Origin of the sequence: Paenibacillus sp. FSL L8-0436 (assembly GCF_038593025.1) — a bacterium.
Taxonomy (GTDB): Bacteria; Bacillota; Bacilli; order Paenibacillales; family Paenibacillaceae; genus Paenibacillus_AQ.
The window spans coordinates 5,414,951-5,530,293 of the sequence record NZ_CP151955.1; the positions used below are offsets into that span (position 1 = coordinate 5,414,951).

Below are 115,343 nucleotides of genomic sequence, written 5' to 3' on the forward strand. Positions count from 1 at the left end.
GCAATAATACCGCGAACAAAATGCATACGGCAGCTATGGTAATGATCGTATTGCGGGCACTGCTGTACGTTTCCTCAAGCTCTTGCTTGGAGATAAGGCTGACTACCGAATAACCGGCTTGGCTCTGGGTCAGGCGGGTAGCCACCATACCGTCAAGGGATATATCCTCATCGGAAGTCATTTCTTGCAGCTCCAGATATTTTTTACCGTATTCTTTGCCGGAGGTATCAAACAACACATCATTTTGAGCGGAAAGCACAAGAATGGTGCCTTTGAAATCCTGCTGATAATTCTTCATGCTCTGCCAAATGGAAGCGGAATCAAAATACACGAGCATCTGGCCAATATTACGCAGCGATGCCTTATTGCTGATGGGAACACGCACCGAGAACATCGGCGACCGCTGCATACCGAGGCTCTTAAGCACCCAAATATTCGGAATAGAAACATTGCTGGCCTCATCCAGATACATCGTATCCGGGACAAACGAATGGGCGGCATTGGTTGACACCATATCAAACTGCCTGCGGTTGCTGTAAAAATACATTACCTGCTGGTTGGCGCTGTACAACATCAAGCTTCTTATATCCGGGTCATCGTCGATTTTATTCTGAAAATATTGCACAACATCGGAATTCGACTCGTTCGAGATAAAAAAACGGTCCAGGCGGTGCTCGACATATTCGCCGAAAGGATTTTCCAGCAGAAAGGTGGTGTTGCTGGCCAGATCCCCATCCCGGTATACATCCCGTATGATGTCCTGGACGGATTGGTACTTGTGCTCGACATAGTTGCTGACGCTCTCCAGCGTCTTTCGTTGAATATCCATCTGCCTCTGCACCGCAGATTGTGATATCAGCATCAACATGAGGTAGGAAAAAACTATAATGCTGGCAACGAATATGCAGGACACAATCAGAATAAAACGCAAAAACAAATTATCTTTAAAATACCTGCGATACAGGGTTTCTCTCCGCATAAGCAACCCTCCTTGATGTATTGTCTATTGTCGAAATTAAGTATATCATGTCGTTTTTTCTGGAACACAGGAGAAATATCCCTTTCTTTGATACTGAAGAGGCGCCCGCCTCCCCTTATTGAAGCCAGGGGGGCAAGCGCCTTGAGGATTGCTTCATTTCAGAAAATCCATTCCCGTCAACGGCAAGGTTCTATTTGCCCCGGAGATATAGCGGCTCTGAACGGTTGCCGCTGTAATCTTCCATAACCGCCGTTACCACACGCGCGGTCGAGGTAAAGGAAAGGCTCGCTTTGGTCGTTCTTCCCCGGATAATCATCGGCTTATCACCTGAACTGTAGGTGGTGGGGAAGGATTTGGCTACACCGTCCTCATAAATGTAAAGGTAGCGCCAATCCCTGCTGTTTGGCATCGGCAGGTTTAGTGTATTTCCTGTCCATGACCAGTTCCCGGCATAGGGTTCGGAAATTGAATCGGTAAACCTGCCGTTATAAGTAACCGTATTCGTTTGACCCGCCTTCAGAGTAACTGTAAACTCATCCCCGTTAACCGGCATTTGCCCGAAAGATGCGGACGTGCTGCCCTCCGGCAATACCTTTTGCGCGGTTACAGGCTGCGGAGTCGTGATCTGGTTAATGGAATTCACAGTCACTGTAATACTGCCGGAAGACGGCTGCGGGTTCGTCCATTTGACAACGAATTTACCGTCAGCACCGACCTCTGTTGCGATGCCCGAGACTGCTGAATTCAGGTCAAAGGATACCGTTGCGGCTTCACCTTCCAGTCCGTCCGCTCCAACCGCGGCCACCTTAACCACTCCGGATTTGGCAGGCAGCTTTTTAATATAAAAGGTCTCGTCGTACTTTCCGCCCACATAGACATCATTCACATATACATTGTATTGCTTAACCTTCGAATAATCGGAATTGAGGCTCCAGTTCACGTACATCTCATTCGTGTTGGGAAGCAGTTGGGTAATCTCCAGACCGGCCGGAGGGGCAGGCTTGACTGCCGAACCGTCATAAATCCGGATCTGGCCAAGGTTCACCTGATAGTTGGATATAGTTTTTTGACCCGGTGTGAAGACCAGTCCGAAAGCGGCGATTTTTTTGCCGGCATATGCGCTTAAATCCAGCTCCTTGGTCACCCAGCCTGCGGTTTTCTTTCCGCTGTCCTGAAGGGGAACTTTTACCACAACCGCCGGCTGATCCTCGAAGATGATGCCTGCTTGCATCACAGACTGATCATTGGCAGAAGGTTTATTATACGTGACCGACATTTTGGAGCCGGAGCTCACGCTCAGGTCGCTTTTGTATAAACGCAAGAAGTTTTCCTTGGAAAGATTACCGTTCACAGCCAAGGAATTCCCCCCGTTATAGCCTCCCAGCTGTTGATAGTTCAGGCGGTTTGTTCCCGAAATATCATATTCGGTGCCGTAGTCGTAATCAACCGTTAACCGGTTGCCTTTGGTGTCCTGCCACCACTGCCAGGTTACCGGCACATCCTGCAGGCTCATGTTGGACCATTCATCAGGATTCGAGATCTTTCCGTCCACATAATAGGACAGCCCGTGCCCGGTATTGAAATTGGTGTAGAAATTGGAATTCTTAAGCACAGAACGTTCCGAGATCACTGAAGCAATCCCCGGCCAGTATCTGTTGTCCGCGTAAACATCCGCAACGGTGTTTGTTGCCGATTTCGCCGTGTTTTTCGGGTCCACATTCGGACCGGACCACCAGAGCTGCTCCCGAAGGTTAGTCATCCATTGATAATTGTTCTCCGACCGGTGCGAAACCGGCCAGGATAGTCCCATATCCTCATCCAGACCGGCATGGACGAAATCCGCCCCCAGTGTGGCAAGGCTTAGGCGGGGAAGGCCGTTGTTCAGCTTATTATTGAGCGCCGTCCCTTGAACACTTTTAAACCGGTCTCTGCCTGCTTCCAGACCGGCAAAACCGACATCGAACAAGTTGAAGTTAGTTCCGGCCGAAGTATTCAGTTTATTTAAGTACGCAGCCGCACTGTTAATCTGTGTATTTCCGACGCCATAATCAAAGAAATAGGAATCTGCAACGTTCTCACCGTCTGCTTTGTCGTACAGAAAGGAGATGTTGTTGTCATTGATCGTTCGGGCAAATTCATTTCTGCCTGTGGATGAATTGAGGGAATCGTACCATTGTATATACAGCCCGTTTTTTTGGAGCGTCTTCACAAAAGCGATGTAATCCGAAATGTCTGCTGGCGCTACATTGTTAGGGCTGATTTCCTCCTGATTGATAAAATAACCGTCATAGCCGAAGTAATGCGCCATTTCGATCAATTTCTCAGCCACCGGAAATTTCCCGGCAGGATCCTTTACAAGCATTTGCTTGTAAGTCTGCTGTCCCCGGTCATTGTCAGAGAAAAATATCCCGGCCAGGGACATCACCCCGTTTTTGTGCGACGCATCGGTATAGGTCGGGTTGGGAATATTCAATATTCCGAACTCAAACCATTTCTGCTGCCAGTCTTTCTGCGCCAGTTCGTCGTAATATTCTGGCGGTGTATAGGCAGTCGCCGTACCATGCCAGTAGGAATAATAGTCAATATATTGCCAGTAGTTGAAGTGATACTGGGCAAACTTGTTGGTGTAAGGGGCGTTCTCGATAAAGGCATTGCCATAGTCCCCGGCGACTGTAATCATTTGCACCTTAGGATCAAGTCTGGGATTAGCCTGTGTAGCGGCAAATGGAGCAATACGCTGCTGCAGGGGCACCCGGGATCTGAGAAGCGCTGCATAAGGATCTGTTTCAGGACTCCAGTCCGCGATTTGATTGCTGGTATAGCCGTGAACACTCGGTTGATTCTTGCCATGAGCGCTTTCATTCTTGAACGGCCATGTATCTCCCGCCAAGGCAGTTTGCGGCAGCAAAGTAACCAGAAGCGCTGTGCCTACAACCGCCGAAGTCAGTTTTTTAAACTTTTTTGTTCGGGCATAAGATACCATTGTCCACTCTCCTCATTTTGGTTTAATCCTTGGATCACCTAATTCAGCAATGGTGGAATTGCAAGCGCATTCACAATAACCTGAACCTTATCACCTCTTTTTTAGATTTGATGCACATCTAATATAACGAATATAATGTTGAACCCCATAGGAGATAAATTAAAGATGTACTAGACAAATTAAAGGAAAATAATCTCTTGGGGACACCTTGTAATATCCAAATCATAAAAAAAACAGCCCAACCATTCACTTTCATCACGAATGATTGGACTGCAGCTATAATTATTAACCCGGTAAATTTAAAACATGATTTTCAGTTTCCGCCGCACGCACCAATACCCACATATAATACAGGGACTTGGCGGCTTTCCCGCGCGTAAGCGGAATCTTACTCCAGGTAGACCTTAATGGCTATCGCGATACCCCTCTACTTCCAGGGAAGCCAGTAAAAACGGCGCCACTCCCATAGCTGCATCAGACACCATAGCCTCGGAAACATAGTAATCGTAGGAGCCGTTGCGGTCCTTGCTCAAACCCGCTCCATGACAGATCTTATGCAAATGAACACCCTGTTCATCCTCTGAGGTCAGATGGGCCAGGATGCCTTCATAACCTTGGAGCATGACGTCTTTAAAAAAGGGCTCCAGATAGCGCAGCCTCAGCCCCTTGGCCATCGCATACACAAACATGCAGGAGCCGGAGGCTTCGAGATAATTGCCCTTTCGTCCAGCCTGATCCAGCACCTGGTACCAGAGGCCGGTCTTTGAGTCTTGAACCTCTGCTAGTGCGCCGCACATCCGCTGGAAGATCCCGATGATCGTTCCCCGCTGCGGATGGGTAACCGGGAAATGCTCCAGGCAGTCCACCACAGCCATCGCATACCAGCCCATCGCCCGGCTCCAGAAATGGGAGGACAAGCCGGTGGACGAGTCGGCCCATTCCTGCTCCCGGGATTCATCCCAGCCGTGATAGAGCAGACCGGTACGGGGATCGCGGGTTCTGCGCTCCACCAGCAGCAGCTGATGGGCCGCCTCATCAATCAATTCAGGGCGCTGAAAAACTTTGCCGTATTCCGCAAGGAAGGGGGATGCCATATAAAGCCCGTCCAGCCACATCTGGAAAGGATATACCTTCTTATGCCAGAATCCGCCTTCGGAAGTGCGGGGGTGCCCGACAAGCTGCGCAGCCAGCAGGTGCGCTGCTTCGGCGTAACGCTTCTCTCCGGTCTGCTGATACAGCCGGAACAGATTTTTCCCCTGGTTGATCTGGTCCAGGTTGTATTCCTCCAGCGTATAGGAACGGATCGAGCCGTCCTCCCTGATGAAGCTGTCCATATGCCGCGTCATAAACGAGAGATATTCAGGCTCTGCTAGCTGGACTCCGGCACGTGCCATAGCCATCAGCAGCATGCCCGGGACATAGGCCCAGCGTTCCAGCACGTATTCGTTCTCTCCTTGCCCGTTGCAGGCTCCGAGAATTGTATCCGCGATTTTACGGGACCAACGTCCGGTTGTTGCTTCAGTTATACTCATCGCTAATCCTCCTGTCGCTTGTGTATCTAGCTAAGTTCGACTTTCAGTACCGGCAAGCTGCTTCAGCAGCCAGGCAAATGCCGGTTCACCGTGAATCTCATGCCCTCCTGCAAAAAAGTCCGCCTCGACCTGGCCGCCACTGCCCGAGGCAGTGTAAATCTGCTGCAGTCTGGCCAAAGCCCGCTTTGCTCCGTCCGGGCCAAACAGATGATCCGCGTCTCCCGATTCCAGGAATAAGCCGCGCGGTGCAATCAGGCCCAGCAAATCAGGCATTTCCGCCTCCAGCAGAATACCGGGAATATAATTGTCCAGGCAGTGATTCCGCGTCAGAATGCTGTCCGCGAACGTATTGGCATACCCGCTTACAACTGCACAGGCAATCCGTTCGTCAAGCGCAGCGGTGAACCCTGCTACCAATCCGCCGCCGGAAATGCCCATAATTCCGATTCGTTCGCACCTAACCTCTTCCCTTGTCTGCAAATAATCCAGTGCCCTCATGGTTTCGTAGATACGGTAGCCAGCCATTGTCTGACCCGCCATCAGCAGTGCCGAGGACAGGCGGAAGCAGGAATTGCGCCCGGGCTCACCGCTGGTGAGGTCCTCCACAAGACGCCTGTCGCCAAATCCCAGCAGCTCGGGTGCGGCGACTACGAACCCCCGTTTCACCAGTGAAACGGCAAAATCCTTATGCAGCCCCGGATCACCTTCGCGATCCGAGCCATCCGGCTGCAGGCCGGTGATCTCCCTGCTGCCGTAGCCATGACCATGAATGGCAAGAACTGCGGGCGCGGGTGAAGACAGCGGCTGCTCCGGGATCAGAAGATAGAGCGGCATGCGCAGCCCTTCATAGGTAGTGATCTCGATCCGTTCCCTTCTATACCCGTTACAGATCGTCCGTTCCATAAGAATGGGCTGAAGCTGGGCGGGCCTCTCCGGGAACCCGCCCAGCTGTCTGGTGAGGCCTGCCGCCAGCCCGGCCCGCCATTGCCCGTAGGGAATGTCCGTACGGAAAGCGGAGCTGCGCGGTGCGGAACCGGTCAGCTGTTTCATGTATTGTTCCAGTTGTTCCATCCGAAGTTATCCTCCTCATCCAATCCGCAGTGTGCGGATAGCTTAATAACCTTCGGGATGCCAGCCATCCAGCACGGACAGCACCCTATACTCCGCTGCTTCCTCTGCAGTCAGCTGCCGGGACCACGGCGCTCTTGCTGCCGGGTTCGCCCCTGTTCCGCTGCTGCTGAATTCTTCATACCGGCTGCTCTTCTCCCGGTCCGGCTGCCCCCAATTATGCCAGCCTTCCCCGATGACCGAACCATCCATGACCGTGCGGATGAAGGCAACATGCGCAAAAGGCCGCCAAGGGCGTCCAAGATACACTTCGCTTACCCCTTCGCCGCCGGTAATTTGACAGTCCAGGAACACATAACCGAACGGGGCCTCCTCCGGTGTGGACGCAGCAGTAATATAACCTCTGGAGCGCTTATTGTGCAGATGGCAGTGATCAAATAAAGCCGTAGCGGCACCAAAAATATAATCCACATCGCCTTCGATATAACATTCGTTATAATATTGTCTGCCCTGTCCGGTATAGAGCGTATCCTGATCGCCCAGCAGACGCACCCGCCGGAACACCGCCTGCCCGGCATCAACGAAAGCCGCCACCGCTTGCCCGGTACCCGGGCCAGAAGCATTGCGGATGGTCAGATTCTCGGCCGTGAAGCCTTCGGCGAACACATTCAGGGTGCCGGACCGGAAGGTGCCCAGCGGCTCTCCGTCCGGGCCCAGCGTATGGGCATTGTCAGACCAGGTGATGACGGTGGAATGGGGGTCTTCCCCCAACAGCAGAATCGGCGGCGCAGCCTTATCCACTGTTATTTTCTCCTCGTAAATGCCCGGTTTGATCCGGATCGTTACCTCCGAAGGATGTCCCTGTGGAATGGAATCCAGCGCTTCCTGCAGACTGGTGTACCCTTCATTGCCATTCTTCGATACTGTAATTAACATTTGCGGCTCCTTTCCTATCAGCCTGTGTTTATTCTATAATAACCGTAACGGTTCGAGAGAGATGAGGAAATTCATGAACAGCGTGAGCAGCCCCAATCCCAAATATCATATTGAAGAAGGCCGGTTCAGTATTCAGCACATGAAACGCAAGGGCATCACTGCCATGCCGCGCCCCCACAGCCATGAGCTAACCGAGCTGTATTACCTGACGGAAGGGGAACGGGTTTACTTTGTGGACGAACGGGTAGTTACGGTGCACAAGGGTGAGCTTATTCTCATTCAAGGCCGGGAGCTCCATGCCACCGCAAGCTCCGAAATTGCCGAGTTTGAGCGGGTACTGATTAATTACGACCCGGAGCTGCTGCCGGAGCTGCTGCGGAAGGAATCTAAATGGTTCCATAACCGCAGATACCGCCTCTTCCGGCTGACCCTGCGCGAGCAGGATGAGGTGCAGAGCCTGCTGAACCGGATGCTGGATGAATGCCGGCTCCAGAGGGCGTATTACGAAATCTCGGTAGTCACACTGTTTGCCGAGCTGATGATTCTGCTGCAGCGTTCAGAGAGTACATCGCAGACCGGCGGGACGAAACATCCGCTTCATCATCTGGTGACGGATGTCGCCACTTACATCCGCGAGCACTACCGTGAGGCGCTGACTCTGGAAGAGACGGCGGGGCATTTTTTCATTAGCCCTTCTTACTTGAGCCGGGTATTCCATCGGCTGACGGGGTTTCACTTTCGTGAATACATCGTCCATATACGCATCCGGGAAGCCGAACGCCTGCTTGCGGGATCTGCAGGTAAAATTCAGGAAATCGCCTCTGCCGTCGGATTCGAGCATCTCTCCCACTTCAATAAGACATTCAAAAAATCGACCGGGCTGACCCCGCTGCAGTATCGGAAAGAAGTTAAATCGCAGCCTTCGTCCCCATTCAAAGGATAACCATCATTCCATCATTTCCAGATCTTCTGATCGGAGAAGCGATACATTGCTGCATTGATGCATTTGCAGCTTAGGCAGCTTAGCTGTCTGTAGCTGGATACGGTCCAGCGAGAGACTGTCGGCATGTCTAAGAACAATTCCCCGCTCACTCACCGCATGGAAATTCTCGACGCTCAGTCCGGCAAGCGGCATCTCCGGCAGCCCATTCACGAGCAGTGCGGTTGCCGCTCCATGGCAGACGATGTTCTTCAAGGCAATATTCCGGAACTGCGGGGTTGCCTCGGTAACCGGGAAATGCTGCTCATTGTATCCTTCCGACCCTTCAACACCCTCATAGAACATATGGAAAGACACGGCCTCATGGAGAATGCCGCTCATGCGGATGTTCTCCATGACAATATCCTCCACTACGCCGCCTCTTCCCCGGGTGCTTTTGAACCGCAGGCCGATGTCCGTGCCGATGAACACACAGTCGCTGACTCTGACTGCATGCACACCGCCGGACATCTCGCTGCCAATTACCACTCCGCCGTGCCCGTGATAGACCGTACAGTGACGGATCGTAACATACCGGCAGGGCATCCCCACCCTGCGGCCTTCTTCATCTTTTCCCGACTTCAGGCAAATCGCGTCATCGCCCACATCGAAGCTGCAGTGCTCGACAAGAGCGTGCGTGCATGATTCCAGATCGAGGCCGTCCCCATTCTGCGAATACCACGGATTGCGTACCCGGATATTCCTCACGGTAATGTGCTCGCAGCCCAAGGGATGAAGACACCATGCCGGAGAATTCTGGAAGGTCGGCCCTTCCAGCAGCACCCGCCGGGAATTCCGCAGGCTGAGCAGCGCCGGACGGAGATACGCGCGGGCAGGCAGATAAGCCTCCATACCCGTCTCTCCGCTCTTCCGCAGCATTTGGCAGACTGCCTCTCCCTGCATGGCTTCACGGGAAGGCCACCAGATTTCACTCTTGTAATCAAGTGCTCCCCCGGAGGCGGTCAGACTGTTCCACTGCAGTTCCGTCATCTTGAACCGCTTCACCGGACGCCAGCCCTCACCGCTGCCGTCAAAGATTCCTTCCCCTGTAACGGCCACATCACTCAGGCCCTCTCCGTCCAGCGGGGCCTGGCAGCGCCAGCCGGACGTTCCCTCGAAATGGGAAGAGATCAGCGGGTATAGAGCAGGATCGGGGTCAAACAGCACTAGCGCGCCCCGCTCGGCACAGAGATTAATCCGGCTGCGCAGAGTAAGCGGCCCTGTACGCCAAAGGCCGGGAGGGATCACCACCTTGCCGCCTCCGGCAGCTGCGCAGGCATCCAGTGCAGCCTGAATGACGGAGGTACACAGCGAAAGTCCGCCGTCTTCCGCCCCATAATCTGTAATCGTAAAGGTCCGTGCCGGAATCTGCGGAAGCTCGGGCAGGGCATAATCCACTTTGTTGCGATTGCCACTCATTGAATTGTACCTCCCAATCTATTCGAGTCCTTCATAGCTGAACCAGCCAAAATCGGCGTAATTGGCGCTTTCCGCGCCTTGGGAACTGGCATACATGCCGAGATAGGCCCCTGTAAAACCGCCCGCCAGATCTGTGCTGAGCACTGTTCCGTCCGCTTTCCCGCATAGTCCTGTCCACTTGTCGCTTTCGGAGCTTCTATAATAGAAGCTGTAGTCCTGCCCCTTGGCTTCCACCTTCAACTGCACCTTGTCTCCCGGATAAGGCACCGAAGCAAGCAGCTGTTCACTGCCGCCGCGGCGTTCGATCAATTGCAATGCCGGCTCCCCGGCCTCCAGCCCCAATTCACACCGGAAGTGGTAGTCCGCATTCTGGAGCAGCACAAGTCCGGCAACTTCACTTTCGGCGGCGGGTTGGAACGTCATATCCACCGCCGCCCTGAAGCTGAGATGCTGCTGGCGTCTTCCGACATAAGAGGGATTGCTGATTTCCGAGAGACGCTCCGGCTTCAGGCGCAGCCGCAGGAAGCCCGGATGATCACTCAGGCTCCAGAATTCACCGCGCGGCGTGCGCAGGAAGTTCCAGACCGGTGCCAGCTCTGCTCCTTCAAAATCATCGCACGCAGGCAGCTGCGGCCATGTCGTTTCCGGCAGGTCCGGAGCTGGTGATTCAAACTCCAGCACCCCTTTGCCGGGGTTCACCACAGGCCATTCATTCTCCCAGGCCACCGGTGTCAGGAACGTTTCACGTCCGAGATTGCGGTAATAGCCGCCGCTGGTCCGGGAAGCCAGGCAGAACATCCACCAGTCTCCATGCTGCGTCTCGATCAGTTCCCCATGCCCGACATTGACGATCGGATAGGCTCTGCCGAGATGGCGGTGCGTCAGAATCGGGTTGGCTTTGTGGCCTTCATAAGGGCCGGTCACGCTCCGGCTTCTGGCAATCGTAATCGCATGGGTATGTCCGGTCCCGCCTTCGGCGATCAGGACATAATACCAGCCGCCGATCTTGTAGATATGGGGTCCCTCCTGCGCGTGGGCCACCTTGAGTGCACCTTGCCATATGCTATGCTTCGGTCCGACCAGCTTGCCTTGGCCCAGGTCAATCTCCTGCAGCCAAATATCCATATGCTTCGGATAATCCTGCCCTTCGGGCGGAACACGGTTGCCGGTGTAGTACACTTTGCCGTCTTCATCGAAGAACAGGGACGAGTCGATGCCGGGAGCATCCTCCAGCCAGACGGGGTCTGACCAGTCTCCGGCCGGATCCGTTGCTGTCACATAGAAATTATGCTGATTCTTATCATTGTCGACATACGTCGTGATCATATAGAAGCTGCCTTCATGAAAACGGATTGTCGGTGCCCAGATTCCCATGGACGGGAGGGTTTGATCCAGATTAAGCTGGGACGGGCGGTCCAGCACATGACCCAGCTGGCGCCAGTTGACCATATCCTTGCTGTGGAAGATCGGAACACCAGGAAAAAACTCAAAGCTGGACGTCACAAGGTAATAATCTTCTCCCACACGGATGGCCGAGGGGTCAGGGTAAAATCCCGGCAGCACCGGATTACGGAATGTTCTCAACACAGAAGTCCTCCTTCAAACGAACGAATTGTAAGCACCACCAATTATAGTTCGTACAAGTTCAACTTTCTTGCATTTTCTATGTTCTATTTCTCCATTTTTATACTTTCATGCTCAATTCGTAATCTTTTACCGCTTGTCAATGAATCGGTTGTCCCTCTAGAATGGGTATACTAGGATTTACTTAAAGGGGCGATCATCTTGGGAAAGAAAAAGAAGCTGTATACCCGCTTTTTTATGAGCCTGACCCTGATTTCGGTAGGCTGCATTCTTGTTCTGGCCGTCGTGATCTTTTACCTGTACCGGAATATATCCATAGATAATGTCAATAAGGCGAACCAAAATGTGCTGCTGAATACTGAAACCGTTTATATGAACTATAAAGAGATTGTCCAGAACTACACCATGGACTTCTATGCGAATCCCAACATTAACGCGCTGATGATGAACGGGGATACGAGCTGGAGCGACCAGCTCTACAGTGCCCTTAGCCAGATCCGTGGCGCACTGGTGGTCAACCAGTATTTGGAGAATGCTTACATCTTCGGCACGAATGAACCTGTCGCGATGTTCGAGAACTTGCCGCTTAGCCCCGAATCCAAGCTGGAGCTATTTCAGCGGATACGGACCAGCCGGATCGTCGAATCTCCGTTTCTATGGAAAGCCACTTTGAACAATGGAACCCCCGTAACCCTGCTGACCGTCTTCTATAATGACCGTGCATTTGCCAGCAGTGAGTATTACGGCGCTGTAGCACTGACCGTTAATCTGGGCAAGCTGCAGAACAATCTCTTCACGCAAAAAGAAGGCGAAGTCACGCGTTACGCTGTACTTGACGGAAATGCCGATGTGCTGATGCACAGCGCACTCTCCGGCAGACCCTTGAAGGCGGACATGCTGAAGCAAGTGGTTGCCTCCACCTCTGAGAAAGGCTCCTTTGTCTACAGGGGTACCGGAGAAGCGCAGCTGATTACCTATATTTATTCCGCTAAGGACAAGCTATGGTTTATTTCGGAGACATCCTATAAGGACAGCATCCGCGATATTTCAAATGCCCGCAATCTGATGATCAGCCTGTGCCTGGCTCTCATGCTGGCTGCAGCGGTAAGCGCCAACCTGATCTCCCGGCGGATCTACAAACCCATCGGGCGGCTGTTCGGCAATATTGTTCACCTCTCCGGCAATGAAGAAGCGCTGAAGACAGGCGGTGATTTCGACGCCGCAAGCCTGGAGCTGGAGCAAATCGGTGTCAAGCTGGTGCAGCTAAAAAAAGAAAGCGACGACAGCGCCTTGATGCGCTGGCTGCTCTCTCCCCGTGAAGCCTCTGACAATGGCGATACGCCAGTAATGAGCATCGGTGATCCCGGAGGGGCCTACTGTGTATGCGTGCTGGCCATAGTGGAACCTGGACCGGCAGTGGACGCCTTAGAGTCCGGCGGAGAGATCATCGAGGTGATTCGTACCGCATTCAGCGGGCTGGCGGCGGTGCAAGCCTTCCGGCCGCATGAGGGAACCGCCGTACTCGTTCTCAGTGAACTTCACAGCGGCAGCTTCGGAGATTATGCCTTGTACCGCGGCAAATGGGAAGAGATTGCGGCCTCTCTTCCCGAAATCAGTGTCCGCTGCGCAATCGGGATCAGCGGGTTCTCAAATGATATGGGCCTGCTGAGAAGCAAATATAATGAAGCAACAGAGGGTCTGCAATATATTAAATTTCATGAGCGGCAGAGCATTATATTTGCCGATGATACCATCCATCTGAACAGCAGTCCGCTGCCTGACAGTGCCCTTGAACCGGTGCTGCTGGCCGTCAGGCAGAGTGATCAGGCGGCCCACATCCCGCAGGCAGTGGAACGGCTGCTGGCCGTGGCCTGCAGCTACCGTGCGGAATCTGCCAATATCGCTTTATCGAGGCTTGCCTTTGAGCTGAGCCGCACAGCCGAACTGAGTGCTGACACCCGGCACTCCGGCTTTCTGGACGATTACCAGCGGATCCGGCACATCCAGAGCTATGACAAGCTGCGAAGCTGGATTGAGGAGTGCTGTTACACCGCCCTTGAGCGGATTGCCAGCATGAGTGCTGTACAGACCCGGAATATTGCCACTGAAGCTATTAGCTATATCAGGGAGCATTATACGGATCCCGGGCTGTCCCTGAATGCCCTTGCCGAGAAGCTGTCGCTCAGTCCCGCTTATCTCAGCAGGCTGATTGCCGAAGAGGTAGACAGCAGCTTCCCCGATTTCATCAACCAGCTGCGTCTTGAGCGGGCGCAATCGCTGCTGGTTACAGACCTGGAGATGGATATCCGGCAAATTGCGGAGAAGGTAGGGTATAACAGCAGCACCTATTTTACAACCCAATTCAAAAAACGTTATGGAGTTACACCCTCCAAATGGAGAATGAATCATATTCTGCAATCCAAATAATCCGAAGGGGATGCCTCCGGCTGCCATAGAGCAGCCGGGGGCATCCCCTTTTGGTGTGGACCGCCTGCATCACTCGGGCCTCCACAGTACGGATTTCACCCTCAAATGGGGCTTTTCATAGCCTAAAAAGCAAAAAAGTGCTGCTTTTTTGCTTTTTTTAAGCCTGCGTATTCCGTTTTCTTAATTTTTTTTCGTTTATTATGATAGCGTTTACATTGATTTCGGCTTTATGCTTTGCCTTGTAGAACATGCTCCTGGAACACGGGACAGAAATGATAATGCTACTTTAAAGGAGTGGACGATTAATGAGCCAAGAGGCTATACCGGAGACCACGGGGCGGCACAGTCTGAAGACCCGGACGGCCAGAAGCCGAAGTTTCCGCAAATCTCTGAGGAAGGACAGCTCGCTGTATCTGCTCGCACTGCCGGGCATCGTCGTGTTGATACTTTTTGCGTACCTGCCGATGAGCGGACTGATTCTCGTCTTCAAAAACTACAACTTTAACGACGGGATCTTCGGCAGCCCCTGGGCAGGATTCTCCAACTTTGAGTTTTTCTTCTCCAGTATGGAGGATGCCCTAAGGGCGACACGCAACACGGTAATGTTGAATGCGCTTTATATGCTGACGGGCACGTTTTTTTCGGTGGCGATCGCCATCATCTTGAACGAGCTGCGCAGCAAATGGTTTATCAAGGTAACGCAGAGCGTAATGTTTTTCCCCTATTTTATTTCGTGGATTATTATCGGAGCAATTCTCTTCTCCCTGCTGGATTATGACAAGGGTATTCTCAACCAGCTCTTCCATTCGCTTGGACTGGCCCAAGTCGACTGGTATTCCAGCCCCTGGCTGTTCGTTATCATCCTGGTGCTGGCGAATATCTGGAAAAGTGCAGGTTATGGAGCGATTATCTATTATGCAGTGCTGCAGGGAATAGATCCCTCCTATTATGAAGCAGCGCGGATCGACGGCGCCTCAAGATGGCAGATCATTACCAAAATCACGCTGCCGATGCTGATTCCATCCATCATTTTGATGACACTGCTCGGGATTGGCGGCATGCTGAAAGGCGATCTTAGCATGATTATGGGGGTAACCTTCCTGAACCCGCTGCTCCTGCCTACCACCGATATTATTGATGTGTATGTATACCGTACAGCCATTCGTTCCGGCGAATTCGGCTTCGCTTCAGCCATTACCCTCTATCAATCCGTCTTTGGCTTCCTTCTGGTGCTTGTGGCCAACAAGCTGGCCGGCTGGTATGACAAAGACAGCAAACTATTTTAGGAGGCCGCAAGATGCCAACTACCGACAGCAAAGGGCTGCTCATTTTCTTTTATTTCTGCATTGCCATATTTTCGGTCATTTGTCTCGTGCCGTTTGTTCTGGCCGTATCCGGCTCATTATCCACCGAAGCGCGAATCGCTGCGGAAGGCTATTCCTTCTGGCCCCGGGGCTTCACTTTTGAAACCTATGAATTTCTGTTCGGCTCCAAGGCGCAGCAAATTCTGAAGGCGTATTCAATGTCGGTGATCGTTACGGTGCTGGGTACTCTTTCCGCAGTGCTGGTTACCACTGCCTATGCCTACGTTATTTCTGTCAAAAGCTTCCGGCTCAAAAATGTCTTCGCCTTCTTCGCTTACTTCACCATGCTCTTCAGCGGAGGCACCCTGCCGTGGTATTTACTGAGCACCAAATATTATCATCTCGGCGACACCCTGCTCGGCTTGTTCGTGCCTTATCTGCTGAGCGTGTTCCTGATGTTCCTGATGGCCAACTATTTCCGCAGCATTCCGCATGAAATTGTTGAATCGGCGGAAATTGACGGTGCCGGTCACCTGCGGATCTTCTTCAGTATTATGGTTCCACTCGGCCGGGTCGGACTGGTCACCATCTCCCTGTTCTACGCGCTGCAGTTCTGGAACGATTTCTATCTGCCGCTGATGCTGGTGTCTAATCAGGATCTCTATACGATCCAATATTTGATGTACAACATGATGGCGAACATCCAGTTCCTGGCTTCCGGCAACGCCGCACAGGTCGGGGGCGCAATTATTGCTCCGCCGCTGGAGACGGCCAAAATGGCGATGACCTGCCTGACCGTCCTGCCGATCGCCATATTGTATCCTTTTCTCCAGCGCTTTTTCGTCAAAGGTATTGTCGTGGGCTCGGTCAAAGGCTGATTCCCCGCCAGGCTTTGTCTTAAATTGGATTGCACCAGGCTAATGCTCCCCTGCTTCAACTTGTTGTACAATGGGACGTAAGGGAGCACTGCCATTGCAATATAGCTTCAAGCATATTGATTCTATTTCAGGAGGGTTCATCATGAAAAAGAAAAAAGGTTGGTTAAGTTTGCTCCTGTCCGCTGTATTCTTGTTAAGCGCCTGCTCCCAGGGCAACAATGAAAGCGCTAACTCCACTGCGGGAACCGGAAGTGAAGGTACAAGCCCCTCTGCGGGCAGCGATAACAAAGCAGGCAGCGACCTGGCTCCCGCCAAGCTGAAAATTGTGCTGTACGGGGATGAGTCCAACCGGATGAAAGCATTGGGCAAGTCGGAATTCCATGATGTGATCAAGAAAGAAATCAATGCCGAGGTGGAATTCCAGTTTCTGCCCTGGACCGAATACGGCGGAGGCAAAACTGACCTGATGTTGTCCACGGGAGAGGATTTCGCCACTTATACCGATAGCAATTATATGGTGAAATCAGTCGCCAAAGGGCTGTATACCGATCTTACCCCTTATGTGGATGCCGCACCTGACCTAAGTAAAAATGTTGACGAGGCTTCCTTCCGCGCTTTCCAGCTGGACGGCAAGCAATATGCAATTCCTGTCGGCAACAAGCCGAATTCCGCAGAATTCTACAGCGTGCTGGTCAGACAGGATCTGCTGGAGGAGGTCAACATGACCAAGGTCACCTCGCTGGCAGAGCTGGAGCAGTTCTATGACAAGGTCCATGCCATTCATCCGGAGCTGATCGGTTATGCCTCCACAGATGCCCGCAGAATGCTGCAATATGATTACACGGACAAGAATCTGTACTGGCAAAATGATTTCATTGCGCTTGATGAGTCTGCTAAGGACGATCAAATCATCAGCTGGTTTGAAAGCGAAGAATTCAAGAGCTATGCCAAGCTGATGCACGGCTGGTATGAGAAAGGGATTATCCCGAAATATGCCGCCACCAATGTCCCGCAGCTGCAGTCCGACTGGAACTCCGGCAAAGCAATGTTCTGGGCCGGTACGGCAGCGCGTCCTTTCGAGGGTGCGGCTACGATCTCGCAAGCGGTGCCTGAAGCCAAGCTGGTTAACTATTTCCTTGGCAGCGGCCGTCCGAAGATCAGCCGGGGCACCTACAGCAGCGCCTTTTTCGTCTCCGCCGCAGCGAAGGACCCGGAACGTTACGTGATGTTCTTCAACCTGCTGCAAAAAAATCAGGAGCTGTATGACCTGTTCGCCTACGGCATTGAAGGAACCGACTTCTCCCTGGATGACAAAGGGCGGCTTACGAAAATAACCACCGATCCGCTGATTCCCGACTGGCTGCTGATGAACAAAAATTTCATCCGCTTCGACAACACGGTGCCGGATGATTTTATCGCCGGATATAAAGCCTGGGATGACGGGGCAATCATCTCCAAAGGTGCAGGCTTCAACTTCGACAATACGCCGGTCAAGAATGAAGAAACGAAGCTGAACGGAGTATTTACCGAATACCTCGCGCCAATCGGCAGCGGCTTCAGCGATTATGAGTCCGCCTACCCCAAAGCGCTGGAAAGACTGAAGGCAGCGGGAATTGACAAATATATCGCCGAATATCAAAAGCAGTTCTCGGAATGGTACGCCAAGCAGCAGTAATTAGCCTGGCTTGCGCCGGAAAATAGTGATGTCTTGCAAAGCAAAACCAGCGTGCCCCTACTATACGGGAGGCACGCTGGTTTTCTGTATTCCGCTAGTTAGTAAAATTCACGTTCGCATTTTTGCTATTTAATGCTTTTGCCAGTGAACAGCGAGGTTCTCGCTTTTACCAGGTCGGTATATTGTTTCTCCATCTTCTCTGCGCCGGCTTTGTTCAGCTCTTCGATAAATTCATCGTAGACTGTATCGAATTCGGCTGTTTTGGCAAGAACCGCTTCCGGAATCCGCTTGCGAACAATATCCTGCGTTTTTTGATAGATGACTTGATAGTCTCCATCCGTTGGGACCTGCATGTTGTATAGTGCTCCCCATTCTTTGACCGGGAATTCATCTTCCCCGGGAAAGAGGTCTTTCCAGGTTTTCGCTTTATAAGCGGCCAAAGTCTCTTTCTCCGCATCCGAGTAACTGGCGACAATTTGTTCCGGGAAGTTCGTAGTATAGTAGTTGCCTGTAGAATCCTTAACGCCATCTCCATAACGGACTCCAAAGATGGAATATAATCCGATACCTGATTGCATGGTGAAATTCGCCGCGTCATTGACCTTTTGTTTGAGAACATCGTCAGGTATGACACGTTTCCCATTCTCAACTTGATATTGTTTACCTTCTACCCCCCAGTTTCTCAGCACTTGACCTTTTTCAGAGGACAACCAGTCAATGAACTTGATAGCACGGACCGGATCTTTACAGGCGGTTGTGATACTGATTCCATATCCGTCAACCCCGATGGACTGCATGGCGTGATCCTTATATTGCTCACCCATCGTAACCGGGAAATGCGCGTAGGTATAATCGTCTTTGCCTGAGGCTTTCAACGCATTCTCCGCGTCCTGATATTCCCATTCGACAGAGGTGAGGCCCAGTACCCGGCCGCTGGAGATTTTGGCTTTATACTGGTCGTCTTGTTGAACAAAGGAATCTTTGTCGAGCAGTCCTTCATTGTACATATGATTCAACCAGCGGAAGTACTCTCTTTCTTCCGGACGTTTATAGTGAAGAATCGCTTCATAGGTTTCCGGGTCCACATAATATTCACCGTCATTTGCACCTCCCGTTGTCGCGGCAGCCTGATTAGTTACAGTAATCATAATCTTCCAGTCGTCTGCATTCAGCGTGAGCGGAATGTTCGGCTGTCCGTCCGTTGTCGGATGCTTGACCGTATATTCTTTGAGTACGTTTTCAAAATCCTGGACCGTTTTGATCTGCGGATAGCCCAGCTCCTTCAATACCCGATGTTGAACCTGAAAACCGCTGTCTGCATCGAAAAACTGCTGGTCCACACCGACATTGGTTGGTATGGCATAGATGGCCTGATCGTCATTACTGTATCTCATCCGGTTCATATTTTCGCTCATAATCTTTTTAATATTTGGAGCGTATTTATCAATCAGATCGGTCAGATCAACGATCGCCTCGGCATCCACCAGTTTACCGAGCTCACCTTTGGCGTAAATCAGATCCGGGTATTCACCACTGGCTGCCATCAAAGAGATTTTGTCTTGTCCCCCACCGCTGCCCACATCAAACTCCGCACTCAGAGTAACACCCGTATTAGCGGTAATTTCTTTGCCGACATCATCCTGCATTTTGTTCCAGCTCGGGCTGGCATCAGCGCCAAAGAACGTGAGCGTTACCGGACTCGTATCTTCACTGCTGCTCACCTTCTCAGTATTCTCAGAGTTGCTACCAGAACTGCTGCAGCCTGCCGAAAGGAGCAGCGTGCTTGCCAGAAGCACTGTTCCTAATTTTTTCGGATAGTTTCCGTTCATTTTTCTTATGTCCCCCTTATACCTGATATTTATATCACCTATTGATTTACCTGAGCTTCGATTACATTTTATCGTCCATTTTGGCTGAAAACCTTGACATTCAGGTCATGTAATAGCATTATTTAGACATTAAGTACATATTCTTAGGTGGGAATGGTTTGAGTAATGTATATTTAAGCTGGTTTACAACGGATGAGTATTTTCCCTTTTATATTCAATATGGCAGGCATGAAGAAGACACATCCTTCCACAAACATGTGGATTTTTCCGAGCTCGTAATCGTGCTGAATGGACATGCTACACATGTTGTCAACCATGAAGAATCCTTTATTAAAAAAGGAAATGTGTTCGTCATTAACGGTGGTACCCCCCATGCCTATAAAGACCCGTACGATTTCAAAATCTGCAACATCATGTATAAGGCCGAAATGCTTAAGTTAGCCGGTCCGGATCTAAGAACCTTGAATGGATACCAGGCGCTTTTTGTTCTGGAACCGTTCTACCGCAGTATTAACTCTTATAAAAGCAAACTGAACATGCCGATGGTTAGCCTGGAGTATGTCTCATCGCTTATCACGGCCATGATCAAGGAATATGATGAGAAACTTCATGGATATCAAACTATGCTTGCCTCCAAGTTCATGGAGCTGGTCGTATATCTGTCCAGACATTATGACAACCAGGAGAAAGGCGTGGACAGCCTGATGCACCTGGCAAATGCCATCTCTTACATTGAAGACCACTATCGTGAACAGGTTACGCTGGAAGAAATTGCGGCTAAATCGGATATTTCCGTCAGGCATTTAAACCGGATTTTCCGGGCCTATTATCTGACAACGCCGATCGCTTATATTCAGCGCCTTCGTTTGGAACAGGCCTGCACACTGTTAAAACAAACAAATCGTTCCATTACAGAAATTTCCTACGAATGCGGATTTAATGACAGTAATTACCTGACGCGTCAATTCAAAAAAATGTACGGCATGTCCCCCAAAGCTTTTCGAAAGCAGCAACAACTGTAGAGCAGCAGTGATTTGTTACTTACCGCTACACTTATACAAAAAAGCAGCCGGCCTGAATCAGCCGCTGCTTCAATCATTTCTTTGATTTTCAATTTAACCAATGGGTTCATAATCGAACCAGTCGAACGACGCCGGGGTTGATTGTCCCGTTGTGGAGGTTGCATACATTGCAATAAATATACCGGTAAAGCCTCCTGCAACTTCTGTGCTGAGCAGATGGGTTTCCCCCCACCCCATTTCAATTCTCCCGGATTGTGCTGATTGAAACGACACTGTAAACTTCTCAGGCAACGCTTGAATTCGCAGCACAACAGGCCCTTCAGGGCACTCTTTAGTTTCCTCCACCTTCAATGAACCGACGGTCCGGCGGAAAACGACTGTTTTGCGTCCTTGTATGGATCTTACGGCAAGATCGTAATGATGTTTTTCATCCATATAAATGGTTAACCCTGCTTCTTCTCCGTCCTCCTGCGGCTCATATTCCAGTTCAGTTTCTATGTTGGAAGAGAAATGACATAGACGGCGGCCTACAAATGCGGGAGAGGCTGCTTCATCCAGCAGAGCTTGATGTCCGTGCAGAACCAGATACCCCGGTCGTTCCTGTAACGACCAGCTCCCCTCTACCGGGTTGCGCAAAAAAGACCACTCAAAGCTGAGAAGCGAATCATTGAAATGATCTCTGACGGGCTTCTCGGGCCACAGGACTTCCGGCAGTTTCGGTGCCTCCATGATCGGCTCAATATGCGTATCCTTTCCGATAACCGGCCAACCTTCTGCCGTCCAGGTCACCGGTGCCAGGAACACCTCTCTGCCCAAGTGATGCCCCATAGGATAAGAGGCCGGTCTAATTCCCAGGCAAACAGCCCACCAGCTGCCGTCCTGCGCTTCGATCAGATCCGCATGCCCCGTTGCATGTATCTTGCTGTTCATGCTTCTGTTGGAGAGAATAGGATTATTCGGACAAGGCTCATAAGGTCCATACGGCAGATTGCTTCTGGCGATCGTTTCCATATGTCCATATTCAGTACCGCCTTCAGCAATCATCAAAAAATATATACCCTTAATATTGTATAGATGAGGAGCTTCCGGATAAGCGCCGCCTGTTCCTTTCCAGATCAATCGGCTCTCCGTCAGCATGTTCCCGGTTTCAATATCGATTTCGCACTGGTATATCCCGTCCCCTTGGTCGCCGGTCCGGGAAGACTGAAAGTATACGCGGTTGTCATCATCGAACAAAAGGGATGGATCTATACCGTTTTGGGCAACAGGTATCGGTTCTGACCATGCCCCTTCGGGATTCTTCGTTTTGACGAAGAAATTGCCGGTTCCGCTTACATTAGTGGTCACCATATAAAACCAGCCATTATGGTGTCGGATCGTCGGGGCAAAGATTCCTCCCGAGCTCCAGGCATTCGCCAGAGGCAGCTGTTCAGCCGTTGTAAGGCAATGCCCGATCTGACGCCAATGAACAAGATCTTTGCTGTGAAAAATAGGCACTCCCGGAAAATATTCAAACGAACTTGTTACTAAATAATAATCGTCACCCGCCCGGCATATGCTGGGATCGGGATGAAAGCCGGGTATAACGGGATTGGTATATTCCATCAAACCGCACTCCTATCCATTTTATCGTTTGCTGCAATTTCCGCATATCCACATTATATTTGCTGACAACCGTACCAAACCTTAATTTTAAAGTCACAGCTTTAGCATGATCTAGACATAGCAACCACTATTTAAGAAACAAAGCCTCCAATTTAAGCTTGGAGGCTTTGTTTTTTTGCTGTTTAGAAATTTAACTCAAAGTCTTTAATGAGGAGTGTTCCCGCTGATGCGGTTTCACCTGATCCGGCATATACCTTAAATTGAACATATGTTGGTGATGTACCGGACAAATTCGAAGGTGCGGTCAGCGCCTGATTGTCCGAGGTTCATTGAAATACTGTGCTTAGCTTCGAAGTTGCTTTAATTCCGTTAGGACCGTTAATGATGGCGTTCCCTTGCTCAGTATAACTGGTTCCTGCCCAATCATGTGACATATCCAGATACTCCAGCCCGGTACCATTTCCTTTCCACGACCATCCGATATAGCCGACACCCTTTTGCTGGGAATAACTCATAATCGCCGCTTCATCAACATCTCCGTTAGTATGTTTTATTCCGAATTCACCGATAACAAGAGCCAAGTTTTTGTTCAATACATTGTCTATATTACTCTTAACCGTCGCAGCATTTCCTCCGGCGTATTCATACATATGGATCGAGAACATCGTATTTTTCAACGGATCCGCATTAAACACCTGTGTTCCATAATCAACTATGGATTGCGGATATTGCCCCCATCCCGCTCCATCAACCATGATGGTATTTTTGATTCCGGCATTTCTAAGCTTCGGTATTACAGAAGTATACCCTTTGGCCCAGTTTACGCCATCCCATGTGCCGTACCACTCATTTGCTATGTTGAGGATGACGGTTTTTTCTTTCCCGATGAGTGCACTTTTCATTTCAATCCAGTAATTCGCTATATTATCAAGTACCGCTTCACTATCCGAGCCAGTTCCATCATGGACTTCGACGACTACCACCAATTTATTCTGTTCGCACAGGGTGATGAGATTTTGTAGGGCTGCCAGACTGTCTTTCGACCATTGCTGCCCGTCTGAAAGGACAATTCTAACGGTATTTGCACCTGTCTGGGCAATTGCAGGAATGGCAACAGACTCCTGACCTTTGTACCAAGTGTAAGCATGGTTAATCCCTCTCATAACAAATGGCTTTCCGTTTGCATCATATAAAGTTGTTCCGTTAATATAGAATCCCTGGGTGTTGGCAGATGCACTGGTTGTTACACTCAGAGCCGTGCTTGCTGCCGATATATTATTTGCTGCGTCCTTTGCCTTTACCGTGAAGCTGTATGCTGTATTTGCAGTCAAGCCGGTTACGGTATAGCTTGTTGTTGTGCTGAATCCGGCCAGAGTCGTTCCATTATAAATGTCGTACCCTGTTACGCCTACGTTGTCTGTGGATGCTGCCCAAGCAAGGCTTACGCTTGTTGCCGTTTTTGAGGAACTTATAAGATTTGTTGGTGTGGTTGGTGCTGTGGTATCTGGGGTCGTTGTGATCTGCGTAAATTTCCATTTCTGTTGTGGATTTCCGTTATCTGTCCACTGCTGCACTTTAGCTCCATCTGCAGATGAGCCTCCTGCTACATCCAAGGCTTTACCGCTGCTTTTGGAGATTAATTTGTAGTACCCGCTGCCTGCATCAATAATTGCCCACTTCTGAGTGACTGCACCGTTGTCCGTCCACTGCTGCACATTGGCTCCATCGGCCGCAGGGCCTGCGGCATCCAATGCCTTGCCGCTGGACTCAGCAATCAATTTATAGGCTCCGCTGCCAACGTCAAAGACTTTCCACTTTTGTTGGGAGCTTCCATTATCGGTCCACTGCTGTACATTAACTCCGTCTGAAGTAGCGCCTCCTGCTACATCCAGGTTTTTGCCGCTATGTTGCGCTGTAAGCTTATACACCACACCAGAAATAATTCCATTATCCACAGGTCCGCTATCCGAATACACTTCAAAATCCCACAGGGAATACCCGTATTCGGTTGCCCTTTGCATTCCATACATTCTTACATATCTTGCACTTTGGGTTGCAAATGAAACCGTATCAACTCCACCGTCTCCTGTTGTAGTGGAAAACACTGTAGTCCAGTTACTGTTATCTGTGGATAGCTGAATCTGGTAAGATTTTGCGTAGGCAGCCTCCCAGTTCAGCATTACACCATTCACATTGATTGCGCTTCCAAAATCAATGTGAATCCATTGAGGATCAGAATAACTGGAGGACCACCTTGTTGAAGCGTTTCCATCAAAAGCCATATCCGGTGTTTTTGTTGAATCTTCACTTGAACTTGCAGTTGCAGTTTTGTTGAGTGCGATGTTTGTTGCTGCATTTGCCTGAATTGGCGCTACCATCCCCATAAGCAAACAAAACATCATAACAAAAGCTAAAATTTTCTTCAAGCAACATCCCTCCCATTAATTAATAAATTTTAAATTACGATACACCTTTAACTTAAATTGGCATTAAAATACAAAAAAACACCCTCCTCCTTCCTCGTTATTACAAATTGAAAGCGTTCTCTTATTTAAAAAGAGCTCTAGATGCAATGATCCAATGGTTCCCACAACATATTTGGCACACCACTAAATCAGTGGTTATGAGTACAGAATATTACTTCGTTAGCATAACCGTCAATGGTTTAAATAACACAATTCAAAATATTATTTTGAGCGATAACCGCCCTTCACATCGGATAAGCGAACTGCCCGAGCGCATCCTCTGCTTGGGCGTCAGCAGGAATAGCCAAATGTCATTTTACGACAAAACAGCGTAAAGAGGGATGAGCTTGTCCTTATAGAGCGGGACGAATCTTTGTTTTGTACTTTGCTTTGAAAGATGCTCTTTCCATGAGTGGTTTTCTGAACTTAAAAAAGATCGCATGCCCCTCAGTCTTCATGAGAGCCGTGCGATCTTTCCTCACTCTTCCAACACACTTATATTTTTGAACTCACCCTTTTTATCAACCTCAAAACGAACGTTACTATTCCTGGGATCCATTCCTTGAGAAACCCCCTTATCATGAACCTCTATAGTATGCACAGAGATACAATAGAGCCCTTCAGTGAGAACATGACTTTTTTCAAAATCATTTACAACATCCTCTGCTTGAGGAACTTCTTTGTCTTGTTTATAGGTGTTAAAATCAAAATTAAAATTAATTACGCCCCGATAACGGTTACCCTCTTTACTTAATGGATCAGACATGTCGGGCAGAGAATTTAGGGTATCTATTTTTTGAGTCCCTCTGAAAGTATCTATGAGTTCATCCGCCTGTTTTGTATTCAGATTAACATTAAGATAATAATAGTAATTCCCTTTCATTTTATCGTACTCACTTGCCGATTTCTTCATTAAATCATATTTGTCAATCAGTTGTTCTGTTACTTTCATTACCTCTGGATGCTGTTCAATATAGGCACCTTTATATAATTCAAAAAATACATTATCACTTCTTTCCTCTGCAATTTTGTAAGTATCCCGTTCGAGCATAATATAAGCAGTCGCATGATAGGGTTTGCCGATTTCAATAGCTGTCTGATGATCAATACCTTCAAACCAATTATCATCCCATGTCAGAAATTCAAACGGCTCCTTGAAGCCATATCGCTCATCCAAATAATTTTCAACCGGTTTTTTCAGGTCCGCTTCTTTTACACTTCCGCACCCGCTTAATGAAATTACAGTGATAACCATGGTTAAAACAAACAATAAATACTTTCTACGCATTGTCAAAGTACTCCCATCCTTCTTACGGTTAAATATGCAGAATTTTAATAATATCAGACAAGGAATGAATCGACGTTACACCGTCCGGCGTCTCTTTGTTTTCCCGATTTAAAAACAACGGTTGAATTCCAGCATTAGCAGCACCCGTGACATCACCGCTTAATGAATCGCCAATATGTATCACTTCGTCAGCACTCTCCCCGGAAACCTCCAAGGCCAGTTCGAAAATTTCCTTGCGGGGTTTATAAGCTTTTGCCAGCTCGCTTGTAATCAGTCCATTTGGTTGTAACCCCATGTTGAACAATGCTGTTTCCACAAAAATAGTATCACAATTCGTCACAATGTATATCGGCAACCGGTTCGCTGAGAGAAAAGCCTCGACATCTTTGTAGACAGGAGGATTGCTCCAATGTTCTGCAAGCCTGTCAGCAAGCTTTTTGGCGTCCGCTGTGGAAAAATAATGCTGAATGGTTGTCTCAAACGCCTGGACAGCCAGTTCATACTGTGGCAAAAAAGTCTCTCCAAATGAAGCGGCACGCAGCTCTGCAAAAGATCTCCACCAGAACCTGGCAGCTTCCATTTTGTCCTTTGCATTTCCAGTGTTATAGACTTGTTCGATTACCTCCATAGTAATTTCACTGTTTTCATATACCAGCGTACCGTAAAAATCAAGAAAAATTGCTTTCGCCATGTCTTGTTCATCTCCATCCTATAAATAACCACTATTAAATTATATCAAATTTAGCATATCACACCTTCCATTTGTTACCACAAATCAAAAATAAATCCCATTCTGTAGAATATACTCCGTAGATTTCATGATAGAGATGACCAGATAATGAAATTAAAAGATGTCTAACCTGAAAACTCGAAAGGATGAAGAGAAATGAGGAGCCTCCTCAGATCAGCTATTTCATGGCAATTTGTGCCCAGATGAAAAGGTTGTACCCAATGATCCGCATTACCGTCAGGCAAGCCGGAAAACATCTGAAACCGTAGAGGCTTGGAGGAAGCGGCATTCTGAAGAGGAGTTTGATGAGCTTGCCCGCTAGCTCAGTAACTTTCTTGACAAAACTACGTTGTAGGAATTTCATGCGGAACGCTGTAAACGTTTCTTTGCCGCTATCATTTTTTTAGAACAGACAGCTCAAAAAAAGATATGTTGCAGAAATCCTGTAAAATCGATGCATTCAAGCCCGATTCTCAAACCATCACAGAACAAAATAAACACCAGCTAACTTCGTCTTACGTTCTGCACACTGTCATACGCACTCATAATATTAGATACATATCGCTGATGTTCAGAAAATGATCAGAGGTTTGGGGTTTAATAAGAGAGTATTTTGATAATCTGGCCCTCTAGCCCCTCTAAAGGAGGATAAAATGGATCGAGAAAAAGTCATAGTTGAATTAGCCAAGCATTTGATTGAACAGTCCCCCGGAAAACATGATGTGAAGTTCCGCCGGGCTGCAGCTCTTAGCCGGATAGAAACCATCGTCGAAAGTAACCGTTCACCATTTGCCAAGGTGCGAGATATCAAGATTGTACTGGCAGCACTAAATAAAGTAGACGACACCACCTGATGTGCGCTATAAGCCTTGGACCGGCGGCGAGGATGAATGAACTTCGAATACGAAAGGAAGGGCACCAACATTATGAAATGGAATGAGTTAAATCCGGGGCTAACCGTGCAGATCGTAGAAGGTCATGATAGTGGGTTTGGCGGACGGTGCGGCGAAATTATATCCATCGGAACCTTCGAAGGCTACAGTAAGCGTATAGGTGCAATGATAGATATTGGAGAGCCGCTATTAATGGTAATAGAACCGGAAGCCTTAGAAGAAGCCTCAAAGGTTCTTATTGGCATCAGGATGGGAAGGGTTTGACTTATAATCGCCTGATCAGTCTTAACGGTTCGCGGGAAACCTACCGGCTTAAGTCGGGATGGTCGCAGATCGGGTTACGTGAGTCAACAAAAAAATTCGAGAGCATTAGCCATTCTGATTCATACCTTCTTCTTTGGTTAGGATCAAGAGGAACACCTTCATAATACATTTTTACGATTACCTGAAAATGCTCTCGATCGATTAAACCACTAAAATAGGGATTAAATCCTTCTTTGTTACGAAGCCCAGTAGTATTAAAGAGCTCTGTTACATTGACAACATTAACTGGCTGTTTTCGATCTCTCAACAAATGCAATACGAAACGTAAGCCTGTTTGATCATGTGCGTTATCCGCGCACCAAATGACAATGGTTTTATTTTCTGGAATATTCTTTACTACCTCTACCATTTTAACAAGCAGATGCTCTGGGTCATAACTGAAGTCCCCATCGTTTTCCGTCAACCAAAATAGTCTATTCTGCTGTCCAGTTTTCGTATCTAAGTTAGATATTGGTCCGACTGAAAACAATTCATTGAATGCTAATATTTGGCATAGCTCCCTTTTGCCGATTTCACTTAGAGTTACTTTTAATGAACCTGCATCAGAGAGACTGAAAACAAGATAGACATATTGTTGGAGTTCATTGATTTGTAATTTATGGTTGTGAACCGCCTCTATCTGGCTTTGAAGTATATTAACGAGTCCTTCTGCTAACTTTTTTTCTTCAACACTGCCGTCCTTACAATAACGATCTACTGTATTTAACAAATTGTAAAAGAACAACCGCAGGTCATTTCCATCAAATTGATGTAGGCTATCGTAGAACTTCTCCATTGATATCCTCCTCACGGGACATATCCAATATAATACCATATATTGTAACTATCCTGCCCGTTAGCTGAATAGACAGCCAATGATCTCGGCTACCTATTGTCATGGAGCTATCGTTTCCCGTTAGCTCAAGGCATACCGTACTTCTCTTCAAACTCTTTTATTAGTTCATCCCTTTTATCTTTTCCCACAAGAATCCAAGTTTCATCTTGAAGTCGAGTTGGTATTAACTTTTCAGCAGTATCAATTCTTAGGTTTTTACCAAAAGGCGTTAATGCGAGAGAGCAAATAAGTACAATTACGACTACAATTCCTACAACCATTCGTTTTAAATTCATGCTTCTCCCTCCCAAGCCATTCTAAATACTTAAACGAATGCAGGAAGAATTTGTTGCGTTAAACTGCCTCGTTAGCTTAATGAGGTCTCCTATTGGTCCGCGGCGGCCTTATGATGTGTTTTCTACACTAACGTTCTCCTTTAGTTGAATCAATTTTCACTAAAGTAAGCCATCTTAATAAACGCTAAAAAATCAATAATTTTAGAAAATAAAAATTAAAATGTATATTAATCCGACTGCTAATTTAATAAGTGAAATAACGTATTCTTTTGAGCCTTTCAAATACCTCCATTCGATAAAGGCATGTTGTCCCATGGCAACTATAAAAAATATTAACAAGAACCACTTAAGTGAGTTGATATTTGTTGTATCCAAAATGAAGAAGAAAATACAAAAACTAATGACAGCAAGTAGTCCTTTTACCCACCTATTGATATTCTTTCCAATAGTATCTGAAATTTTATTTAATTCTTCTACAATGAAATACTTCTTTATAGTTTGATCTATTAAGGCTAAAAGTATCAATAATAATGATATTGATAAACTCGTGGATTGTATATTTGAAATTGAATACGTCATAAACTACCCCCTTTTAGTATGTTTAATAAACATTACTATAAAGCCTTTTAAGACATGAAAATTATACCATTAATTAGGACGTTGAAATAAATGAATGTTGCGCTAAACTGCCCGTTAGCCAATCAAAAGCAGCCGTTCCTTTTGGACGGCTGCCGAGTTGGCTTTTTTCAATTATCGTTCCCCATTAGCGTATTGCAAATCACTGGCAGTGAAACGCAGTTTAGTTCTTCATACCTTCCTACTGTTTTGTGACGATTGACCTCCCAACTCTTTTCCCTTCATTCTTATTCCCAATATGATGAAAGCGACATAGATTAGGATGGCAATCGAATCGATTAACGTATCAGTAAGTGCCGAAACATCATAAAATGCCGTTACGCCGAGAATGACCATCAGACGAACGACCAGAAGTAAGACGATCGTCCATGCAGCTGACCGGATCTTCGAACGCTCGCTTTGAAATGACAGGATAATGAATACAATACCGAAGACCAGATTCTCTGCGGTGATAATGTGCCAGACATACCTAAATATTATCCGTGTATCCATGGCTATATCATTCACAAAGAGCGTCGGCAGTACAACGGATTGCCCGTTCCAAGCGTGCGTAACGGCAAACAGTATCGCAAGAACACCAGCAATCAGATAATAATAATTCTTAATTTTGATGTCCATCACAATCCTCCTTAGTTATTCCAGGATCCTTCTTGTGAAGATCCCGGTAAATCTCCTGAACGAACACTGCCAGCCGCTGGTCACTTTCACGATTAAAGTCCCTTAGCGATTCAACTGCTATGTCGAGCAACTGACTGACCTTTTCAAGATGTGCAATTTTCTTGCGCGTTTCTGCTTTTTTGGCATCAAGGAACTCAGCGACCTCCTGGTAATAAGCCGGATCTACACTCTGCATTCTGTGGAACTGAAACCTCCCCTTGATTTCTTCTAGAGAAAAGTCCGCATACTGCATGATTTGAATATTCATCAAATCGACGAGGTCGTCCTTCGAATACCTACGGTAAGAATTGTGTTCCCGGGAAGGCGATACGATTCCAATACGGTCATAGTACCGAAGCGTATCCTTCGGAATACCAAGTATCCGTGAAACCTCTTTTATAGAATATTGTTTTTCCATACATTTACAATAACATTGGAGTAAACTCCAATGTCAATTCGATTTCACTATTTTTTTCACACGGTATTCAAACAATCCTTACTACTATCCTTCTCCTTTCACTCAATGATTTACTTTGTTTCGGACGAATCAGATTGTTCTCTATTTTTAATAGTGTTTATTTGACACCATTCAAAATTCAGAAATAGCTTCCTTTTGTGCATTTGAAATAAAAAGGGAGTATATAGTATTTTTGTCGAATTTGCAGTAATAAACATATGCGAAGTAATGAATACAAACAAGCGTTTTCTGTCACGTCAATGTCTATAAATCCATGCATACAAGTTAGACATGTTAAAAAGTCGCGTTTCCGGCCTAGCTACTAGACACGCTGCAGAAAAAAACAAACCCGCCAGCATCTTTTAGTACGTGAGTTATTTTATGTATACCCGATTCTCAAACCATCACCGAACAAAGTAAACACCAGCTAACTTCGCCTTACGTTCTGCACACTGATATTCTGGGCCTATAGCCCCTCTAAGGGAGGATAAAATAAATCGAGAAAAAGCCATAGTTGAATTAGCCAAGCATTTAATTGAACAGTACTCCGGAAAACATGACGTATCTTTGCCGATCCCGACTAAATATCTAGCAAAAAAAGCCCTTATCGGGCTTAAAACTCAGTTTTTGCATCGTCTTTTCTTTCAGAATATCATTATTCGCTTGAATTTCTTTTTGAATCGGTAGCATTAAGTTGATTTGTTTAAATGACTTACTTGATCTAAAAATGATTTAAACATTACAGAACCAGCTTATAAATGCTTTTTAATCTGGGCAATCATTTCAACCTCCAGCTCAGCCACCCCAATCATAAGGTTGCCCCTTCTTTCATCCTCCATACAATACATGCAGTCCTTATTCTTCTCCATGTCCTACATCCTTTCTCCCCGTGATTATGTACAGCTCTATCCTGCTCCAAAAATTTGCTGTCTACAATTAAAAGAGTTACACCCCTCCACACAAAAAAACGGCCCTTTCGGACCGTATCGGATAAGTGCGTGATTCATATTCCACTAATTTAGTTGACCGATTTATCATACTGTAAATAAACTACATGGGTCTGGAGATATTCGTTCAAACCATGTTTGCCGTCCGCGCCGCCGATGCCGGATTTTCTCCACCCTGCATGGAAGCCTTGCATTGCTTCAAAGTTCTCGCGGTTAATATAGGTTTCCCCGTATTTGAGACGTTTGATGACTTTCATCGCAACGTTCAGATTCCGGGTATACAGGGAAGAGGTCAGTCCAAACTCACTGTCATTGGCGAGCGCAATCGCTTCATCCAGGTTAGCAAAAGAAATGATCGGGATAACCGGTCCGAAGATCTCCTCTTGTACAATTTCCATATCATTGGTGGCACCGGTAATGACCGTCGGCTCAAAAAAGCTGCCTGCTCCCTCTACCTTTTTACCGCCGCAGGCGATCTTGGCGCCCTCTTGTACTGCACGGTTTACCTTCTGCTGCACGGATTCCTGTGCCGCCTTGTTAATCAGCGGGCCCATATGAATATCCCTATCTTTCAGCGGATCGCCGTACTTCACCGCCTTCATCGCCTCAACCAGACGGGTGGTGAATTCGTCCTTGATCTTCTCATGCACATAGACCCGCTCCGCACAGTTGCAAACCTGCCCTGTATTGATCACCCGGGAATCCACGATTGCCTTAATAGCCAAATCCAGATCGGCATCATCCATAACAATGGCAGGCGCCTTGCCGCCAAGCTCCAGACTGACCTTGATGATATTTTCAGCAGCCGCCTTCATCACCTGTTGTCCTGCCGGCACACTGCCTGTTAGACTGACCATACCGACTTTAGGGTTACTGGCCAATTCATTGCCGACCTCTCCGCCTTTACCGGTAACCAGGTTGAACACGCCCTTAGGAAGACCAGCTTTATCAACAATTTTGCTAAAAGCCACCGCATTGTTCGGAGATTCAGCACTAGGCTTGACTACAATCGTATTTCCGGTGATCAGGGCCGGTGCCATTTTTCTGGCGATCAGAAAGAACGGGAAGTTCCATGGCAGAATGCCTGTGGTGACCCCAATCGCCCGTTTAAACACAAAAATATTCTCATTATCACGATCACTCTGAACAATTTCCCCTTCATAACGCCGTGCCCATTCTGCCATATAATCCATATAGTCTGCTGTAAAGTTAACCTCTACCGTGGACAATTCCAAGGTCTTACCTACTTCTTCGGAGATCAGTCTGGCAAGGATATCAACCTCTGCCCGAATCCCATCGGCAATGGCATGAAGGTACTTTCCTCTTTCAACCGCAGGTGTTTCCTCCCAGGCTGACTGGACTTCTTCCGCTGCGTTAATGGCACGCACCACATCATTCCTTGTAGCTTTGGGAACCTGTGAAATGACTTCATCTGTTGATGGATTGGTTACATTCATCCACTCGTTGCCTTCTGATTCCGTAAACTGGCCGTTGATATACATCAAATGCTTTTCCACTGTCTCTCCCCCTCAAGGTAGATTATTCCATTCGATCCTTTCTTAGTGTAAACGTTATCATTATTTTATGTCAACAACATTCACATTTTTTATTTGTTTTTGTGTTGTTTTTCATTGACTTCTTGAGTTAAGCTATTCTTATCAAGGTTGCATTGGGAGGGATCGAAATGAAAGTCAGTATTTTTTCGACTTGTTTAGTAGACCTTATGACCCCGAATGTCGGAATTGCTATGGTCCAAGTTCTCGAAAGGCTCGGCTGTGAACTCGACTTTCCGGCTTCCCAGGTGTGCTGCGGTCAACCTACTTATAACAGCGGTTATCTTGAAGATTCCAAGCTTGCGATGAAAAACATGATGCTTGCCTTCGAAAGCTCCGATTATGTCGTGGGTCCGTCCGGCTCCTGTATCGCTATGTTTCATGAATATCCGAAAATTTTCAAAGGAGATCCAGATTGGGAATTGAAAGCGGTTGCTTTAAAAGAGAAATCATATGAGTTCACACAATTCATCGTAAGGGTGCTTGGTATTACCGATGTTGGCGCAAGGCTTGAAGGCACCGCCACCTACCACCGTTCCTGCCACATGACAAGACTGCTGGGAGAAAAGGAAACCCCCTTCCAATTGCTTGAACAGGTACAGGGACTCCAACTGGAGCCGCTCAAAAACAGTGATAATTGCTGCGGCTTTGGTGGAACCTTTTCCGTGAAAATGCCTGAGATCTCCGAGCAAATGGTCGATGAAAAAAGCAGTTGTGTCGTTGAAACCGGAGCGGACATTCTGATCAGCGCAGATATGGGATGCCTGCTTAACATCGGCGGCCGCCTCTCCCGCAAGGGCGAACCTGTGAAAATAATGCATATTGCAGAAGTGCTGAACCATCACAATACTGCTTTTGCCAAGGAGGGAGCCAGACATGAGCCTTCAAACCGATAAGCGGGATTTCAGCGAACGGACTACAGATAGCCTCGGTAATCCCTTCATGAGAAGCGCCGTAAGCTCAGCCCAAGACAGCCTGAAGACCAGGCGCCTTTCCGCCGCGGCCTCTCTTGGGGATTGGGAGCAGTGGCGTACCATCGGCCAGCAAATCCGCCAGCATACGCTGAAACATCTGGATTATTACTTAGAGCAGCTGGCAGATAACATTGAGAAAAAGGGCGGGCACATCTATTTTGCAAAAACTAAAGAGGAAGCAAGCAGCTATATCCGGGACATCATCGTACAAAAAAAGGCTAAAAAAATCGTCAAATCCAAATCAATGGTCACCGAGGAAATTGAGCTGAATCATGTCCTGATGGAAGCAGGCTGCGAGCTGATCGAGACCGATCTTGGGGAATACATCCTTCAAATGGATGATTGGGACCCGCCTTCACATATTGTGGCCCCTGCGCTGCATAAAGACCGGACGCAAATCCATAAAGTATTCACTGAGAAGCTTGGATATACAGGCGATGAAAGCCCTGAGAACCTCGCCCGTTTTGCCCGGACGGTGCTGCGGCAAAAGTTCCTGGAAGCGGATGTCGGGATTACGGGCTGCAACTTTGCCATCGCTAACCTTGGAGCCATTAATCTGGTGACTAATGAAGGCAACGGTGATCTTACAGCCGCCATACCGAAAACGCATATCGCTGTGATGGGGATGGAACGAATCGTCCCGACACTTGAGGAGATGGAGGTTTTGGATAATCTGCTCTGCCGAAGTGCTGTGGGGCAAAAATTGACCAGTTATATTACCGTAATGGGCCCCTCGGCAGCCGGGGAAACGGATGGTCCGGAAGAGTTCCATTTAGTCGTAGTGGACAACGGCCGTTCCGAGATTCTGGGCAGCGAATTCAACGAAGCCCTGCAGTGCATCCGCTGCGGTGCCTGTCTTAACGTCTGCCCGGTCTACCGTCATATTGGCGGGCATGCTTACGGGTCCATTTATCCGGGTCCGATTGGGGCAGTAATCACCCCGCTGCTGGGCGGATACGATGACTACAAAGAGCTTCCTTTTGCCTCCAGCCTTTGTGCAGCCTGTACGGATGTCTGTCCGGTTAAAATCCCGCTTCACGAGCAGCTTATCTTGCACCGTCAGAAAATTGTGGAACAAAACAGAACCGGTGCAGGAGATAGACTTCAGATGAAGGCGGCAAGCCGTCTCCTGTCTTCCCAAGCTTTGTTCGGCAAAGCACTGCGGTTTGCGAACCCGGCCAGCCGGTTGATCAGCAGACAAGGACGGATTGTTAGAGGACCAGGCCTAGTCCGCGGCTGGATCAACGCTCGTGATCTTAGCCAACCGGTCAAGCAGCAAGACAGCTTCCGGGCGTGGTTTGACAAACGTAAAGGAGGGGCTGGCCAATGACGGTATCGGGCAAGGCGTCTTTTCTAAACACAATCGCCTCCAAGCTGGGGCGAGAACGTATACATGATGTTCAGCGGCCCGACCTGAAAGAGTGGATCCCAGACAGCTATGGCGATTTAACAACCGATGAGCTGATAGAGATTCTTAAAGAGCAGTGTTTTTTTATTCACACCCAGTTGATTGAGTCGAATCCCGAGATTTTGCAGAGAACATTGGATGATCTGATCCAAGCGAATGGCGGAGGTGCTGTAATCACTTCCGGAGATACCCGGTTTACCGATTATAGGTTAAACTTCCCGGATTCGTACGTCTGGGAGGAAGCGGCAGGAAGAGCAAAGAATATTCTCCGCTCCGAATCGGCCAATACCGCGATTGTCTTCGCCGACTACGCATTAGCCGAGTCAGGAACGATTGTCGTAGAAAGCCGCCCGGATCAAGGCCGCTCCCTCCACTTTCTGCCTGCCCATTATATTGCGATTATTGAAAAAAAGAGGCTCGTGCTTCGCTCCACTCAGGCCGCAGCCGATCTAAACCGGCGAGTTCAAGCAGGTGAGCCTATGGGCTCCTCCATCAACTTCATCTCCGGTCCTTCGAATTCAGCCGATATTGAAATGCAGCTCGTTGTCGGGGTTCATGGGCCCTTGAGAGCAACTTATGTACTAATTTAGCTTCTATGATTAATACAAAAAGAGGCCGTTCCATGCAGAGCGGCCAACGTATTACTTCCATATGATTCTCTATGTAACTGGTTGAATTTTATTCGCCAAACCGGATATTTTTTACTGTTCTATTAATCAATGAAAAATTTTGAAAAATCCGTTCCCCGCCTTGGCCTACCGGTGCCTGCGCTACAAGACCAACCTTAAGGGTCTGATCCACCGGTAAAGTGAAGAACCGCATCATGTCGAACTTGATCCCATCCAGCGAATAGTGGAAAGAGAATGCATTATCTACTCTAGCAACCTGCAGCCATACAATATTCCCGTTAATATTGCAGCCGTTGGCGTCGTCTGAAGTATGATTGGTTACAACGCTAACTACAGCATGGGTATCAAAGTCTGTCTTTTCAAAGCAGGCTTTGGCCCATACTTGAAAATCCTGCATCACCATAATCGTCGCCGAATCAAAAGTATCCTTGAAATCATGCGAAACCTGAACCCGCATCACAAAATCTCCGGTTACCTCTTTGTAGTAAAAGGGGGCATTTAAGAGACTTTCCGGGGTAATTCCTGTTTCCGAAATGGCACCATTATTACAGAAGAAATCCGTTTCAGCCGGTGCTTCAATAATCAGTTTGTCGTCTACATAGCTCGCCTTGCTTTGGTTGATCCACTCAAAATCATCAAAGATTGATTGTTCCATTCGAAATTCTCCTTTGATTGTTTTTCATACCATTGTAAGCAGTATCTTTTGGGGGGACGCTGGTACTCTAAGAAAGCATAAGTTATCCTATTTCAACGGTCAAGCCCCCTTTTGGATATGAATGCCTTCTGCGGCAAGACCGCCCTCCTTAACTCGTCTCTTCCCGCAGATCATGCTCCATGAAGAGGATATCGCGTTTCATTTCTTTCATGCCCTGTCTGGAGAGACGCCCTGTCTCGAACATGGATTGGATATGATCTCTCTCCAGCTGAATTCCGATCCGGGCCAGCTCCTGCATCGACATGTCGAACTCTTTTCGGGTGCCGGTGCCCGATTCGCTCCTTGTCAGGCGCAGCAGCATCCGTTCATATTGCAGAACTACCGAGTTGACTGCCTCCATATCCGGCGTTCCTTCTGTAAGCAGAGTTTTTAGCTGCTTAATAACATAAGCAATATTTTGAATTCTGAGGCTGTTCAATTCGGCGCGTCTTTCGCGGATGCTTAACCGGGCTTGCTGCAGCACTCCGACCACCTCATCCCAATGCTTAACGGGGAACAGTTCTCTTTTATACTGGGGATTCCGTGTGTGCATAAACAGCAGCCGGTTAATTCTGTTCAGATAACGGTACGCTGTATATGGATTCACTTCTTTTTTCTCCAGCGCTAGCAGTGTGTTCTCTCTTTCCCATTGCAGGACAGCCAGGCCCAAGGACTGCTGTACCTTATCCTTCTTCTCATCTTTCCTGAGCATTCGGATTCTGGAGGTATACGTATTGATGATCTGGGCAGTAGCCAGCCGGTTCTGGTCCGTGGTCAGGTCGTTTAATCCGCTAACAACATTCCTCAGAATCTCAATTTTTGCTTGAATCTCCTCCTCTTCCTGCTCTGTTTGCGTTTCTTTCCCCAATAAAAGCGGCAGCAGATAGTTCGAGGCCAGCAGGGTCCACAATATAACTCCGGCCGCCAGGAAAATGATCAGATCTCTGGCCGGAAATGCTGTGCCATCATCAAGAAAAAACGGCAGCGACAACGTACTCGCTAATGTGATCGTTCCCCGGACTCCTGACAGACTAAGGATAAGCGCCTTCTTGAACCTCAGCTGCCATGGGCCGCGCGGTTCGGTCCCTTCGGGAATATCCATCAGAAGCGCCCAGATAAGGCGCAGCCCGAGTACAGCCGCAGTCAATAGCAGCGTGTACATAATCACTTTAAAGTTCCCTATTTCCGGGCTGTTCCAAATCGTCTGAATAATCTCCGGCAGCTGGGTGCCAAGCAGCAGGAAGACCAGCCCGTTCAATACAAAAATAATGACCGACCAGGTGCTTTTGGAGACAATGCTAAGCTTGGCTACTTCGGGATTCATTTTCTTGTAACCGAAAGAATGGGCAATACCTGCAGCGACGACGGCAAGAATGCCGTTAACCCCCAATTCCTCGGCCGCCATAAAGATCGAAAAGGGAGTCAGGATCTCAATCAGCATGTGAAGCGTGACATTCTCCATTCCCAGTCTCCGCAGCCATTTCACCACTCCATATTTCACTAGTGTGAGCAGAAGACCCAGCACCACACCGCCTAGTGAAATGGAAATGAAGCTGAGCCCGGCGGATTTGAAGGAGAACACCCCAGTGACCATAGCGGCCACGGCAAATTGAAAGGAAACCAGACCCGATGCGTCATTTATTAAGGATTCTCCCTCAAGAATTTGCATCGTCCGGTGGGGGATTTTGACTTTCTGCTCCAGTGCACCCACGGCCACGGCATCGGTAGGCGCTAATGCAGCCGCCAGTGCAAAGGATGCCGCCAGCGGGATGACCGGAAGCAGCCAATTAAGGAAATATCCCATGACCCCTACCGTTACAAAGACCAGACCCAGCGCCAGCAAAAGAATGGGCTTCTTCAGCTTCCAAAGGGCTTCTTTGTCGGCATGCCTGCCGTCATTGAACAGCAGCGGGGCAATGAACAGCAACAAGAACAGCTCCGGATTTAGTTTCAGTTCGTAGTGCAAAGGCAGCCAAGTGATCACCATCCCCAGCACGATTTGAATAATAGGCACGGAGACCGAAGGGATAAACCGGTTCACTAAGTTGGATAAAGAGACTGCAGCCAGCATCAGCAAAATATATTCAAACAATTCCAAAAGATCTTACCTCCATATCTGAGAATTCATTTTAATGTAAGATAAATGTTTAAACTGAATGTAAATCATCTTGGCACTCAGGTATTTTTATCGGGCATCACCGGTAACTTCGTTAATACAGCTGCTCAATTTATTCAACTCTTTAAGAGTTCAGATTCTTGCTGCTGAACAGCGTCTAAAGTGAAATCTGAGGAATAGGTATCTATATACGGGAAACTGGGGACCAGCAAAATCCGTTATAGCAAAGGGGGATTTGTCATGCATCCGGCTGCAACCTACGCCGCAACCTTCTCTCCCCATACCTGTACCACATTTCGCGCGCTTGTTGAAGCAATAATCCCAAATACTGCGACAGGCTCCGTATACGGGGACGAGCAAACTGCAGGTGCTGTTAATTTATGTATTCACGAGTATATGATCTGGGAGCTGGACCACTCTCTTTCGCTTGTGCAAGGATTTTATTTGACAGTTGTACCGCTATCCGCTCCTGTCGCCGGGTTACTCAATTGTGGTGCCGTTCAATTCGTCGCCTCCGGACAGATGCAGGATTGTATTGATTATTCCGTTTGGGCGGGAAGTCCCTTCGCCTCCCTTCGCCCTGCAGACCGGATTCGTGTGCTAGCCATGCTGGAGCATGCGGACCTCGATCTTGGAACTGTACCGCCCCCCTTCCGGAATGATGCAGGTCTTATACGGTATATCATAGATTTCCTCAACAGACAGACCATGTTTGGGAACTATTCGGAATGGCCGGCATATGGAAAGACCCGGCTCAGTGTTCCGACGAAGCGGAGACTGGAAGGGTTTCCGGTGGGTTGGATACAAGCGGAATACCCGGGAATTGTCCCTGGTTATCGAGCCCTGCTTGGTACTGTGTTGACCATTGAGCGACAAGGAGGGGGATCATCTATTGTGTGCAGCTGAGACCATGTTCGATGCTGATGTAATTGTTATCGGGTCCGGCGGCGGAGGTGCCGTTGCGGCTAAAGAGCTTGGAGAAGCCGGGCTGAAGGTGCTGGTACTGGAAGCAGGGGCATGGTACGGAAACAAGCAATGGGTGAATCCGAACAGTGAACACGGCGGAGAATGGAGCGCTGATTACAAGGATTTGGATATCGGGATTTACAAGAAGGTCTTCAATGCGTATGAGAACAATATGAATGATGTAGTATCCGGTGTATTCCGCTTTGGGCCTGCTGACCGGCGCCGTACCCCATGGCACCGTATTATGCGGCAGAAGGGCGATATTTGGCAGGCTTCCGGAGTCGGCGGAACGACGCAGCATTACTGGGGACAGTCGCCGCGGGCTTTTCCCCTGGCCGTTGACCAGGTGTGGCCGCTCAGCTACCGGGAGCTGATTCCTTATTACGAGCAAGCCGAAGCCACACTGCCCGTTCAATTTGCGCCGACAACACCTAAAGAAGAGCTTTTTTATTATGGTGCCAAGAAAGCCGGATGGCAGCTGAATCCTACGCTGAACGTAACCACTCCGGGATACCGGCCGAATCCCAATGCCATTTTGCCGCCCAACGAGCATCTGATGGATACCAAGTTTTCGCTTGATCAATTATCCAGTATGGAAGGCTGTACACTGAGAGGGAATTGCGTCAATGGATGCGCGTCGGGCCCTTCTGTTGACAGAATAGCCAAACGAAGCACGCTGGTCAGTTATGTCCCGCTCGCTCTGAAAACCGGCAATGTTGCGATCCGGCCCAATTCCTTCGTCATCAAAATTCTTACGGCGCACGACCCCAAGGAAGGAATCCGCGCGAGCGGTGTTCAGTTCCGGGATACGTGGACAGGAGAAATCGGTGAACTGACAGCCCGGACAGTCATTATGGCAGCCGGCTGTATCGAATCACCGCGTCTGTGGCTGAATTCGGATCTCCCCCGTAACGAATGGGTGGGAAGAGGCTTGACCAATCATTGCTTTGATTGGGTTGGCGGCGTGTTTGATGAGAAGGATCTTATGAGTATTATGGGTCTGCCGGCAGTCTATCCGTATGTGGGTCATACTTCGGGAGCCAGGGTCGACATTCCCGGAACAGGGATCTTCCAGGTTTCATGCCTAAGTCCCGGAATAATGTCCTTCCTGACTTATGGCTTCAGTGAAGCGGGATATGACGCACTGAACCCGCCGGAGCCTGGTGCGCCATGGAATATTCGCGGCAGGGTCGTCGGTCCTCGGCTGAAGGACTTGATGATGAACTATAGCCGGACGATGACGATGCTGCTGCTGACGGATGATGAAACGCTCTACCGCAACAGGGTTGAGGTTGACCCTCTGCTGAAAGACGAACATGGCCCGATCCCGATCATTTATTACACCCCCAGCGTGAAGACACTCAAGAGGCGCGATCAACTGGCAAGATATGCTTCGGAAACCTTGCGGCAGGCCGGTGCCAGGCAGATTATCCGTTCGGATACCCCTTTCGGATTTATGCTCCATCTGGAAAGTACGATGCGGATGGGCTATGTCACCGATACGAACTGTGAAGCGCTGCAAGTGAAACGCTTGTTCATTGCAGATAACAGTGTGCACTTCAACGGAATCGGCGGGCCTAATCCGACACTTACGACCCAGGCGCTGGCCACACGGACAGCGGAGAAGATCGTAACAAAGTATTTTAGCTAATCCCCCATTGCGGTGGAATAATACAGCAATGCTCCCGATAAGGCAATAATCAACAAGAAGGCCATAGCCTTTCCAAGAACCTTCATTCTCCTTCACACCCTTTCCGCAACCATCCTGTTGTTCTGGATGAAGTATGTACAGCGGCAGGGAAAATATACCCAAGTAGAACCGGCTATCTCACAAGGTCTGAACTAACCTTGCAGATAGCCTTTTTCTTATGTAATTGGATAATCCAGTAATAGATGGAGAATGTTATCTGAAAAGGGGGGGCAGGCTGATGAAACTGAAAAAAAAGGCAACGAATCCTTTTTCTCAAAAACTGAAGGCGCTTGAGCCTGAAATTGACTTGAACATCTCTGAGCGGCTGGACGACAATGAAACGGCCATTACTCAAGTATTTGCGAATTGCTCCGACCTTGTCGTGCGGAGGCTCCTTATGTTCGGGTCCATGCCCGCCATGGTGGTTTATCTTGATGTTCTAATCGACAAGCAGCTTTGGGATGACGGCTTCCTGGAGCCTTTGATGCAACAGGAGACACCTCCGATTGACAGCTCCTCTCAGCTCAAGGAGCAGCTTGAATTTAGATTTTCTTCCATTGTGCAGCCCGCGGTTGTCTTGACCATGAAAGAAACCGCTGGACGTATTGTCAGCGGGGAGACCGTCCTGTTCGTTGAATCCTCCCCTCAGGCATTTGCCTTTGCACTCAAAGATAAACTGAACCGGCCGCTGGATGAACCCTCAACGGAAGCGGTTATCCGCGGTCCACGATACGGATTCATCGAGAAAATGGATATTAATCTTGCTCTTATTCGTCATCGGCTCCGCACCCCCCGGCTGAAGACGGAAAAGCTTAGTGCCGGTAGTCTCTCCCGTACTGATATTACCATTGTCTACATTGAGGATATTGCCAAGAAGAGTGTGGTAGATGAAGTGAAAAGACGCATAGCGGGAATTGACATGGACAGCGTGCTCGAATCCGGCTATATCGAGGAATTGATCTGCGACCATCCTTATTCGCCCTTCCCTGTCATCCAGGCGACCCAGCGTCCTGATATGGCTTCAGGTTCTTTGATTGAAGGCAAGGTTGCCGTTCTCACCGACGGCTCGCCAATGGTCCTTATCCTGCCCGTTACCTTCTGGTTCGGGTTTCAGTCCGCAGAGGACTATTATATGAAATTCATGTATGCCACGATGCTGCGCTGGCTGAGATATTTGTTCGCCTTTTTTGCCATGACCCTACCTTCCATATTTATTGCAGTTACTACGTTCCACCAAGAGATGATTCCGACAAGTTTAACTTTAAGTCTTGCAGCTGCCCGTGAGGTTGTTCCTTTCCCGGCAATCGTGGAGGCGCTGATCATGGAAATCACGTTCGAGGCCTTGCGCGAGGCAGGAATTCGCCTTCCCCGTCCTGTAGGCCAGACGATCAGTATTGTAGGTGCGCTTGTTATAGGACAAGCTGCAGTTCAGGCAGGCATCATTTCGGCCACGATCATCATTGTCGTATCCATAACAGGAATCTCTTCTTTTCTGATACCTAATCCGGGAATGAGCCAGGCGATCAGCATTATACGCTTTCCACTCATGCTGCTCGCTGCAACATTCGGCCTTTATGGACTGGGTATCGGCTTACTGGCTGTGCTGGTGCACCTGGTAAATTTGCGTTCCTTTGGTGTGCCTTATATGACTCCCCTTGCACCTGTAAATTCCAACGGACTGGGTGATACATTGTTGAGGGCCCCGTGGCAAATCATGAGGAAACGCCATAAACATACAAGGCGTTAATTGGAGTGGGATAGAACATGAACAAAGTGGCAATTGCATGCAGATGTGTGGTTCTCCTGATCATCCTCAGTATGACGACCGGCTGCTGGGACCGCAGAGAAATGGATGATCTCGCATTGATTATGGGCAGTGGGATCGACCTTACAGATAACGGACTGATTGAGTTATCTTATCAAATTGCGCTGCCCACGGGAATACCGAGTGCTGTGAAATCAGGGGGACCCCAGAAAAAGGTAGTAGTCATCTCGGCTAAGGGAAATGATATTCAAGAAGCCGTTAGCCGAATACAGGAGCAAATGTCCAGATACATTTATTTTGGGCACCGGGAGATATTCTTAATTGGCGAAAACTGCGCACGGCATGGCCTCAACCAAATTGAGGATCTGTTTACACGATTCCCCGAGACCCGTTACAACAGCTACGTATTAACAACTTATGGAGCAACAGCCAAAGAAATTTTAAGCTCACCCTATCCAATGGAGCTTATTCCGGCACTCGCAATCAGCAAAATTCAAAGCAGCAGGCTCAGCTTCTCCGTGAAGTTCGATAAATTTCTGGAGGACTTATCATCGCCTGGAACATCGCCGGTAACTGCAGCAATCCGGGTCGTCCATAAAGGTACCGATAAAGAATCAATTGCAATCGACAGGGCTGCAGTCTACCTTGGCAATAAATTGAGCGGATTTATTCCCCCCGATGAACTTGAGCTGCTGCGCTGGTGGATAGGAGACCCCTATCGCCTGGGATTTACCATTCAAGCTGAGCCGGAAGACAAGGACTACAAAGGGACCATCAGTGTCAAGTCTTCGAAGAGCAGTGTAAAGGTTAAGACGTTGATAAAAAATGAGCACCCCGAGGCCAAAGTCTCCTTCCGCACTTTACTCCGGGTGGTCTCTAACAATTCGAGGCTTGATTTGAACAGTGCCCGGGATAGAAAAATTGTAGAAAAACAATTCTCCGAGCAATTGCACACCAGGATTGAGAGCATGCTGACACATGTTCAAAAAGAGATGAAGTCGGATATCTTTGGTATTAGTGAGGAAATCCATATCGAACATCCTTATTACTGGAAAAAAATACAGGACTCCTGGAATGACTTCTTCCCCGGAATGCCAGTGACCATAGAGGTTGACATCCAAATTGAACAAATAGGAAAAACGCAAGGCCGTGCTTATTTGAAAAAATAGCAAATCCAAAAAATGAAGAGGATGCTCACAATGAATCTGAAAATCTCGGGCATGCAGGTATTCTGGCTCATCTTCAGTATGAACCTCGGCATGACACTGGTCATGACGATTACACCAAGCCTGCAGGCTGCCAAGCAGGATGCATGGATTTCGATTATCTTGGCAGGCTGCATCGCATTGCTGATTGCCGTACTGGTAACGCAAGTTGCCAGACTGTTCCCAGGTAAAAGTCTGATTGAATACAGTGAATTGATTCTCGGAACAGGGATAGGCAAACTGGTAATTATGATCTATCTTGTTCAGTGGTATACAATCCTCCCGATTGTACTTCGCCAGTTTACCGACCTTGTTAATATAATGCTGCTTCCGGAAACGCCTAAAGAATCAATTATTCTGCTGATGGTTCTGTTAATTACTTATGCGACCTATGCGGGAGGGATCGAAGGGATTGCCCGCTGCAGCGAATTCCTGGGACCGGTCATTATAATCATGGTCCTGCTTGTTCTGCTCGCCAATGGTAACAATATTCACTGGAAGCATATCCTTCCTGTCTATGCGGATAGCGGAATAAAGGAGATTATGCGCGGTTCACTCGCCCCTGCTTCTTATCTTGGCCATTCTGTCGAGTACCTTATGTTTGCTTCATTTCTGCGGCAGCCCCGTAAAGAGGGGCGTTATGCGGTCAGGGCGGTATTGGTTGCAAACTTCATGGTACTCATCACCACCATAATGACCATTGTCATCCTTGGTGTCAATCTTAGCCCTAACATGTGGTATCCTTTTTTCGCAATGACTCAAAAAATATCGTTGTTTGGTTTCGTAGATAACTTCGACGCGGTTCCTGTCGTGATCTGGATTTCAAGTGTATTCATTAAGCTGGCCGTCTATCTCTTCTTAGTAAGCTATGGAACCGCCCAATTTCTGAAGGTACGCAACTGGAAGCTGATGATTTGGTTCATTGCTCCGGTAATGTTCGCCTTTGCGCTGATTCCGCAAAATGTAACGGAGGCCACAACGAATTATATGCAGCGCTACTGGGTGCCTGTTGCGTTGCCTGTGAACATGCTGGGCCTCCCAATGCTTTTATTACTTGTTGGATTATGGCGGAAGGTGAAGGGCACTCCCTCTCTGGAGGGTAAATGATTCTGCATTTGACTTCAATCACCCTAATGCAACCATCCCTCCTGTCAATCTCATGCATACCCAGTTTTGATAGAATTGAGCCATCCATGCTAATCATGTTGTCACTTAACCCGTAATTGCTGCCGTCAGCATAATCATTGCCTGTTACATAAATGCTCTGGTCATTCACGAGAGGACCCGGCGGCGAAGATTGCCCATTGTGCATTTTTGCTCATTGGGCAATAATATAGAAGTAGCAAATAGAGAGCAGAGCATCCTCTGCACTCAAGAAAGGAGGTCGCATGGAACTTGAACCCCAAGCCGACACTGCGCGATAAAAAGAAGGAAGCCACGGCCTTTGCCTTAGCCCAATCCGCCTTCGAGCTTGCGCTGGAACTGGGTATGGACGGCTTCATTGTCGATGATGTTGTCCAGAAGGCCGGCTACTCCCGGCGGACCTTTGCCAATTACTTCTCGTGCAAAGAGGAGGCGGTAGCAGAGTATTTTATGGGCAACATTTCAAAAGAGGACAAGAACATACTGTTAACAGGCTTGCCTCCGGATGCAACACCGCTGGATGCCTTGTACAACTTGCTCAAGCTGCAGTTTACTTCCGAGTTTCTGTATCAATTACGCCAGTTCGTATCACTTGCGAATCAGTATCCGTCGCTGGAGCCTTATATCCTCAGCGTATTCCGCCGTTTGCAGATCGCTGCACAGCAGACGCTCGAGCAGTTCTCTCACGGACGTTACGCCGACGGATATACCCATCTTCTTGCAGGTGCTGTCTACGGAGCGTTCGTGCCGATTCTGGACGGACGGCTCAACGTAATGCTGCCGGGAGAAGCACAGGATGAACACTCCGGTGCTATGTCGTTTGATCAATATTTGAATTCCATGTTTGCTTATTTACGCAACGGCTTCTAAACCAGAGATAAAAAGGAGAAACCATTTCATGTCAACATTTCTGTACCGATTGGGAAAATCGGCTTATTCCAAACCATGGTATTTCCTTACAGCCTGGATTCTTATTCTCGGTGTTGTAGGCGCCCTGCTAGGCGTCAATGGCATCCAGTCCAGCTCCGAAATGAAAATTGAAGGCACGGAATCGCAAAAAGTGCTGGATATGCTGGCTGAAGAGCTTCCTGCTGCTGCCGGCGGCCAAGCGAGCGTTGCCTTCACCGCACCTGACGGAGAACGGCTGGACACGCCGGAGCGGACAGCGCTGATTCTGAAGGCTATCAATGATGTCTACAGCATGGACTATATCATCAACCCGGCCGACCTGGCCGCGCAAGCCGCCGCTGCTGCGGGACAAGCTACAGGAGCAGACCCTTCGGCCGCAGCAGGTCAGACTGATGCTGCGGGACAAACCGCTGCCGGTGCACAATCTGCCACTGCTGACCCTTCGGCCGCAGCGGGTCAGACTGATGCTGCGGGACAAGCCGCTGCCGGTGGTCAATCTGCCACTGCAGATCCTTCGGCCGCAGCGGGTCAAGCGGCGGATGCAGCTCAGGCAGCTCCTTACGGACCGCTGTTGGCTGACGGTGTCCCGGTTCCCGGCGTCATGTTATCCGCCGACGGCAGCATCGCCTTGTTCCAGTTTCAATTTACCGTTCAGCAGTCGTCACTGCCATCTTCCGTACCGGATAACATCATCAACACTGTGACCAAAGTCGAGCAGGCAGGCTCTGGCATCACAGCCATTCCGAGCGATTCGCTGAAGAGTATTCCGTCCATCGGATCGACGGAAGCGGTAGGCGTTGTCGTTGCAGCGATTGTGCTGTTTATTACGCTTGGCTCGGTCGTTGCCGCAGGGTTGCCGCTGATCACCGCACTCCTTGGCGTCGGGATCAGCGTCGGCGGAGCGTTTGCCCTCTCAAGTATCATCCAGATGAACGACATCACGCCGATTCTGGCCATTATGATCGGTCTGGCTGTCGGCATCGACTACTCGCTGTTCATCGTCAACCGGCAGCGACGGTTGATTCTCGATGAGAAATTAAGCGCCGGCGAAGCAGCAAGCCGGGCATTAGGTACCGCCGGCAGCGCCGTATTTTTCGCCGGACTGACCGTTATCATTGCCCTATGCGGAATGCTGGTCATCGGCATTGGCTTCCTGTCGACCATGGCTCTGGTGGCCGCTGTCAGCGTTCTGATCAACGTCCTGCTGGCGCTGACCCTGCTGCCTGCGCTGCTGGGTCTGGTCGGTGAACGGATCTGCACCGCTAAAGCCCGCTCCAAGAACGTTGCTTCCGTTAACAAAGCCCGCCAAGGGTTCTCACACCGCTGGGCGAACGCTACCGTGAAATACCGCTGGATCATCATTATTCTGGTCGTTCTGGGTCTTGGAACAGCGGCGATCCCGGTAACAAAAATGGAGCTGGGTATTCCGTCCGGTGCTTCGGCGAACCTGGACACCCCGGCACGCCAGAGCTATGACATTATCTCCAAGGGCTTCGGTGAAGGCTTCAACGGACCGCTGCTGCTGGTGGCCCAGCCGAACAACCCGTCCGGCAAGATTTCTATGCAGACACTGGGCAAGCTGGTTCAGGAGCTGCAAATGCATGATAACGTCACGCTGGTGTCCCCAATGGGTGTCAATGCGACCGGAGATATCGCCATTATCAGTCTAATTCCAAAAACCGGCCCGACAGATGCAGCGACAAGAGATCTGGTGCAGGATCTGCGCGATCCTGCTTCCGGCCTCGCATCCGGGAATGATGTTAAGCTTGGCGTGACTGGCTTTACCGCCATTAATATTGATATGTCCTCCAAGCTTTCCGATGCTTTCCCAATATATATTGGCATCATCGTAATTCTGTCGCTAATCATCCTGCTGCTCGTTTTCAGATCAGTCATCGTTCCGATCAAAGCGACAGTTGGCTTTATTCTCAGCGTCCTCGCCACCTTTGGCCTTACCACAGCCGTGTACCAGTGGGGATGGCTGCACTCCCTGTTCGGTTTTGACACAGGAGGTCCGCTGCTCAGCTTCATGCCGATTCTGGTCACCGGCATCCTGTACGGGCTGGCGATGGACTATCAGGTGTTCCTGGTCAGCTCCATGCGCGAGGCTTACGTCCACGGACGCCGTGGCAACGACAGCGTCGTTCACGGCTATGATCTCGCTAGCCGCGTCGTGCTCGCAGCGGGCATAATCATGGTTTCCGTCTTCGCCGGCTTTATCTTCGCACCTGACGCGATGATTAAGCAGATCGGCTTCGCGCTGGCCTTCGGTATCCTGATCGATGCCTTCATCATCCGTATGACGCTCGTTCCGGCCGTAATGGCAGTCTTTGGAGACAAAGCCTGGTGGCTTCCAAAATGGCTGGACCGTCTGCTTCCGAACCTCGATGTCGAGGGCGATAAGCTGATCGCTAAGCTCCATGCCGAGGGTGGAGAGAAGAAATAAGAAGAGGACGGCTGTTAGACCGTCCTCCCAAATCCTTAAAGAGCAGAGCCTGCGGACAATGTCTGCAGGCTCTGCTCTTTGTATTACAGCCCAATAGATTCATCGGGCGCAATCTCCCGTTCTTTTCTATTTCATAAGGAGTCTTATTAACAAAACTACGACGCTCCCACCGTATCTATTGAACTAGATATATGAACTCCTGTCGCTGTACGCCCTCTCAGTTGCCCGCTTCCCCGGACTTCTCCGTCAGTCCGGCAACGATCTGATTGATCGGATTCGTGAACAGAGCATACAGAATTGCAGCATTCTCCTTTTTGCTCAGCGCATCTCTGGACTTGAAATCAACAGCCCCCTTGGCATCAGCCTTGATGTCAGGTCCGTACAGTCCCAAAGCCACGGCCATCCTCACCGCCGGAACCGCCCATTTATCCGTTTTGCCGGCCAGCTTCACATCTTTGAACAGCTCATCCGGGTACTGTGCGCTGAGCAGTTTCCACACCATTACTGCCGCCTCCTGGCGGGAAATGACCCGGTCAGGCTGGAACTCTCCCCCTGGCGTTCCTTGAACCATTCCGAGTTCAACGGCCATCTGTACATAAGCGGCATCAGGATGACCCTGCAGATCAGGGAATGCCAGCTTCTCTGTCTTGCTCTCTTTTATATTGCTGCTCTCCAGCATCAAGCGCACATACTCGGCACGCGTAGTTCCCGCCTCAGGCTGAAAGCTGAGCGCCGCATCATTCGGCAGATATCCCAGCGACTGCAGCATCATAACCGGGGCCGCATACGGATGGCTCGCGGTGACATCGGCATAACCGACACCATCCGGCCCTTTTTGCTCATAGCTGTAAGGATTGAGGTACGGTTCTTTCAGATAGGCGCCTTGCCCGCCCGAAGTCATTTCAAAGCCAGTAAATTTCTTGGTAAGCTCATCAATGAACAAATTATCGTCCACCTGACGCAGCTGGCGGGTGCCCAGCAATGCATCGCTAATGCTAAGCGCACCATCTTTTACAGCAACCGTGGAGACCAAGCTCTTGAGACGGAGATCCGCATAGTAGCCGGTGAACGCATCCAGGGCTTCGGCGCTAAGCGGCTGGAAGGTTCCCAGCTTCGCTGGTGCGGCATATTGCGGGAAAAACGCCTGGATAAACGCCGGGTAAAACAGCTCCCGCAGCACGCTTTGCTGATTATAGGCAATAAAAACCCCGGTATTCTGTTCCGGAATCAGGAACATATAAGAGCTGAAGCCGATTAAATCGCCTGCCTTGGTGATAATCTTGGAGCTGCTGCCGGCACCGGGAAGCTGCATGGGCGCTTCGAAGCCGTAGGTGGTATTCGGCAACAACGGATGGATGGAGGAGCGATATTCCTTCATGGCATCTACTGTACTTTCAGCCAGAATGCGCTTATTTCCCGCCACACCCCCATTCAGAAAAGCAGTCATGAACTTGCCGATATCATCGGCGGTGGACAACATGCCTCCATGGGGCATGACGGTTGGAGTTACTGTATACAAGTCAAGCGCCTTGCCTCCGGCATCATAGGCCGTAGCGAGATCTTCCTTCAGCTTGCCTTCCAGCAGGAAGCCGCTTTTATCCATATTCAGCGGTGCAAATACATGCTTCTCCATATAATCCTCATAGGACTCGCGGCTGGCCTTCTCCACTACCAGACCGAGCAACAGTGAAGCGAAGTTGTCATACATGTAAGAAGTGCCCGGCTCTCGGACAACCGGCGGCATGTGCTGCAGCACATAATCCTCAATCGATACCTTTGTCCCGAAATCATCATTGATATCTTCCGGCTGGGGGTCCTGAATCCGGAACCCAGTGGTATGGGTCAGCAGATCCTCCACCGTTACCGGAACCCCGAAGGGATTCTCGAATTCAATCGGTCCTGTATAGGTCTGAAAATCCGCTTTCAAATCAATTTCCCCTTGCTCTACCAGCTGCATAGCGGCAGCGGCGGTGAAGGTTTTGGATACCGAGGCCATGCGGAAGACCGTTTCATCAGGGTCTACCTCCGTTTTACCGGCCTTGTCCGCATAGCCGAAACCTTCTTCAATCACCGTCTTGCCATCCTTGACCACGATGACAACCGCACCGGCAAGCTGCGCTTTCACTTCTTTCATACTGAAGAATTGCTTGAGGAACGCCGCAGCATTCTCTGTCGTCAGCGGCTTGGCTTGCCCGGTAGCAGATGCCGGAGGAGGAGACGCGGGGGAAACGGCAGACGCATGCACCATCGGGGCCATCGTAGTCAGAATCAGGGTAGCGGCAAGCACAGTCCTCGTCCAAAAAGCGGGACCGCTACGCAACATTGACAAATTCATTCACTTCACTCCATTTCCATTAAAATAATAGGTATAGCGGTTATTACGGAATTTTATGGATACGGGTTCATTAAATTCTAGCTCCACTAAGATGAATATAAGATCATATTTGTTTCACCGCATCAGTTCATGCGTGGACAATCTGCCCCTGGAACAAAAAAAAGCTTCAGCCCAATTGAGCTGAAACCTTTGATTTTATGATTACCAGAATTAAAGTTTTAATAGCTTTCCATTCAGGACAGCTTGCCCAGTTATAAGGTTTTGGGGGCCAGCACTTCTTCCATTTTCTTTAGCTTTCTGTAAATAACCGATCTGTCCACACTTAATTTCTTGGCCGCTTCTGTTCCGTTCCCATAACAATCTTTCAGTACTTTTTTTATATAACGCCCCTCTGCTACTGCAGTGAAGTCTTTCAGAGTAGACAGCTGATGTTTATTTTTTTCTATGAAGTGGTCTATTGAATACCAATCCGCAACATTATCCTCTTCCTGTTGGCTAATTCCCATGTATTCCGTAACCACAAGTCTTTCGATATAATTCCTTAACTCTCTCGCATTCCCATGCCAAGGCTGACTAAGCATCTTATCAAACTCTTCAGCACTTAAGACATATTTCTTACCGTACATTTGATTGAAGCTGGCTATAAAACTGGAGATTAATCCTACAAGGTCTAGTTTGCGGTTGCGAAGCGGAGGAATATGAATCGGGATCACATTAATCCGATAATATAAATCTTCCCGGAACAGACCTTTTTTTACCATACTCCACAGATCCCGACTAGTAGCTGATATAACACGACAATTGATCGGTATATTAGTGATGCCGCCGACTCGTCTTACTTCCTGATTCTCAAGAACCCGCAATAATTTGGCTTGCATCTCGAGCGGCAAATCAGCAATTTCATCCAGAAATAGAACCCCATCATTGGCAATTTCGATCATGCCCTTCTTCACTTCCGCCTGCCCTTCAAAGACTCCTTTTTCGTATCCAAACAATTCATATTCAAATCCAGCCGGAGCAATAGCTGCGCAGTTAATCGCAATGAAGGGACCCTTCCACTTTTCACTCTTTAGATGAATATATTTCGCTATAACCTCTTTACCCGTTCCGGATTCACCATATATTAACACTTTACTGTCGTAGGATGCTATTTGGTTACAGACTTTAATAATTTGTTTCATTGCCAAACTTTCGGCAACAATACCTTTCCCTTTTCCCGCTGCAGCTTCTCCTAATTGCTTGCTGATTTGCTGGGTAACAGGTACATTAGCTTCATAATAGGTATGCTCCTGTTTGAATTCATTTGAAGTGGTGACTACCAGCTGTACCTCCCCATCCTTATCCAAAATAGGAATAGCTGTCGAGAATATATGAAACCCTCTTGACGTAATGATATTTTTAGATACTTTTTGTTTACTTTGAATGGCTTCCATCGTAATGGAATGACCATAATAACCTGCTTTCACCAAATCCTGGACGTTGGCCTTTAGCAGATCCTCTAATTGAACTCCAATGGTTAAAGCGGTAAATTCATTGGAAATTAATATATTTCCGTTTGGGTCGGTGACAAATAAAGTAGAAGGCAATTCTCCAATAATTTCGTCTATCGTACGTTTACCTGATTTTTTATTTCTTTTCGTCAAATTTATCAGTCCTATACAGTTGTATTAACGCTTACTTCATATTCAGAAAAAAAAGCCAAACGATATCATTACGTAAATGATACCACTTGGCTAATATATATCACACTTTAATTATGCACCAACAATTGATAATTTCCCCAGCTTCTCAAGGATTTCTTGAGCCTCTTCAAACATAGTGGTAATCATCTCTTCAACCGTGGTAATCTCATTAACCATCCCACAAATTTGTCCTGCCATTACAGAGCCAGTATCCGTATCTCCTTCGAATACGGCTCTGCGCAAAGATCCCAAACTTAATTTCTCTAACTCTTCACGAGAAGCCTTTTCATTTTCAAGTCTAAGGAATTCAGCAATCATACTATTCTTAATACTTCTAACAGGACCACCCAGGCTGCGGCCAGTAACCGTTGTGCTCGTATCATCTGCGGTAATTACTGCTTGTTTGAAGTTCTCGTGAGTAGGGCATTCCACTGTAGCCAGGAACCGGGTTCCAACCTGAACGCCCTGTGCTCCGAGCGCAAATGCAGCTGCTACTCCACGGCCATCCGCAATCCCGCCGGCTCCAATAACCGGAATGGAAACCGCACTAACTACTTGAGGCAGAAGAGCCATGGTCGTTGTTTCACCAACATGTCCGCCTGCTTCTGTTCCCTCAGCAACAATCGCATCAACACCTAATGCTTCCATTTTCTTAGCGATTTTTACAGAAGGGACTACCGGAATTACGATAATGCCATTTTCTTTGAGAGTCTTCATGTATGGAGCGGGCGTGCCTGCACCAGTGGTAACAATCTTCACATTTTCTTCTATAATGACTTGAATAAGTTCAGGGATATTGTTCATCATCAACATCAAATTTACAGCGAAGGGTTTATTGGTGCTTTCTTTTGCCTTACGAATCTCGTCACGAAGACGATCAGCAGTAAATCCGCCTGAACCAATAATGCCTAGTCCTCCCGCATTAGAAACAGCACCTACTAAAGGAGAAACGGCAATTTGAGCCATACCACCTTGAAATATCGGATATTTAATACCTAATAATTTTGTAATCGACATTCTTATAAACCTCCATTTTTTTGATCGTTTTTGATCGTTAATATAACTAAGTATCTTAAGCAGCTTTAGTGGCTTCTGGTTTTGGCTGTTGTTTTTCCATTGCTTTGAAAACAAAGGTTAAGGCAAAACCAACCAAGGAGATAACCAGAGCGATGTAAAAAGCATTCGTGAACATTCCGTCATTAGCTGCTGCAACCTTACCGGCAATTCTCGGTCCGAAGAATGCTGCTCCTGAATAACCGATAAAAGTTACACCATAGTTCACACCGTAATATTTCATCCCAAATTTCTCGCCAACAATAGAAGGGAATATTCCCATGGTTCCGCCAAAGCATAAGCCAATTCCTACGATGGCTACCGCAAATCCGGCTATTGTTGTAGATAATGCTATAGTCAACATCATGCCCGCAATGACCAGATAGATAATGAGCAGACATTTTACCCGCCCAATTTTATCGGAGACAGCGCCCCAGAATACACGACCAATGCAGTTACTGAGAGAGTATAAACTTACATATAGTGCTGCGGCTGCGGCTGAAAGTCCAAACATCTTCTGACCGATTACAGAAGCATTAGCTGTTACCATCATTCCTGACAAGGCACCGATTAAGAACAGGCAGGCAATCACATAGAATAATGGCTTCTTTATCATTTCGCGCCACTCTATATTAACTCCACCCTTAGAAGCTGCAGCAGCCGGAGGCGTCCAGCCCTCAGGAATATAACCGGCCGGGGATGCTTTAACGAGTAGAGCAAGGCTTAGAATGACTACTAAGAAGGCGGCCCCGAGCATTATCAGTGCTGGCTGGACACCATTGCCGCTAATTAACGCGTTAGCTATAGGTGCTATAACGATGGATCCGCCCCCATATCCCGCTGTAACAATTCCGGCAGCTAATCCTCTTTTATCCGGGAACAGCTTAACACTGTTCCCAATTGTAGCTGAATACACAATTCCCTGACCTATTCCGGTAATTACACCGTATGTGATATACAGCATCCAAGGAGCGGTTGCCAATCCGGAAAGAATAAATCCAAGCCCAAACATTGCTCCACCAATGAATATAGCCTTCTTGGCCCCCCCTTTATCCACCAATTTCCCTCCCAGGATCATTGGAATTGGAGATATAGCGGCATTAATAGTAAAAGCCATCATAATATCCGGCATCGTAACATTAAATACTTTGGTTAACGGCAGTGCAAAAATACTGAATGCGTATATTGCACCTACACAGATATTAATGATCGTTGATGCAATTAATATCCTCCAACGATTCAACTTTACATTCATGACATCATCCCTTTTTATGGTTTATTAAATCCGATTTTTCGCGGCAATAATAGACTTCAATTTTCCCCAGTTTTCCTGGAACATGGCTTGATCCATTTCTTTAAGATTTGGTGAGATCGCCGGCTCAAATTCCATTTGATCCAGAATATGAGTCTGCAAGTCAACACCTGGTGCTATTTCAGTTAATGTAACTTTTCCATCCTGCAGCTCGAATACTGCGCGCTCAGTAACATATACAACGGGTTGCCCAACTTTGGCGGCATATGAACCGCTGAACGTGATTTGTTGCACCTTCTTAATGAACTTTTTCACTTTTCCCTCTTGGAGTATTTGCAATTTTCCATCTTCAGCCTTGACCTCTAGCCCGCCAGCAGTAAATGTACCTGCGAACACAAGCTTTTTGGCAGCTTGAGAGATATTAATAAACCCGCCGCATCCAGTTACACGAGTTCCAAATTTGCTGACATTTACGTTCCCGAACTCGTCTGTTTGAGCCAAACCAAGGACAGATAAATCGATTCCGCCACCATCATAGAAATCGAACTGCGAGTCATGATCTACAATAGCCTCAGAGTTATAAGCATGACCGAAGTCTTTCAGACCTGCGGGAACACCACCAATCGAACCCGCCTCTGTTGTCAAAATCAGTTGGTCGCTTACTCCCTCTTCTGCTGCTATGTTTGCAACATTAACCGGAATTCCAACCCCAAGATTCAAGATCGTATTCGGTTGAAGCTCTACTGCAGTTCGGCGGGAGATGATTTTGCGCTCATCCAGCAGTAGGGATTCAATAGACTCTGTAGGTACTTTTACATGACCGGAGAATGCCGGATTATAATGAGTGTTTTCTGTCTGGTAATGATTTTCCGGTTTAGAAACAACAATATAATCTACTAAAATCCCTGGTACTTTAACATCCTTAGGATTAAGAGTGCCACACTTTGCGACCGTCTCTACCTGGGCGATAACTATACCTCCCGAGTTGCGGACAGCCTGGGCGATAGGCAGAACCTCCATATGCAGGCCTTCTTTTTCAAGAGTCAAATTGCCATTCTCATCAGCCACGGTTCCGCGGATCAAGCCGATATTAATAGGGAAGGATTTATAGAATAACCACTCTTCGCCCTCTAATTCAATAACCTTCACTATGTCTTCCTTCGTAGACGGGGACATTTTTCCGCCTTCGACCCGAGGATCTACAAACGTCTCCATGCCTACTTTGGTAATCACACCAGGACGTTTAGCTGCAATTTCCCGGTATAGCTGAGTAATTACACCTTGGGGCAAATTGTACGCTTCACATTTGTCTTCTTCGATGAGCTTAGCCATCCCGGGAGAAGCAATTGCAATTCCACCAATCCATCGTTTAATTAATCCCTCATGGCCTAAGTGGCTCATTCCTTTGTCCCGGCGGTTGCCGACTGCACTCGCATGCATTACAGTCAAATTCTTCGGTAGTCCTGTTTGCACGAAACGATCTTCAATGGCTATTCCCATCTCTTCTGCCCAGCATGATAATCCAAACCCGCTGGCTGCAACTGTATCTCCATCTTTAATTAGTTCCGCTGCTTTTGCGGCTGAAATTACTTTTGTCATTTAATCTGCTCCCTCATATGTGAATATTTTCACTTTTCTGATTAAAAAATAAAACTATTGCTTCGCATGCCTCAAATCTGTTGTGAAATATTTCGCAATGTCATCGTATTACAGAAAAAAGAACGGGTCAACAGGCCCAAAATAGCTTTAAATCAAGGCTTTTTTCTGTAGATTTTTTGCGACTCACTCTTTTGAACACACTCTTTTTAAGCGCATTTTTTCTTTAATGATTAAAAGCCTTTTGGAATAGACAGGTGAAATTCAACTCTAATTTTTTCTTATTCGGATAGGATGTAACAGTCGCAAAATAACCACACTATTTCATTCATCTTGTTTAAAAGATATAAAAACAACCTGGAGGCGACCTTTCATATTCGGCGAATTATACCAATTCGTGCAGAATGCATTTTAAGATATTTTATAAATATCAAGAAAAAAATAAAATATTTTTCCCATGTTGAGTAAAATGCATTTTTGCAACACCTGAATCTCTTGAAAAAACAGAGCTGTAGTTCAATTTATCCCCATTGCCAATCACCTGAAGTCCACTTACCAAAATCAGCATAATTACGTTAGAATACATAACATATATAATCGAAAAAAGCTCTAAAAGTGCATAAATATTAAAAATTTTAAATTTTATGTTATTATTATTGACATTTGCGGTGTGGCTATTTATATTGACAATATAAGATTTCAACGACACAACATTGTGTCAACGAAGGACGCAACGGTTTCTCCCCACAATGCTGTGGCTAGGATGGCTTGTTGCACCGGTATTCTTACATCTACTTATAAAGTCAGTCACGATGACGTGGCTGCAATTGGCAACGGGGCCGATTAACAAAATCCGCAGTGCGGGTTCTGTCAGTCGGCCCTTTTTTGCCGATTCACTTACTTGGGGTTCACAAAAAGGAGGATGTCAGCAATGGAAGCCAAAGGTTTTCGCAAGGCGGGTCATACCCCGAGTTTGTTCTCAGCTTTTTTGTATTTTGACGTAAGCTTTATGATTTGGGTGCTGTGCGGAGCTCTATCGCTCTACATTACCAAGGACTTCGGATTATCGGATACTCAAAAAGCAGCCATGGTCGCCATCCCTATCCTCGGCGGCTCGATATTCCGGATTCCGATGGGCATACTGGCTGACCGCATTGGCAGTAAAAAAGCGGGCCTAATCGGGATGTTCCTCACCATTATCCCTCTTCTGTGGGGCTGGCTTGGCGGAACCAGCCTGCTTCAGATCCATATGATCGGATTCCTGCTCGGTTTTGCAGGTGCAAGCTTCGCCGTATCGCTTTCCCTTGCAAGCCGCTGGTACCCTCCGCAATATCAGGGGCTGGCGATGGGCATTGCCGGCGCAGGGAACAGCGGAACCGCGCTGGCCACTTTTTTCGGACCGCAGATCGCCCAGGCTTACGGATGGCACAGTGTGTTCGGGATTGCGCTGATTCCTCTGGCGATCGTTATGATTGTTTTTGCCATATTGGCTAAAGACGCCCCGAATGCCCCTGCGTCAAAGCCGCTCAAAGACTACCTCAGCGTCTTCAGGCATGCAGATACCTGGTGGTTCTCGATGTTCTACGCCATTACCTTCGGCGGCTTTGTCGGGTTCGCTAACTATGCGAGCATTTTCTTCTATGATGTGTATGGCGACGGCGTACACTCCGGGGGTCTAACCAAAGTTCAGGTGGGATACCTGGTTACCATCACAGTCATCGCGGGCAGTTTCTTCCGGCCTTTAGGCGGCTGGATCGCGGACCGGATTGGCGGCATGCGCCTCCTTCTTGTTTTATACAGTGTGATTTCAGCATGTGCGTTTGCCATAGCGTCAATGCCGGGTTCATTCCTGGTGATGCTGCTCTATACCAGCGTAATGATGGCCTGCCTCGGGATGGGTAACGGCTCAGTCTTTCAGATCATCCCCCAGCGTTTCTCCAGTGAGATCGGAGTCATTACCGGAATTGTCGGTGCTGCCGGAGGTCTTGGCGGATATTTGCTGCCGACCTATATCCTGGGCCCGCTGAAGCAGTCCACAGGCTCACAGGTCACCGGATTTCTGTTGGTCGGTTCCATTGTGCTCCTTACCACCCTTATCTTTTACGCGGTAACAAGATCCTGGAGAAAATCCTGGGCGAAGGCAGAATCCGGGGTTAATTTCTAACCAGCTTGTGCAGAAAACTTTGAGGCGGTGAACTCACATGACAACTGGCAAAATCAAAAGCGTCTGTCCTTACTGCGGAGTTGGCTGCGGGATCATACTCGAAGTATCGGATAACCGCGTGGTCAAAATCACCGGAGATAAGGAGCATCCGGCCAATTTCGGCCGGCTGTGCACCAAAGGCAGTACTGCTGCAGCCGCGATCACAGAATCCGGCCGGATGGAGTATGCATACAGCCGCCCGTCCCGGGGGACTGAACCTGTCAAAATGGAAATAAATGCAGCCATCCGCGATACCGCGCAGCGGCTGCGCAGCATTCTGGAGGAACACGGACCGGAAGCCCTCTCCATCTATGTATCGGGCCAGATGTCTCTGGAGGCCCAGTACCTGATTAATAAGCTGGCCAAGGGCTTCATCCGGACGCCAAATATGGAGTCCAATTCACGTCTGTGTATGGCAGGTGCCGGCAATGGCTACAAGCTCTCTCTGGGAGCAGATGGGCCTCCGGGTTCTTATCAGGATATGGATCAAACGGATTTATTCTTCGTTATTGGCGCTAATATGGCCGACTGTCATCCGATTCTGTTCCTCCGGCTGATGGACCGGGTGAAGAGCGGAGCCAAGCTGATTGTCGTTGACCCCCGGCGGACGGCAACTGCGGAGAAGGCTGATTTGTTCATGCAGATCAGACCCGGAACGGATCTCGCCCTGCTCAACGGACTGCTGCATCTGCTTGTAAAAGGCGGCTATACGGACCCGGCCTTTATCGGCCGCTTCACCTCTGGTTTTGAGAGCATGGAGGAATTCCTGGAGGACTATCCGCCGGATAAAGTCTCCGAAATAACCGGCATCCTGGAAGCGGATATCCGGCAGGCGGCCGAGTGGATCGGCGAGGCGCCGGAGTGGCTGTCCTGCTGGACCATGGGTCTCAACCAGAGCATCCACGGCACCTGGCACACGAATGCCATTTGCAACCTGCACCTTGCTACAGGAGCCATCTGCCGTCCGGGGAGTGGCCCCTTCTCACTCACCGGACAGCCCAATGCCATGGGCGGCCGGGAGATGGGCTACATGGGTCCAGGCTTGCCCGGCCAGCGTTCTCTGTTGTCGGAAACCGACCGAAGCTTCATAGAAAAGCTGTGGGAGATCCCCCATGGAACACTTCGAACCGATACCAGCGGCGGCACCATTTCCATGTTCGAAAGCATGATCTCAGGCAAAATCAAAGCCTGCTGGATCATCTGCACCAATCCGGTGGCTACCGTTCCCAACCGCAAGAAGGTCATCGCTGCCCTGGAAGCGGCTGAACTGGTCATTACCCAAGACAGCTTCCTGGAAACGGAGACCAACCGGTATGCGGATATTCTGCTGCCCGGAGCCTTATGGGCTGAAGGTGAAGGGGTGATGATTAATTCGGAGCGCAACCTGACCCTGATGCAGCAAGCCGTCGAGCCGCCTGGAGAGGCCATGCCGGACTGGCAGCTTATCGCCCGGGTAGCCGCTGAAATGGGTTATCCTGAAGCTTTTTCCTACTCTTCTTCGGCAGAGGTCTATGCGGAAATCCAGCAAGCCTGGAATCCAAAAACAGGATATGACCTGCGCGGGGCCACCTATGCGCGGCTGCGTGAAACGCCTGTGCAGTGGCCTAGTGCGCCGGATCAGCCGGACGACCGGAATCCGATCCGTTATTTGAACCGTCAAGGCGGCGACAGTTCTCCGGATATCGTGTTCCCGACAGAAAGCGGGAAAGCTGTATTCTGGGCACGTCCGTATATGCCGCCTGCAGAGATGCCAGACAGCGATTATCCCTTTGTGCTGAATTCCGGCCGCTTGCAGCACCAATGGCATACGCTGACCAAAACAGGCAAAGTTCCCAAGCTTAACAAATTGAACCCGGGCCCCTTTGTGGAAATTCACCCGGAAGATGCTGAGGTGCTGGGAATTAAAGACCGAGATCCGGTGGAACTCCGATCGCGGCGGGGGCTGGCAATTCTCCCGGCGGTTCTTTCAGACCGCGTGCGCCCCGGCAACTGTTTTGCCCCCTTTCACTGGAATGATGTCTTTGGATCACAACTGGCTGTCAATGAAGTTACCAATGATACCGTCGACCCCCTGTCCTTACAGCCCGAGTTGAAATTTTGTTCTGTGTCACTGGTCAAGGCTGCAGGCCAGCCTTCCGGGGAACCACATGCGCCGGTTACGGACAGCAATCCGGCTTCAACTCCAGCCAGCACTGAGACCGCCCGTCCGAAGGAGGCCGTAACTATGAAGCAACTCGACACGCTCGCGGGCATGCTTGGGATTGAAGCCCCCGGAGCCATGATTCTGGATAGCCACGAACAGGCTTATCTGTCCGGCTTCCTCACTAGCCTACGCACCGAGGCCGGCCGGTCCGCTTCCGGCATTCCGGTGCTGCCGCCCGCTGCGCCTTTTGAGCCGCCAACCCGCTTCTTTGTAGATGGCCTGCTGGCGGGCATGTTCTCCCGCACTCCCCTCCCCGGGGCGGAAGCTGACTCAAGACCCGAACCATCATCGGATCCAGCCCCTTCGGAGGTTGCCCCGTTCCCGGAGAGCACCACGACAACCAGCCTTCCGGTAACCGTCCTATGGGCCTCACAGACCGGAAATGCGGAGGGTGCAGCCATCGACTGTGCCAAGAAGTTACAGCAAGCCGGTTATGATGTGCAGCTCGTAAATATGAATCAATATTCCGTGAGCGATCTGGCCAAGAACCGGTTTGTCCTGTTCATCGCCAGCACCTTCGGAGCCGGCTATCCTCCTGACAATGGAGAATGCTTCTTCCAATCCCTAAGATCAGAGAATGTCCCACTGCTACAGGATCTGCATTATGCCGTGCTCGCTTTCGGAGATTCCAATTACGATCTCTTCTGCGGCTTCGGGCGGAACCTGGATACCCGTCTGGAGGAGCTTGGCGCACAGCGGCTGCTTGACTGCGCCCATTGCGATACGGACTTTCAGGAGCAGGCGGATGCATGGACGAATGATATCTCAGTATTGTTGAGCGGATTTACAGGCAGCCCGAAGCCCAGTGTACCTGCCGCAGCAAGCGGTAACTCGTCCACTCCGGTTGACGTATCCGTCCCGGTTACCTCAAGTTCGGAACCACGCGGATATCACCGGAACCACCCGGTACCTTCACGGCTGCTGTTCAAGCAGAATCTGAACAAGGCCGGATCTGAAAAAGAAACCCGCCATTACGCCTTCGACCTTACGTCTGCCGGAGTACAGTTCGAAGCAGGCGATGCTCTGGGCGTATGGCCTGCCAATTGTCCTGATTTGGCCCGCAATCTGCTGCACACACTGGGCATTGAACCTACGACTCCGGTAATGGTCAAAGGCCAGGGAGAACTGCTGGTGACCGAAGCACTGCTCCGTCATTTTGAGATTGCCCGCGTTACTCCGGACATGCTCCGGTTCATCCGGGACCGCACTCAGGATGCCCGGTTAAGCAAGCTCCTGGAAAGTGAGAACCTGGCGGACCTCAAGCAATGGCTGTGGGGTCGTCAACTGATCGATGTGCTGCAGGAATTTCCGGTTTCCCTGAGCGCACAGGAACTTCTGGAACAGCTCAAGCCTTTGCAGCCTCGCCTCTATTCGATTTCTTCCAGTCCGAAAGCAAATCCGAACGAGGTTCATATAACAGTTTCCACCGTTCGCTACGAGAACAACGGCAGCGCCCGCAAGGGAGTATGCTCCACATTTCTCGCCGACCTCGCTACTGAGGATACAGACATTCCTATTTTCATTCAAAAGAATGCCCATTTCCGTCCGCCGGCAAATCCCGAGGCCCCGATGATTATGGTCGGTCCGGGCACAGGCATTGCTCCGTTCCGGGGTTTCCTGCAAGAGCGTAAAGCGTCTGGAGCCAAGGGAAGAAATTGGCTGATCTTCGGGGAACAGCGGGAAGACAGTGATTTTTATTTCTACGATGAGCTTGAAGTTCTTCAGACGGAAGGTTTCCTGCATCGGCTGGATACAGCCTTTTCGCGTGATCAGGCTGACAAAATCTATGTACAGCACCGCATCCTTGAGCATGGAGCCGAGCTATGGGCCTGGCTTCAGGAAGGCGCACACTTCTATGTATGCGGAGATGCCCGGCAAATGGCCAAAGAAGTAGATGCCGCACTGAAGAGGGTGATCCAGCAGCACGGTGGTATGACTGCGGATGAAGCAATTAATTATGTAAAAGAAATGTCGTTATCCAAGCGGTACGCGCGGGATGTCTATTAAGAAGACAACAACGCGGGCAGCGATTCTCCAGTAACGGGAGAATCGCTGCCCTGCTGTCTTTTTACGTTTTTTCAAATAACAGGACTGTCTTATTCATGGATACTCCAGTTTACCCCGTTATACCAAGGGTTGTTTGAAGATTTGAGGTTTCGGGTGAAGCTGGATAACTGCTCGTGCATTTCAATAAAATGAAATCATTGCAGCCTGCATCCGTAATTGTTTTTACTAAATTTTCAATTTCACCAAGCGAAGCCATCCCTGTTGAAATAATCATCGGCTTTCCTTTGGATGCGACTTTTCTTAATAAAGGGATATCATTATTTTTGAAGGAGGCAATCTTGTAGCAAGCAACATCAAGGATTTCTAAAAATTCAATGTTTTTCTACGGTATAATAAACATCTTTAATATGGTCATAATTTGCTGCAATTTGCCGTAAAGTATCATTAGCTTTTAAATCAGCGGCAATTACGGTATCAAAATGCTGACTAATTCGAATCAATTCACTTTTATTTTCGTAAAATATAAAATGAACCGCTTGATGTGGATATATTTTTGTAAGATATTCTTTAAAATGAAAAGGTACAGCCAATTTTAGAAGTATATTATCTCTATACATTCTTTTTGTTTCTTTTATCATCGTTTCAAGGTTTCTATTTTTTTCCAGGTCAGAGCAGAAAAGCAAAATAGCCCTATTGTAATCATACATACAACTGCTATTAATTAGCGCTAGATCAATTTCTTCCCTTATTCTTGCAAGTTCAATGTTATTTTTTATTTCAGTGTAATGATGTTTAACAATTGTTGGTGTATGTTTTTCCCGTAGAAGTCTCCCTGCATTTTTCCTTTTCTCGTTTTTTTCTTCAGTATTATAACTTTTGGATTTATAATGATAAATATAGCAATCATCGGCAACCTTTAGTTTAAACCCTGCATTGACTGCCCGAATACAATAATCATCCTCTCCCCCATAGCAAGGAAAGTTTATTTCATCCTGATCACCTATTTTTTCAATGACGGAACGGTTAATCATATAACAAAACCCATTCACTTGATTAACAACTGGAAATATTCTTTTTGATTGTTGTTCTATAAAATATGCCATTTGTTCAATGGTTAGCTCTTTACCTCCTAATTTTTTCAATTCGTTTACCGTGCCTCCATTTCCATTAACATCCTTAGGTACTGACTGATAGCTGGCCGAATTTGATAAAGGTCCAACAATCCCTGTACTGCTTTCAGATTCCATACAATCCATCAGTTTTTCTAACCAATGAATAGATACAATTGTGTCACTATTTAATAACACACAATATTTTGATGTAAACAATTTCAGTCCTTGATTTGATGCAATTGTGTAATCAGTCTTTGAGTTATTAGTTTTTAATTTACAATCATATTTCCTTGCGAAAGAAGCTAAATAGTCTTTTGTTTCTTTTTCACTCCCACTATCCACAATGATTAAATTGAATGGAATGGTTTTTTTTGCTATCAAGGATTCTAAGCACAATTTGACATACTCCAACGCGTTATATACACAGACTATTACATCTATAGTATGTGATCTGTTTAAATTACCACTCTCCAATAATCTCACCTCTCCCTCTATTTTTTTCTCCCTTTTAAAGGCTAAAAGTTCATTCTATATAAGCGATTTCGCATTTTAATAATTTCTGGACGTCTTTTTGAAAGACTTAATGATTCAACAATAAAAGTTGAATTAGCAGTTGGAATTAGTTCATGCTTAAACCCCTGTGAATAAGTGCGTTTAAATATTTCTTGTGTTGCCCCACCATATTCATCAACACGCTCACAGAACATGCCAGCTCTTATTAGATCATTTCGGTAAACACAAGAGAAGTTCTCAACAAATCCTTTTATTCTTCCTTTTGTACCAAATAACCATTTTTTAGGCATTAGATTTTTGACAAATTCACTAATAGCATTGGAATGCATACTTATACGCTGATCGCAAAATACTAAAATATCACCACTTGCCTCTATTATCCCTACATTACGAGCTCTAGCTAGCCCATAATCATTTTCCTTTCGGGATGTGTTTCGATATACAACTGGAAAAGAGACTGAACGTGCAAATTCCTCTATTACTGACTGATTTTCACTATTCGGATTGTCATCACAGATAATTAACTCTTTATTAACATAATCTTGGGCAGCAATAGATTGTAAACAATTAAGTATTGTATGATGATATTCATAAATTGTTACAATTACAGAGACTGGGGTTCCAGGAAAAAGGGAACTGTAAAGCTTTTGATAATTGTATGCTCTGCGTTCGTCTGCTTGTTTTGAGCCAATTTGCCAAGCTCTCTCGCGCATAACTAAGAGCTCTTGCTCGTTGCTCAGAAGATTCTCAATAGCATTTGTCAATGAAGCGACATCATTTAATGGAGACTCTAATAATCGCATACTATTCTTTTTGTTAAGTTCTGGCACATGTCCGACTAAACGGGAAAGAATTGGCACCCCAGAGATCATGGCCTCTAATATTGAAACAGGTCCAATCTCACTTTCATCCGAGTTACAAACGAATAAGGTAGATTGATAATACAATTGTTGAAGTTCTTCCTTACTCACCTCTTGTCGGTAAGTAACACGTCCAGTTTCTAACACTTTAGTTAAATAGCTTTCATCCGATTTTCGACCAACCAATAAAAGGTTTAGCCCAAGGTTACGGCATGCAACTGCTACTTCAAAAACTCCCTTTTCTTGCTTTATTTCATCGGTAACCATAATCAAATTTTTATTATTCGTCCACTTGTCATTAAAAGTCCAGAAATTAGTATCCACTGTTAAAGAAATAAATACGCTGCCCGGTATTCTTCTTTGCATCGTTTTATTTGAAGAGACTACTTTATCAAACATGCTATATTGACTGTTATTTAGATAATCAGGAATATGGTTGGTTAATATTTTTTTCTTTTCTGAAAGCCAGGAATACCTGTTTAATAGCAAAAGCGCAATATGAGGATGTTGAAAATCAATAATGTCTGCATCCTTACCGTATTTTTCGAATCGCATAAGTTGAGAAGTACTTGGGGTTGTAGGATGTACATCGAAAACTTGGTAATCATAGCGATCCATATAGGGCAATAAACCATTAGCTAAATAATCTATATTTGAACCGATCTGGTCAATTACGCTAACTATTTTTAACAAAATTATATCCCACCCTTTCCTCCCACTATAAAATAATAAGTGCTCTTGTTTACTCACTCGTTCTTAGATTTTCAGTCAGTTCTCCCCAAGCTCTGGATCTTTTCGTTCCTAGGATTTGCGCGAGTAGATTTTCCACTCACATCCTCAATTAACTTATGTCTCAAATTTAATCATTGTCACTTAATTTGAAAGAAAAGGCTACTGATTGTATCCCCCCCCCGGCCACATCAGCGGGTATATCTTAAAAATTTTGCTGGGTTACCAACAACTACATTGTTTTTCGGAACATCACGCAAAACGGCACTATTCATCCCAACAAGTGAAAAATCACCTATTGATACATTTTGTTTTATTGAGCTATTTGTTCCTATATAGCATGATTTACCAATTGCAACAACACCGGAAATACAAACTCCACCAGCAATACAGGAGTAATCGCCGATAATATCATCGTGACTTATCACTGTATTTGGAAGGATGATTACATGATCACCAATTTTAACATTTGATGTAATCGTGACATTCTGGAAAATAACCGTCCCCCGACCAATATCAGACATTTTTGATATATGGGCAGTAGGATGAATAATAGTTTCGAATTTTTCGATACCGACTTTCGTCTTTGCTATAATAGATTCTTTTTCCCAAAAATTTCGAGGACTTCCTATACCGTTCACAATAAAATGCGATGGAGGAAGATCTTTGGCAGTGGGAAGCGGGCCAAGAATGGGTAACCCTGCAATCCTTTGTCCCCAATGATCTGGGTTATCATCAAGAAATCCGACACATTCATATTTTAATTGAATAGCATTAATGTCATTTATTGTATCCAAAATATCAATACAGTTTCCACCTGTACCTAAGATAACAATTGGTCTGATTGTCATTATTACACACTCCTTGAAAGTCGATTAGTTATATTAATGTATGAGATATTAAAAATGTGTTTAATCGGAAATTCCATTCATGTCTATGGAATGTTAAACATCCAATGCATAATATAATTTTGAAACTTGTAGATGGATTTTTCATAAGTTGATTGTATTGACTAATTTGAAAGGAGTAACTTATGGAAAAACTCAAGATATTATATATTAGCCGTGATTTTTCCAAAAAGACGGAAAGACATCCATATTATCTCTCTCAGGCATTGTCTAAGGTAATCGATTTAGTGCTATGGAGTGAGCCAGGGGATATTCAAAATATCCTGAATCATATCAGGTTTAGGCCGGATTTTATATTGATCAATGATCCGGTTGACAATCGTTCTCCCATCATCACCGGACTCTCCTCTCTTAATATCCCATTCGGTGTTTTCATGTATGATCTTCATCGACTCGTGCAAGAACGTATCCTTTTTATTGAGCAGAATCATGTTCCATATATTTTCACACTTTGTCGAGATTACTTTATAAATAGGTATCCCAAATATCTCCAAATAATGAGGTGGCTGCCTCACTTTGCCAATGAAGAGGTCTTTAAAGATTATGGGTTACCTAAAGACATCGATTGTTTAATGATGGGGGTAGCAAGGAGGTATTATCCGTTAAGAAAAATCATGTATGATGCTTTAATAGATAAGCCTTTTTTTGTTTATCATCCACACCCTGGTTACGAAAACCAGGATGAAACCAGGAAAAATATTATTATAGGAGAAAAATATGCTAAGGAAATTAATCGAGCAAAATTATTTTTAACATGTGATTCAACCTTCCATTATCCATTAGCAAAGTATTTTGAAGTTCCGGCTTGCAACACTCTTTTACTTGCGCCACCCTTAAAAGAGCTAGAGGATATAGGATTTATACCGGATGTACACTTTGCCTCTATTAATGAAAAGAATTTTTTGGAAAAGATTGAGTTCTATTTAACACATGATCAAGAACGGGTAAAGATTGCAAATGAAGGTTATAGAATGGTTCATACAAAACATTCAGCGACGGTACGTGCCTTAGAGTTAGTAAATATGATTAAGGGTATCTTAGGTACTCACAATTGATATAAGAAAGTGGAGTTACAATTTTTTCTAATTTGATACCAAAAAGAGGGGATGCAAATGATTGATAGATTTAGAGAGAATGCAAATATAGGTGAACTGGTCGTAATTCAGGAGGGTGTCGTATTAGGAAAAAACGTTTCTATCGGGCATCATACGGCTATTTTGGGAAATACCCGAATTGGGGATAACGTAACGATAGGATCTCACTGTATTATCGGAGTTTATCCCGGTGGAAATGCAAATATGCGAAAAACGGAGACTACTTTACCTCCACTTGAGATCAAATCTAATGTCAAAATAGGAAATCATGTTTCGATTTACACGGGAACTATAATCTCTGAAGAAGCATTCATTGGGGATCAAGCAAGTATCCGTGAAAAAGTACGGATTGGAGCGAATACTGTCATAGGTCGAGGTGCCATGGTTGAATTAAATACATCAATTGGTTCGCATTGCACCATCCAAACCTTAGCTTATGTTACGGCAGATACTACGATTGAAGATCACGTCTTCATTGGTCCATGCGTTTCCATGTCCAATGATAAATATATGGGAGCAAAAGAATTTACATTGAGAGGTCCTTATATTAAGGAAGGAGCAAAAATAGGGAATAATGCATCATTGTTACCTGCCATCATTATAGGTAAGAATACTGTGGTTGGTGCAGGGGCCGTTGTGACAAAAAATGTGCCGGATTTTGAGACAGTTGTAGGAAACCCAGCAAGAAAAGTACCGGATAAAAATACCTTGTAAAGGAATGAAAACAAATGATACCTCAATTGGATTTGAAGGCGGAATACGAGAGTGTAAAGGATGAGATACAGAAGTCAGTTCATGAAGTTCTGGAAAGTGGATCCTATGTTCTAGGGAATAAAGGAAAGCAAATTGAAAAATTGTTATCCGAATACGTAGGGACCTCTTATGGCATTGGGGTTGCGAATGGGACAGATGCACTCCTTCTTTCATTGGAAGCCATGTCTATTGGGGATGGAGATGAAGTCATTACTCCCCCCTTTACCTTCTTTGCCACAGCAGAGGTTATTGCTCGTGTCGGGGCAAAGCCTGTTTTCGTCGATATTGATCCCATAACGTATAATATGAACCCCGCTTTGATTGAACAAGCGATAACAAAAAAAACGAAAGCAATTATGGTTGTACACCTTTTTGGACAATCGGCAGATATGGAAAAGATTATGGAAATAGCGAAAAAATATCGTTTAAAGGTTATTGAGGATGCATGCCAATCCATCGGAGCCACTTTTAATGGGGAAAAAGTAGGATCATTTGGTGATACAGGTTGTTTTTCGTTTTTCCCTTCCAAAAATCTTGGAACATATGGAGATGGAGGTATGGTAGTAACGAGTGATAAGGATTTATATGAAAAAATTAAAGTATTGAGAAATCATGGAAGCGAAAAAAAATATGTACATTCTGATATCGGTTTAAACAGTCGGTTAGATGAAATCCAAGCAGCCATATTAGAAGTGAAATTGAAGAGACTAGATGATTGGAATCAAAAAAGGAGAGAAATTGCGAACCGCTACTCAGAAAAGTTGATAGGTTTGGTTAAAACCCCTATTACGGTGAAGAATCGGGAACACGTCTTTCACCAATACAGCATTGAAACAGACAACCGCGACGAATTAGCCTCATACCTAAACCATAGAAAAATTGCTACAGGCATCTATTATCCCCTACCCCTTCATCTTCAACCTGCCTTCCATGGACTCCATTATCAAAAAGGAGACTTTCCAATAGCAGAAAAGGTTTCGGAAAAAATCCTGGCCCTGCCGCTTTATCCAACGTTAAAAGAATACGAACAAGATTATGTAATATCCTCAATTAAAGAATTTAAGGGTGATAGTAATGGAATTAATTAATATTGGGGTAGCCGGAGTCGGAATTATGGGCATGAATCATTGCCGAACCCTGGATAAGATGAAAAATGTCCATTTTGTTGGTGTTTATGATAACGATATGAAACGGTGCCTGAAAATAGCTAAGGAGTACGATGTTTGTCCTTTTTCGTCATTTAGTGAATTATTAAAAAAAGTGGATGCAGTAATCATTTCTGTTCCAACCAGTTTACATTTCACTTTCATCCAACAGGCATTGCAGGAAGGAAAACATGTTTTGGTTGAGAAACCATTCGTCAGTTCGATGAAAGAGGCGGAACAAATTAAACCATTAATCAAGGCTAAGAATGTCATTGTTCAGGTAGGGCATGTGGAAAGATTCAATCCGGTAATTCAACAGCTAAACAAAATTATTAATCGCCCCAAAATGATTTCCATTGAAACGAGGCGATTAGGGGCCCTCAACCGAGTGATTGACATAGATGTTATTTTTGACCTTATGATCCATGACATTGATATTGTCTTAAGTTTGGTCGGAAGTCCGATTCAAAGCCTTTCTGCGGTAGGTTATAGCCTGACGGAATCTGGGCAGATGGATGTGGCTAATGCTGTGCTTACTTTCAAAAATGGGGTCATAGCAAATCTGGTAGCCAACCGCTTATCTCAGGAAAAAGTAAGGACGTTGACGATCACCGAAAGAGATCGGTTGATCAAATCTGACTATATGACCAAAGAGTTATTTATCTATCAAAAAGTGGATTCTGTTATAGAAAAAAATCTATCCTACCGACAAGAAAGTATAGTTGAAAAGATCATCGTTCCCAACACTGAACCCCTTTTTGCTGAAATCGCTCATTTTGTGCAATCCATTCGAATGAAGCAATGTTCCATTGTAGGACCTGAAGAAGCAACCCAAGCCTTGGAAGTCGCACAGATGATTAGAGCATACATCGAGGGGAACAAGTAACAAGTGGAGGTGGACTATGAGGCCTAAAATAAAAAATAGCACAATATTAGTTACCGGCGGTGCGGGATTTATAGGGAGTCACTTGGTAGAACAATTAATGATGAATGAAGCGAAACAAGTCATAGTTGTTGACAATATGTTTTTAGGAAACAGAGAAAACTTATCAGACGCATTGTCCAAGGGAATGGTCTTATATGTAGATGATGCCGAATTAAATGGCTCTCTGGAATATATAATTGAAAAACATAAGATTGATATTGTTTTCAACTGTGCCACTAAGGCATTGAATTATTCCTTTATCAATCCATCGAATGCCTATATGACAAATGTGATCGTTTTAAATAATCTGCTTGAGTTACAGAGAAAAGGAGCATTTAAAACACTCTGTCACTTTTCATCATCTGAGGTTTATGGCAGCGCACAATATGAGCCGATGGATGAACAGCATCCGATACTTCCAACTACGGCCTATGCTGCAGGCAAGGCCGCTGCTGACACCATGTTACACAGTTATGTTAACATGTTCGGTCTGGATGCGTTTATCGTAAGACCCTTTAATAATTATGGTCCTAGGCAAAATTATGAAGGCCCTCTATCAGGAGTGATTCCTGCAACGATTATGAAATTGTTAAATGGTGATCCTCCGGAAATCCATGGAACCGGTCTACAAAGTAGAGACTATATTTATGTAGTAGATACAATCGATTCTATAATCAAGGTTTATGATGTGATTAAACGTGGAGATTGTGTAAATATTGCAGCCGGTAATCACATTGCAATTAAAGAAATTATCTTAAAAATATCAAAAATCCTCAATTATAAAGGTCCAATTTTATATAAAGATTGTCGACCGGCAGATGTAGCCTGTCATCATGCAGGCAATCAAAAGATCAAGTCGATGATTGATTTTAATTTAGTGGATTTTGATGAAGGGTTATTAAAAACGGTGCGATGGTATAAAGAAATATATAACAAGAGGAATGTTCTTAAATGATAAAATTAATAAAACCTTATATTACCTTTCAAGAAGTTGAAGAAGATTTCAAAAGAATATTTGAATCAGGAACTTTTACCAAAGGAGAATATGTAAACAAATTCTTACAGGAAATAAAAACTTATTTAGGAGTCGATCATGCCTTCCTGACCACCTCTGCGACTACAGCATTGACAATGTGCTTAAAATCACTCGGAATAGGATTGGGAGACGAGGTGATCGTATCCGACTTTTCTTTTCCGGCAACCGTAAATGTTGTAGAGGATATCGGAGCGATGCCAATCTTTGCGGATGTGGATCAGGATACTTTCAATATGAACTCGGAAGAACTAGAAAGGAAAATAACCAAAAAAACAAAAGCAGTCATATTCGTGGATGCGTTCGGAAACCCAAGCGGAATATCTAAAATAAAAGGGATATGTGAAAAACATCAAATACCGTTGATTGAAGATGCTGCTTGTGCCATCGGGAGCAGTGAAAATGGAGTCAACGTAGGTAAAATCGCAGATCTTACCTGTTTTAGTTTTCATCCCCGGAAATTGCTTACGACTGGCGAAGGAGGAGTGATTACAACCAATAAGAAAGAAATCGCGGAAATTATGAGTGTTAAATTAAACCATGGAGCGATTGTCCGAGAGGGAATGGCTGACTTCATTAATTATGGATATAATTACAGACTATCGGAGCTTCAAGCAGCAATGGGAATAAAACAATTAAATAAATTAGAATCAATTGTGAAAAGTAGGAACAGTATAGCTGACGAGTATAAAAAGAGACTCCATCTTTTAGGTTTTAAAAGGCAAAATTCGCTGGACAATGTGATTCATAATATTCAATCCCTCGTTTTTATGGTTCCCGAAGGGATGAATAGAGATCATTTAATCGCTTATTTAACGGAAAATGGAATTGAATCCACAATAGGAACGTATTGCCTGAGCAATACAACTTATTATAAGAACAAGTATAATAGTGTTCAGCCAATTGCAAAATATCTTGAAAAAAATACCGTAACTCTTCCTTGTTATGATAACGTGGATCACAAATATATTAGCAACATAATAGAAAAATATGTGAGGACTCTCGAGGATTAAGCAGTCCAATGGGTGGCTGCCGATTTCTTCTATTTGAAAACACCCGTCAAGGCTAAATGAACGCTTCGTGGCCTTGACGGGTTTACGGTCCTGGACAACTACTCCAGCTATTTTCGGACAACCCGTCCCATCCTCTTTTGGACATTATGTGGTACGTAGTTATCTTAAGCGATCATTCGCCAATAGACTCGAGGAGGGCATACTATGAAGGTAGTTGTTTATACTTCATTATTTGGTAATCATGATTCCGTTAAAGAACCCTTATATATAGATAAAAGTGTGGATTATATTCTGTTTACGGATGACCCGAGCATAAAGTCTGAAAATTGGACGATTAAAGTATTGGAAAAACAATTTGAAAGCCCAAGAAAAATGGCTCGTTTAACCAAATTGTTATCTCATAAATTTCTACCAGAACATGACCTAAGCATTTATTTGGATGCAAATTTTAAATTAAAAGCAAAAGATATTTATGAGATGATAGTGGAATGTCTAGAGGGCCAAGATATTGCCTTATACAAGCATCCAAGACGAAACTGCACCTATCAAGAATTAGAACACTGTTTAAAAGTCAACAAAGTAAGCACCGAAATTGCGGACCGTGTAAAAATAAAGTATCTAAATGAAGGATTTCCTCGTGATTATGGATTATTTGAGAGTGGATTTATTATTAGAAAAAACACGGAAAAAATAAACCAATTGAATGAACTTTGGTGGAACGAAATCGCTACTGGAAGCGAACGAGATCAGTGTTCTCTAGTGTTTTGTCTGTGGAAATTGGGAATCACTACAAATGAAATCAAAATTGGCCAACAAATTCGTATAAATCCCTATATCATTGGGTATAAACATAAAAATAATTCATAAAAACGCGATCGGACGATGCATTACCATTAGCTGAACGCGTCCACTCGCCCCCCCCCTACAAGATGCACACATCCTTCCTGCCTTTTCTTGAATATATTTTGCAGACCGTTTAGGCATTTTAATTAAGCATAACAAAATTTAACGCATATTATTATATGAGACTATTTTGGAAGGGGAGTAAAAGTGGAAAATAATCCGATTAAGATAACATTTATCCCCAAAAGAAGGCCTTTTATAAAAAATGCCACATCAAGACTTCGGGCTTTATATCTAATAGATCATCTTCAAAAGTTATTTCCCAACAAGTATATAGCTAATCTTGATGATCCGGAGAATGCTGACATTATTGTTGTGAATCAATCCGCTTCACAAGAAAATTTAATAAAAATTCTAGATCAAAAAAAAAAACGAAAGGTTTTTCTCATCTATGATGTGGTAGGACGGCAGTACGATGATGCCAGAGAATCATTTAACCAAGTTGCGCAGCAAGCTGATTTAATTACTGTTGCAAATGAAACTCAAAAAGCGCGGATAGAGGAATTGAAGCTAGGTAAACCTTGTTGCATTTTGAATGATGGTATCGATTATGTTGAACAATTGAACCCTTCCCTTTCACCGTTTAACGGAAAAGTGGTTTGGTTTGGTAATCACCAACTAGGTAATTTAGAATCAGCCATGTGGGCAATTGATTATATATCTGCGCAACCTAAATATTCAATAGGTGTTATAGGCAATAAAGACATTAAATTAGACAATGTTGAGTTAATAGAATGGAAATATGAAGGATTTATTAATAATCTAAAACGTTATAGTCTATGCTTTTTGTCTCACGATAGTTTGGAAAAACAAAAGAGCAATAACAGATTGCTAGTGACGATTGCAAATGGTATTCCCACAATTGTATCAAATTCTGCTGCTTATTCTGAGTTACTTCGTAAGTTCAAGTTAGATTATGCCATTGTCAATAATGAAAATGAATTACAAAAGGCTCTTTCCATCCTTAGTGATGAGGAACAAAGACAAAAGTATTTAAGTGAGATACAGCCTTATATTTTAGAGAACTACAATTATAATGCTGTAGCAAAAAAGTTTGATCAGATATTAAATCTCTACTACTTAAAAAGTATATAAGAGGTGTAATTAATGTCCAGAATTGCCGTAGTAGGTACAGGTTATGTTGGTTTAGTGTCGGGAGCAATCCTGTCAGACTTTGGCCATAAAGTTACATGTGTTGATATTGATCAAAACAAAATTGCTCGTTTAAAACAAGGTATTATTCCCATATATGAGCCAGAATTAGAAACAATGGTCGAAAAAAATTATTATTATAAACGACTATATTTTACAACTAATATCCAGGATGCAGTAGAAAAAAATGACATTATCATCATTGCGGTTGGAACACCCCCAGCAGATGACGGAAGTGCTGATCTTCAATATGTTCTTACTGTTGCCGAGAGTATAGCTACTTACATGAATGGATATAAGGTGATTGTCAATAAGTCGACTGTACCCGTAGGAACAGGACAAAAAGTCAAGTCACTGGTGCAAGATGCTCTAAACGAAAGAGGGGTAAACTATACTTTCGACGTAGTTTCAAACCCTGAATTTTTAAGAGAGGGATCTGCAGTTAGAGACTTTACTCATCCCGATAGAGTAGTTATCGGTGCTGAGAATGAAAAAGCTATCAATCTAATGAAAGAAGTATATCGAGTCCTATATATCAATGAAACTCCTTTTGTCATAACGAACATTGAAACGGCAGAAATCATTAAGTACGCATCAAATGCCTTTCTTGCCATGAAAATTACCTTTATTAATGAAGTAGCTAATCTTTGTGAAAAGGTGGGGGCTGACGTTCAAAAAGTAGCTAAAGCAATGGGAAAGGACGGACGCATCTCCCCCAAATTTTTACATGCAGGTCCTGGTTATGGAGGAAGCTGTTTTCCAAAGGATACCAGATCTCTCGTTAAAATTGCCCAAGATAGCGGTGAACCTCTCTCTTTAATAGAAGCTACTATAAAAGCTAATGAAAGACAAAAGCTTAAAATGGTAGATAAGATCGTGGATGCTCTGGGTGAAGTTGAGGGAAAAACTATAGCGGTTCTAGGGATTACTTTTAAACCTAATACAGATGATATGAGGGAAGCACCTTCATTAGTCATCTTACCAGAATTAGTGAAGTATGGTATAAAGCTAAAGGTATATGATCCAAAAGGACGTGAAGAAGGTACATGGCGTCTTCATGATATAAAAGATAACCTGATTTGGTGTGAAGAAACTTACGAGGCTATTACAAATACGGATGCTACTTTGATTCTCACTGAATGGAATGAATTCAGAAACCTGGATTTTGATAAATATGATGAACTAAATAGTGGAAAGTATTTCTTTGATTTTAGAAATATTTACGATAAACAAGAATTAACTGGAAAAGGATTTAAATACTATGGTGTAGGTGTGTAAAATGAATTTAAAACCTGTAGATAGCACAAAAACATATCTTGTTACAGGTGCAGCCGGCTTTATTGGTATGCACCTTTCCAAAAAGTTATTGAGCATGGGTTGCAAAGTAATAGGATATGACAACATGAACGATTATTATGACGTGAACCTTAAACTTAGCCGTTTAAACATATTGAAGAAATTTGATCATTTCACTTTCCATAAAGCAGATTTAATTGACAGGGACTATCTTGAAAACTTGTTTTCAAAAAACAACATTGATATAGTAATCAACCTAGCGGCACAAGCAGGTGTAAGATATAGCATTGAGAAACCACATGTTTATATACAATCCAATATTGTGGGATTCTTCAATATTCTCGAGATGTGTAGACACCACAAAGTAAGCCACCTGCTTTATGCTTCCTCAAGTTCTGTGTATGGTTCTAATCAAAAGATACCATTTTCAACAGAAGACATGGTTGATCAACCCGTTAGTTTATATGCAGCTACAAAAAAGTCTAATGAACTAATGGCACATACTTATAGTCACCTTTATAGAATACCTGCAACCGGATTGCGTTTCTTCACAGTTTATGGTCCGTATGGAAGACCTGATATGGCATATTACTCTTTTACAAAGGCTATTATTGAAGATAAAATGATAAAAGTATTTAATAATGGAGATATGTACCGGGATTTTACTTATATTGATGATATTATTGAAGGTGTCACTAGACTTATAGAAAACTCTCCTGCAATATTTAATAAAACCTTACCCTACAAGGTTTATAATATTGGGAATAATAAACCTGAAAGATTAATAGATTTAATTCAAGCGATTGAACATTCAACTGGAAAAAAAGCGATTAAAAAATATTATCCAATGCAAGCTGGGGATGTGTACCAAACCTATGCTGACATAAAAAATTTATTTGAAGATGTAGGCTTTAAACCAAATACATCAATTGACGACGGTATCAACAAATTTATAACCTGGTATAATCAATATTACAATCAAGTGGACATGAATTAGGGAATTGACTTATGTGTATTCTGTCAATTCCCTTTTTCTTTATTATTTAACATATTATCGAAAAATCGATACTGCGAAAGACTTGCTTTTTCTATCGAATAATTTTTAGCAGTTTCTATTCCATTTAAGAAAAATTTATTTCTTATACTTTTATTTTCTACTAAATAACTTATAAAATGAATAACCTCTTCATTATTAGCAGTATCAACTAAAAAACTGTTGTATCCATGTACCGCATATTCATATATTCCTCCTATCTTTGGAAGGATAGTAGAGCAACCAATTGCCATTGCCTCTAATCCTGAACGTCCAAAAGCTTGATAAGTTGATAAATCAATAAAAATATTGGAGTCTTGTAAAAGCTCTGCAACTTGTTCCCTATGGAGTATCCCCTGATTTTTAAAATCAAAATTCAAAGGAATATTTAAAGAGTTCAATTCATTATCAGAGCAACCGAATATAGAAATTTCTATTTTTGAATTATATTTTTCTTTTATCGCTTTCAACACATTCATTGTTTCTTTAGGCGATCTTCGAGGAGTTTTTGGCCTGACCATTGCCACAATATGAACAACATCTTTTTTACGATTATTTATTGTCACTGCAGGTTTAAAAAGCATGTTGTCTAAACTCGGAGCAATTTTATAAACCTCAATTCCATGATTTTCTTTTATTATATTACGGATCCAATCCGTTTTGGCAAAAGCATTATTATTTAGAATTAATGTATAAGATTCTATCGCTTCTTTATACCAATGATGATCTTTATCAAACATCAATGGTTCATAATCTTGTATATAGTAGGAGGGTTTTATATAGGGGTGACATTCGATGATGTTTTTTAACATTTTCACCGTTGTAAATACGGTAGCTACTACGATGTCGAAGTGTTGAGAAAGGCGAATTAACTCATCTTGATTTTTATAATAAACACAAAACTCATCAAAATTTAAGTATTTTTCAGAAAATGGAATCTTATAGTTAAGATTGTTGGCTATTTTTGCATTTACATTCAATGTACGAAGTCCCATTGTTTCCTGTACAACTGAGTGTGATCCCCCATCTCCTCCTTTTGTTGGCAAAATAAATAAAATCGAGATATTACTTCTTTTTAAATTTTCACCGTTTTCTATCGCATTTTCAACTTTTTTCCTCAAAGTGTTTAGTTCCTTATTTTCTTTTAAAACTGTCATACAATCTCTTATTTTTTTACTGGAATACTTTCTGCAAATTAGCTTATCTGCTTGTTTTTTCAACAATTTTTTTTGGTCACTCGTGTAACTACTAGATTTATAATGATACACGTAACAATCATCGGCTACTTTTAGTTTGAAGCCAGCATTTTTTGCTCGGATACAATAATCATTTTCTTCGCCATATCCTTCCGAAAAAGTCTCCTGATCAAAATAACCAATTTTATCTATAACCTCTCTTTTAACCATTAAACAAAATCCATTTAAAAGTGGAACCTCTGGATAACATTTATCTGACCGGTTTTCCACTAAATTTGACATTTGTTCCAAGTTCATTTTTTCCGGGAGTGAATTTTTTGCCCAATCATTTTGTTCAAACAATTTTGGTACGGATTGCCAAGAAGCTGCATTGGAAAGAGGACCTGCTATACCTACAGCTTTCTCAGATTCCATACATGCAATTAGCTTTTCTAACCAGCGAAGTGTAACGATTGTATCACTATTAAGTAACACACAATATTTAGAAGATGATGCCAGCAACCCTATATTAGCGGCAATTGTATATCCTTGTGCATAATCATTTCTAATAAGCTTACAATTATAGACTTCAGCATATACCCTTAAAAATTTACTTGTTTCCTTGTTACTGCCATCATCAACTATAATAATATTAAAGGTTAATGTTCTCTTAGCAATTAATGACTCGAGACATACTTTTACTTCCTCTAAAGCATTATGCACACAAATGATTACATCAATTTCTTCAGTATTAGTTTCATTACGTTCATCATTACTTATTAGATTTTGCTTATTCAGTCTGTCTTCTTCTAAAATTAAACTTATTAAGCCCGGTTTTTTTTCAGTCATTCCATTATTCATATTCTCGTAAATTTGTCTCCTTGTTCTAGCATAATCCCAAATTCTAACATTAGTAATTTCACCAATAAAAAAACCGTAATTACTCAGACCCCCGATTATCCCTGAGGCAAAAACATTTGTTTTCAGGCTTTTCAAACCCATTTTTCTAATCTCACCATTAATAAAAAGATATGGGGTTTTATCACGATAAACAATTGCAATGTGAGTCCAGTCAGTAATACTTGTTTCATATACTAAAGTAGCTGGCAGATGATTTGCTGTATGTTCAAAAACTGAAACACCATTCGTCCCTACTGACACTCCTGTTCCAGCATACTCATTATCGCCCCCATAACCAGCTGCAATAACATACCTTTGATCTGAAATACCTGAAGCACCTATAACTGACTCTTTTCTAATTTGATGAGTTGCTTCAGGCTTAACCCAGAATTCATATGTGAAGTTATTCATTACTTCCTTAAATATGGATTGAATTGTTAATTTATCGCTACCACCGAACCTCATTTTATTATCACCCTTTTTCTTTGACCATTAGCATTGCATCGAGCTGTCCATGCAAGTAACAGTCACTTTCGCTTAGAGAGCCCCCTCCCCGGCTGGCTCTCACTTATTAACTCATGGCTCTATCCCACCGAAATATTCATTCTTCGTGACTTTAATACTTCGTATTGACATTAGATCAAAGATTTTTTTTGATTTGTCTCATGATCGTGAATTCTCCATTTGAAGTATTTATTGTCCCTAATGTAATCATCGAGAATAGAAAAAGGGGTATTATACTTCCAAGCGATATAATTAAAGCTCATCTGATCTCTTTTACTGAAGTTTTCAACTTCATTCCACCAAGCGTCCATTGTTTCTATAATTTTCGGATCATTGTGTCTCCTTAGAATTACTCCAGTAGAAATAAGGCCATTATTTTCTGGGTATCTCTCTTTTTCATATTTTTCAGCTTGGGCAAGAATGACATTTTTGTCATCTTTGTTTCTCCGTATGCAAACTTCTGCCTCTTTATATATGCAGTTTCTTCCATCAGAGTGCCTAAAAAAGACAAGTGAAGATTCCTTCAAATAACTTTGCAGCAACTCGTGTAGATCTCCAACGATAGTAATATTTGCATCTACCCATACACTGTAGTTATAGTCTTGAAAAAACAAGTGCGGTTGTATTTTTACATATCTTGCCTTTCTTGTCGAATCAAGATTCTCACGCGGGAAGGGTATTATCTTCCAAAAATTTGATTTTATATCCGGATTATCAGTGAAGCATACATAATCAAATTTATCGGATTTATACTGGGGTTCATAAAGATTGTCATAATTAGCTGTGATAGCAGTATAAACGACAACTTTATTTTTATTAATTTGACCGACTGAAGTACCTACTTCAGATTGATATATTATTTTGTTTTGCTCCATTAGTAAATACCTCCAGTATGTTTGCTAATCTAAACGTGTACCACTTACACAGCGTCTGCTAACGCAAAAGTTCTGAGCCAGGTACCTGTTATGCTGAATGAAGCTCAGCAACCTGGAGGAGAATCTCCGATCCTTACAATGTTAGGTGTATCTATATTTTTAAAGGCATTTCTTGTATCCATAATTAAGTTGGAATTTTCCGAAATCTCGTGGTAGTTATAAACATTATGGTTTGTTAATAAGATAATACAATCAAAATTACGAAGATTTTGATGATCCAATTCAATGGAATGTACAATATTTCCTTCATTATCTGTAAACTGGGTTGCATAAGGATCATTGTATTCAACTATAGCGCCCATTTCTTTTAATGTATGATAGATCGAAAGACTAGGAGATTCCCGTAAATCATCAATATTCGGCTTATACGCCATGCCTAGTAATAATATTTTAGAGTTTCTGACAGATTTATTAACCTTATTAAGCGCTATTTCAACCTTATTTAACACATACTCCGGCATATAATGATTTATTTCATGTGCTAATTCAATGAAACGGCTATAAAAGTTTAATTCTCTTGCTTTCCATGATAAGTACATAGGGTCAAGAGGAATGCAGTGTCCTCCAACACCAGGGCCAGGAGAAAATGGCATAAAACCAAAGGGTTTTGTACTCGCCGCTTTAATTACTTCCCATATATTTATTTCTAATTTTTCGCATAACAACGCCATTTCATTAATGAATGCAATATTCACACTGCGAAATGTATTTTCTAAAAGCTTACTCATTTCGGCTATCTTAGGGGAAGAAACAGTCACAAGTGATTGAATGGCATCCTTATATAACAAGGTTGCTATTTCAGTACAGAATTGTGTTTTTCCTCCAATTACTTTTGGTATGTTTTTTGTATTATATTTGCCATTACCAGGATCTACTCTTTCTGGAGAAAAACAAAGAAAATAATCCTCACCAGCTTTATATCCTTTTTTTGTCAATTCATATTCGATCAATTCCTCTGTTGTACCCGGATAAGTAGTACTTTCTAAAATAATGAGTAATTCTTTATGCATATATTGTTTTATTTCTTCAACTACTGATTTTATATACGACATATCCGGGATGTTATCCTTTGTTAAAGGAGTAGGAACACAAATGTTAATAGAATCTAAAGATAAAATTACTGAAAAATCATTTGTAGGAATAAATTTTTTACTGTTTATCACTTCGTGTAAATCTTCTTTATTTACTCCTGAAATATAGAAATCCATGTTCTTTAATCTACTGATTTTTTCTACATTAATATCAATTCCATAAACTTGGTAACCTTTTTTTGATAATTCAATTGCTAAAGGCATCCCTACATAGCCAAGTCCAATTACGCCAACTTTAGCCTTTAGGGAAATTAATTTTTCTTTTAAATTAGAATATGGTGAGTTCTTCTCCAATTCTAAAACCTTCCTTCTTTCTACATTTTTTTCTTATAATTACATTATTCTTCAGTTAAAATGGATTGAATGGACTTCGTGATCTAACAGGCTTATTGTAACTAGTCATGATTATGGATACCCTTGTCAATCAATATCGCCCCCCCTAGTGCTGTATACTTTCATACTATGTATTGATAATCAAAACGTAATAGGATATAAGACTAAATTTAGCGTGTGAATTAGTCTCATCTAATTCGTATGTTGTTTTTAATGTGGCAAATATCATCGGATCCCCGCTTGCAACGGCATCGCATCATCTTAGGACGCTAAAAAAATAAACCTGGTTAAATACCGCAAAGAAGGAAAGCTGGCGTTTTACTCCCTGGTAGATGAACGTGTGCGGCAGCTGATTCAGCTTGCTTCTACACATAGTCAGGAGTTGATGACAGTTGGAAAATAATACACAAAACGAAGATGAAGAAGGACTGAGGGAAGTCAAAGTCACGGGGGGAGGTGGGGATTTTTGGAACTGGAAGAGCGAAAGCGTCCGCCCGAAAGCTTTCCGAAGGAAAGCTCGCATCGGAGCATATGCTGTCTCCGGATTTTATCCGCTAGAAGCGGTATAAATCAGGAAATCCGGAGACAACAGCGGCTGGATGTCCAAAACATTCGCCGTAGTTACGGCAATTTATGATTGAACCTTCATCAGCAAATGATCGATTCGATGCTGAAAGGTGTGTGAAGTCAAAACGCGTTTTCTTGCTTTTATAGCCATTTGTCTGCGTTCTTCATCGTGTGCAATATAATAATGAATCTTCTCAAGTAAATCATTCTTATCTTGGAAAGAAACAATTTCCTTCCCTTCCTCAAAATGTTGTACCAGCTCTTCTTTAGAATCAATAAGTTGAAATACTTCGCAACTGGCAGCATCAAAGGTACGATTGTTGATACTTTTGGCAATAATGCCAATACGATTTTTATTGTATTTCTCATCAGAAGGACGGTGGATATTTAAAACAATTTTAGAACCATTATAATAATTCACAACGGTTTCGGGCTTTACCCAGGCGTTCACTAAATTTAAATCTCGATTTAAATTTTTGTTCCATTCATTATTATGTTTGCCCCACCCTCTCCCAACGATTTGAATTTGATAGTCTGTTCTCTTTAACAAGAATTCAATAAGCTCAATTCGATTACTATATGGTACTCCTACTAAACAAATATCACTTGTAAACTCTTCAGAGACTAGTGTGGAATGAAACACTTCTGGATCTGTTCCTAGCGGAAGATGATAAACATTTGGACGCCCAAGTCTTTTATATTGTTCTAATGCAGCTTGATCAATGGTGAAAATGTAGTCGAAATAAGTGATGAGCGGAATGGTCCAATCCATATAATAAGGGTCTTCCGTCAACCAAATGGCCGACTTTACTTTTGTTTGTTTTAAGAATTCTAGTGTTGGTTTGGAAATTTTCAATCCGGCCATTGCTAAAATAAGATCTGGCTGCAAAGATTGTTTCTTAAGTTTTAATGCATCAAAACCATTATTTAATGTAAAAGATTCACAATAGTGGCCTGCATTCTGAAATGCTTCTACTATACTTTGTTCAAAAAAGTAATAAACTGCTCTAAAACCTGAAGTAATAAAAAGAATTTTCATTTTTCTTCCTCCTTTGTAAATTAGAGTTTTTAGTTAATAGGACATTGACACAAACATAAAATAAAATATGCCATATGCTGATTAATAAAATAAGTGGAGGTGAACATATGGCACATAGCTTAGTTGAATTCGTTAGAAGTACCCAGACGAACCTGGATAACGGAGTAAATGTTCCAATTAATGCAACAGCAAAGTTGATATTAGAATTTGGAATTAATGTTCCGACTGCAACCAACTTCATAGAACTTACTACTACAGTAGGTTGGCAGGTGACGAACGTTTTTGCTACACCGCCTGATCAACCCAAACTCTCCCTTCAGATCCTTATGGATGGAGTCGTTGTTGGTAGTGCTGAACAAGAGTCCATTTCAAATGATGAAGATGAACCGCTTGAAATGACCACAGCGTTCCATTCCATTCTTACGAATGTATCTGTAGGGTTTCATGCAATTCAAGTGTTTGCCTCAAACCCTGATGATCTCCAGGGAGATATCACCATTACTGGTCCAGTCAATATTACTGGAAAAGTTTACGCGCCTGCATAAACTTATTATGCTTCCTGGGCTGACTCTGTGCGGCTAAGAAGATTTCCAGCAATGACTCAGTAGACAAATTAGCATTTCCCGACCCATACTTTTATTAATCAAAGTAAAAACTCCTATGTAGAAGTCTTGTTTGTTTTAGGGAACAAACAAAGTCAATATCTTCTACTATAGGAGTTTTTTAGAAAATGAAGAGAAATGATTCCCAACGATCACCTTCCATCGAGTGAAATCCATAATATACTATATATTCATCCGAATGGCGGCATATGCTAAAACAGTTGAACATTTAAACATATTTTCATTAGCAGGGACCCGCCTGATGTTGTAGTTTCTTATCTTTATTGTTACTACTAGTCTATAATGTCCCCGGGGTTGCAGCCCCAATCGGTCCCACAGCTCACTTTCCCCACCAAAATCAGGGCCATTGGGCTCATTCCGTGGCGATCAACGGACGCTTAAGCAATTCCCATCCGGTAATGCGTCTGATAGCCGGGATGGTAACGGCCGCCCCATCCTTCCACCTCTGGATGAATCAGCCCTAAATCAACCAATAATATCTTTCCGTTTCCAATTTGATTAGAATGGGCCACGACCTTATTCACACTGGCAAGATAGTTGTTGCAATATACTCCTCATCATCAATCGGCGTAGAATAATCGTTTTGACCCAAATTAATGACAATTCCATCAGGAAAATACCGGGAAAGTCCCATGGCGCCGTGTCTTTGCCGAGGGTCCCGAAAAAATGCTCCGGCAATCCGCGCCTGTTCCCTACGGCATCCTGCCAAACGCCAATGCCGCAAATGGCCATCGGGCGATCCCGTCCAATACGATTTCAACATAGTCCTGGCCGCCCGGATGGCGCCAATCGTCTTTGGAAGGGAACTGGACGATTTGCTCGAACTCCTTAATATTGTCATTAAAGGCAACAATACCGAAAGCGCTGAGTCCGGGATTATGGGTACTGTATCCGGCGAGCAGGCGCTCATGTCCGGCACTGTCCTTGGCGGTCATCAAACCGAACACCCAAGCTATTCCGGCGCCGTCAGGTAGTTGCGGCACCAAGCTTTTGACGAAACCGTCCTCTTTTGTGAAATAGTCCAGATTCACGCCGGCGTCCGGATCCAATCCGCCGTTTTGCGGCATCTGAGAAGTTGCTCCCGTCACACGGAAGTTCCCCAGCGGATATGCCGGTCTGTCGGTATCACCCCAGAACCAATACAGCTTATCTTTGTACGTGATCGTCTGCACAGCATCCCGTCCCATTCGTTACCATGCGGTTTATCAGTCCTAAAGCTCTTATTCATCTGGCTCATAAGAATGTCTTCAGGGCAAATATTAAGAATGCTTATGCCTTCTTCTTAAATTCACTCTAACCGGAACGCTGATATGCGGCGTACCGGCTAGAGTTATAAACTAACTAGTTGTGGAAATATAAATCTACTGCAGGGCTTGAGGCTGATACTGTATAGGTGTGATTGTCACCGCCTTCCCAAACCACGTTTCCGCTGCCGTCTTTTTTGATCGCCTTAAACTGAATAGACTTACCTACTGGAAGGTTAATCGTGATCGTCCAATCCGGGTGATTCGGATTGGATGCCGGTCCGATTGCTTTTGCCGGATCCCAGTTACCAAGCTCGGCAATATTGCCGCTAATATATAGCTTCTGTCCCAGATTAGTTGAGGCATCTTTAATGGTAAACGTGACCGGGACCGTGCTGCTTTCCGGTTGCTGGCCTGCAACGATACCGTCCTTGATCCAGGAATTTTGCGTTACCAGGTATCCCGGCTGCTCCGATACCGGGATTTGCTGTCCATTGCTGTTGAAGATCACCTTTGCTTGATTCCAACCACTAATTTTGTAAGAATACCAACCGCCTCCTTCATTAGTCATTGCCACACCAGGCCAGGCGGCTCCCTCTTTTTTCGGTGTTACCGTTTCGTCATAGTAATATATGTTTGGTGTACCCCATGATGAAGGTTTATAGTAATGAACGGTAATATCCTTTGACGACGTCTGTTTCGTAAAAGTGTACGTTGCCGTTGTTGATGTTTTTGCATTAGCTGCCACTACAACGAGGCTGTATACCGTTCCGGCAGCATCACCCGCTCCAATGGTGATTTTCTGCCCGGAGGTTATGGGTACAGCAGCACTGCCATTCAAAGTGTAAGTAGCGTTATTTGCGTTCTGATACGTAACAGTTACTCCAAGGCTGTCTCCGCTGAAGGTTCCTTCCGGCTGGTCAATGGAGATAGTTGGTCTAACGACATCCGGATTTTGTGAATAGATCGCACCATCCTTAATCCACTTCTCTCCGCTTATCGAATAACCTTCCTGCTCGGCTCCCGGGATCTGATTGCTTCCGGAATTAAAGATTACTTTGGCCTGCCGCCAACCGGATATGGAATAGGAATACCAGTTGTCGCCTTCACTGGTCATCGCAGTTCCCGGCCAAGCCGCTCCTTCTTTCTTTGGAGTCACAGTAGCGTCATAATAGTAAATATTCGGTGTACTCCAGCTCGAAGGCTTGTAATAGTGGACTTTCAGTGCGGCGTTAGCATCATCTTTGACGAAAGTATAGGTTTTGACCGTTTGGCCTGCTGAATTGTTTGCCTTAATTTTCAGAACAAAGGAAGTGCCAAACGACGCGCCTGCGCCTAGTGTAACCGTATCGCCAGATCTGAACACAGTTTCAGTAGCATTATTCACCGAGTAAGATGCGCTGTCTGCATTGCTTAAAGTCATTTTGACTGCCAAGGTATCCGTATAGAAAGAGCCTTCTGCAACATTAATTGAAATGGTTGGCGTTGGCGTTGCAGCTTCATACAACACGGCAATTTTTCCGCCACCCAGATTTCCGGTGATTTTTCCGCCTGAGACAGTAAACGTACCGCCACCACTTGCCTGGTTAATATAGGTACCGCTTGCAAGATTGGTGTTCGAATTGATATAGGTGTCCCCACCAAGATTAACAATAGTCATTCCTTTGGTTCCACGTTCAATGAGCATAATTTGATTGCCTTGGGTTCTTAAATATTCACCTTGGCCCGCCATAGCGTTATGGAATTTGTTGACTGCCGTTACGTCTGAATCCTGCCATAGCGTACTTCCGACCTGACCGAGGGTGCCGCCTCCAACCGGTCTGTCAAAGAACAGTGAGGTTGTCTGTGCACGGGCCGCGATGATTGACCATCCCATTTTGATTTGCCAATCATTCATGCCAGTCGTTTCTTTGCTGTCGTTGGCATACGTATCATGAGATTCCACCCAAGTTACCAGTTTCGACGGATTCACATCATTTGCATTGAACGATGTGGCACTATTTACATTGATTGCGCTTCCAAAACCAACTGCATTTCTAACATTATGCCCGTAGGTTGGAGCCGCCAGATTGATATAGTTCGCATAAGCCGCGAAACGGTCTGCTCCTCCTTGCAGCACTTCACCATAAATATACAGGTTGTTTTTATTGTTTAGTGAACCCAGCACACGGGGCCAGAAGTTTGAGGCTGAGCCATTTGGATCATCGGGCAGTTCAATATGCTTCGCTGCGTCAAAACGGAAACCGTCCGCCCCAAGAGAAATGGCATCATTCAGGAAATTGATGATCATATTCTGCAATTCTTGATTCGATGTATTCAAATCCGGAAGACCAATGCCCCACTGGGTAACCTGCCATCTGTCGTTCCAGTTTTCCACTCCTCTGGCTTCATGCCAAAAATAAGGATTGTTGCGTATCGCCGGATCGACATTTGTGCCAGGTATATACGTACTGCTGCCACCACCAGCATTGCTTGTATGATTAGCAACCACATCGACAATGATGCTGATACCGTATTTTTGGGCTTCGTCACACATTTTTTTGAATTGATCCCTTGATCCGAGTTGAGTATTACCTACCGAGAAGTGTGTTGGCTGGTACAGGAGCCACCATTTACTACCATCGGTCGAACCTTCCTTAGTGGGTTGAACGGGAGAAGTTTGTACAGATTTAAAGCCTGCAGCAGCGAGCGCCGGTAAATTTCTAGTTATGTTATCAAATGACCAGTTCCATGCATGAAAGATGACACCGTCTGAAGTTTTACTTGGCAATCCGTAATCCGCTGCCGCCTGCACGCTACTATCATTTGCAGCTAGAGCGTTATTCTGTGGAACCGCAGTCAAGCCAAAGGTCTGCAACAACAACGCGACAAACAGAACGATGCTCCATAGTGATCTTGCCCTTCTCTTCATATCACACTCTCCTCTATAATTATTTATTTACAGCCGCTGAAACTGGCTATAAAACAAGGCTAATGCTAGATGCTGGAAGTAATGAGTTTATGTATTCGCATACAAAACTAGGATATAGAATTGGACTTATGACGATTTAATACTAGAAGCTATAGTGGAGATGAGGTAGCGAGAACGTTTGCACAAAGAGCAAAATAATCTCCGATTTATTATTTCACATACACCCGTATATTGTTAACAGGTAAGGATTTTTTGAAAATCCCTCGCTTTCCAGTGACCTATTAAGCCAAAGCTATTCTAAATTCAAATTGGTCCCTCCTATAATAAGTATCATCAATATTAACACTATCCTCACTCCACTCTTTTACCAATCCTCCATAATTCACAATACAAACGGCCAGATCACCTCGGCGCTCAAAGACGGCCACAGGTGCCTGAGTATTCGCAGCCCTAGAAAAATCATTATCTGTCTTTAGAACTTTGTATACGCTAGTCACCACAATCACTCCTCCGTAATAAAATACACCCGCTATAATGAGTAATCGTAATCCGTAGCCGCCTATACGCTACTAGCATTTGCAGCTAGAGCATTATTTCGTGGAACTGCAATCAAGCCCCATGTCTGCAACAACAACGCGAAAAGCCGAACGATGCTCCATAGTGATCTTGCACTTCTCTTCATATTACACTCCCCTCTAAAATTATGTATTTACAGCCTGAAACTGCTATAAATCAGGACTAATGCTAGACGTGAAATCGCTGAATTTATGAATCCGCTTACATATTTAGAATTTTAAAATGGTTTTATAACGATTTAATACTAGAAGCTAGAAAAGAAAGAAGTGGAGATGAAAGTGAGAACGTTTGCGCAAATAGCAAAAAGGTACGACGGAGATTTTTCGTAATTACTCCCTTCTATAATTAGTATCAATAATCTGAAGCCCACCGACTCCTCTGTAAATTTCGCTCTCAGTTAGATTATAGTTTTAGTCTTTGTTCTTAAACCTTGATTTTAAAGCCATAAAATAGGATGATAGGGACAAATGTACATAAATCCCAGGTGAGAGGAGTGTTCCGAATGAAGAGTGTTTATTTAAATTGGTTTACGTCCGACGAACAATTCAAGTTCTATATTCAGTACGGTGGACATCAGGAAGACATGTATATGCATAATCATGTTGATTTCTCCGAGCTCGTTATCGTTCTGCACGGAAATGCTACACATATTGTCAATACTGAAGAATTCTTTATTAAAAGAGGGGACGTTTTTATCATTGACGGTGCTACCTCTCACGCCTATAAAGCCCCTAATAATTTCCGAATTTGCAATGTTATGTACAAATCTGAGTTTCTGAAATTGGCATGTCCTGAACTGAGAAAATCAAACGGTTTTCAGGCTCTTTTTATTTTGGAGCATCCCTATCTAAATATCCAATATTTAACAAGAAAATTAAGTTTACCGATTTCACATTTAGACTATATCTCATCACTCCTGGATTTCATGATAGAGGAATATAACCGTAAATTGCAGGGATATCAGACGATGCTGCGTTCACGGTTTATGGAGCTCGTCGTACATTTGTCCAGGCAGTATGAGAAGCAGGAAGGACAAGGGGTTCAAAGCAATTTAATGCATTTGGCAAATGCCATTTCTTACATGGAGGATAACTATCTGGAGTGGCTTTCACGTGAAGAAATTGCAGCGAAATCGAATATTTCCGTAAGGCATTTGAACCGGATCTTCCAATCCTATTATCAAACGACACCCTTCGCCTATCTTCAGCAGCTTCGCTTGGAACACGCATGTATGTTATTGAAGAAGACAAATCTCCCTATTTCAGAAATATCCTACAAAAGTGGTTTCAACGACAGCAACTATTTTACCCGCCAATTTACCAAGGCCTATGGCATGTCTCCAAAATTATACCGCAAGCATATGTAAGCGTTATCTTTTTTTATTTATTACGTCTTCATACCCAATCATTTTATAGTACGTGGTTTAGGAGATCGACATGCGAAAAAGGGCAAGAACCCAGCACTATCTACCCCAACTAAATAAGCTACCAAACATAAAATAAACAATATAATAAAGCTGGCATGGTTGGTTATTTTGTGTTAAGAGTATATCTGTTATTCACCCGGAGCTACTATACGATTTTTACGCCGGTTCCATTTGATGTTCTTGAATAGATTGTGCCGATGAATTATCACCAGTTCAGCCCGGTTAACTTGTCTGACCCGATCTATGTCGCGATCTCATTTAGTCTTGAAGCCATTATAAAACGTATCGACCACAAGTGCCGCAGCCGACTTTCTAGCAATTTGTCCGTCAATCACCTGTTGCCATGTCAGAAAAAGGATTGAATACAGAACATCTATAATCCACTTCGAATTAATATCATGGCGGAGATATCCCTTCTGTTGTAGCATGCTGATCGCTTTCAGTGCTGGTTCCCTTAGCTTTTGATCGGCACCTTCAATGTCCGGGTTATAATTCACAGAGGCATCATGTCCTAGGAAATAAATCTTATCACCAAGTGGAATAAGCGCTTCAATTAATCTCGGAAAATAATCCTCACAGTTTTCTTCAGTAAGTGGAATTCCCTCAATTGTCGCCCTTACGACTTCAATGGCGCGGAACCCTAGATGAATCATCAACTGTTCCCTACTCTCCACATAACGGTGCAACGTAGCAATTCCGATCCCTGACGCGTCAGCAATTTCACTCATGGAAGCATTTGGCTTCTCAATAAGCAACTTCGTTGCTTCATCCAAAATGGTGTTCAGCCTCGTTTGTTTGTTTATAGGCATTTCTTTTTTCATTCAGCACACCCCAATAGTATATTTTGTCTTTTTGGTTCAATTACAACTTATTTGATAGTATACCATCACCTAGCCGGTCAAATAGTTAGTTTTTTGACCATTCTGTACAACGACACAGAGGGTTTATTCACTTCCGATGTAATTTCATAGCCGAGTCTGGAGTATAATTTGGCCGCGAGATGATTCTCTTTTTTGACCGTCAGAGAAATTACGCTATAGCCTTTTTTTATCGCCTGCTTTTCCGCATGTTCAATGAGCTGGGAGCCGATACCCATTCCTCTGCTTTCAGGTATTGCCGCAAGTGTAGCGATATGATATTCTCCTTCGAAACCTTCTTTCAGTGAAATTGTAGAGAAAAAAGCTCTCAGATGCTGAAGATTGTAAGCGATCAGGCCTAATTTTCTGTATGAAAACAGTTGTTTCACCGTTGACGAGATCAATTGTTCCAGAACGCTAATGGGTAAGCACGTGATCATTCCTAGCGTTTTATCGCCCATTTTCGCCTCAAAAGCATATTCATGACTGAATCTATTGCGCTTAGAGTGCCATAGCTTTTGGAAGGTCTCTCCTACGATGCTTTGGTTGCTCGAACCTGCAATCGTATGCGCTAAATCTCCAACTGCCATTAAATTAAGGTAAGCTCCATCAAGTGAATGCGGATTGGCTGGTACAATTGAAATGACTGTTATCATAATCAATGCTCCTATCGATTGGTTTATATTGTTTTCTAATGATGTAATTCATTTATTTATTACTTCTATCCCTTATTGTCGTTATTTGATCAATACATGATTTAGAGCTTCAATATACGATATTAAAATATATCATTTGATAGTATACACTATCATTTATACACATGGTACTTCACTTAGGTGTATTTAGTCAAGTTACACTTTATTTTATGGAGGAATAACGAAATGCCATGACGATTGGTAGCTTAAATCTACCCTTACCTATACTCTGACTCATAAAGTGTAAATTTATGCATTTTATAGTAGATTTCATTCATAGTATTTAATGTTTCTTGTTGCCACTCTATCTGGACGGTGAGCAATAGATATCAGTTGCCGTGACATTCAATTCAACACCATTGTGAAAGCTGTTCCCGCTAAGCTTACTAGTGATTTCTTCAACAAAACCTGCAGACATAAAAGTGATCCCGCTGGTACTCCTTACTGTATTTCCGATAATTTTGGATAGGGTACTCTTGGGGAATGTGAGGCTAGCATCTGCCGACTTTTATGCAGAATCCTGTAAATGGATGTCGGCTGCTCCGGTCTACGTCTCCCATTTCTCACAGGTATGGGAAATCCGGTTCCGGTTTTAGACTGACCCTAGAAATTGAAACAGCGATAGCAAAGGACCGAAAAATAAAGTCCTAGACTGTCGCTGTTTCATTTAACTAACGTTTCCCGTTAGAAACGTGATCAATATCTTCTATTTCATAGCTGTCACTGTTATCGTGTGTGCGATGAATAATGCGGGTGGATAGACATCAACCTGGGAACGATTATTATTCTATCGGGTGCATATCAAATACCCCGATCCAATTCTGTTGTTCTCACTGATAATAACTACAACTTGATGATCCTCCATCAACAAAGACCCCTTTTGGATGAAGTGCTCGGGCCATCGTTCTCCTCGCCCAGATACATGTTCCAAGCTGCCGAGTTGTCCATTCGGTTCCAGATTGCGCCTTTTTCCGTAATCTCATGGCTTGACGGCGTGATGTTACGGTTGTCAAGCATCGGGTACAACGGCATTTGGAAGATAATAGACGGTCCTCCTTTATCACGTGCCATCAGCGCGAGTGCTGCTGTCAGCCCGCCGCCACCGCTTGCACCGGCAATTGCCACCCGATTCACATCAATGCCAAGCAATTCCGCCTCCTCCGTCGTCCATATCAGGATGTCCCAACACGTATCCGCCCCCCGTGAATCCATAGCATGGCTGGAAGCAAGTCATCCGTTCGCCTCTGATCTCTTCACGGGCGCAGCCGATACTAAGCTCCTACTCCACACTAAATTCTCATCCAATTGAAACCCTGGAAATTGTGAATATACCTCTCTTAATTCTGGTAGTATACGTGTTTCTATACTCATGAAAATCCCTACAAATAAAATCGTTCGTTCACGTTTTCCCCATAGATAAACCTTATTTCATTTCAGCTTCCCATTTGGCAATTCCCTCTCGTACTCGTGGAGCAACCTCTGTACCGAGCAGTTCTATAGCCCGCATAACCAACTCATGCGGCATCGTGCTTAATGGGACATACATCATGAAACGTGTAATCCCTACATGCTTGCGCAGATGGATGATTTTTTGGGCGACTGTTTCCGGATCCCCAACATACAACGCACCATCAAAGCGTCGGGCAGCATCATAGCTGGAACGATCGTAATGCCCCCATCCCCGCTCTTTGCCGAGCTTATTCATGCCGTATTGGGTAGACGGAAAAAAGAGTTCCGCCGCCCGTTCTGTATCTTCTGCGACGAATCCGATTGAATGTGAACCCACCTGAAGCCGCGATACATCATGCCCGGCGTGGGCTGCCGCTTTTTTATACAGTTGTACAAGCGGCGCAAAATTCGCCGGGCTTCCACCAATAATAGCCAGGACCATTGGCAGACCCAGAAGGCCTGCACGTACGGCTGAATCTTGGTTCCCCCCGCTGCCAATCCATATGGGTAAAGAGGACTGAATGGGCCGCGGGTACACACCCAGATTATGTATCGCTGATCGATGGCCTCCTCTCCATGTTACTTTCTCGGATTCCCGTATTTTCAGAAGCAGTTCAATGTTTTCATTAAATAATTCCTCATAGTCATGTAAGTCATACCCGAACAACGGAAAGGATTCAACGAAGGAACCCCGGCCCGCTATAATCTCGGCACGTCCATTGGAGATGCCGTCAAGCGTGGCAAAATCCTGAAACACTCGCACAGGATCAGCTGATGAAAGGACCGTCACAGCACTCGTTAATCGAATCCGTTTAGTTAGGGGGGCAGCAGCAGACAACACCACTGCTGGTGAAGAAGCTGCATAATCTTCCCGATGATGCTCACCTATACCGAAAACATCCAATCCAACCCGATCGGCAAGAACGATTTCTCCGACGACTTCGCGTAATCGCTGTGCATGACTCATCACAATTCCGGTCTCAGTATCAGGCTTTGTTTCTACGAACGAAGTAACGCCTATTTCCATGGTTCATCTCACCTTTTTTTTGTTTTTTCTCCTGCAATTTGCCGAACAGAATCGGCTCAACCCTATTTTTAGTTAGAATGCTTCAGACAACGAATTAAAGCGGTCCAATCAAGCTCACCATAACCATTGGCCAGTCCTTCATGCAAATGATGATGGATCAGTTCTCCCAAAGGCAGAGGAGCTTGAACGGACTGAGCTGCCTCAATAGCCAATGCAACATCCTTCATTCCAAGCTTCATTTTAAAACCGGCCGGTTCAAAACGCTGTTCGGTCATGATCGCTCCATAGTTCTGATATATCGGAGATTGAAAAAGAGCATTCACGACATCCATAAATCGGGCTGGCTCGATGCCGTGCTTTTCTACCATTAGCTGCGCTTCCGACAAAGCCTCCAGCATCGAAGCAATTAAAAAGTTAACACCTATTTTTACAACATTCCCTTCTTCGCCGTGCTCCCCAATCTCGAATATCTCTTGACCCAATGCTGTTAAAACTGGAAGTACCCGTTGTCTTGCTTGTTCCGGACCTGCCAAAATGATGCGCAATGCAGCTGCTTTAGCCGCATCCGGACGCCCCAGCACCGTGGCAGACACAAAGTGTTGCTTTCTCTCCGCATGCGCGGCGGATAACTTCCGAGCCAGATCTACGCTAATCGTACTGGCAGATACGTGAATTCCTTTTTCCGGTAATCCATTCAAGACACCATTCGGCCCCTCAACAACCTCCTCTAAAGCGGCATCGTCAGAAAGCATGGTTATTACAAGATTGCTTTCTTTTGCTGCCTCTAGCGGTGTTTCGGCATATCGTGCTCCCTGTTTCATTAATGGTTCAACTTTTTCAGGGGTCCGATTAAAGATGATTAATTCATAACCCGCTTTCAACAGATTTTGTGCCATGGGAAAACCCATATTCCCAAGTCCGATAAACGATACCTTCATTAGTCTCACCTCCATATTTATGATGGATTTCGCAATAACGGAACGATTGTTCCAATTTGATCAAAAAAAATTTATGCTCCTACAGATACTTTCACAAATATCACCACCATAAATATAATGAACACGATAACGGAACGATCGTTCCGTTATCGACAAAAAAAATTATACTCCTGCAATTACAAAAGTTATCATCTCTTTTGCGCGTTCCGGATCCTGACCTGTTTTTGCCATAATATTTATGCTTTGATGTAAGTTCAGCAATAAATAAGATAATGCTTTGATATCAGTTGATTTATTAATTTCGCCCGATTGTTGACCCTTTTCCAACAGCTCACAAAAAGCTTGTTCTAACTCCAAGAAACTTGTCTTTATCAACTCATTTATTTTTTCATCTGGCGACTCTAATGTTGTAGCTGTATTCGTTACAAAACACCCGCCCGGCAGGCTGGTATCATATGCTGACGCAATATGATGCTCAAAAAATTGAAGAATTCCATCTCTAACGGTTGATGCCCGTTCAAGAATAGCTTGTTTATCAAAGCTCCCCTTTTTATAATGCTCCAGGGCAGCCGTATACAAGGTATGCTTGTCAGAAAAAGTATCATAAAGACTGGACCGGCTAATACCCATCACTTCCAGTAAATCCGGTATGCTGGCTGCCTCGTATCCTTTTTTCCAAAACAACAGCATCGCTTGGTGCAGCGCTTGATCTTTGTTAAACTCTTTTGTCCTGGCGATAAGTAACACCTCCCGTAATGGTAATATAACATATCTGAACTGATCAGTCCAAAAAAAAAGCGAGCAGTTCTTACTCCTTAATTCAAATTTTTGTATCACACTGAAAATCATCTTAACGGTTCGCGGGGAACCTACTGGCTTATGTCGGGATGGTCGCAGATCGGGTTACGTGAGTCAACAAAAAATCTTGAAAGCACCAGTTAAGTTGTTAGTTCAATAAAGGAACCCAGTGTCCGGCCCTTCATTGTACCCCTATCCGGATGCACAAATGTACCTTTTTTGAAGCGGATGTCTCCGGTCAATTCCGGAGACATCCGCTTAGCAGTACATTGCTATATTAGTCTCAGTTATATGTTTGATAGATTCTGTACATAATACCGCTGCTTCAGCTTGGGTAGCCTATTCAGTCCCAGAGATTCCCCGTCCGAAAAATCGTAATCATAAGAGCCCCATTTGGGATCTTCAATAAAATAAATCAGGACGAACTTCTATTTCCCAAGGAACTGATCATTCCAATGTTACAGGAGAAGAAACAGATATTTTTGTTTCTGACCCATTATCTTTTTCTACATAAAATTCAACATAAGCTCTATAAGTTGTACCGGCAGAACCATAGTAGAACGTATCGTAGATGTAACTGATAGCATCATCTTTATAATTATCGCTAATCAACACTTCCACAGGCACCCAATAACCGTTACTTTTTTTTTGGATCGATAGCTCCTTAATCCCTAACTTGTCAACAACACCTGTAGCTCCCACGTAGGATTCCACCCTTAACTTTCCGTTTCCATCCGCAAAAACGTTAATACTTGAGGATCGAATGTATGGACTTGCTCGAAGCACTTGATCATCCCCGGCTGCAAAAGCCGTGGAATAAAAGGATAACAATAGAACCATAACCATCGATAACGATACATACTTCCGCAACACACTCATCAGTCTTGACCTCCATTTGTAGGTATAGATTCAATCATCTTCCTCATTTCCTCTACGGAAATTCTGCCATTGATATTGATTACTAAATTTGTATTTGACCAAACAACTTGTGTTTGCTCCAAGTTATGAAAAATGTAATATTTGATGCCATTTTGATCGAAGGTTATTACGGGCGTTTCATCCTTTTCGAAAGAAGTCCCTCCTTCAACTACATATCCTTGTTTATACAACAAATAATCAATAATAAGAATGTCATCCGCTTGTTCAGAGGAATAATACAACATGATTCTAGTATTTGTTGTTCGTTCAAATTTCTCTGCATACTTAAAATGGAAACCCTCTGGTAACCACTCCGGCAAAAGTGGCCTGGATTCCACATTTTCAAAAGCTTTATCAATGCTCTCATAGGTTTGATCGTTTGCCGCATTATCGGTTGGCCGCGGGTTTGTTACTGCCATAAAATCGAAAGTTTCTTCTCCCCAACTGGCAACTATCTTGAAAAAGTTTAACCCGAATGCATTGGCTACAATGGAGGAGAAGCAAAAAAACAATAAGAAAACGGCTGAAACTCTAATTATTAATTTTTTTACAACAGTTCTATGTTTAGTCAATTTCCAGGTCCTGTATTGGTTTTCAATATTCCTCTGCATTGCTTGTGCCTTTTCATCTGAAAGCGGCAATGTGTCTTCCTCAAGTAAATCAAGGGTCTGAACACATTCTTTTAGCAAATCGGTATCCATCGTCTCCGCATCAGCCATCGAAGCCTCATGCAAAATCCGATAGAATTTATCTTTAGCAGCAGCATCACTACTCCTTTCTTGCAGAATTTCCTTAAAGATCCTTTGATCCTCTTTCCGATTATTCATAGCTATTACTCTCCCCATTATGTACATTACATTCGTCTGTTGAGATCACAATGTATTTCATAAAAAATTTATGTGGACGACTTAGACTTAAATATAACTCGTTAACACTGTTATACAGACAAATTAAAATACTACATCTCCTTAAAGTAATCACGTATATTATTTGTTATTTTTTTCTTGACCCTATAGATTCTTGTGGTTACGGCAGTATTGGAAATATGGTATTTGTCGACCAATTCTTGTACGGGTAATTGATTTCTAAAATAATCGTTATACAATTGATATTCACTTTCATTAAGACCACTCAAAACTTTTTCACTCAATTCATCTATTTCATATGTATCTTCCAGGCATGCTGCAAATTCATCATCATCACTAAAGAATTGCATTCCGTCATCTAATACGATCTCATGCCGCCTCTTTATGTACATACTGCGATAGCTGTTTCTGACCAAGTTCCTCGCGGTAACATAGAGCCATCCTTCAACGTTAGGATGGTTTTGCAATCTCTCAATTTGCTTCCTGGCTTCAAGGAAAGTATTTTGGGTGCATTCTTCTACAATGTCACTCAGTTGTACTTGCCCTTTGGTTAAACGAGTGCAATAGCCATAGATATTTTTGAAATATTTTACACAAAGTTCTTCGTAAAAATCATCTTGCTGCTTACCTTTTCTTCCCCACAAATGCTGCTCTCTCCCTTCATACCTTATCGGAAGAACCAAAGGAGGACTACTGACAAGATGCGTCTCCCAATATCATTGTAAATTCTTATATAATTTCCCTTATTATATAATAGTTTCCCGAATGCATCCAGAATGTTACAAAAGATACTAAGAAAAACCTTATAAATGAAAATAGTTAAGAGGAACATGTGATTCAAGCTAATGAATGTAATGTTCTATATGAGAAGGAGGGAAAGAGATGCTTCATTTGAGGTCACCTTAAACAGCTGCTTAGACACCAGAGGTTTTATGAGATACTTTGTGACAATATTCACAAAATTATAAAAGGAGGACTTCATATGCTTAAGAAGCTTGTCAGCTTTTCGTTTATGATTTCGGCCATGTTATTACTTACTCAAGGGGCCTTTGCAGCTGAAAATATTTATAGCAGTGAAAACACCCACCAACAAGTGCAAACAGAAAATAGGGAAGTACTAGCCGGGTTAGAACCAAGTTCAACCGCCAGAAGCTCCACTTATGTAGTTACTGCGGATGGGGTTCGGCTCAGAAGCACTCATTCACTGTCTGGAACGGTTCTCGGGCTGCTCTATAACGGCGATCTTGTAAACGCTCAAACGGGTGGAACAGACGTGACAGCAGACGGTTATGTTTGGAAAAATGTATACAGCTACAACCATGGCGTCTGGGGCTGGATTGTAGTCGATTACATTGAAGAAGCAGGCTAATCCTTTATACTAAAAATCAATCGCAATGGAGAAACGCAGCCCATTGCGATTGATCTATTTTTGTTCCTATAATTTTCGCATTCTTAAGCAGTTGAAAATTTTTTGTATCATTCTTGGCGTACAAACGGTGAGGACAGATCATAATGTCCCATCAGTGAATCTACTTCTCCCCCATCGACCAAAACCTCAAAGGTATCTACTTCATTGAATTGGAACAAAGCCTTGCTTAACGCCTCCAGTAACAGGCCTTCACCTGAAGTTCCTAGCCGGTCCACTTCGGGCAAGTGCAAATCAATAGTCAATTGACGTGATTCAAGTTGAGCAGACAAGAAGGTTGTGTTAGGGCATAACGAATATAGGCCTTCTTTTGGGCTTTTCTTAAGAGCATTCAAGGCTGCCAAATACTTGTCTGTCTCTTTGTCATAATGAACTGTCGTTTTCATTTGAATGAGTTCTGTTACATCTTCGTTAACATAATACGTTTTAATCTGTTCCTCTTTCTTTTCTGCCCCAGGAGATTCAATACTGGTTAAAGCGGTTGAATCGGGAGAATTCCCGCCGCAACCAATTAGACTTAAAAGCGATCCTGTAATAGCGCACAGCAAGACGGTCTTAATAATACGCATGTTGGCCCCCCTCCCTATGGTATCTGCAGATATTCTTTAATTCCCCCTACGATAGCTTCAGCCACCCGCAATTGAAATTGTTCATCCCACATCGTCGTTTCCTCCTGTGGATTTGACAAAAATCCGATTTCACAGAGCACGGCTGGCATTGAGGCTTCTCTTGTTACCTGAAAGTTCGATTTGCGCACATTCCGGTCTTTAAAAGTGGTGGCTGCTATAATACGCCGATGAAGCACATCGGCCAGTGGCTTGCTGTCTTCGCGCGTATAGTGTGTTTCCGTGCCCGAAACAGACCTGTTTTCCGTAAAGCTATTCCCATGAATGGAGATGAATAAATCCGCTTTGAGATCATTAGCCAATTTAGCACGGTCTGCTCGTTCCACAAAAGTATCATCTTGCCTAGCCAGGTGTACAAAGATACTTGGTTCATCCTCTAGTATCTTGGCTATCTTCAGAACCAAGGCAAGAGTAAATTCCTTTTCCTTGCGTCCTGATGCGGATGCCGACCCGGGATCGGTTCCTCCATGGCCAGCGTCAATCACGACCTGATACTTTCCGTTTTCCCATGTCGGATCGAATGATAATGCCTGTTCTGGATTCTTATTGTTGGCGGGCAGATCGCTGTTTAGGTAATCGCTGCCTGGTGAAGCAGTAGGGGATGGTGTTTCTGTACTTGGAGCAGGAGCCGGATTTGCTGTGAAGTCGGGAGTAGCAGTGGGACTGGAAGAAACAGCCTCTCCCGGCTTCATGTACGCTCCCGCGACAATGATGGGATTGTCTTGATCGTCCGGGTTCCCCGAAACAGCAGCAACATTCTCCATAGTTGTGAGGAAAACGGATCGGGTTATGTTATTCCATTCTACCTCCAATCCCAGATTCTCACTGACGAAACGAACGGGAACTAACGTTGTTCCTTCCGCAACAAGCAGAGCAGCGTCCAATTTCTCTGCCTTTCCGTTCACAAAGGCTTCTGTTTTATCCATATAAAGCTGAAGCACAAGTTTGTTCTTTTCCACTGTTACTCGTTGATCAGTATGATTCCAAAGCACCTTTGCTCCAAGTCCCTCTGAAACAACCCGTAGGGGAACCATAGTGCTATTCGCGACCACCCGGGGCGGGTTCTCCGTCTTTAGCACTTTTCCATCCAGATACAGCTGAATAGTGGAATCAGATGCTGCCTGGCTATTGCCAACGTTTGTGAATAAAATCAAGAAAGTCATGCAGAGCAAAGCTGCAACAAGCTTTTTCATAAGTCACCTCGAAGATTTCTGTACAGGATTCATAGAATAATAGACAAATGGAAGCTAACTGCCGGTTTCGCTCCGATCCAGACGGTATTGCTTCTGATCCTCCTTATTCACGTAGAAGATCGATTGCCCCTCGCAATAGAAGCTCATTACAGGCATATTTGTTAGCTTGTGGAGGTCAGAATTTCGCAAATCCAGGGCATAAAGCTTTTGCTGGTCCTTCCGGTTTAAAAAAAGCAGCTCGGTATCGGTCAAAACAAAGGCTTGTGTAATAAGGTCGGGGACTACCGTCTCGGAATCCGTCTTCGTGTCATGCTGGACCACCTGGGATTTTCCATCGACATAATAAATCATGCGGCCGTCAAACGCTACACTTCTCATGACCGGAGCCCGAAGCACAACCTGCATATCCCCGGTCAGCCGATTGACTCGCCGAATTTCATCTTGGCCGATGAAATACAAGCTATGCTCATCCAGAAAGAAAGCACTCATGCTCTTAAAAAAATTCACATCTTGAGCATTCGCCTTCGCCAGACCCAATAGAGGACTTTTGTTCATACTCAGCTTCTTTTCGAAGACAACTCGTTCACGAAAAGTCGTTGTATCCACCTCAATCATGGAAAATCGATTCACATTCTCCCTGAACCCTGCTTTGTCCGAATCATATTTTATGTAGTAGACATATGTGCCTTTTCCAAATAACGCATTCTCCACTCGGGTTAAGGAGGGCATAGGGTTGCGGATAAAGTTGTGCTTTTCACCAGTTTGTTTATCCTCAAAAACAATGTGAATATTCTTCAGATCCGTTTCGTCTACGAAAAAGCGATAATGCTCGTTTTCATAGGATTGCTTGGAGGAATAATTAAAGATAACCCTTGTTTCCGTATTGTCACAAGAGGAACAACCGGCAATCGCGGACAATGCCATACCTAAAGTGAGCATTAAGCTGACCGCTCTTATTCCCCGCTTTCGCTTCCCTGTGCTCCACATATTAGTACGCCGGTTCAAAATCACAACCAGTACACCGAGGCAGAGGATGAGCGTGACCGCAAATACGACGCTCCACACAGCAAGAGAGACTTCCCGAAAGACCACATCCAACTGATTATTCAGCGGATTGCGCTCGTACTCTGTGCCACGCAGATAACCGGTGGATACCAGAAAGCCCAGGGGCCCTGGCAAAAAGTATTTCGTCGATTCCAGACTTAGTCCATAGTAGGGAAGAAGAATCACCGCCGTACAGGAAAACAAGGCAACCGCATATTTTTTCAGGCACACTGAAACCAACAAAATCAGCGTGGCAAAACACAAGCTGCCGAACAGCTTGCCCGCCGTTACCCACAAAAAAGCTTCAAACAGAGTGCAATCCCGGGTGGACGTCGCGAAGTAAGACAGGCTTTGCAGTGGGTAACCTCCGTTCTCCAGACCGTATTGAAACTGGTAGAAGATATACCGCAAGCCTGTGGACAGCAGGCAAAGCACAGCAACCGTTGATAACGTTAGTCCAATCTTGCAGACCGCATGGTACCGGGTCCCCTTGCGAACCGTAAGGAGGAGTGCATCCATCCGGCTCTCATATTCGAAGCAAAACACCGGTGTTACCAGAAGCAACAACAGTAATACCCACAATAAATCCAGGCTGTCATGGGCAAGCAGTCCGTTCCAGCCATTCGTGTATAGAAAATAACGATTGGCCGGATGTTCACGGACATACGTATATTGGTCATAGATCAGCTGAAAGCCCTTCTCGTTTTGCAGGAGCGCCTCCAGCGGGCCGGACGTGGACAGAAACGCTGCTTTCCCCATTTTCCCGTCATAGTAATCATCGGTTGCTTTTTGCAGAGCGACCTTGGCGTCGGATATCCGGGCGGCCTCCTCCGTAAAGAAATGTTCGGTTTCCTTAGTGTACGGTCCTTGCACTTGCTTCAGATAGGGCGAATAGAGCGAAGCGTTCATCTCCATGTCCGGGCTCCCGGGCTTATCCAGAACCAGCATAACCGCCGCACTCAAGACAAAATACAAAATGATGAATAACAAGCCTTTCTGCAGGAGGAACATTTTTTTCATCTCATACATCCAAGTTGACACGATTTCCATCCCCCTTGCGCAGTGCATTCTTTCTCATGAAAATTGCCAGGCCGTAAAGAAAGACAATCCCCAAGCTGGCTGCAATCAAGAGGGCGGCGATATAGCTTGGCAGCGGGTAGCCCAATAGAGATACAAATTCCGCTCTCCGGAACAGCTCACGATTGACAACCAGCACAAACGGATTGATAATTTTGAGCAGGATACGCCCGGAGCCCGCGAAGGCTTCTTGCTGGTACATGCAACCGAAGGAAATAAGCAAGCTGAGAATAAAAGGGAGCAACGCGTTACGAAACAAGGAAGAGATCAACAGGAACAGCAGTCCAAGTACAAGCATGCCCGCCGTCTTCACCAGCGCAGATAACAAGGCGTATTGACCCAGGTTCATATTCAGCCCAGCGTGGATGAAATCCTCCAGAGCATACAATGGAGAAGAGGCTGCGCCCCACGAGTCAAAGATGAAGGAAAAGGCGAAAAAATCAACCAGCCAGAACCAAAACGAGACACAGCATACAAACAGAGCCGAGGCCAATAGTTTAGCCCAAGCGGTTTTAACGCCTCCCGCTTTAGTGGTCAATAGCAACGTGTCCATCTCCGTTTCCTTCTCGGACAAAAAAACGTTCAAGAGACCGTAGAGACAGATTAGCAATACCAGCAGAGCAGAGAAGTCGTACTGGACATAGTAGTTGTACATCTCCGTATAGGCGAAGCTGGTGATCGACCGTCCTTGAAACAGTTCCGCAATGGCTGCATTCTTTCGAGAATCGTAATGATTGCCCAATGCTTCATAAAACGTTATGTTGTCCTTGGCGCTGGTCACTACACCCTCGGCATATGCCTTGTAGTCGTAGTCATATTTCATCGGATTCACAAAACAATAGCGAAAAAAGTTCCAATCGGTATAGACATTGCTCAAACGTGTACCCGGAGGGCGATAGGTTGTGCTTGTCGTCAGCTCGGCGGTCTGGTTCGCCAGTGGCTGGTAAATAGCCATCAGCTTCCTGATCTTCTCATCCGTAATCGTTCCGCCGAAGTCGTGAAATTGCTCTGCATACAACGCCCCCCACCCCGGGTTCTCAAGCAGCGAATTACTCTCGTGCACACTATAAATTTTCCCGACATTCAACACTGTAAATAAAAGCAGCGCGGCGATAAGCGACCCTTTGCGAAAATGCTTGCGCCATTCATAGCCGATTAACGTTACCATTGCTCGCCCTCTCCGAAATAATACAGGAAGACATCCTCCAGATTGGCCTGCACATTCACGGCGCGGATATCCGGTTTTTCATCGTTTATGACCCGTAAATGAATCTCTTCCTGCTCCCGCAGCATATTGCTGATTTTGAGCCGGTGCAGTTTCTCGTCCAGTGTGTCCTCCGACGCGGTTACCTTCCACACCTTTCCAGCCAGCCCGTCCACAAGCGCATGCGGCGTATCTTGCTTTAAAAGCCGCCCGTCCTTCAGCAAAATGACCTGGTTAGCGATGAATTCGATATCGGAAACGATGTGCGTAGCCAGCAGAACAATCCGTTTCTCCGAGAATTTGGTGATCAGATTGCGGAAACGGATGCGTTCCTGGGGATCGAGTCCTGCGGTCGGCTCATCAAGAATCAGAATAGCGGGATCATTGAGCATCGCTTGGGCAATGCCGACGCGCTGGCGCATACCGCCGGATAAAGCGCCGATTTTTTTACCGGCGGCACCGGTTAAGTTGACAATATCCAGCAGTTCTTTTGCCCGTTTCTCTCCTTGCGGTTTGGGGATCTCCTTCAGGACGGACATGTATTTCAGGAATTCCAACACTTCGAAATTTTTGTAAAATTGCGGAAACTGCGGCAAATAGCCGATTTGGGACAGGAAGTTCACGCCGAGGCTCCGCGCATCCACATCATTGATCAGGATCTGACCTTTATCACTTTTCAAAATGCCGACAAAAATATTGATCAGCGTCGTCTTTCCCGCCCCGTTGGTCCCGAGCAGTCCATAAATCCCGTTATCCATCTCTGCCGAAAAGTCCTGTAAGGCAAACTTCCCCTTATATTGCTTGGAAATCCCTTTAAATGTGACCTTCACAGGCTGATCACTCCTTTTAAAACCGCTTGGCCACGATTTTCGGTTTGATATCGAGCTGCCGCGCCCCCAGCAATACAATATAGGTCCTCTCATCATCGAAGACTTTTACAATCGGGTCGTTGGCCATATAACGGGCCTCTCCGCCGCTTGATAGGTGTTGCTCCGCTTGCAGCTTGCCGGTGCTGGTCTCATACACCCGAATTTCCCAACCGGTTTTGCCCTTTTCCGCAAGTGTGGTGGCAAAATAACGTCCCTTGTCTGACCCTGTTACAAATCCGCTCTCCCCTTTTTCGGTCAGTCTGAGAAAATTCTTTTTGCTCCCGGGAGTTCCCATGACAAGCAATCTTCCGGAGGGAATTGTAAAATCCTCTGCGAGAAGCAGCTGCTGGTCATATGCCGTCAATTCCTTGCAGGTATAGTTGTCAAAGGTCAGATTTGCCAGGCCACTGCCATTCAGACCCACCGTTCCGCATGAATCGAAGGAAGTCTTGCCGGGTGCCACAGGGATTTCTAAACTCTGCGCCTTAAAAGCCAAAGTCTTGTCCTTATTGGTAAAACCAATTTGTTCAAAAGTAACGATACCTGAACGTTTTGCGATATCCTTTGCTTGCAAATCAATGACAGTTGTTTTTTTCTTGGTATTGAAGTTATACAAATAAAGTCCGTTATTTGTAGCGTAGGCCGCTTGTGTTCCATCAGAAGAAATTGCAATGGCCTTCAAAAATGAAATATGCTCATTCTTTTTAAGCAAAGGACTAAAGTCAAACGTTGTTAGTTTCTTAAGCATCTGGTCATAAAACACAGCGCGGAACGCGACTTCGCCGCCCGTTGTTAACCCTCCACTGCTACTATTGCCGGTAGTAATTTTCACACCGACTGCTACATATCCACGTTTGGTTGCCCACATCAATTGCTGATCGAAATCCATTCCAGCAGTCTCAGCTATGGCTCGTCCAGTTTGCAGGTCAACCAGTACCAATTGATCTGCCGATAAAAAAGCCTTATTCTCATCCGCGTAGTAGATGTTTCGGATATCCCCCTTTATTTGTCCGAATGACAAAGAGACAGGAGCCTGCACGGTGGATGAGTTCGATAAAGGCTGCTCCCCTGCCTTCCCCACACTATGGGTCGAGGCAACGGAGATTGCATGATTGGAGCTGACGGTTTGACCCGTGATTATTTTGCCAGGTTCGGTACGGATGCATCCTGTTATCACAAATACGAGCAATAGCAGAAGAGCGCCGACTTGTTTTGATTTCATTCCCATCACTCCTTTCCCTTGTAGAGCAGTACGGATGCTGTTTTATCCAAAATGATCACATCATCAGGAAAATCATTCGCGTTAAGGGGAGCGGAAACCACATAGAACGTATTGAAATCCTCCAGTTTCTCCACTTCAATGTCGGCTTCGATCACCGATACATTGCCTTTGGTCAGCTTCGTCTCAAAAGAAACCTTCTTGGCACTAATGGCTTGGTGGTTGATATAGAATGTACTTCGATATTGTACACCGGGATGACCGAATAACTTGAAGGTTACATGTACTTTATCTTTTCCTTCGATTGAATAATTGTCCATACGCACGTCACCATCTATTTGGAGCTCGTTATAGACTTTTTTATCTAATGCATTGAGGTCTACCTTTTCGAATCCGCTGGCCTTTTCCAGTAATTCCTGGGTAATGGGCTCCGTGGTCTGACGAACGTCACTTAACACTTCTTGTTTCAGGATAGAGGAGTCATCCAGTGGCTTGGGATCCGTATTAAAACTAATGATTCCATCCAATTGCAATGTCGTTTGGTAACCTCCGTAAGAAGAAGTTTCTTTCATATCCGGAGTGAAGCCAGGATTATATACACTGATGATGTTGATTGAAAGCTGATCCCCTTTTTTTCCCGTGATTGGGGTGAATACAAACTTAAATGGAGTATAGTGTTCATCATCATCCGGCACCTCAAAAATGTGCATATACTCATACGGAGTCTCTGTTGAATTAAACTTGTAAGGCTGCGGCTGTCCATTGATAAAAATGAGAAATCCAACATTATTGGCTTTTCCAGAGGCGGCCACCTCATAATCTATTTTCATTTCCCCGCCATTGTACGCCATAGGAGCCCTCTGTCCTCTTTGATCCAGCTTTGGATTAGCAAACCTATGACTCATCCTGCCTAAAATCACTTGATTCTCTCCGTCTGTCTCAAATGGATTTTTGGATGGAGCACTTGCCTTCAGAGGCTCAGCACTAGGAGAGAGACTTGAATTCAAGGTTTGCGTCTTATCCGCAGAGCACCCAATAAGAACTAATGAAATGATAAGCATTAATAAAACAAGTCTACATCCCTTTCGTATATTCACATTTTCATCTCCTTTGTGTAATGGGGACTGCTGCTACACCGGGTTTCAAAGTAAAAATATAATTTTACTTTTTGCTTTCCCTGAGTTCGGGTAACATAGACTGCGTTGTACTCTTTAGTACTGGCTCATTTGATGCAGAACCGGATTTTGATTTAACATCATCCCCAACACCCTCTCTTAAAACAGCTCCTGTCTCTTCTTTTTTCAACTCATTCACTGGGTGATCCTCTTTGATTGGAGACGAGGAAGGAACAGGCGATGCTACGGGAGATGCTACGGGTGAGGGAAGTGCTGAACCTTCAGGATCGCTCCCTTCCTGGTTAGATACATTCTCATTTGCTGCGGCTTGTATTGACGACGCTGGCAACGCTGTTTCAGGCTGTGCTGAATTCAGTTGCAAAACTACGCCTGTTCCAACGGCTGCTAAAGAAATTACGATGAGCAGGGAAAACCCCCATTTTTTGCCGCGAGTATCCATAATGGAATACACTCTTTTCTTTAAACTCAGTTTATTGTCAGAAAAGCTGGTGGAGAACGCGCTGCGTCCTATCGATTGATTCCTCACAACATTTATAATAGTCTCTACATATTGCTGCCGGTTGTTCATATCGGAGTGCATAACGACCGCTTCATCACAGGATAGCTCACATTGAATAGCGATTTCCCGTGCCATCCGGTAGACGAACGGGTTAAACCAATGCAACGCAGCAGCTGTAAAAATGAGCAGTTTGTAGCCTAAATCCTTGCGTTTGAGATGAATGAGCTCATGCTTCAGGATGAACCGCAAGGCTTGAGTCGAGAGACGATTCGAAGGAAGCAAAATAACAGGATGAACTAACCCCACCAGCATTGGACCCGAAATAGCGGGACAAATCTGCAAATCTACATGCCGGGTGACATTCAGTTCAACTTTTGTCTGCTGCAACAATCGCAATGCCTGTCTGTCGTTGGATTTTTCATTCCAGCGTTTTATCAAACGCAACAGACGTCTGTGCCGGACCATATGCCAGGCGACGAATAGGACAACTCCTGTCATCCAAACACCAACAGCTACACTGAGCCAAGGGAATGCTGTTGCGGTTATTCCGGGAAAAGCTGCCGCTGTTAGCGGATTAAAGTTGGAAGGCCCGGTACTGCCCAGAGTAGGGAATAACGTATCCACAGAAATAATTGAGACGGGAAGATGGAAACGAAACGGAACAATAAAGCCGATAACAATGATCAGCCAGGCGTAATATCTTCCTTTTGCTGTAAATCTATTTTGCAAAAGAGGCGTAACCGCCATATAGATAATCCCAATAACCGTCATAGAGAACGAACATTCGAGCAGAGTGATGAGAAAGCTATGCATTGTCACTCCCTCCTTTCCTTCGCCCACTTCAGTAGCTCATCCAGTTCCTTGTCACTCGGACGCTTCTCGTTATAAAGTGTGTTAACGAAGCTTAAAAATGAATCATCATGATATTGCTTCAAGAAATGCTCCGTCTCCAAAGCGAGATACACATCTTTATCGACCAAAGGGTAGTACGTGCGTTCTTTGCCTTCCTTCTCCGTACGTAAAAATCCTCGTTCCACCAGCCGCAGCATAAGGGAGATCACTGTTGGAGCTTTCCACTCGCGCTCTTTACCAAGCTGTTCCATTATCGTCGCTGTCGTAATAGGTGGTTCATTGGCCCAGGCCACCCGCATAATTTCAAACTCGGCCTCTGGAAGTTTCTTCATTTTCATGTATCCTGCTCCTTTTTTAACAATTGTCTTTTTCAATATTTTACAATCGTCAAAAATAGATGTCAATGAGTTTTTTACAATCGTCAAATATAAGTTCAAATTGATATGTACTCCATAGAAAAAAGTTTATGCCCATGCAGATAGAGCGTATCTCCTCAGTTCTATTCTGCATGGCATAAACTTATTTCAAATAACAATCAATGATTAGAGATGTGTATATGTGAAAACAGCATCCGCACTATATGTGTTACCGCCTTGCACCCCGTGTGTCCCATAAACAACATATACGTTCGACCCTAACGGTGACAAATATCCATTGTAGCTGGTCGCGCCTCTTGAACTATTGATCTGCGACTTCGTAATAACTGTAGTACCGTTTACATTTTGTGCAGAGCCGGCGATTGTCAGGTAGGCTTTGTCACTGTTATAACTTACCGAAGTCGAATAATTTGCAGTGGAACCCGAAGCCGACAAGGTACCAGTCAGAGTACCATAGCCGGTTACAGGTTTGGTGTCCGTATTTGCAAACGCAGTTACTGCAACCGCCAAAGATGCCACAATTACAGAAGTACTAGCAAATAATTTTTTGCCGAATTTCATAGAAATTCCTCCTTAGAATTGTTGTATTATTACTCTGAACTCTGATCCGCAACATGTAAGCTAATCCTTTTGAGGTCCTCTTGATTGTCGATTCCTGGAAATTTTTCTCAATGAGGCGGCGACGGTATTCATCCTATACTTCCTGTTTTCACTAATCATCTCCTTTACATTGCAGATTACTATGAAAAGCTGGAGGATAAATAAATATGTAGAATCTATAGCTTTTCGCAGTTTCTCAAAAGCGGCCTCATATATACCATTACATTGATAATAGGAAATCACACTAAATTCCAAAATTTTTTTAGAGAGAACATTTCGTTGAATTCAGTCAAAAATTGTGCGAGGCGGCAGGGAGAATTGTCGGATGTGAGCTCAGAGATAACATCGACTGTGATAGGAGAAAGCGGTAATGTGCGGGAACTCGCGTTGGGCAGGGAGATTAAACGAGCCGATGTTATACGTTGATTTTGTTTACGAGTAACACCATAAAAAAATCCTCATTTGAGCTATCTGTTTTGTGAAGAACAGATAGCTCAGATGAGGACCTCTAGCATGGAATCCTGTGCGGCTGTCACAGCCCGTTTGAAGCATACAGAATTCGCTATTATTCTGGTTAGCGGAAATACCCGCTCAGGAATACCTTTGGGCTAGCTTTTTCTTATGGGAGTGGAATATTTCCTCTAATGAAATATCATACTTGTTTGCGAGAACAATAAGATTTCCAAGCACATCCCCAAGTTCTTCCGTTAATTGGCTTTTATTTTCTTCAAATGATCCTCTGCTCTCATCAGGCCGATCTCTGCCGATTTCCAGTGCCCGGATAGCTCTTGCAACCTCACCCGTTTCTTCGGCTAAAAAGCCAATACGAATGAATATATCCAAATCCGACCAGCCAATGATGACCCTCCAATATGTAAGATACAATTCATTCAATGCTTTTGTATGATGTACACGCCCAATACAAGTAAAACTACACCCACAATTCTATAAGGGTTTATTAGGTGAACATCATTTCATAAAAGACCGAAATGGTCAAATATAATGGCAAGAATGATTTGACCACAGATTACCAGGCTGAACATATTGGCAAATCCGATTTTAGGAGAAGCAAGTATGGTTGTGAAAATATAAAACGCACCAAATAGACCACCTGCTAACATCCACCAACGGACACCCTTAATCGTATTTCCACCCGACAATGTATAGGTACCGTTTGCTAAAGTATAGCAAAATACAAGAGAAAGACCCAATGCCCCTACAGCAAAACTAATGAATGAGGAGAGAATTGGACTTCCGACTTTTGAGCGAAGCTGTCCATTTATTCCAACCTGTAAGGTTAGAGAAGAGGTATACTGAATTCTTATATGTCTATTAATTTAGAGCTTTATAAAATTTTTTATACGACTGCAAAATTGGGAAGTATCTCTAAAGCTGCGAAGGAGTTATTTAGCTCTCAGCCCGCAATAAGTCAATCCATAAAGCAATTAGAGGAGAAACTTGGGGGGCGGTTATTTTATAGAAATGCAAAAGGTGTTTCACTGACCGTTGAGGGAGAAATTATGTTTCAGTACATCGAGCAGGGTTACGGTCTGATGCTGACAGCCGAGCGGAAGTTTTCTGAACTGAAGCAGATGCAGGCGGGACAATTACGGATATCAGTATGCAGTGCAGTATGCAAGTACGATTTATTACAATATATCAGCCAATATAATCGTGAATACCCAAATATCAAAATGTATATAAAAGATGATTCAAGTCATGAAATAGCGAGGCTATTAAACGTAGGCGAAAAGTATAAACATCTTTGTGAGGAATCTTTATCCATTCAAAAGCTTACAGAAAACTACCCGATTATCCTCCTTCAACAGGGTGGGAGTACACGAGAATATATTGATGAATATTTTCGTTCTCACGGAATCGCTATAGACCCACAAATTGAACTTAGCAACATGGATTTGATGGTAGAATTCGCCATTAAGGGATTAGGGATTGCTTGCATTATGAAGGATTATGTTCAAAAAGAATTGAAAAGCAAACTGCTATATGAGTTAGTGATTGCGGAAAAGATACCCTCAAGAAGTCTGGGAATAGCTACAAAAAAAGGAATGCCTCTGTCAACAGCTACACAAAAATTCATTAATATTTTTGATGCACAGTAGTCATGTTTAAAAAATGGCTCAATCTCAAAATCAGTGCTTGACTATTAGCGAAACATACGATGGCGGTTACATTCAATGAGAATGCCTGCTTTATAACGGCTACGATTTCGCGTAAAGTAATGGCGACGCTGGAAGGCTTTAATGCGATTGTGACGACCTTCCACCGTTGCGTTTGTCCATCGGCATTGATGGTAGTTTACGATTTCTATGTTCCAATTGCGCATCGTCTTTAAGGTGCTACGAACAGCAGGATGATCCATCTTCTCGCCTTGCTTACACCAACGCTCAAAACCCAGTTTGGCAGCACTAAAGCTCGGCGAACAGTCATACCAGGTCGAGAATGCTTCCTTCCATTCCCAGACGCTACGAAGTAGTGGGGAGAAGGTTAGCAGCATCTCCAGTCTCGTCCGGCTCTCCTCTTCCAGCGATTCCACAGGCGGATTAAGCAAGCGATGATGGGCTTTCAGGTAAGCCCTTGCCCGTGGCGATAGCGTAGGTTGAACGGTTTTTCGAACCTCCTGTACACTGTCGATCACATAACCATGAACATGAAACCGATCCGCAATGCGAATCGCGTGGGGAAAGCACTCGCTGATCCAGGTATGATACGCCTGTGCTAAATCCATGACAACCGCTTTGGGGTTCAACAGAAGGAAGTCTGGATGAGTGTTGGCATACGCCCGCAAGTCGTTTAGCTTTCGACCCGGAAGCAGATCCAGCATGGTCTCGCCTTTGAGATTATGGATACCGGTATTGTAGGTATGACCTTTTCGGATGGCAAAATCATCGACACCTAAAACCAGATTGGGCATTTCTTTCGCTTCGGTCCACACGTGCTTCTCGATGCGTTCACACTCCACCGGAACAGCCTCGTTATGCATGCGTTGTACGGTACTGGTAGGTAATTGCTGCATACGAGCGCTATGTGCAGCCGTTGATCCGAGCGCTTGTTCGAAAGTATGGAAACGAAAAAGCCAGCTGTAGCGCTGCTTGGGTCCGACAAATTCATAGAACCATCCAAATCCGGCTTCGCAAGTGGTGCAGGACAATCGGATGGAAGGCACATGCAGAAAGGTTTTTTTCGCAAACACTGGCAAATGCCTTACCGTCCGCATGCCATTACTTCCCTTACGAATGACGTTTTGGTCGGATTTGCACAGGGGACAGCATTGTTTATAGCTGCGTGGAATGGCTTCGATATGAAGTTCGTCGGCCACCATAGACCGAATTTGACGAACTTGTAGCTCTGGTATGTCGAGCATTTCATTGATATACTGGATCTGCATCTGTTTATTCCTTTTTTTGTTGTTCGGTGAGACTTACAACAATACAGGAGTAACAGATGTTTTTCCATTTTCATCCTTCGGTCACTTCGTCAAGCACTGATTACGGCTTTGAGCCTAAAAAATAAAGGAGAAAATAAAAATCCGCGATACTCTTTTGCAAAAGAGCATCGCGGTTTTTTAATAACTGTGCTTATGATGGCAATCAATACACCGATTACGAAGAGTATATCTATCTGGATAAGTTTGTGTTTGTTAATGGTCTTCCACTTGTAGTAATCGAATGCAAAAGCCCAATGGTTTCCATTGATGAACAGATCGGCAAAGCTGTCAAGCAGATGCTGCGCTACCAAAAAAGCTATGAGCATCTTTTTCACTATAAAAGAATGGATGGAACGATTTAATGGTGTAGCAACAAAATACCTAAACGGTTATTTGATTTGGCATTGTTTTTTAGAATTAAATAAAAAATTTCCCTCTAAAAGAAAATACGAATGAAATGTTATTGAACGCCTGTAAAAAAGCAAACTTCACAACTGTAATTGATATTAGAAATTTAAACTGATGTAATTCACTATGGAAGCTAAGTTAGCTCTAGAAGGATCTTTCACTTTCCACAAAAATTAGAGAGAAAATGATAAACTGATTTTAATATGTACGGACATATTGTAGGGGGGGATTTATCCTACCAATAAGTGCATTGGCTTTGTCTATTTACATTTGCTTTATATTTTATTATTGGGAGGACAAAATAATGGATTTGGTAAACAAATTTTTAAATGGCTTGAGAGCAGCATTATCAACAGATGAACTTGAGGCACTAAATACATCGTGCGGTGCTACAAAAGAAGATATTGATACATTAAGGTCAGAATATCCAAATTGTCCAGAATCACTAATCTCCTTACTTGAAAATATTGA

Annotated in this window: 93 protein-coding genes and 3 pseudogenes (2 of these 96 running past the window's edge); 39 read left to right on the forward strand and 57 right to left on the reverse strand. The window is 44.9% G+C overall.

Annotation, left to right across the window (positions count from 1 at the left end):
- The 5 genes from NSS79_RS24900 to NSS79_RS24920 all read right to left on the reverse strand — a co-directional run.
- Positions 1–979, reverse strand: partial view of a sensor histidine kinase gene (locus tag NSS79_RS24900; protein ID WP_342436565.1) — the 5' portion only. 851 nt of this gene lie to the left of the window's left edge; 979 of the gene's 1,830 nt are visible here — the first part of the coding sequence; the start codon lies at positions 977–979; its stop codon lies beyond the left edge, outside the window.
- 190 nt (positions 980–1,169) lie between these two features.
- Entirely contained in the window at positions 1,170–3,962 is a 2,793-nt protein-coding gene (locus NSS79_RS24905; protein ID WP_342436566.1) for a hypothetical protein, read from the reverse strand.
- A 404-nt stretch (positions 3,963–4,366) separates the two neighbouring features.
- A complete protein-coding gene (locus tag NSS79_RS24910; protein ID WP_342436567.1) occupies positions 4,367–5,494 on the reverse strand; it encodes a glycoside hydrolase family 88 protein in 1,128 nt (375 codons plus the stop codon).
- 30 nt (positions 5,495–5,524) lie between these two features.
- Entirely contained in the window at positions 5,525–6,565 is a 1,041-nt protein-coding gene (locus NSS79_RS24915; RefSeq protein ID WP_342436568.1) for an alpha/beta hydrolase family protein, read from the reverse strand.
- A gap of 42 nt (positions 6,566–6,607) precedes the next feature.
- Positions 6,608–7,498 carry a pectinesterase family protein gene (locus NSS79_RS24920; RefSeq protein ID WP_340897065.1) on the reverse strand — a complete coding sequence of 297 codons (891 nt, stop codon included), beginning with the start codon at positions 7,496–7,498 and terminating at the stop codon, positions 6,608–6,610.
- A 73-nt stretch (positions 7,499–7,571) separates the two neighbouring features.
- On the opposite strand from NSS79_RS24920, the gene NSS79_RS24925 reads away from it, so the two are divergent.
- Entirely contained in the window at positions 7,572–8,441 is an 870-nt protein-coding gene (locus NSS79_RS24925; RefSeq protein ID WP_340897064.1) for an AraC family transcriptional regulator, read from the forward strand.
- A gap of 3 nt (positions 8,442–8,444) precedes the next feature.
- On the opposite strand, the gene NSS79_RS24930 is transcribed toward NSS79_RS24925, so the two are convergent.
- Together NSS79_RS24930 and NSS79_RS24935 are read right to left on the reverse strand one after the other, a co-directional pair.
- Positions 8,445–9,896: a glycoside hydrolase family 28 protein gene (locus NSS79_RS24930; RefSeq protein ID WP_342436569.1), complete on the reverse strand. Its 1,452-nt coding sequence runs from the start codon at positions 9,894–9,896 to the stop codon at positions 8,445–8,447.
- Positions 9,897–9,914: 18 nt separating this feature from the next.
- Positions 9,915–11,480 (reverse strand): glycoside hydrolase family 43 protein, encoded by a 1,566-nt coding sequence (locus NSS79_RS24935; protein ID WP_342436570.1) that lies wholly within the window; start codon positions 11,478–11,480, stop codon positions 9,915–9,917.
- A 201-nt stretch (positions 11,481–11,681) separates the two neighbouring features.
- On the opposite strand from NSS79_RS24935, the gene NSS79_RS24940 reads away from it, so the two are divergent.
- From NSS79_RS24940 to NSS79_RS24955, 4 genes are all read left to right on the forward strand, one after another.
- The gene (locus NSS79_RS24940; RefSeq protein WP_342436571.1) at positions 11,682–13,907 is read left to right on the forward strand and encodes a helix-turn-helix domain-containing protein; all 2,226 of its coding nucleotides are present in this window, start codon (positions 11,682–11,684) and stop codon (positions 13,905–13,907) included.
- 305 nt (positions 13,908–14,212) lie between these two features.
- Positions 14,213–15,193 carry an ABC transporter permease subunit gene (locus NSS79_RS24945; protein WP_076114481.1) on the forward strand — a complete coding sequence of 327 codons (981 nt, stop codon included), beginning with the start codon at positions 14,213–14,215 and terminating at the stop codon, positions 15,191–15,193.
- An 11-nt stretch (positions 15,194–15,204) separates the two neighbouring features.
- Positions 15,205–16,089, forward strand: a complete 885-nt coding sequence (locus NSS79_RS24950) for a carbohydrate ABC transporter permease (protein ID WP_076114482.1) — start codon at positions 15,205–15,207, stop codon at positions 16,087–16,089.
- A 142-nt stretch (positions 16,090–16,231) separates the two neighbouring features.
- The gene (locus NSS79_RS24955) at positions 16,232–17,764 is read left to right on the forward strand and encodes a DUF3502 domain-containing protein (protein WP_342436572.1); all 1,533 of its coding nucleotides are present in this window, start codon (positions 16,232–16,234) and stop codon (positions 17,762–17,764) included.
- Between the two features lie 125 nt (positions 17,765–17,889).
- On the opposite strand, the gene NSS79_RS24960 is transcribed toward NSS79_RS24955, so the two are convergent.
- Complete coding sequence (locus NSS79_RS24960) at positions 17,890–19,593, reverse strand: ABC transporter substrate-binding protein (protein ID WP_342436573.1); 1,704 nt, start codon at positions 19,591–19,593, stop codon at positions 17,890–17,892.
- A 158-nt stretch (positions 19,594–19,751) separates the two neighbouring features.
- On the opposite strand from NSS79_RS24960, the gene NSS79_RS24965 reads away from it, so the two are divergent.
- Complete coding sequence (locus tag NSS79_RS24965) at positions 19,752–20,615, forward strand: helix-turn-helix domain-containing protein (RefSeq protein ID WP_342436574.1); 864 nt, start codon at positions 19,752–19,754, stop codon at positions 20,613–20,615.
- 93 nt (positions 20,616–20,708) lie between these two features.
- Here NSS79_RS24965 and NSS79_RS24970 read toward each other — a convergent pair whose 3' ends face one another.
- The 4 genes from NSS79_RS24970 to NSS79_RS24985 all read right to left on the reverse strand — a co-directional run bounded on the left by NSS79_RS24970 (position 20,709) and on the right by NSS79_RS24985 (position 26,664).
- Complete coding sequence (locus NSS79_RS24970; RefSeq protein WP_342436575.1) at positions 20,709–22,220, reverse strand: glycoside hydrolase family 43 protein; 1,512 nt, start codon at positions 22,218–22,220, stop codon at positions 20,709–20,711.
- A gap of 326 nt (positions 22,221–22,546) precedes the next feature.
- Positions 22,547–24,646: a cellulase family glycosylhydrolase gene (locus NSS79_RS24975; protein WP_342436576.1), complete on the reverse strand. Its 2,100-nt coding sequence runs from the start codon at positions 24,644–24,646 to the stop codon at positions 22,547–22,549.
- Between the two features lie 517 nt (positions 24,647–25,163).
- Positions 25,164–25,973, reverse strand: a complete 810-nt coding sequence (locus tag NSS79_RS24980) for a hypothetical protein (RefSeq protein ID WP_342436577.1) — start codon at positions 25,971–25,973, stop codon at positions 25,164–25,166.
- Between the two features lie 28 nt (positions 25,974–26,001).
- Positions 26,002–26,664 (reverse strand): HAD family hydrolase, encoded by a 663-nt coding sequence (locus tag NSS79_RS24985; protein ID WP_342436578.1) that lies wholly within the window; start codon positions 26,662–26,664, stop codon positions 26,002–26,004.
- A 692-nt stretch (positions 26,665–27,356) separates the two neighbouring features.
- On the opposite strand from NSS79_RS24985, the gene NSS79_RS24990 reads away from it, so the two are divergent.
- Together NSS79_RS24990 and NSS79_RS24995 are read left to right on the forward strand one after the other, a co-directional pair.
- The gene (locus NSS79_RS24990) at positions 27,357–27,557 is read left to right on the forward strand and encodes a hypothetical protein (RefSeq protein ID WP_342436579.1); all 201 of its coding nucleotides are present in this window, start codon (positions 27,357–27,359) and stop codon (positions 27,555–27,557) included.
- Between the two features lie 36 nt (positions 27,558–27,593).
- The gene (locus NSS79_RS24995; protein ID WP_076114584.1) at positions 27,594–27,860 is read left to right on the forward strand and encodes a hypothetical protein; all 267 of its coding nucleotides are present in this window, start codon (positions 27,594–27,596) and stop codon (positions 27,858–27,860) included.
- A 40-nt stretch (positions 27,861–27,900) separates the two neighbouring features.
- On the opposite strand, the gene NSS79_RS25000 is transcribed toward NSS79_RS24995, so the two are convergent.
- The 6 genes from NSS79_RS25000 to aldA form a co-directional block, all read right to left on the reverse strand.
- A complete protein-coding gene (locus tag NSS79_RS25000; protein WP_342436580.1) occupies positions 27,901–28,695 on the reverse strand; it encodes a DUF1835 domain-containing protein in 795 nt (264 codons plus the stop codon).
- Between the two features lie 125 nt (positions 28,696–28,820).
- Entirely contained in the window at positions 28,821–29,030 is a 210-nt protein-coding gene (locus NSS79_RS25005; protein ID WP_342436581.1) for a hypothetical protein, read from the reverse strand.
- Positions 29,031–29,231: 201 nt separating this feature from the next.
- Positions 29,232–29,609 carry a DUF4181 domain-containing protein gene (locus NSS79_RS25010; protein ID WP_342436582.1) on the reverse strand — a complete coding sequence of 126 codons (378 nt, stop codon included), beginning with the start codon at positions 29,607–29,609 and terminating at the stop codon, positions 29,232–29,234.
- 228 nt (positions 29,610–29,837) lie between these two features.
- Complete coding sequence (locus NSS79_RS25015) at positions 29,838–30,284, reverse strand: hypothetical protein (protein WP_342436583.1); 447 nt, start codon at positions 30,282–30,284, stop codon at positions 29,838–29,840.
- Positions 30,268–30,741 carry a MerR family transcriptional regulator gene (locus NSS79_RS25020; RefSeq protein WP_342436584.1) on the reverse strand — a complete coding sequence of 158 codons (474 nt, stop codon included), beginning with the start codon at positions 30,739–30,741 and terminating at the stop codon, positions 30,268–30,270. Before NSS79_RS25020 ends, NSS79_RS25015 begins: the two co-directional genes overlap by 17 nt.
- Positions 30,742–31,798: 1,057 nt before the next feature.
- Positions 31,799–33,244: an aldehyde dehydrogenase gene (gene aldA, locus NSS79_RS25025; protein ID WP_342436585.1), complete on the reverse strand. Its 1,446-nt coding sequence runs from the start codon at positions 33,242–33,244 to the stop codon at positions 31,799–31,801.
- Positions 33,245–33,411: 167 nt separating this feature from the next.
- Here aldA and NSS79_RS25030 point away from each other — a divergent pair, with 167 nt between their 5' ends.
- From NSS79_RS25030 to NSS79_RS25040, 3 genes are read left to right on the forward strand one after another with little or no spacing between them, the layout of a single operon-like run.
- Positions 33,412–34,176, forward strand: a complete 765-nt coding sequence (locus tag NSS79_RS25030) for a (Fe-S)-binding protein (protein ID WP_342436586.1) — start codon at positions 33,412–33,414, stop codon at positions 34,174–34,176.
- Positions 34,157–35,584, forward strand: a complete 1,428-nt coding sequence (locus tag NSS79_RS25035; protein WP_342436587.1) for a LutB/LldF family L-lactate oxidation iron-sulfur protein — start codon at positions 34,157–34,159, stop codon at positions 35,582–35,584. Before NSS79_RS25030 ends, NSS79_RS25035 begins: the two co-directional genes overlap by 20 nt.
- Positions 35,581–36,252, forward strand: a complete 672-nt coding sequence (locus tag NSS79_RS25040) for a lactate utilization protein C (protein WP_342436588.1) — start codon at positions 35,581–35,583, stop codon at positions 36,250–36,252. The genes NSS79_RS25035 and NSS79_RS25040 overlap by 4 nt, the downstream gene beginning before the upstream one ends.
- Before the next feature lie 88 nt (positions 36,253–36,340).
- Here the strand turns inward: NSS79_RS25040 and NSS79_RS25045 are convergent, their stop codons facing one another.
- Both NSS79_RS25045 and NSS79_RS25050 read right to left on the reverse strand, forming a co-directional pair.
- Positions 36,341–36,946 (reverse strand): DUF1349 domain-containing protein, encoded by a 606-nt coding sequence (locus tag NSS79_RS25045; RefSeq protein WP_342436589.1) that lies wholly within the window; start codon positions 36,944–36,946, stop codon positions 36,341–36,343.
- Positions 36,947–37,094: 148 nt separating this feature from the next.
- Positions 37,095–39,083 carry a Na+/H+ antiporter gene (locus NSS79_RS25050; RefSeq protein ID WP_342436590.1) on the reverse strand — a complete coding sequence of 663 codons (1,989 nt, stop codon included), beginning with the start codon at positions 39,081–39,083 and terminating at the stop codon, positions 37,095–37,097.
- 258 nt (positions 39,084–39,341) lie between these two features.
- Between NSS79_RS25050 and NSS79_RS25055 the strand changes: the two genes are divergently transcribed.
- The 7 genes from NSS79_RS25055 to NSS79_RS25085 all read left to right on the forward strand — a co-directional run bounded on the left by NSS79_RS25055 (position 39,342) and on the right by NSS79_RS25085 (position 49,225).
- Positions 39,342–40,007, forward strand: a complete 666-nt coding sequence (locus tag NSS79_RS25055; RefSeq protein ID WP_342436591.1) for a hypothetical protein — start codon at positions 39,342–39,344, stop codon at positions 40,005–40,007.
- A 4-nt stretch (positions 40,008–40,011) separates the two neighbouring features.
- The gene (locus NSS79_RS25060) at positions 40,012–41,718 is read left to right on the forward strand and encodes a GMC family oxidoreductase N-terminal domain-containing protein (protein WP_342440434.1); all 1,707 of its coding nucleotides are present in this window, start codon (positions 40,012–40,014) and stop codon (positions 41,716–41,718) included.
- A 277-nt stretch (positions 41,719–41,995) separates the two neighbouring features.
- Complete coding sequence (locus tag NSS79_RS25065) at positions 41,996–43,504, forward strand: spore germination protein (RefSeq protein ID WP_342436592.1); 1,509 nt, start codon at positions 41,996–41,998, stop codon at positions 43,502–43,504.
- A gap of 17 nt (positions 43,505–43,521) precedes the next feature.
- Positions 43,522–44,691 carry a Ger(x)C family spore germination protein gene (locus tag NSS79_RS25070; protein WP_342436593.1) on the forward strand — a complete coding sequence of 390 codons (1,170 nt, stop codon included), beginning with the start codon at positions 43,522–43,524 and terminating at the stop codon, positions 44,689–44,691.
- A 30-nt stretch (positions 44,692–44,721) separates the two neighbouring features.
- Positions 44,722–45,834 (forward strand): endospore germination permease, encoded by a 1,113-nt coding sequence (locus NSS79_RS25075; protein WP_342436594.1) that lies wholly within the window; start codon positions 44,722–44,724, stop codon positions 45,832–45,834.
- Between the two features lie 288 nt (positions 45,835–46,122).
- A complete protein-coding gene (locus NSS79_RS25080) occupies positions 46,123–46,740 on the forward strand; it encodes a TetR/AcrR family transcriptional regulator (protein ID WP_340897041.1) in 618 nt (205 codons plus the stop codon).
- 28 nt (positions 46,741–46,768) lie between these two features.
- Entirely contained in the window at positions 46,769–49,225 is a 2,457-nt protein-coding gene (locus NSS79_RS25085) for an MMPL family transporter (protein ID WP_342436595.1), read from the forward strand.
- A gap of 217 nt (positions 49,226–49,442) precedes the next feature.
- Here the strand turns inward: NSS79_RS25085 and NSS79_RS25090 are convergent, their stop codons facing one another.
- The 5 genes from NSS79_RS25090 to NSS79_RS25110 all read right to left on the reverse strand — a co-directional run bounded on the left by NSS79_RS25090 (position 49,443) and on the right by NSS79_RS25110 (position 57,146).
- On the reverse strand, positions 49,443–51,560 hold the full coding sequence (locus NSS79_RS25090; RefSeq protein ID WP_342436596.1) for a serine hydrolase: 2,118 nt from the start codon (positions 51,558–51,560) through the stop codon (positions 49,443–49,445).
- Between the two features lie 251 nt (positions 51,561–51,811).
- The gene (locus tag NSS79_RS25095; RefSeq protein ID WP_342436597.1) at positions 51,812–53,203 is read right to left on the reverse strand and encodes a sigma 54-interacting transcriptional regulator; all 1,392 of its coding nucleotides are present in this window, start codon (positions 53,201–53,203) and stop codon (positions 51,812–51,814) included.
- Between the two features lie 111 nt (positions 53,204–53,314).
- A complete protein-coding gene (locus NSS79_RS25100) occupies positions 53,315–54,259 on the reverse strand; it encodes a DUF561 domain-containing protein (protein ID WP_342436598.1) in 945 nt (314 codons plus the stop codon).
- A 55-nt stretch (positions 54,260–54,314) separates the two neighbouring features.
- Positions 54,315–55,550, reverse strand: coding sequence for an OFA family MFS transporter (locus NSS79_RS25105; RefSeq protein WP_342436599.1), 1,236 nt, complete (start codon positions 55,548–55,550; stop codon positions 54,315–54,317).
- A gap of 24 nt (positions 55,551–55,574) precedes the next feature.
- Positions 55,575–57,146 (reverse strand): acyl CoA:acetate/3-ketoacid CoA transferase, encoded by a 1,572-nt coding sequence (locus tag NSS79_RS25110; protein ID WP_342436600.1) that lies wholly within the window; start codon positions 57,144–57,146, stop codon positions 55,575–55,577.
- A 928-nt stretch (positions 57,147–58,074) separates the two neighbouring features.
- On the opposite strand from NSS79_RS25110, the gene NSS79_RS25115 reads away from it, so the two are divergent.
- Positions 58,075–59,307 (forward strand): nitrate/nitrite transporter, encoded by a 1,233-nt coding sequence (locus NSS79_RS25115; RefSeq protein ID WP_342436601.1) that lies wholly within the window; start codon positions 58,075–58,077, stop codon positions 59,305–59,307.
- A 37-nt stretch (positions 59,308–59,344) separates the two neighbouring features.
- On the forward strand, positions 59,345–63,556 hold the full coding sequence (locus NSS79_RS25120) for a sulfite reductase subunit alpha (protein WP_342436602.1): 4,212 nt from the start codon (positions 59,345–59,347) through the stop codon (positions 63,554–63,556).
- Between the two features lie 130 nt (positions 63,557–63,686).
- Here the strand turns inward: NSS79_RS25120 and NSS79_RS25125 are convergent.
- From NSS79_RS25125 to NSS79_RS25140, 4 genes and pseudogenes are all read right to left on the reverse strand, one after another.
- Positions 63,687–63,932, reverse strand: a pseudogene (locus NSS79_RS25125) (N-acetylneuraminate synthase family protein); the annotation flags it as partial.
- On the reverse strand, positions 63,928–65,151 hold the full coding sequence (locus tag NSS79_RS25130; RefSeq protein WP_342436603.1) for a glycosyltransferase: 1,224 nt from the start codon (positions 65,149–65,151) through the stop codon (positions 63,928–63,930). The pseudogene NSS79_RS25125 and the gene NSS79_RS25130, both read right to left, overlap by 5 nt.
- Positions 65,152–65,183: 32 nt before the next feature.
- Positions 65,184–66,734: a glycosyltransferase gene (locus tag NSS79_RS25135; RefSeq protein ID WP_342436604.1), complete on the reverse strand. Its 1,551-nt coding sequence runs from the start codon at positions 66,732–66,734 to the stop codon at positions 65,184–65,186.
- Between the two features lie 227 nt (positions 66,735–66,961).
- Positions 66,962–67,621, reverse strand: coding sequence for an acetyltransferase (locus tag NSS79_RS25140; protein WP_341095236.1), 660 nt, complete (start codon positions 67,619–67,621; stop codon positions 66,962–66,964).
- Between the two features lie 182 nt (positions 67,622–67,803).
- On the opposite strand from NSS79_RS25140, the gene NSS79_RS25145 reads away from it, so the two are divergent.
- From NSS79_RS25145 to NSS79_RS25190, 10 genes are all read left to right on the forward strand, one after another.
- Positions 67,804–68,733, forward strand: coding sequence for a glycosyltransferase (locus NSS79_RS25145; RefSeq protein ID WP_342436605.1), 930 nt, complete (start codon positions 67,804–67,806; stop codon positions 68,731–68,733).
- Between the two features lie 57 nt (positions 68,734–68,790).
- Positions 68,791–69,486, forward strand: coding sequence for an acyltransferase (locus NSS79_RS25150; RefSeq protein ID WP_342436606.1), 696 nt, complete (start codon positions 68,791–68,793; stop codon positions 69,484–69,486).
- A gap of 14 nt (positions 69,487–69,500) precedes the next feature.
- Positions 69,501–70,613: a DegT/DnrJ/EryC1/StrS family aminotransferase gene (locus NSS79_RS25155; RefSeq protein ID WP_342436607.1), complete on the forward strand. Its 1,113-nt coding sequence runs from the start codon at positions 69,501–69,503 to the stop codon at positions 70,611–70,613.
- A complete protein-coding gene (locus NSS79_RS25160) occupies positions 70,600–71,556 on the forward strand; it encodes a Gfo/Idh/MocA family oxidoreductase (RefSeq protein ID WP_342436608.1) in 957 nt (318 codons plus the stop codon). Before NSS79_RS25155 ends, NSS79_RS25160 begins: the two co-directional genes overlap by 14 nt.
- A gap of 16 nt (positions 71,557–71,572) precedes the next feature.
- Positions 71,573–72,550, forward strand: coding sequence for an NAD-dependent epimerase/dehydratase family protein (locus NSS79_RS25165; RefSeq protein ID WP_342436609.1), 978 nt, complete (start codon positions 71,573–71,575; stop codon positions 72,548–72,550).
- Complete coding sequence (locus tag NSS79_RS25170; protein WP_342436610.1) at positions 72,547–73,641, forward strand: DegT/DnrJ/EryC1/StrS family aminotransferase; 1,095 nt, start codon at positions 72,547–72,549, stop codon at positions 73,639–73,641. The genes NSS79_RS25165 and NSS79_RS25170 overlap by 4 nt, the downstream gene beginning before the upstream one ends.
- 204 nt (positions 73,642–73,845) lie before the next feature.
- On the forward strand, positions 73,846–74,508 hold the full coding sequence (locus tag NSS79_RS25175; protein WP_342436611.1) for a glycosyltransferase domain-containing protein: 663 nt from the start codon (positions 73,846–73,848) through the stop codon (positions 74,506–74,508).
- A gap of 183 nt (positions 74,509–74,691) precedes the next feature.
- On the forward strand, positions 74,692–75,639 hold the full coding sequence (locus tag NSS79_RS25180) for a hypothetical protein (RefSeq protein WP_342436612.1): 948 nt from the start codon (positions 74,692–74,694) through the stop codon (positions 75,637–75,639).
- Positions 75,640–75,651: 12 nt separating this feature from the next.
- Positions 75,652–76,974: a UDP-glucose/GDP-mannose dehydrogenase family protein gene (locus tag NSS79_RS25185; protein WP_342436613.1), complete on the forward strand. Its 1,323-nt coding sequence runs from the start codon at positions 75,652–75,654 to the stop codon at positions 76,972–76,974.
- Position 76,975: 1 nt separating this feature from the next.
- Entirely contained in the window at positions 76,976–77,989 is a 1,014-nt protein-coding gene (locus NSS79_RS25190; RefSeq protein WP_342436614.1) for a GDP-mannose 4,6-dehydratase, read from the forward strand.
- Positions 77,990–78,012: 23 nt separating this feature from the next.
- Here NSS79_RS25190 and NSS79_RS25195 read toward each other — a convergent pair whose 3' ends face one another.
- The 3 genes from NSS79_RS25195 to NSS79_RS25205 form a co-directional block, all read right to left on the reverse strand.
- A complete protein-coding gene (locus NSS79_RS25195) occupies positions 78,013–80,565 on the reverse strand; it encodes a glycosyltransferase (protein WP_342436615.1) in 2,553 nt (850 codons plus the stop codon).
- A gap of 170 nt (positions 80,566–80,735) precedes the next feature.
- Positions 80,736–81,479: a glycosyltransferase domain-containing protein gene (locus NSS79_RS25200; protein ID WP_342436616.1), complete on the reverse strand. Its 744-nt coding sequence runs from the start codon at positions 81,477–81,479 to the stop codon at positions 80,736–80,738.
- A gap of 104 nt (positions 81,480–81,583) precedes the next feature.
- Complete coding sequence (locus NSS79_RS25205) at positions 81,584–82,924, reverse strand: nucleotide sugar dehydrogenase (protein WP_342436617.1); 1,341 nt, start codon at positions 82,922–82,924, stop codon at positions 81,584–81,586.
- A 245-nt stretch (positions 82,925–83,169) separates the two neighbouring features.
- On the opposite strand from NSS79_RS25205, the pseudogene NSS79_RS25210 reads away from it, so the two are divergent.
- Both NSS79_RS25210 and NSS79_RS25215 read left to right on the forward strand, forming a co-directional pair.
- A pseudogene (locus NSS79_RS25210) lies at positions 83,170–83,366 on the forward strand (transcriptional regulator); the annotation flags it as partial.
- The gene (locus NSS79_RS25215; RefSeq protein ID WP_342436618.1) at positions 83,356–83,532 is read left to right on the forward strand and encodes a hypothetical protein; all 177 of its coding nucleotides are present in this window, start codon (positions 83,356–83,358) and stop codon (positions 83,530–83,532) included. The pseudogene NSS79_RS25210 and the gene NSS79_RS25215, both read left to right, overlap by 11 nt.
- Before the next feature lie 62 nt (positions 83,533–83,594).
- On the opposite strand, the gene NSS79_RS25220 is transcribed toward NSS79_RS25215, so the two are convergent.
- Positions 83,595–84,569 (reverse strand): glycosyltransferase, encoded by a 975-nt coding sequence (locus tag NSS79_RS25220; protein WP_342436619.1) that lies wholly within the window; start codon positions 84,567–84,569, stop codon positions 83,595–83,597.
- A gap of 107 nt (positions 84,570–84,676) precedes the next feature.
- On the opposite strand from NSS79_RS25220, the gene NSS79_RS25225 reads away from it, so the two are divergent.
- Positions 84,677–85,114, forward strand: a complete 438-nt coding sequence (locus tag NSS79_RS25225) for a hypothetical protein (protein WP_342436620.1) — start codon at positions 84,677–84,679, stop codon at positions 85,112–85,114.
- A 770-nt stretch (positions 85,115–85,884) separates the two neighbouring features.
- Here the strand turns inward: NSS79_RS25225 and NSS79_RS25230 are convergent.
- From NSS79_RS25230 to NSS79_RS25240, 3 genes are all read right to left on the reverse strand, one after another.
- Entirely contained in the window at positions 85,885–86,379 is a 495-nt protein-coding gene (locus NSS79_RS25230; RefSeq protein WP_342436621.1) for a hypothetical protein, read from the reverse strand.
- 154 nt (positions 86,380–86,533) lie between these two features.
- Positions 86,534–89,347 (reverse strand): starch-binding protein, encoded by a 2,814-nt coding sequence (locus tag NSS79_RS25235; protein WP_342436622.1) that lies wholly within the window; start codon positions 89,345–89,347, stop codon positions 86,534–86,536.
- A 281-nt stretch (positions 89,348–89,628) separates the two neighbouring features.
- On the reverse strand, positions 89,629–89,844 hold the full coding sequence (locus NSS79_RS25240; protein WP_342436623.1) for a hypothetical protein: 216 nt from the start codon (positions 89,842–89,844) through the stop codon (positions 89,629–89,631).
- A gap of 581 nt (positions 89,845–90,425) precedes the next feature.
- On the opposite strand from NSS79_RS25240, the gene NSS79_RS25245 reads away from it, so the two are divergent.
- On the forward strand, positions 90,426–91,289 hold the full coding sequence (locus NSS79_RS25245; RefSeq protein WP_342436624.1) for an AraC family transcriptional regulator: 864 nt from the start codon (positions 90,426–90,428) through the stop codon (positions 91,287–91,289).
- Positions 91,290–91,603: 314 nt separating this feature from the next.
- On the opposite strand, the gene NSS79_RS25250 is transcribed toward NSS79_RS25245, so the two are convergent.
- From NSS79_RS25250 to NSS79_RS25290, 9 genes are all read right to left on the reverse strand, one after another.
- A complete protein-coding gene (locus tag NSS79_RS25250) occupies positions 91,604–92,170 on the reverse strand; it encodes a helix-turn-helix domain-containing protein (protein WP_342436625.1) in 567 nt (188 codons plus the stop codon).
- Positions 92,171–92,247: 77 nt separating this feature from the next.
- Entirely contained in the window at positions 92,248–92,859 is a 612-nt protein-coding gene (locus tag NSS79_RS25255) for an N-acetyltransferase (protein WP_342440435.1), read from the reverse strand.
- Positions 92,860–93,765: 906 nt separating this feature from the next.
- Positions 93,766–94,113: an alpha/beta hydrolase fold domain-containing protein gene (locus NSS79_RS25260; RefSeq protein ID WP_342436626.1), complete on the reverse strand. Its 348-nt coding sequence runs from the start codon at positions 94,111–94,113 to the stop codon at positions 93,766–93,768.
- Positions 94,114–94,324: 211 nt separating this feature from the next.
- Positions 94,325–95,377 (reverse strand): LLM class flavin-dependent oxidoreductase, encoded by a 1,053-nt coding sequence (locus tag NSS79_RS25265; RefSeq protein ID WP_342436627.1) that lies wholly within the window; start codon positions 95,375–95,377, stop codon positions 94,325–94,327.
- A gap of 68 nt (positions 95,378–95,445) precedes the next feature.
- Entirely contained in the window at positions 95,446–96,336 is an 891-nt protein-coding gene (locus NSS79_RS25270; RefSeq protein ID WP_342440436.1) for an NAD(P)-dependent oxidoreductase, read from the reverse strand.
- A 141-nt stretch (positions 96,337–96,477) separates the two neighbouring features.
- Positions 96,478–97,152 carry a TetR/AcrR family transcriptional regulator gene (locus tag NSS79_RS25275; RefSeq protein ID WP_342436628.1) on the reverse strand — a complete coding sequence of 225 codons (675 nt, stop codon included), beginning with the start codon at positions 97,150–97,152 and terminating at the stop codon, positions 96,478–96,480.
- A gap of 408 nt (positions 97,153–97,560) precedes the next feature.
- Entirely contained in the window at positions 97,561–97,992 is a 432-nt protein-coding gene (locus NSS79_RS25280; RefSeq protein WP_342436629.1) for a hypothetical protein, read from the reverse strand.
- A complete protein-coding gene (locus NSS79_RS25285) occupies positions 97,992–98,858 on the reverse strand; it encodes a DUF4367 domain-containing protein (RefSeq protein ID WP_342436630.1) in 867 nt (288 codons plus the stop codon). Before NSS79_RS25285 ends, NSS79_RS25280 begins: the two co-directional genes overlap by 1 nt.
- A 131-nt stretch (positions 98,859–98,989) precedes the next feature.
- A complete protein-coding gene (locus tag NSS79_RS25290; protein ID WP_340897017.1) occupies positions 98,990–99,541 on the reverse strand; it encodes a sigma-70 family RNA polymerase sigma factor in 552 nt (183 codons plus the stop codon).
- Between the two features lie 338 nt (positions 99,542–99,879).
- Here NSS79_RS25290 and NSS79_RS25295 point away from each other — a divergent pair, with 338 nt between their 5' ends.
- Positions 99,880–100,266 (forward strand): SH3 domain-containing protein, encoded by a 387-nt coding sequence (locus NSS79_RS25295; RefSeq protein ID WP_342436631.1) that lies wholly within the window; start codon positions 99,880–99,882, stop codon positions 100,264–100,266.
- A gap of 107 nt (positions 100,267–100,373) precedes the next feature.
- Here NSS79_RS25295 and NSS79_RS25300 read toward each other — a convergent pair whose 3' ends face one another.
- From NSS79_RS25300 to NSS79_RS25350, 11 genes are all read right to left on the reverse strand, one after another.
- The gene (locus NSS79_RS25300; protein ID WP_342436632.1) at positions 100,374–100,892 is read right to left on the reverse strand and encodes a GerMN domain-containing protein; all 519 of its coding nucleotides are present in this window, start codon (positions 100,890–100,892) and stop codon (positions 100,374–100,376) included.
- Positions 100,893–100,906: 14 nt separating this feature from the next.
- A complete protein-coding gene (locus tag NSS79_RS25305; RefSeq protein WP_342436633.1) occupies positions 100,907–102,142 on the reverse strand; it encodes an N-acetylmuramoyl-L-alanine amidase in 1,236 nt (411 codons plus the stop codon).
- Between the two features lie 54 nt (positions 102,143–102,196).
- On the reverse strand, positions 102,197–104,227 hold the full coding sequence (locus tag NSS79_RS25310; RefSeq protein ID WP_342436634.1) for a DUF5050 domain-containing protein: 2,031 nt from the start codon (positions 104,225–104,227) through the stop codon (positions 102,197–102,199).
- On the reverse strand, positions 104,208–105,431 hold the full coding sequence (locus NSS79_RS25315; RefSeq protein WP_342436635.1) for an ABC transporter permease: 1,224 nt from the start codon (positions 105,429–105,431) through the stop codon (positions 104,208–104,210). The genes NSS79_RS25310 and NSS79_RS25315 overlap by 20 nt, the downstream gene beginning before the upstream one ends.
- Complete coding sequence (locus NSS79_RS25320; protein WP_342436636.1) at positions 105,425–106,297, reverse strand: ABC transporter ATP-binding protein; 873 nt, start codon at positions 106,295–106,297, stop codon at positions 105,425–105,427. Before NSS79_RS25320 ends, NSS79_RS25315 begins: the two co-directional genes overlap by 7 nt.
- A 16-nt stretch (positions 106,298–106,313) precedes the next feature.
- Positions 106,314–107,564: a transcriptional regulator gene (locus NSS79_RS25325; protein ID WP_342436637.1), complete on the reverse strand. Its 1,251-nt coding sequence runs from the start codon at positions 107,562–107,564 to the stop codon at positions 106,314–106,316.
- Complete coding sequence (locus NSS79_RS25330) at positions 107,564–108,652, reverse strand: beta-glucanase/beta-glucan synthetase (protein WP_342436638.1); 1,089 nt, start codon at positions 108,650–108,652, stop codon at positions 107,564–107,566. The genes NSS79_RS25325 and NSS79_RS25330 overlap by 1 nt, the downstream gene beginning before the upstream one ends.
- A gap of 64 nt (positions 108,653–108,716) precedes the next feature.
- On the reverse strand, positions 108,717–110,003 hold the full coding sequence (locus NSS79_RS25335) for a M56 family metallopeptidase (protein WP_342436639.1): 1,287 nt from the start codon (positions 110,001–110,003) through the stop codon (positions 108,717–108,719).
- Between the two features lie 2 nt (positions 110,004–110,005).
- On the reverse strand, positions 110,006–110,380 hold the full coding sequence (locus NSS79_RS25340; RefSeq protein ID WP_342436640.1) for a BlaI/MecI/CopY family transcriptional regulator: 375 nt from the start codon (positions 110,378–110,380) through the stop codon (positions 110,006–110,008).
- A gap of 204 nt (positions 110,381–110,584) precedes the next feature.
- Positions 110,585–110,980, reverse strand: a complete 396-nt coding sequence (locus NSS79_RS25345) for a hypothetical protein (RefSeq protein ID WP_342436641.1) — start codon at positions 110,978–110,980, stop codon at positions 110,585–110,587.
- Between the two features lie 630 nt (positions 110,981–111,610).
- Positions 111,611–111,913: a MazG-like family protein gene (locus NSS79_RS25350; RefSeq protein WP_342436642.1), complete on the reverse strand. Its 303-nt coding sequence runs from the start codon at positions 111,911–111,913 to the stop codon at positions 111,611–111,613.
- A gap of 431 nt (positions 111,914–112,344) precedes the next feature.
- Here NSS79_RS25350 and NSS79_RS25355 point away from each other — a divergent pair, with 431 nt between their 5' ends.
- On the forward strand, positions 112,345–113,139 hold the full coding sequence (locus NSS79_RS25355; protein ID WP_342436643.1) for a LysR family transcriptional regulator: 795 nt from the start codon (positions 112,345–112,347) through the stop codon (positions 113,137–113,139).
- 44 nt (positions 113,140–113,183) lie between these two features.
- Here the strand turns inward: NSS79_RS25355 and NSS79_RS25360 are convergent, their stop codons facing one another.
- Positions 113,184–114,425, reverse strand: coding sequence for an ISL3 family transposase (locus tag NSS79_RS25360; RefSeq protein WP_342436644.1), 1,242 nt, complete (start codon positions 114,423–114,425; stop codon positions 113,184–113,186).
- 245 nt (positions 114,426–114,670) lie between these two features.
- Here NSS79_RS25360 and NSS79_RS25365 point away from each other — a divergent pair, with 245 nt between their 5' ends.
- The 3 genes and pseudogenes from NSS79_RS25365 to NSS79_RS25375 form a co-directional block, all read left to right on the forward strand.
- Positions 114,671–114,826 (forward strand): type I restriction endonuclease, encoded by a 156-nt coding sequence (locus NSS79_RS25365; RefSeq protein WP_342436645.1) that lies wholly within the window; start codon positions 114,671–114,673, stop codon positions 114,824–114,826.
- Positions 114,801–114,987: pseudogene (locus NSS79_RS25370) on the forward strand (IS1595 family transposase); the annotation flags it as partial. The gene NSS79_RS25365 and the pseudogene NSS79_RS25370, both read left to right, overlap by 26 nt.
- A 189-nt stretch (positions 114,988–115,176) precedes the next feature.
- Positions 115,177–115,343 carry the beginning of an SMI1/KNR4 family protein gene (locus tag NSS79_RS25375; RefSeq protein WP_342436646.1) on the forward strand. It continues 421 nt past the right edge of the window, so the window shows 167 of its 588 coding nt (coding positions 1–167); it begins with the start codon at positions 115,177–115,179; its stop codon lies beyond the right edge, outside the window.

What these genes read in the sequence shown, in the direction of transcription:
- NSS79_RS24905 (WP_342436566.1), bottom strand. Translation starts at nt 3,962, where the DNA reads ATGGTATCTTATGCCCGAACAAAAAAGTTTAAAAAACTGACTTCGGCG.
- NSS79_RS24910 (WP_342436567.1), bottom strand. Translation starts at nt 5,494, where the DNA reads ATGAGTATAACTGAAGCAACAACCGGACGTTGGTCCCGTAAAATCGCG.
- NSS79_RS24915 (WP_342436568.1), bottom strand. Translation starts at nt 6,565, where the DNA reads ATGGAACAACTGGAACAATACATGAAACAGCTGACCGGTTCCGCACCG.
- NSS79_RS24920 (WP_340897065.1), bottom strand. Translation starts at nt 7,498, where the DNA reads ATGTTAATTACAGTATCGAAGAATGGCAATGAAGGGTACACCAGTCTG.
- NSS79_RS24925 (WP_340897064.1), top strand. Translation starts at nt 7,572, where the DNA reads ATGAACAGCGTGAGCAGCCCCAATCCCAAATATCATATTGAAGAAGGC.
- NSS79_RS24930 (WP_342436569.1), bottom strand. Translation starts at nt 9,896, where the DNA reads ATGAGTGGCAATCGCAACAAAGTGGATTATGCCCTGCCCGAGCTTCCG.
- NSS79_RS24945 (WP_076114481.1), top strand. Translation starts at nt 14,213, where the DNA reads ATGAGCCAAGAGGCTATACCGGAGACCACGGGGCGGCACAGTCTGAAG.
- NSS79_RS24950 (WP_076114482.1), top strand. Translation starts at nt 15,205, where the DNA reads ATGCCAACTACCGACAGCAAAGGGCTGCTCATTTTCTTTTATTTCTGC.
- NSS79_RS24955 (WP_342436572.1), top strand. Translation starts at nt 16,232, where the DNA reads ATGAAAAAGAAAAAAGGTTGGTTAAGTTTGCTCCTGTCCGCTGTATTC.
- NSS79_RS24960 (WP_342436573.1), bottom strand. Translation starts at nt 19,593, where the DNA reads ATGAACGGAAACTATCCGAAAAAATTAGGAACAGTGCTTCTGGCAAGC.
- NSS79_RS24970 (WP_342436575.1), bottom strand. Translation starts at nt 22,220, where the DNA reads ATGGAATATACCAATCCCGTTATACCCGGCTTTCATCCCGATCCCAGC.
- NSS79_RS24980 (WP_342436577.1), bottom strand. Translation starts at nt 25,973, where the DNA reads ATGCGTAGAAAGTATTTATTGTTTGTTTTAACCATGGTTATCACTGTA.
- NSS79_RS24985 (WP_342436578.1), bottom strand. Translation starts at nt 26,664, where the DNA reads ATGGCGAAAGCAATTTTTCTTGATTTTTACGGTACGCTGGTATATGAA.
- NSS79_RS24990 (WP_342436579.1), top strand. Translation starts at nt 27,357, where the DNA reads ATGGATCGAGAAAAAGTCATAGTTGAATTAGCCAAGCATTTGATTGAA.
- NSS79_RS24995 (WP_076114584.1), top strand. Translation starts at nt 27,594, where the DNA reads ATGAACTTCGAATACGAAAGGAAGGGCACCAACATTATGAAATGGAAT.
- NSS79_RS25000 (WP_342436580.1), bottom strand. Translation starts at nt 28,695, where the DNA reads ATGGAGAAGTTCTACGATAGCCTACATCAATTTGATGGAAATGACCTG.
- NSS79_RS25005 (WP_342436581.1), bottom strand. Translation starts at nt 29,030, where the DNA reads ATGAATTTAAAACGAATGGTTGTAGGAATTGTAGTCGTAATTGTACTT.
- NSS79_RS25010 (WP_342436582.1), bottom strand. Translation starts at nt 29,609, where the DNA reads ATGACGTATTCAATTTCAAATATACAATCCACGAGTTTATCAATATCA.
- NSS79_RS25015 (WP_342436583.1), bottom strand. Translation starts at nt 30,284, where the DNA reads ATGGACATCAAAATTAAGAATTATTATTATCTGATTGCTGGTGTTCTT.
- NSS79_RS25020 (WP_342436584.1), bottom strand. Translation starts at nt 30,741, where the DNA reads ATGGAAAAACAATATTCTATAAAAGAGGTTTCACGGATACTTGGTATT.
- NSS79_RS25030 (WP_342436586.1), top strand. Translation starts at nt 33,412, where the DNA reads ATGAAAGTCAGTATTTTTTCGACTTGTTTAGTAGACCTTATGACCCCG.
- NSS79_RS25035 (WP_342436587.1), top strand. Translation starts at nt 34,157, where the DNA reads ATGAGCCTTCAAACCGATAAGCGGGATTTCAGCGAACGGACTACAGAT.
- NSS79_RS25040 (WP_342436588.1), top strand. Translation starts at nt 35,581, where the DNA reads ATGACGGTATCGGGCAAGGCGTCTTTTCTAAACACAATCGCCTCCAAG.
- NSS79_RS25045 (WP_342436589.1), bottom strand. Translation starts at nt 36,946, where the DNA reads ATGGAACAATCAATCTTTGATGATTTTGAGTGGATCAACCAAAGCAAG.
- NSS79_RS25055 (WP_342436591.1), top strand. Translation starts at nt 39,342, where the DNA reads ATGCATCCGGCTGCAACCTACGCCGCAACCTTCTCTCCCCATACCTGT.
- NSS79_RS25060 (WP_342440434.1), top strand. Translation starts at nt 40,012, where the DNA reads ATGTTCGATGCTGATGTAATTGTTATCGGGTCCGGCGGCGGAGGTGCC.
- NSS79_RS25065 (WP_342436592.1), top strand. Translation starts at nt 41,996, where the DNA reads ATGAAACTGAAAAAAAAGGCAACGAATCCTTTTTCTCAAAAACTGAAG.
- NSS79_RS25070 (WP_342436593.1), top strand. Translation starts at nt 43,522, where the DNA reads ATGAACAAAGTGGCAATTGCATGCAGATGTGTGGTTCTCCTGATCATC.
- NSS79_RS25075 (WP_342436594.1), top strand. Translation starts at nt 44,722, where the DNA reads ATGAATCTGAAAATCTCGGGCATGCAGGTATTCTGGCTCATCTTCAGT.
- NSS79_RS25085 (WP_342436595.1), top strand. Translation starts at nt 46,769, where the DNA reads ATGTCAACATTTCTGTACCGATTGGGAAAATCGGCTTATTCCAAACCA.
- NSS79_RS25090 (WP_342436596.1), bottom strand. Translation starts at nt 51,560, where the DNA reads ATGAATTTGTCAATGTTGCGTAGCGGTCCCGCTTTTTGGACGAGGACT.
- NSS79_RS25100 (WP_342436598.1), bottom strand. Translation starts at nt 54,259, where the DNA reads ATGTCGATTACAAAATTATTAGGTATTAAATATCCGATATTTCAAGGT.
- NSS79_RS25105 (WP_342436599.1), bottom strand. Translation starts at nt 55,550, where the DNA reads ATGAATGTAAAGTTGAATCGTTGGAGGATATTAATTGCATCAACGATC.
- NSS79_RS25110 (WP_342436600.1), bottom strand. Translation starts at nt 57,146, where the DNA reads ATGACAAAAGTAATTTCAGCCGCAAAAGCAGCGGAACTAATTAAAGAT.
- NSS79_RS25115 (WP_342436601.1), top strand. Translation starts at nt 58,075, where the DNA reads ATGGAAGCCAAAGGTTTTCGCAAGGCGGGTCATACCCCGAGTTTGTTC.
- NSS79_RS25120 (WP_342436602.1), top strand. Translation starts at nt 59,345, where the DNA reads ATGACAACTGGCAAAATCAAAAGCGTCTGTCCTTACTGCGGAGTTGGC.
- NSS79_RS25140 (WP_341095236.1), bottom strand. Translation starts at nt 67,621, where the DNA reads ATGACAATCAGACCAATTGTTATCTTAGGTACAGGTGGAAACTGTATT.
- NSS79_RS25145 (WP_342436605.1), top strand. Translation starts at nt 67,804, where the DNA reads ATGGAAAAACTCAAGATATTATATATTAGCCGTGATTTTTCCAAAAAG.
- NSS79_RS25150 (WP_342436606.1), top strand. Translation starts at nt 68,791, where the DNA reads ATGATTGATAGATTTAGAGAGAATGCAAATATAGGTGAACTGGTCGTA.
- NSS79_RS25155 (WP_342436607.1), top strand. Translation starts at nt 69,501, where the DNA reads ATGATACCTCAATTGGATTTGAAGGCGGAATACGAGAGTGTAAAGGAT.
- NSS79_RS25160 (WP_342436608.1), top strand. Translation starts at nt 70,600, where the DNA reads ATGGAATTAATTAATATTGGGGTAGCCGGAGTCGGAATTATGGGCATG.
- NSS79_RS25165 (WP_342436609.1), top strand. Translation starts at nt 71,573, where the DNA reads ATGAGGCCTAAAATAAAAAATAGCACAATATTAGTTACCGGCGGTGCG.
- NSS79_RS25170 (WP_342436610.1), top strand. Translation starts at nt 72,547, where the DNA reads ATGATAAAATTAATAAAACCTTATATTACCTTTCAAGAAGTTGAAGAA.
- NSS79_RS25175 (WP_342436611.1), top strand. Translation starts at nt 73,846, where the DNA reads ATGAAGGTAGTTGTTTATACTTCATTATTTGGTAATCATGATTCCGTT.
- NSS79_RS25185 (WP_342436613.1), top strand. Translation starts at nt 75,652, where the DNA reads ATGTCCAGAATTGCCGTAGTAGGTACAGGTTATGTTGGTTTAGTGTCG.
- NSS79_RS25190 (WP_342436614.1), top strand. Translation starts at nt 76,976, where the DNA reads ATGAATTTAAAACCTGTAGATAGCACAAAAACATATCTTGTTACAGGT.
- NSS79_RS25195 (WP_342436615.1), bottom strand. Translation starts at nt 80,565, where the DNA reads ATGAGGTTCGGTGGTAGCGATAAATTAACAATTCAATCCATATTTAAG.
- NSS79_RS25200 (WP_342436616.1), bottom strand. Translation starts at nt 81,479, where the DNA reads ATGGAGCAAAACAAAATAATATATCAATCTGAAGTAGGTACTTCAGTC.
- NSS79_RS25220 (WP_342436619.1), bottom strand. Translation starts at nt 84,569, where the DNA reads ATGAAAATTCTTTTTATTACTTCAGGTTTTAGAGCAGTTTATTACTTT.
- NSS79_RS25225 (WP_342436620.1), top strand. Translation starts at nt 84,677, where the DNA reads ATGGCACATAGCTTAGTTGAATTCGTTAGAAGTACCCAGACGAACCTG.
- NSS79_RS25230 (WP_342436621.1), bottom strand. Translation starts at nt 86,379, where the DNA reads ATGGGACGGGATGCTGTGCAGACGATCACGTACAAAGATAAGCTGTAT.
- NSS79_RS25235 (WP_342436622.1), bottom strand. Translation starts at nt 89,347, where the DNA reads ATGAAGAGAAGGGCAAGATCACTATGGAGCATCGTTCTGTTTGTCGCG.
- NSS79_RS25245 (WP_342436624.1), top strand. Translation starts at nt 90,426, where the DNA reads ATGAAGAGTGTTTATTTAAATTGGTTTACGTCCGACGAACAATTCAAG.
- NSS79_RS25250 (WP_342436625.1), bottom strand. Translation starts at nt 92,170, where the DNA reads ATGAAAAAAGAAATGCCTATAAACAAACAAACGAGGCTGAACACCATT.
- NSS79_RS25260 (WP_342436626.1), bottom strand. Translation starts at nt 94,113, where the DNA reads ATGGATTCACGGGGGGCGGATACGTGTTGGGACATCCTGATATGGACG.
- NSS79_RS25265 (WP_342436627.1), bottom strand. Translation starts at nt 95,377, where the DNA reads ATGGAAATAGGCGTTACTTCGTTCGTAGAAACAAAGCCTGATACTGAG.
- NSS79_RS25280 (WP_342436629.1), bottom strand. Translation starts at nt 97,992, where the DNA reads ATGAGTGTGTTGCGGAAGTATGTATCGTTATCGATGGTTATGGTTCTA.
- NSS79_RS25285 (WP_342436630.1), bottom strand. Translation starts at nt 98,858, where the DNA reads ATGAATAATCGGAAAGAGGATCAAAGGATCTTTAAGGAAATTCTGCAA.
- NSS79_RS25295 (WP_342436631.1), top strand. Translation starts at nt 99,880, where the DNA reads ATGCTTAAGAAGCTTGTCAGCTTTTCGTTTATGATTTCGGCCATGTTA.
- NSS79_RS25300 (WP_342436632.1), bottom strand. Translation starts at nt 100,892, where the DNA reads ATGCGTATTATTAAGACCGTCTTGCTGTGCGCTATTACAGGATCGCTT.
- NSS79_RS25305 (WP_342436633.1), bottom strand. Translation starts at nt 102,142, where the DNA reads ATGAAAAAGCTTGTTGCAGCTTTGCTCTGCATGACTTTCTTGATTTTA.
- NSS79_RS25315 (WP_342436635.1), bottom strand. Translation starts at nt 105,431, where the DNA reads ATGGTAACGTTAATCGGCTATGAATGGCGCAAGCATTTTCGCAAAGGG.
- NSS79_RS25325 (WP_342436637.1), bottom strand. Translation starts at nt 107,564, where the DNA reads ATGGGAATGAAATCAAAACAAGTCGGCGCTCTTCTGCTATTGCTCGTA.
- NSS79_RS25335 (WP_342436639.1), bottom strand. Translation starts at nt 110,003, where the DNA reads ATGCATAGCTTTCTCATCACTCTGCTCGAATGTTCGTTCTCTATGACG.
- NSS79_RS25340 (WP_342436640.1), bottom strand. Translation starts at nt 110,380, where the DNA reads ATGAAAATGAAGAAACTTCCAGAGGCCGAGTTTGAAATTATGCGGGTG.
- NSS79_RS25345 (WP_342436641.1), bottom strand. Translation starts at nt 110,980, where the DNA reads ATGAAATTCGGCAAAAAATTATTTGCTAGTACTTCTGTAATTGTGGCA.
- NSS79_RS25355 (WP_342436643.1), top strand. Translation starts at nt 112,345, where the DNA reads ATGTCTATTAATTTAGAGCTTTATAAAATTTTTTATACGACTGCAAAA.
- NSS79_RS25360 (WP_342436644.1), bottom strand. Translation starts at nt 114,425, where the DNA reads ATGCAGATCCAGTATATCAATGAAATGCTCGACATACCAGAGCTACAA.